We start from the raw sequence: 115,343 nt of genomic DNA, 5'->3' as shown, positions 1-115,343 counted from the left end.
CACTTGAAAAAAAGCACAATGTTCAATATTCATTTTTGTTCATGAAACCAAGTGGAGAGCAATTAAGTACGATAGCAAACTTTATAGAGGCCGGTAAAATTAAGCCCGTAATAGATAGAGTTTTTCTTTTTGAAGATGCTCAAAAAGCGATGGAATATGCGGAAACAGGTAGGGCAAAAGGGAAAATAATCGTTAAAATTAAATAGGTAGTTTTAAAACTAACCGATACAAGTTTAAGAGCAAACATATCTGAGAGGTGATTTCCAATGTCTAGAAAGAAAATAAGAGAATTAGGCTTAAATGTCGGACAACTACCAACTGGTGCGAACAATTGCATAACTGATGTAAAAGGAGTCCGTGTCGGTCATGTCACTCTTCATTATCCACTTACTGAAGATAAAAACGAATGGGCTTGTACAGGTGTAACAGCCATTCTCCCACATGGAGGGAATATCTTTCGAGAGAAGGTAGTTGCAACAAGTTATGTCTTTAATGGCTTTGGAAAAACGACAGGGCTCGTTCAAGTGAACGAATTAGGACAATTGGAGTCACCAATCATGTTGACGAATACTTTTGGAGTACCAGCTGTAACACAAGGTACGCTAGAGTACTTGCTAGAACAAAGTCCTGAAATAGGCGAAACAACTGGTACCGTAAATATCGTCGTAGGAGAATGTAATGATAGTTATTTAAATTCGATTCGCTTGATGCCGGTCAAGCCTGAGCATGCGAAAGAGGCAATTCAGAAAGCTTCAACTGAGAAAGCTGAGGAAGGGGCAGTAGGTGCAGGTACTGGAATGGTTTGTTTCGGTTATAAAGGTGGAATTGGTTGTTCTTCAAGAATCGTACAAATTGATGGAGCGGAGGAAAGCTACACAGTTGGTTGTCTAGTATTAAGTAATTTTGGTAAAACAGAGGAATTGGAAACTTATAATCGTTTTATTCAAACGAAAACGGCGGAACCCGAAATTACGGATTCGCAAACAGATGGTTCCATCATAATCGTTCTCGCTACGGATGCTCCACTCAATGAACGGCAGCTACAAAGAATGGCCAAAAGATGTGGGATTGGTTTAGGGAGAACGGGTAGTCACATGAGTCACGGCAGTGGAGATATTGTCATTGCTTTTTCAACAGCCCAGACGATTCTACATTTCTCAGAAGATCACAAGGAGTCATTCATTCAGTTAAGAGAAGACAACCCTGTCATGAATTTTCTTTTTACTGCTGCAGCTGAGGCAACGGAAGAGGCAATCCTAAACTCTTTAAGTTGTGCAAATACTACAACCGGGAGAAAAGGGAGAGTAGTGAAAGAACTACCTTATCAACAATTGAAATCATGGAACTAGTGTACTGCCTGAAAAGAACCAAATTAATACAAAATTAATGTATAGCCCTTATACAATCGGAAGCCCAATTCACACATATACGGTAGGCTGGATATATTTTGGATAACTCTTTCACCCATAACATTTCAATTCTTTTGAAGGGCTCCTCATTGAGGTGCCTTTATTTGTTTTCTTATGTAATGTTAAACAAGTAGAAAACAACTATTGTGTAAATAGTTAGTATAATTCATACGTTATTTGGGAACTAATTGAGATACTATGAAATCCTTGTAGAGGGTGTATTTGCTTGAAAAAAGAAAACAAAAATCTATTTACCTCTGGATTGATTCTTGGATTAGGTTTACTCGGAGCGATCGATGGGATCTTATTTCATCAGTTATTGCAATGGCACCATATGATTCTCAGCCCTAATATAAAACTAGAGATTTTTACCGATGGGTTATTTACGAGTTTATTTTCTGCGCTACTAATTTGGGGCGGAGTGAAGATCTTTCAGGATTCTAGGCACAATAAGTTAGGAAGTAGTTGGAAGATTTTTTTAGGAGGTATATTTGTAGGTGGTGGAACGTTCAATTTAGTAGAAGGAATTATTAACCATCACATATTACAAGTGCATCGTGTAAAACCCTTAGCAGAAAACCCCTTAGTATATGACTTAGCATTTTTAGTAATTGGTTTCTTTCTATTTATTATCGGTATTCTGATCAAACGACTTGAAACGAATGCGTAGGGGGGACTAATAAATGGAAAAGCTCAGAAGTTTTTTGATTTTTTTCTTCCCATTTTTACTCTTCTTTTTTTATTTTACATATCAAAGTGGAGAACAACACTTTTCTGCCAATTCATCACATACTGATCATGGCTTTGTAGAAATACCTGAAGGATATGATGTTCCTTCCGTAAAAATATTTGTTACTCAAGATCAATCTGATACTTGGCTATTAGAAGTTCAAACAGAGAGATTTAAATTTAACCCTAAAATGGTAGGGGCTAATCTTCCAAGTTATAATGAAGGACATGCTCATTTATATATAAATGGTGAGAAAGTTAATCGAATATATGGAAGATATTATAATTTAGGAACTCTGAAGCTAGGAAAAAACGAAATTAAAGTGACATTAAATTCAAATAATCATGGAATCTTAACTCATAACGGAAAATTGATTGAAAATAGTACGGTTGTAGATGTTTCTTATTAAAAAGGCGAAACGTAAAAATAAGTGCCTGAACTGAATATTTCACCCTAACACAAAACGCATGGATATGATTGATCCATGCGTTTTAGTGTAGAAAAATTAGTTTCGAATCAAGTAATCAAATGCACCCAATGCTGCAGTTGCACCTGAACCCATCGAAATAATGATTTGTTTATAAGCACTATCCGTACAGTCACCCGCTGCAAAGACACCAGGGATGCTAGTAGAGCCGTGTTTATCAACAATGATTTCACCCATACGAGTCTTTTCGATTGTATCGCCTAACCAGTCCGTGTTTGGCACAAGACCGATTTGAACGAACACACCTTCAAGCTCCACATGATGAACTTCACCAGTTGCACGATCCTGATAAGAAATACCATTAACTTTATCAGTTCCCGTGATCTCAGTTGTCGCCGCGTTCATGATCACGGTTACGTTTGGAAGACTGAATAGACGCTCTTGTAAAACAGAGTCTGCCTTTAACTCAGGAGCAAATTCGATTACTGTGACATGTTTCACAATCCCAGCCAAATCGATAGCTGCTTCAATTCCAGAGTTTCCGCCACCGATAACAGCAACGCGTTTGCCTTCGAATAGAGGACCATCACAATGAGGGCAGTAAGCTACACCTTTGTTCTTGAACTCAGCTTCACCAGGAACGCCAACATTACGCCAGCGAGCACCAGTAGAAAGGATAACCGTTTTACTCTTAAGAACAGCACCATTTTCAAGCTCAACCTCAACAAGATCTTTCTTCTCTAGGCTCTTCGCACGTTGTAGATTCATGACATCAATATCATACTCTTTCACATGCTCTTCAAGACTAGCAGCAAGCTTAGGACCTTCAGTGTGTTTTACACTGATGAAGTTCTCGATGCCAAGTGTATCCATGATTTGACCGCCAAAACGTTCAGCGACAATCCCAGTACGGATACCTTTACGAGCTGCATAAACAGCCGCACTAGCACCAGCAGGACCTCCACCAATTACAAGCACATCAAATGGATCCTTTTCAGCAAACTCAGAAGCATCCGGACCTGTACCTAGTTTTGCTAAGATCTCTTCAAGAGACATACGACCGCTACCGAAAGATTCTCCGTTTAGGAAAACAGTTGGTACAGCCATGATTTCTTTGCTATCGACTTCTTCTTTAAAAGCAGCCCCATCAATCATCGTATGGCGGATGTTCGGGTTTAAAACGCTCATCACGTTAAGCGCCTGAACAACATCCGGACAGTTATGACAGCTCAAGCTAATATAAGATTCGAAGTGATAGTCACCTTTAACCTTTTTCACTTGATCAATCACTTTTTGATCCACTTTAGGTGTACGACCACTTACTTGAAGAAGGGCAAGCACAAGGGAAGTGAATTCGTGACCAAGAGGAACACCAGCAAAAACAACGCCAGTATCTTCACCGATACGGTTCACACTAAAGCTAGGTGTTCTTTCTAAAGTTGTCTTCTCTACTTTAATGTGAGAAGACATCGTTGCTAATTCATCTACTAATTCAAGCATTTCACGAGAGACTTGATCTTCTCCTGCGCTCACCTTAAGTAAGATGTCACCCTCCATCATCTGAAGATATTGGGCTAACTGTGCTTTAATATCTGCATCTAATAACATCGAACCTACTCCTTAAATCTTTCCTACAAGATCAAGGCTTGGCTTAAGAGTTGCAGCACCTTCTTGCCATTTAGCAGGGCAAACTTCACCTGGATTGTTACGAACATATTGTGCAGCTTTGATTTTGTTTACTAATGTGCTAGCGTCACGGCCAATTCCATCAGCATTGATTTCCATTGCTTGAACGATACCGTCTGGATCGATGATGAAAGTACCGCGTTGTGCAAGACCTTCTTCTTCATCAAGAACGTCGAATCCACGAGTGATCTTTTGAGAAGGGTCACCAATCATTATGTATTCAATTTTACCGATTGCATCTGAATGATCATGCCAAGCTTTGTGAGTAAAATGAGTATCTGTAGAAACAGAATATACTTCTACTCCAAGATCCTTTAGTGTTGCATATTGGTTTTGTAAATCTTCAAGCTCAGTAGGGCATACGAAAGTGAAGTCTGCTGGATAGAAGCAAACAACGCTCCATTTTCCTTTGAAATTTTCATCCGAAACAGTGATGAATTCACCATTTTGGTAAGCATTTGCTGTGAATGATACTACTTCTTTTCCGATTAATGACATTTTTAAGTTCCTCCTAGATAGTTTTTATATCATTATCGACAGAAATTTTGATAACCAATCATTCATGTTTTATTATGATTAGCTGGTTATAATAATTCTAATCGAATAGACATTATCACGTGAATAATATTCCTTTGTCAAGAGCCTTCCTTGCGTTAATTGAATGGGCTTTTAAGTTGAAGTCATAAGTGGCAAGGATTCTTATCATATAAGGCAATTTAAAGACTTTTTTCGGAAGAAATAAGACATCGCTTTCATTATTATTGTAAAAAATCATTTAGTTCATTCTCATTGATAAACAAATCCCTTTTAACGAGATAGAAAGTAATTGAACTATTATAATAGTAAATAAATATTTTAATCTAGAAAAAATTCTGATAAACTATAGAAGATAGTAATAGACACAGACCAGATGTACAGCTAGTTTTCGGACTAGCTTGTAACGGCGCATAAAGGGGAGCGCTTACATCGATCTGCTAATTCTAGATGTATAGGGATGGTAGAAATGATCAACGGAGAAACGAAGACAGACGTTATCTTAATTGGTGCCGGAATCATGAGTGCAACATTGGGAACGATGCTCAAAGAACTAGCACCGAACTTGAACATTACTGTATTTGAGAAACTCGCAAGTCCAGGAGAAGAAAGCTCCAACGAATGGAACAATGCAGGGACTGGTCATGCCGCACTTTGTGAACTAAATTACACAGTCGAAAAACCAGATGGCACCATTGATATTTCAAAAGCAATCAATATCAATGAACAATTCCAGGAATCGATGCAATTCTGGTCTTATCTTGTGAAAAGTAAGCTAATACATAATCCAGAAGACTTTATCCGACAATTGCCTCATATGAGCTTTGTCCAAGGGGAAGATAATGTCACTTTTTTAAAAAATCGCTTTAAAGCACTGTCAAACAATCCACTTTTCGAAGGCATGGAATTTTCCGACGATCCGGACAAGCTGTTAGAATGGATTCCACTCATCATGCACGATCGTGAATCTGGCGAGCCAATTGCCGCAACGAAAATCGATTCTGGAACCGACGTGAACTTTGGCGCTTTAACACGTATGCTATTTGACTACTTAGAAAGTCAAAATGTAGAACTTAACTATCACTATTGTGTGAAGAATATTAGCCGCACTGCCGAAGGTTTGTGGGAGTTGAAGGTGAAGAACGAAGAAACGGGCATAAGCGAGCGCCATACAGCCAAGTTTGTCTTCATCGGCGGAGGCGGAGGAAGCCTTCATTTACTCCAAAAAACTGGGATACCAGAAGGGGAGCATATTGGTGGCTTTCCTGTAAGTGGACTATTTATGGTATGTAACAATCCAGACGTCGTCGCCCAGCATCACGCAAAAGTGTACGGGAAAGCAAAGGTCGGAGCACCGCCAATGTCAGTACCACATTTAGACACTCGTTTTATAAATAATCAAAAATCATTGCTATTCGGTCCATTTGCAGGCTTCACACCGAAGTTCCTAAAAACAGGCTCGAATTTAGACTTGGTTACTTCCGTCAAACCGGATAATCTTTTAACGATGCTTGCAGCAGGCGTAAAAGAGATACCATTGACAAAGTACTTAATACAGCAGGTCCTATTATCCAAGGAACAGCGGATGGAAGAACTTCGCGAGTTTATTCCAAATGCCAAATCTGAGGACTGGGATTTAATCGTAGCTGGCCAACGAGTTCAGGTAATTAAGGATACTCCTGCTGGAAAAGGCACACTCCAATTCGGAACAGAAGTCATTACAGCAGATGACGGTTCAATTGCAGCACTACTTGGTGCATCGCCTGGTGCATCTACGGCCGTTCACGTCATGCTCGAAGTTATTCGCAAATGCTTCCCAGATCAAATGAACAGCTGGCAAGCAAAAATCAAAGAAATGATTCCTTCTTATGGGGAATCATTAATGAAGAACCCTGATCTACTGCGTGAAGTTCACACTTCAACAGCAGCGACACTAGGATTAGGAAACAAAGAAACAATGGATGAACGTGTATTACAGGAAGCATAATCGTCTTTTGGCGGTTGTGCTTTTTTCTATATAGGTTATTTTAATGAAATCTTTGTATGTGGTATTATATAGGAAACTAAAGAGTTCTACTAAAATAAGAACACGAACTGACATGGATTCTTGATTAAAATCCAAATTTTCGGAGGCGATTCTGCATGAACAGATCTCGTCAATTAAAAGGAAAGCATTCAAACAAAATTGGAGAAGCGGTTAATGGTGGTCGTGCTATTGTTCCAACTAAAAACGGAAAAGAAGAATCTGGGGTAGTCGTTTATAAAAGAAAAGCGGATTACAAAGATGACCCTTATAAAAAGAGAGCACGAGCTTAAGGAGAGGATATATTCTTCTCCTTTTTCTATGAAGCTTGATAACTCTTGTACAAAGAAGAATTCTTCACAATTCAATATTAAAACCTATTCTTATACCTCAATATCCATTTTTATGCTATCATCATCTTATGCGAATAAAAACCCGTCATTTCCGACGGTAGAGGTTCTAGCACCCCTCTTTAAAAAAACTAAGAGGAAGCAGTACTTCGATCTTGGGGTACTGCTTTTTCTTTTGGAAAAGGAGATTTTCTTATGTTAAAAGATGAAAAAGCGATTGTCGTATTTAGTGGAGGGCAAGACAGCACAACCTGTCTGTTTTGGGCACTGAAGACGTTTAAAGAAGTAGAGGCTGTGACGTTCAATTACAATCAACGACACAAACTAGAAATTGAATGTGCCAAAGAAATTGCCAACGATTTAAATGTTAGATATCACCTATTAGATATGAATTTATTGAATCAATTAGCTCCAAATGCTTTAACACGTGCCGATATCGAGATCAAAGAAGGGGAAGACGGGGAATTGCCTTCTACGTTTGTCCCAGGGAGAAACCTAATTTTCTTATCCTTTGCAGCTATATTGGCAAGTCAAGTTGGTGCTAAGCACATCATCACAGGCGTATGTGAAACCGATTTTAGTGGATACCCAGACTGTCGTGATGCCTTTGTCAAATCACTAAATGTTTCAATCAATCTATCGATGGATAAAGAGTTTGTGATTCATACACCATTAATGTGGTTGGACAAGGCTGAAACGTGGGGACTTGCCGACGACCTGAATGCATTGGAATATGTGCGAGAAAAAACTCTGACATGCTATAACGGAATTATTGGTGATGGATGTGGAGAGTGCCCTTCTTGTAAACTACGAAAGAATGGCCTAGACAATTATCTCTTAAAGCGAATTTAGAGGCATAAGAGAGGGATATAAGAGTTACTTCGTTATAAACCGTCTAAGATACATCTTAGGCGGTTATTTTTTTGCTTAAGCTTTTCTTAAATCGACAGTCGGCGAATAAAATGATAAGAATAGTATCCCATTTGATCTCAGAGGTGATGGCATGTTTTTCTCTTCGGAAATGCAGAATTTCACAACTTTTTCTTTACCGCATATCGTTACGTTCTTGCTGTTCCTTGTCCTATGTTTCGGATTCATCTTTTTTAGTAACAAACTAAAATCATATCAATCACTCATCAAATGGACATTATTTACTATCTTAATAGTATGTGAGCTCACCTTGCATACATGGTTAATCGTTACGGGGTCATGGGAAATGGATGATTTGCCACTTCACCTCTGTTCTTTCAGTACATATTTAGCACTTTTCCTATTCTTTAAAAAAAATCAAAAGGCATTTAACCTGCTATATTTTATTGGTACGATCCCAGCGATGCTAAGCATGCTTACTCCTGACCTGGAGCAGCAATTTCCTCATTTTCATTTCTTTGAATATTTTCTCCATCACTCGGCTATACCTTTATCAGTGCTGTACTTTATCCTCATCGAAAACTACAGAGTTCCGAAAAGAGCCATAATGACAAGCTTTCTAATTTTGAATATGATCGCCGTCCCGATTTTTATCTTAAATCAACTACTCGACACCAATTTCTTCTACTTAGCAAGACCAACAGAACAGGAAACATTACTATCATTCTTTGGAAGCGGGATTTGGTATTATATCAATCTTGAAATCATTGGCATATTGGTGTTTGTCATCACCTATTGGCCGATGGGAAGGTTAATGAGGAGGGAAGGGAAAAAGGCATGACCTCCAGTGTGGCAATTTTGCGAGCCACGGCATTCCTTGACCAGAAAATTGCATTTAGAAAATTATCGTAAATAAATTGGTAAAAAGAGAGAAATTAAAGAGTATGAAGTCTAAAATTATTGGAGGAATGACCATGGCAACACAAATCAAAACTACTCATACTTTCAATGCACCACGTAAGCTTGTATTTCAAGCACTTACTGAACCAGAGCACCTCAAGAACTGGTGGCTTCCAAAAGGATGGACAATGGAGGTTTCTAGAGGAGATTTCCGTCCGGGCGGTGTTCTTCACTACAGCCAAACCTCTCCTGATGGCGACGTAATGTGGATTAAATTTGTGTACAGTGAAATGAATACACCAGAGAAAATTGTTTACTCCAGTTTTTTTTCTGATGAAGAAGCTAATAGGGTACGTGCACCTTTTGCTCCAAATTGGCCGATGGAAATCCTGAATACCATTACGCTTACTGAAGATGAAGGAAAAACAACTCTAACTATGACTGTCGTTCCCTTTACACCTACAATGGAAGAGATCAAAGCTTTTGATGATTCAAAAGAGTGGGCTGGGCAAGGGTACAGCAACACCTTTGTTCAATTAGGGGAATACCTTTCAAATATGTAAGCCTGTAAAATAACATCATCTCTGGTATTTTTACACTGTTTATTTTCTTACGATAAAGACTTGTTGCTTTTTTTTCAAAAAAATCTATGGCCGAAATTTACTGATGAAGACTCCTCACCTAAAAGATGGGGAGTCTTCATCAGGATAACTATCTCTATCATCTAATCTCACTTACAGACGTACTTCCGTCATTCGGTAGTGATAGCTAAAAAGAACTATTCTCCGCATACATTTCTCTTAGTTTTTTCTTCAATATTTTCCCGACACCGTTTCTCGGAAGCTGTTGAACAAAATATACCTGTTTTGGCGTTTTGTATTTCGCTAGCTTTTGTTGACTAAATAGAATAATCTCTTCACTTGTCACATCAAAACCAGGTTTCGTAACAACATAAGCAACGATTTCCTCACCCATTTTTTCATCTGGAAGTCCGACGACCGCCACTTCAGAGACAGCCTCATGTTTAACGATTACTTCTTCTACATCTCGAGGATAAATATTAAGTCCACCTCGAATCACTAAATCCTTTTTACGATCAACAATGTAGAGGTATCCGTCTTCATCCATTCTAACGAGGTCACCAGTATAAAGCCATCCATCTCGTATCGTATTCCTCGTTTCTTCTACTAACCCATAATAGCCAGGGGTAACATTATCACCTTTTACAAGTAATTCCCCAATTTGTCCAGAGGGAAGATCATTTCCGTGCTCATCTATAATTCTAATTTCCACTCCTGGAATGGGCACGCCTACGGAGCCATGTTTGACAGGCATTCCATCTCGACTCGTAGTCACAATGGTAGTTGCTTCAGATAGACCATATCCTTCGCGAATTTCTGCATTAAATTTTTTCTTGAATGCCTGTATAAGAGCTATCGGGAGGGATGCAGAGCCACTTGCCACTGATTCTAGGCTTGTTAAATCATATGTATCAGCGAGCGGCGAAGCTACCATAGCATGAATCATGGCTGGGACCGCAGCAAATGAAGAGACTTTGTGCTTTTCAATACTTTCAAAAAGCTGTTGCACATCAAATTTTGAGAATATCACAACAGAATTTCCTAATAGAATACTAGAATTCATCACCGTAAACCCAAAAGCATGAGCTAGAGGCAATACGCCTAATGTTGTTCTTCGTGTAGAATTCTCTTTTTCTATTGATAGATTATAGGTTGTTTTCGAATTGCTATAGAGATTCTTGTGGGTAAGCATGACGCCTTTCGGTCTACCCGTTGTACCAGAGGTATAAAGAATCACTGCAACATCGTTTTCGTGTGCATCCTTTAACCACTCCTTTGATTCATCAATAGCGTCAATCGTTTCATGAAGGAGGATCATATCATGCTCTACTAGAAGGGAGGGGTCGTCAATTTGATCTACCACAATAAAAAGTGGTTTATAAGAAAGGCCCTTAATTGCTTCAAGGAATTTTGGGAGTACTTGAGAAGATGTAAAGATTGCCTTAGCTTTTGAATCAGTAAGAATGAAGTGAATTTCACTAGGATGTAAGAGATGTAGAACAGGGATAACAATGCTTCTTGAACGTAAGATGCCTTGATAAGAATAGATAACCTCCGGGCAATTTGGAATGCTGACAACCACTCTTTCTCCATCTGCGATGTCATGTTCTCTTAACATGACTGATACTTTTTTGGCAAACTTTTCTACTTCGAAGTTTGTGTATACCTTATTCTCGTAATATAAGAAGGGATATTCACCATACTCTTCTTTTGAAAAATCGATCAAATGAGTGAGAAGCATAATAATCCTCCTATCTAAAATAAATTACAGTAAAATGTATACGCTTACAAAAATATAGTTCCACATTAATATCTAATAAAAAGATAGCAAATATGTGTTGAATAGTCAAAATATTTATAATATTATTAAAACGAACTAGAAATCAATTTTTCTACTGTGAATTACATAAGCTGGAGTCTACCATTATTAGTCGAGCTGAGAATAGAAGATAAAGGAGGGAGTAATCAAATCTTATACGCATGATTTGGCCTTATTTTATCAAAAACAGTAATAGAAAAAAAGTAAAAGAGGTGGTACAGATGGATCTTGCATTTAATGAAAAACAGGAAGAATATCGGCAACAGGCCAGAGAATGGTTAATCAATAACATTCCAGAAGGATGGGGAACACCAGTGTTTGAATGGCCGGATGATGAAGCTGAACGGGGCAAAATTTTACGAAATTGGGATCGTAAGTTATATGAGGGGGGCTATGCAGGAATATCATGGCCCAAAGAATATGGGGGCCAGGGACTTACGCATGTGGAAGAAATTATTTATGACGAGGAAGCTGGCAAACTAAATGCACCCGGTGGAATTAATGTTATTGGAAAATTACTTTTTGCTCCAACCCTATTATTATTTGGTACAGAGGAACAAAAACAACGATTTCTCCCTCCTCTATTAAAAGGGGATGAGGTTTGGTGTCAAGGATTCTCAGAACCAAATGCTGGATCTGATTTAGCCGCAATTCAAACACGAGCTGAATTAGTTGGAGACAGATGGGTTATCAACGGTCAGAAGGTCTGGACTAGTTTCGCCCACCATGCAGAGTGGTGCTTTATGTTAGCTAGAACGGATCATGACCTTCCAAAACATAAAGGGATCACGCTTTTTCTTGTCCCGATGAATAGCGAAGGCATCACAGTTCGCCCTTTAGTTCAAATAAATGGAAATAGAGATTTTAATGAAGTCTTTTTTGATCATGTATCAATTCCGCAAGAAAATGTGGTCGGTGGTGTGAACAATGGCTGGAATGTAGCCATGGGCACACTCGGTTTTGAGAGAGGAACTTTAGCTCTTGGACGACAGGTTCGCTTTCAAAATGAATTCAATACATTAGTCCAAATCAGCAAATCTTTGAATAAGAATGGTGAAAATATAAGTCAAAATAGCTACTATCGTCAAAAGCTGGCGGAACTATTCGCTGAAATCCGAATCCTCCGTTATCATGGACTGAAAACAATCAGTCAGCTTTTAAACGAAGGGAAATTAGGACCTGAAGCGTCTTTACAAAAATTATTTTGGTCCACGATGCATTTGAACATGGGCAAATTAGGCTTAGAGGTTCTCGGTGAAGAAGGTCCATATATTGGAAAAGAGACGGTAGGACGTGGAGTATTACAGGAAATTGATTTAGGTTCTCGCGGCGAAACGATTTATGCAGGAACTTCACAGATTCAAAAAAATATCATTGCCGAGAGAGTTCTTGGCATGCCAAGGTAGGGGTGAGAGGATGTTTTTTGGACTTAATGATGAAGAGAAGATGCTGAGAAAAAGTGTAAGGGATATGTTTAAGAATAAGAATACAATCGAACATGTGCGGAGCTTTATGGAGGACCAGACCATTTCTCAAGATATGCAGAAGTTATTAAGTGATCAGGGCTTACTAGGGATCATCGATTTAGACGGTAGTGGGGAAGATGGAAAAGGAATTGTGAACGCTATTTTAGTAGCGCAAGAGGCAGGGAGACATCTATTAACCTACCCATTGTTAGAAACGATGGTAGGGGTGTCAGCATTAAAAACGTGCAGCAACCATTCAAGTTTAGTCAATGAAATTGAGAATGGTAAAAAGAGCTTAACGATCGCATGGGTGAATATCGATGCAAAGGCCAGAAAGACGGATCATGGTTATAGTTTGGATGGAACACTGAGGGAAGTACCATTTGCGAAGGATGCAGATGTCATTTTAGCCAATGTTCGAGTACTTGGTAAAGGTCGTACGCCAGATGAAGAAGAAACACTCGTGGTCATCAATCCAAAAAGCACGAACCTTGTCATTCGTGATGCAAACTCTATTGATCTGACCTATCCACTTTATGATATCAGTCTCTTAAATTACCACTTAGATGAAAGCGCTATCGTAAAAGGGGTAGGGATGGGTCGTGGCAAATATCTCATGGATCAAATGAGGAAGCTAGGTGCATTGTTGCTTTCCGCCGAACTGGTTGGTTGTGCAGAGCGAGCACTCTATGACACGGTTGAATATACAAAACAACGGACACAGTTTGGGAAAGTAATTGGCAGTTTCCAAGCAATGAAACATATGGCTGCAGACATGTATTTAAAGGTGGAAAGCGGAAAGGCAGCGGTTGAGTATGCCGCTTGGGCCTTAGATTCTGATAACGAGGAAGCGGATCTTGCCATTTCGATCGCAAAATCCTATACATCAAATGCGGGAATCCAGGTGTGTGGAGATGCCATACAAATGCATGGAGGCATAGGGTTCACATGGGAAAATGATATGCACCTATTTTTTAAGAGAGCTAGAAGAAGTGCAGCAGTCTTAGGAGATAGCTATTTCCATCATGAAAACATTGCGAAAGTGGCCATAGACGAGTTTGAGGACAGACCAGTTGCGAGAAAAAATGCGGTGAAGCTGGTAGAAGTTTAAAAGAGTGAAATGTTGTAGGAACCTGGAGTGTAAATGAGCACCGACACAAATTGATCATGAAAAAATTCCTCTGAACGAATAGAGATAATTAGGTGTGCATAATATGAAAACAACAAAAATTGAAGATATAGAAATCATAGAGTTACCAACGGAATGGCCCATTGGTCCAGTTAATCTTTTTCTAATCAAAGGGGAAAAATTGACTCTTGTTGATGCTGGTAGACGTTTGGAGAGGGCATGGGAACAATTCAATGCTGCATTAAATGAGCGCGGTTACTCGATTATGGATATTGAGCAAGTAGTCTTGACCCATCATCATACTGACCATATTGGGCTAATAAATTGGTTGCTTGAACGTAACCCGATTCCAGTCTATGCTCACCCTAATTGCCGTCCTTATTTAGAACAGGACGAAAAATATTTTAAGTGGGCAAGGACGTTCTTCACGACCTTTTTTCAAGAACAAGGAGTACCTGAGAAATTTATTAAACGGCTTGCTTCTTCAAATGAAGACGACGAGTTAAAAACGAAAGTAGACTTCATAAATATAGAGGAAGGAAGCTTCATTCCAGGCTTATCTGAATGGAGAGTGTTCGAAACAAAAGGACATGCACAAAGTCATATTTCTCTATATCGACCGAGAGACCAAGTGTTCGTAAGCGGTGATCTCCTCATTAAGCATATGCCCTCTGGTATATTTCTTGAGGCACCGATTGCTCCTGAGTCTATTAGGTCTAAGCCATTAATACAATATATAGAGAGTCTAGAAAAGTGTTTAACCTTCCCAGTTTCACTTGCACTATCAGGACATGGGGAAGCAATGGAAGATGTGCAACAGCATATTCATGAGACGCTGAGAAAAATTGATAAGCGGGCACAAAGAGTCAAAAATTTCCTTCGAGACGGGAAGAAAACAAGTTTTCAACTGACACAAGGTCTGTATCCTGACAAATACGAAAATGCATTATGGCTCCTTTTAACGGACACCGTCTCGTTGCTTGATTTGTTAGTTGCTAGGAATGAAATACAGCTAGAAGTGGAAAATGGAGTTGTATATTATTTGTGGGAGTAATCGTTTAAATGATATAGATAAATAAAATGTAATCGCTTTCAAAAATGAGGAGGATGAAAAATGAAAGAAAGAGTGATTTTAACCACAAGTAGCAGGGGTATTAATGAAGATTCATTGCCTTATCGTCTTTACCAAAAAGCTAAAAAGTTTGGAATATGGAATCCGGCCGACATCGATTTTTCACAAGATGCGATCGATTGGCAAAGAATGACGGATGAACAGCGAGAAGGAATTCTACGCCTCATTTCCATGTTCCAGGCTGGAGAAGAAGCAGTAACGCTTGATTTACTCCCTTTAATGATGGCCATTGCAAAAGAGGGGCGATTAGAAGAGGAAATGTTCTTAACAACGTTCTTGTATGAAGAAGCAAAGCATACGGAATTTTTTAGACTTGTGTTAAATACGATCGGTGAAAAAGGAGACTTGTCTCATTTTCATTCCGATACTTACAAAAAGATCTTCTATGAAATTTTACCGACGGCTATGCAGCGAATTGAGACGGATCAGTCGCCTGAAGCAATCGCAGAGGCTTCCACTGTATACAATATGTTTGTCGAAGGGGTTCTAGCAGAGACTGGATACTATTCTTTTTACAATTCTCTTGAAGATATCGGCTATATGCCAGGCCTCCTGAAGGGAATCGGACATTTGAAAAGAGACGAATCTCGACATATTGGTTATGGTACATTCCTATTGCAAAGACTCATTTGTGAACACCCTCATGTATACGATATCATCATGAAAAAATTACAAGAATTGGCACCACTTGCTATTCAATTAAATACAGAGGGCACTGAAGGTGAAGAAATTTCAGCCTTTGGCAAACCTCTCGAAGGACCAGAGTTCTCTATGAAGCAGCTCCAAGTAAGAATCGAAATTCTGACGAGAGCAAAAGGAAGGAGAATCGAAGATATTTATAGGATGTCTGAAACAGAGGCAGGAGTTTTATAAAACGGTCTATTTTTAAAGGGTACTGTCTAAAAACGGTACCCTTTCATCCCCGCACCCATGAGGTGCACATTTTTTATCGCTTTTCTACTATTTTCATAATGAGAAAAAGGTATAAGCAATCTGTTTTGAGATTCAAAGATTTATCCATAAAAGTTCCGCTCTATTTGAAGGGGGAGTCCTTATGCTTGAGTCAAAACAAGAGGATATTCGGATATATGAATCGTATGAAATGGAACAGCCAAAACGGAAAGAATTATGGTCTTATGGACTGGGTAGCTTCGGAATATATGCAGTATCCACATGGATCGGAGCTTTTTTAACCTTCTACTACACGGATGAGGTTGGAATTGCCGCAGCTGCTGTTGGGACGCTAATGCTAGTCGTTCGATTGATCGACGGGATTGCGGATGTTGGAATGGGGTTTATCGTAGATAGAACCAAGTCAACGTACGGGAAAGCACGACCTTGGCTACTTTGGATATCCGTACCATTTGCCGTAACAACCGTATTTCTTTTTTCAGTCCCCGATATAAGCTATTCTGGAAAGCTCGTCTTTGCTTATACAACATACTTCTTATTCAGCATTTTTTTTACGATGATTGCTATCCCCTACAAGACGCTGATGGGTGTCATGACTCAGCACCAGCACAGTCGCTCCATTGCTAATATTTATACAGCGATATTTACGATGATCGGAAATTTAATCGTGATGACATTAACGCAACCATTGGCTTCTTCCATTGGTTGGACGAACCTTTCAATCATTTATGGGGTACTAACCATTATCACCTTATTTGTGACTTTTCGCGTAGTTCAAGAGAGAGTTGGCTTACATGAAGAAATGAACTTTACAGTGCCACTAAAAAAAGGATTGAATGCATTATTTAGAAATAAATATTGGTGGATTATTACAAGCTACAGTATTACTTTCAATGCGACGATAGCCCTGACGCAGGGTGCAGTTTTGTTTTACTCCCAGTATATATTAGGAAATATCAACTATTATCCATTAGTTGGGCTGGCGATATCAGCCCCTATGCTAGTTGGACTGTTTTTTGTGGGACCATTCGTCAAACGCTTTGGAAAAAGGAACGTGACGATGGCGGGATGTCTCTTATTTATGCTTGGAGGTTTTATCCGTATGATTGACCCCACTAATTTGACAACATTTTTGTTAGGCTCTGCTATTGGAGGGCTTGGAGCCATGCCAGGTCTAGCCCTTACAGTGGCAATGGTAAATGATACAGTCGAATTTGGAGAATGGCAGTTCAAGCTACGAACAGAAGGTCTTATTAATAGTGCTGCTAGTTTGGGGATTAAGGTCGGTTCAGGACTCGGGATTGCGTTAATCGGTTGGTTATTAGCCTTTGGTGGTTACATCGGAGGAGTGGCCGAACAAACATCGCTTGCTAAACAAATGATCATCGTATTAAACATTTATATTCCAATAGCCCTTGTGATCATTCAACTGATTCTCCTATACTTCTTTAAAATTGATCGTCTATACCCTATGATTCTGGCAGATCTTCAGAAAAGAAAATCTTCAAAATAGGAATTAGATACTCTGAAGAAGAGGGGGGAACGTTATGAATAACAAGGCGAAAGTGGTCATTATTGGAACTGGTTTCGGAGGAATTGCTGCAGCAGTCAAGCTGAAACAAGAAGGGATCAATGACATCATCATACTGGAGCGAAGCAATGATGTTGGAGGTGTCTGGAGAGACAATCATTATCCTGGATGTGCCTGTGATGTCCAATCGCACCTCTTTTCCTTCTCTTTTTTTCCGAATCCTAATTGGAGTCGGTCATTTTCAGGGCAAGCTGAAATCCATCAATACCTAAGAGATTGCGCAAATGCATTCGGGCTATTTGATCATATAAGATTCCACCATGAAGTAAGGAAAATGAATTGGATAGAGTCGGAGGGAGAATGGGAGATTCAAACGAGCAAAGGCGTGTATAGAGCAACTCATGTGGTAGGTGCATTCGGTGTTTTAAGTGATCCATTGATTCCTCGCATCAAAGGGATCGAGAATTTTAAAGGAGAAACCTTTCACTCCGCCACCTGGCCAAAGAATTACTCCCCTAAAGGAAAACGGATTGCGGTTGTTGGAACAGGTGCATCGGCTATTCAATTCATTCCTGAAATTCAGCCAGAGGTAGCTTCCTTACATGTTTTTCAACGGACAGCTCCTTGGGTACTTCCAAGATTGGATGAGCCAATTAGTCTGAACACTCGAAAATGGTATCAACGTTTTCCACTTCTTCAAAAAGGAAAACGATTAAAGATATATTTACAGCGTGAACTTCTCGTACAAGGGTTTCGAAACCCAGAGAAAATGAAGAACGTTCAAGAAACTTCTTTAAAACACTTACACCATGCTATTGAGGATCCAATTCTACGTGAAAAACTAACGCCTAATTACACGATTGGTTGTAAAAGAATTCTCCTTTCCAATACGTACTATCCAGCCCTTGCAAAGGAAAACGTCGAAGTAAATACAACAGGAATAGCAGAGGTCACAGAGGACTCTGTCATCGACAATGAGGGTAAAAAGATAGAGGTTGATACGATTATCTTCGGCACTGGGTTTCAAGTAAAGGACCTGCCTTTGGCTCACCATATATACGGGAGAGAAGGACATTCCCTTGCCCAAGAGTGGAATGGAAGTCCAAAGGCATATATGGGAACAATGGTTGCGGGCTTTCCAAATCTATTTTTGCTTCAAGGTCCAAATACTGGACTAGGTCATTCCTCGGTCATTTTTATGATCGAAGCTCAAGTAAAACAAATGATGAAAACGCTAAAACATATGAGGAAAAACAAGCTTGAAATTATTGAACCAACTCAGAAAGCGCAGGAACAATTCGTGGAACTGGTTGAAAAATATATGCGTGGCAGCGTTTGGACTGCTGGGGGCTGTAAAAGCTGGTACTTAGATAAGGCTGGTCGTAACAGCACTCTCTGGCCCGGCTATACATTCACTTACCGAAGGCTGGCTTCCAAGTTCATTCCAGGCGACTTTGATGGACGTCGAGTTATTGCAACAGTAAGAGAAAAGGATATGACCTATAGAAAAATAAAATAAAACCGCCTATGATCCTATTAGAGATTCAAATGGTCAGTTCGCTAAGCAAAGAGATTTTGTTGCGTGCGAACTCTTGAATTTTTCCATATTTACAAAATATATAAATAGTGTCATAATTAGATTAATTATAAGGAGGGAAGTAAGTGTATGATGCCATCTAATTGCTAATTATTAATTTGTTTCAAAATTAATAAAGATTTTTAATGTGTATGTTTGCAAATTCACCTAATAAATGAGGTTTATTTGTTATGCCGTTAGGAATCAGGCAATTTAGAAGGATACTTACTTTTCTATACGGGAATACAATAAGAACATCGGATTGTTCTTAGAATTGGTAACCATAGTGTTTTTATGTTTATTGGGTACCACCAGACCGTAAGAAGTGATATCTTCTTACGGTCTTTTTTCGTAGGTAGATGAAGACTGACTTAAATTTATATATTACTTGCACATTGTAATCGTCTCAAAAAGTAGAGGACTTCTTTGCCTGTCCATTAATGGCGTAACGACATAATGGATGAAAGAAGGAAGAGATATGTTAGAGCTTAAAGTAAACGGTATTAAAAAATATATGGAAGCAACACTTGTAGTGGAAAATATTACATTTGAGGCCTATAACGGAGATAAGGTTGGGATTGTTGGGGTAAATGGAAGCGGCAAAAGTACAATTCTGAAAATCATCGCAGGCATTGAGCCAATGAACTATTATCCAGGTTACCCTCAAACGTCAAGTAAGGGGTATGATGAAGGGTTGTTTCACACCATACCCCGTGATGCGACCACTGCCTATCTGGAGCAAATGCCAAAGTATCCAGAAGAACTAAAAGTGCTAGATATTCTTAATCTCGCATTTGAAGAAGTAGATACGCTTGAAATACAGATGCGTGAACTTGAGTCACAGATGAAACTATTAGAAGGAAACGCTCTTGATAAGATACTCCATAAATATAGTGAACTGGTGCAATTATTTGAGGTAAAAGGCGGCTATGACCGTGCGGAAAAATTAAGCAAGGTTTGTACAGGATTAAAGATGGACGATGACTTTTTACAAAGAGATTTCGACACCCTCAGTGGTGGAGAAAAAACGACTGTCATTCTTGGAAAGCTATTAATCCATAGTCCAGACATCTTACTCCTCGATGAGCCGACGAACCATTTGGATATGGAATCGATTGAATGGCTCGAAAGTTATTTGAAAAGTTATAAGGGGATTGTCTTAATCGTATCTCATGACCGTTATTTTCTCGACCATGTAGCGACAAAAATCGTTGAGATTGAAGATAAAGAGTCTATTTCGTATAAAGGCAATTATTCTTCATTTGTAGAGCAAAAAGAAGAGAATATACGGATCCAATTTGAGCAATTTCGAGAACAGCAGAAAAAAATAAACGCAATGGAGAAAACGATAAAAGATTTACGAGATTGGGCAATGAGGGCAGACAATAATAAATTCTTTAGAAGATCTGCAAGTATGCAGAAACGATTAGAGAAAATGGAACGGATCGATAAACCGAATTCCGAAAGAAAAAATATGAAATTAAACTTTACTGATTCTGACCGCTCCGGAAAAGAAGTAATCAAGGCATCAGGACTCTCAAAAAGGTATCAAGATAAATGTATTTTTCATAACGCTGAAATCATGATTCATTATGGGGAAAGAGTCGGACTTATCGGTCCAAACGGGAGTGGGAAGACGACTTTCCTAAGGATGCTGTTAGGGGAAGAACAAGCAGATTCAGGAAAAATTGAATTAGGCGCGAGTGTGAAGGTCGCATATTTGCCTCAAAAAATTGCATTCTCTAATGAAGAGCTCATGTTAATTGAAGTGTTTCGAGAAGATATCTCGATACTTGAGGGGAAAGCACGAGAGTATCTAGCAAAGTTTATGTTCTTTGGATCTAGTGTGTTTAAAAAAGTGAAGTATTTGTCAGGTGGAGAGCGAATTCGACTTAAGCTAGCGATTCTCCTGTATCAAGAGATCAACCTATTAATTCTAGATGAGCCAACCAATCATCTTGATATTGATTCGATTGAGACACTGGAGGAAGCACTACAAGACTTTAAAGGAACGATTTTCTTTATCTCTCATGATCGCTATTTCATTAATAAAATGAGTGATCGGGTGATAGCCATTGAAGGTCATCGTCTAAAAAGTTATCCTGGAAATTTCGATGATTATAAAAATGAAAAAGAAAAGTTAGATGTACCACTAAAGAAAGTTGCCATACCTGCTTCTAGCAAACCTAAGTCTACAAAAGAGAAGAAAGTAAATGAAGAAAGATTACTAGCCAAAATTGATAGCCTTGAAAAGGAATTAAAACAAATAGAGGCAGCGATGACAGTAGAACAGGTGGATTACAAGGAGCTTACAGACTTGTATAACAAAAAGGACGAACTCAATAAAGAGCTAGAAATAGCTACAGATTTGTGGTTGAGTTCGATGTAAGTTGTGAAATTTCCTGACCTGTATTTAATGAGGAAGGGGGTTCGACTGTATCGCTCAGGTTCACTGTTAGTAATTCTGACCTGCTATTGCATACAGATGTTCATTCATAGGATATTATTTCAGCCGTCTATTTCCAGTATGATTTTTAGTTTTTACGATTAAAAGTGGCCTGAACCCTAGTACTGTAACATATTACAGTGTTGAGGCTCAGGCCTATTACCTTAATCACATTTCTAAATCTGTGAATGCGTAAGGCAGCAATTCTCTTAAAGTCAGTTCTTTGATTTCTTTCTTCCTATTCGTTAAATAGACGGGCATTTCAGGGGAACAAAATTCTGCTAATACTTGTCTACAAATGCTACAAGGGGGAAGAAAATCTTCCGTATCGCCAGCTACAGCAATCGCCTCGAAATCACCTTTTTTATAACCCTGTGCTATTGCTGTAAAAATAGCTGTTCTTTCGGCACAATTTGTTGCTCCAAATGAAACATTTTCTACGTTCACACCATTAATGACAGTGCCATCTTTCAGTAAAAGTGTAGCTCCAACCGGAAATTTCGAATAAGGGATATAAGCATTTTTCATGATGAATCGTGCGCTTTCAACCAATTGCTCTTTATTCATATGTATCTTCTCCTTTACTATGAGAATATAATACCCAATACCAATTTATAGATATCGGGAGTGGTGGATAAATTAGATGTTCCTCAGTACTTGTCAAAACTTAAATTCTGCGTGATGTATAAAAATACTATCAAGGAAACCCTGTACTCTCCAAATTAATATTTACTTACTTTTTATGCTCTTGATAATATACTTCAAGTAGTTTTTCTACAGGAATATTATCTATTGTCATTCCTGTTAGGTCACAATTTTGAATTTGTAGGTTTCTTAGATTGCTATTACTAATTTTAGTCCCCTGAAGATCACATCTTTCAAACGAGATTGGTTCTTTCTCATCCCCAAGGTCTGTGTCTATAAAACGAACACCGCCTAAAGTAACCAATCTCATCATGCTATGAGAAAGGTTTAAATCAGCATATAGAGAATGTTTGAAATTTATATTTTGGAACTTTGAGTGACTAACGTTGCAGTTATTGAAATGAGTATCCATTAGGTTGCTATTGCTAAAAGAGCTTCCCGCTAAATTTCCTTGATAGCACTCTGTTTTTTCCATATTGCAACTTTCATATTGAACATTCGAAATATCTTTATTTTCGATTAGGTTCTCTAACGCTATAGAGCTTTCTTTTCTCTTGATATAGCAATATTCGTCCTCTGTTTTAAAAGTAGTTTTATAACCCATTTTTTCGTAAAAATGGTGGTTATTAATTTGTCTACTCGATGTCTCCAGGTCCCAAGTTCTTACGTTCGGAAATTCTTCCTCTATTAATTCTATTGCTCTTGAACCAATTTTTTTCCCTTGATTTTTAGGGGCAATAAAAATACGGTCGATTCTCCCAAAGGACTTACCCGTTATGGTCACTATAATGCCGCCAACAATATCTTTGTTATAGATTATTTTGTAATATGTTAATTCTTCAATCATCTATTTAGTCATTTCAACTGAAGAATAACCAGGAGGTTGGATATTGTAATCTATGACATCTTGATTTATTAGCCATCTCCTTGCTTCTTCATCAAATGTTTCCTTCATTATTTCTGTTAGCTTTTCGGCATCCAAAATGGATGCTTTTTCAATAGTTATCAACATATAGTTCTCCCATTTACATGTTCTTTTGATTATATAATACCATAAAAAGTAAATTAATCATTTTCCTATATTTACGTAAAGCCGTATCAAACCAAACTATTTTCTCGTGTCTGAAGAGCTAACCACCATCCTATTACTAGAAGAAAGGTTCTCTGGAAATTCCATTTCTGTTAAGACAATTGCACGAAAACCAGATTGAACGAGTCAGTCAACTGCTAATGGAATTGTTGATTATGACGAAAAATTAGCGTGTGCTGTGAGGACAGTAGAGAAACAGAAGATGGTGTAATCGAAAAAGGTTTACGGTAAAGGATATTATTAATTCTACAGAGCCAGTATTGATTGTGTCGGAGCAGTTGTAAGTGACGCAATAATAGATTTAAAATAAAAAATAGGCTTAAATCAATTCTTAACGGAAATGATTTAAGTCTATTTATATAGGAAAACCTTGAGATTATCTTGGCTGTCAAGGGTGGCAAGCAAAACATTTTTTAATTCTGTTTGATATAAGTTTTCTAACTTAGAAATAACCCATTCTTCGTTCTTTTTAGTATGTATCAACTCTACCGTATTCAATTTTCCTTCTTTGATTATGGTCTTCGGAAAATCAAATGGCTTTGTACCTGTCTGCATCGTTGAAGGAGTTAAAGGCTCGTATTTTGGATCTAAAAAGATTGAAAACTTCCCGTGTGCCTCCCAAATGGCTAAGGCTACTTTCTTCACATCAACAATCTTTTCTTCTCGTAATTCTTCTAATAATAAATCTAGCGTTATCCTTGCCCTTTTTAACCCCTTATAGATGATTTCTCCATCCTTGACAATGGTAATTGGTTCAGGGGTCATTATTTTTCTACCCCATGGCCATTTGAGAATGATATAAATACTCAAAATGTACAAGACCACTAATACGACGGTGGTGATGATAGAGCCTTTTAAACCAAGATGTTCGTCTGATAGTGGATGAGCAATAATATTACCAATGACCAGTGCCATAGCAAAATCAAGCGGTCTAAGCTGTGAGATAGCACGCTGGCCAAGAACTCTAGTGACAATTAATAAAAAGAAATAAGCAACAACAGCCCGCAAAGCCCATTCCATAGCTGTAAGCGAGTCTTGGCTTTGGAAAAATTCCATAAGTGTAACACCCCCCTCTACAATTGCTATTTCATAGTCTAACACGGATGCAATTTTATTAAACCAGAATATGTGATATCAACTTTCAAGTAATAACAATATAAAATCGCATCGTTTTCCAAAGTCGGAAACATTTTAATCAGGCTAAGTGCCGAGTAACCGAAGATTAACACAATATACTCCTCGCATAAGCTATTTAATTATCTTAAGATGATAATCACTTTTAAATGGAAGAATTTTCTTTAACTTAAATTAAGGTTTTTCTGGCTGCTAAAATTAGCTCCTCCTTAGAAAAATGGATAATAATAACATGCTGATAGAGAAATATAACGGATCCATGGAAAAATAAAAGAATCATGGTGCGAAAGATATATGACTTGGTATTTTGAGCCCGTACATTCTAAAAACATGAGAAGCTGGATTCGGATAAACAATCCATTCAAATTAATTAAATAGGGGGATAAAAGTAATATTTGCACTGGGACGGTTCTTCTGTTTCTTTCGTTTAACAAAATGACTGAAGCATAAGTTCCGTCCTTTCTTTTGTCCAATTTTTTATACTGCCTGTCCTTTTTGCTCACAAATCCATATATAAAGGGTGAGCACGATTTGAACATATCAAGGAGGAGTTAGTAAATGAGCAAGCTAGTTGTTGAGGATCATCCGATATTGTTATCACCTAAATTAGCAGAAATGGTGGGGTTAAATGAGGCCATTTTTATCCAACAGCTTCACTATTGGCAGACAACCAGCAAGCATGTCCATGATGGACATAAGTGGGTGTATAACAGTTATGAAAGCTGGCAGGAACAGTTTCCATTTTGGTCACACACAACCATTCGACGAATTGTGGCGAGGCTAGAAAAAGCAGAATTAATCATAACGGGGAATTACAATATTTATAAGAATGACAAAACTAAATGGTACAGGCTCAATTATGATTTAATCGAGCGCCGTTGTGCGGAGTATCCAGATCGTCAGAATAGAGAAAAAAAGATTCGTCTACCTGAACTGTCCAAGAGAACGGAGGAACCTGAAACATTACCTGAACGATCCATTCCAGCTGAACAACCTGAAGTTTTATCAGAAGTGCCAGACCAATCAGAGCATCAACAGGAGCCAAATTGCTCAACTTCACTGTCCAGTTTGAACCAAGCATTACCAGAGACTACTTCAGAGATTACCACAGAGAAGAAAAGCGAAGAAGAAGATATTGGCGCATGCGCTCAGGAAAATCCTTTCACTTTCTTCGAAAAAAATGGTTTCGGGACAATAGGTGGATACATTAGTGATCGAATTTCTGCTTGGTGTCAGGATCTTTCCGATGAGCTGGTATTAGAAGCAATGAAGCAGGCAGTGGAATATGGGGGAAAGAACTGGAAATATGTAGAGGCGATCCTTCGTTATTGGGCCGATCGTGGCTATCAAACTGTCAAGGACGTACATGCAGGACAGCTTGCCTTTAAGGAACGTTTGTCGAAGAACTTGTATCGTGGACCTGCACCTGCGCCAATGGGAAGAGATATACCTAGAAATTCTGACTACGATATCGATGCTGGAGAGAGTGACGAATGATTATTGAAAAAGTGTTCCTTGGCTGCTTGATGAAGGAGAATTACCTCATCAAAGATACCACTATTCGTCCTAATCATCTCCAAGAGATTCGTCATCAAGAATTGATGAAGAGAATGCTAGAGTTTGAGCAATCAGGAAAGAATACCGATCTACTCACACTCACAACGATCCCCAATTTAGAATCGTACGGCGGAATCACCTATTTGGCAGATCTTGAGTCACATTGTGAACTAGACAAGTTTGAGGAAGTAGAGCGCCTTATCTTAGAGCTATGGAGAGAACGAGAAAAGCGAAGTATTCTGACCTTAGGGGCGATGAACGATTGGGAAATTGGAGATGTAATCCATCGATTAGAGAAAATCAGTGAATTAAAAGTAGATGACTACCATTCGATCACAGAATGCTTAGCAGAGATCTATAACACTCCATGGGAAGAAGAGAAACAGACATTGAGTGCTACGTCAGGTATTAAAGATCTTGATAAATTCACTGGTGGCTGGCAAGACGGAGAGGTTGCTATCCTTGCTGCTAGACCATCAATGGGGAAAACGGATGTGATGCTTCACTTTGCTAAGGAAGCAGGCTGGTGTGGATATTTGCCAATTATTTTCTCACTGGAAATGCCTCAGAAATTATTGACGTCAAGACTTGTTGCCTCCACTGGAAATTTTAATCGAATGAAACTACGAAACTCTGTGAAATTGCTAAAAGAGAATCAAAAGGAAAAATGGCCCGGTGTTATACACGAAGTCAATGAAACGAATATTCAAATCTTTGATGGTTCGGGTCAGACCATTCCTGAAATGCGAGCTAAAATAAGAAAGCTCGTTCATCAGTTCCCAAACAAAAAACCTATTATCTTCATCGATTACTTAACCTTAATTCAAGCCAATGAAGTTTACGGTGGAAATACCCATTATCAGGTTTCGGAGATTTCGAGAAATTTGAAAAGGATCGCAAAAGAATTTGATTGTCCGATGATTTGCTTGGCACAGCTGAACCGAAGTGTCGAATCAAGAGCCATTAAAAGACCACAGATGTCCGATATACGTGAATCTGGCAGTATCGAACAGGATGCTGATTTGATCCTTTTTCTCTTTCGTGAAAAATATTATGACAGAGCACTTAAAGATGATTCTCTTGAAATTATCGTCGCTAAGAACCGAAATGGCCCGACAGGTACCGTCAAGGTTAAATACAATGAATATACAGGAAGAATAGAGGAGGGTAAGCATGAAGGTTAGAACGCTTTATCTTGATTCGATACACTATGAAGAACCTATGCTAGCCTACTATATTCTACATCTACTCGAAAATAAGAGAATCACTTTAGACGACGATATCTCCAAACTAGACTGGGAGAAATCAAATCACGAACAATTGGCTGCGATGATCAAAGAGAATAAATTAGGATTCCACCCAATCAAAATATTTTCACTGAAAATGGACCAAAACAATTTTGTCTTTATTTTTGCTGCAAGTCCAGAGGAAGCAACCCAGTTTTATATACAGACCTTCCGTAAACTACCTCTGAACTGTGTCCAACAATTGCTAGAATACGAACTGGTGAGGGGAAACGAAACCCTCACTTTTCGGGATATGAAAAAGGAGTATGTGAAGTTTCCTGCCGTGGCGGGGTGTTATGTGAGGGAGTATTAAAAGTCTAATTGCGACGAAATTTTTCATTTGAGACATAAAAAATGCTGTGTCTTTTCGTTTCACACATTTTGGTTTCTGAGTGAACTTAATAGGTGGATTTTGTACCAAAAGAGTTAGTAGTTGTTAGAGTAACTTCTACGAGGACATTCTAGGACGCGGAAGATTAATAGTTCATAGACGATCTTGCTAGCCGATCACTGTTTTCAAACTCCTAAGTATCGAAAAACTTTGGACTAAACAGTGGAGAATGTTTAAGTGGAACCCTTAACAAATGATAGAGTTATGGATTTTGATGAAAAATTCAAACTCCATCAAGAAACAATTGATGATTCGTTCTGATTATTGAAGATTTGATTGAATTTGCACCAAATGGGGAGAATCCAACCTATGTTATTTTGAACTATAAGTATTGTTCATAACTGTTGGGGAGTATGAAATTTTCTTCTAGTTTGGTATTTTTTTGACAATATAGCAGTATATTCTCACTATTTCGGAATATGGTATTTTTTTCTTGTGGACTAGTTTAGATGGGATGTGGAGTAAAGATGGGGACAGTATTGAAGGTTATGATTCACAAATTGTTAGATGAAAATAATATCTCAATGAGAGAATTAGGTAGGCGAACGGATATTCGAACTGCTACACTTCATGAATTGGCAAATCATAAGAGACAAAATATTCACTTTGAGCATCTAAATAGAATTGCAGATGCTCTAGGTATAACGGATGTACGAAAAATCATCACTTTCGACGAAATTGCTACTCACTCACTTAAACAAACTGGCATGAAAATTGAAATTCCAGTTACCTGCACACATGAATGTAAACGTTTTCTAATACATTCACCAATACATTTACATAATGATTTGATGAAAACTGTAAGGTGAAATATTTTTATTGTTTCTATTGTTACAAGGAAAGTGCAGACATTTGACTAATAAAGGGGAAGATGAATTTGTTTATTCAAGGGCATTATATTATCACTTATTCATTAATGTATATGATCAGCCGTTATGACCGCTATGGAAATCCTTTCACACAAATTGTTGAGACTGGCAGAACTATCTTTATAAACAAATCTCCCATAGAAGTGCTAGCGTACAGCTTGAGGTGTATAGGTTGTACCTTAGATGGTGCAATTGAGTCATCCAAATGGATGCTCAAGATGGAGAAAATGGTTCCGATCGTAGCCAATCCTTTTCAAGAAGTCGTTCTGTTTCCAACAAGATCCCTCACACACGAAGACAGCATCTGGTTCAACCCTTACCATATAAGAAGAACTTCCAACATCAAAGGAAAAACTCTCATCATATTAAGCAATCTCTCTTCTTTATACATTCCAACTAGAATATCATCGTTTAATACTAAAATTCAATCGGTTGAGCAACTAAAGAAAATGACTACTGAAGTTGCGAATGGGACTTTCACGATGGTGCTTGAGTCTGAGAAACGAAAAGAAGTGAAAAAGACGAATACTAAGCAGAAAGATTGAATTAATGATTTTTTTAGTTAGACCCCTGACCACCGGTATCTTTAGGTGAAAACTAGTAAATTTAAGAAACGATAGAACACTCGCAAATATTGATATATCAATGTTTGTGAGTGTTTTTTGTTTTGTGAAAAAAAGGCTGAAAAAGGTAAGTTTTTAAATCATTTTACACATTTTTTACACAAGGAAATAATAGGTTTATAAGGGTTCACTCAGACTTAAGAGAAAACCGATTTTACTGTTTCTTATCTAATAATAACTGATAAGCAATTGAGGTAGATTTTGTAGTAATGTAGGATTTTATTTCAATTCGATTTAACATTCATTTTTCATTTAACCGACAGTCTCGAAAAACATTTAAACACCCGTGTTTTTTGATTTCTTCATAAAAAGACAAAAAGATTTGAAAAAATTGGTATATTTTTGATTTGCTTGCACATAATAAGTGTGTAAGGTTGGTACAAAAGTTTAAAAACATTCCGGCCGAAAACTCAATGTTCTAATTTGTTAAAGGCCGAAGGAAGAAACAATATGTTGTGAGAGAGGAACAAGGTTGAAGGTCTTCGTAACAGAAGCAAACGTTCTTTGAAAATAAAATGAGGAAAGCTTGAATAATTTTTTTTCGCAACTCGTGGGCCAGCGAAAAAAGGATAGAGTCAATTCTCGGCCCAACAACAAACAAAGGAGGGTGTTAAATGTCAAAGATACAACCCATCGAAGTCGATGAAGAACTTGAAAGTTTATTGTCAGTCAAATTGAACAAAGGAAAAAGGTGGCATCGAAAAGAAGAAGCGTTAGAATTTATTCGGAGGTTAATTGAAGCTCATTGTTTTATGGAAGGTATCACAAGAGATGAGCTATTAAAAACCACCCCTTATATTGAAGAGAAACTATTGCAAAACGTATTGGAGTCGCAATATATCACAACACACGAAGGAAAATGTTTATCCAGTTTGGATGCGAAAACACTCAAAGAATGCAAAGCGAAAATCGCAGAAATGAAGAAAATGCCGATTTGGACGCACTGGGATGCTTATAAAAAACATTTGTCCATTAACAAAAAGTTTCCACAACAAGTCATTGATAATGTAGACAAAGATACGGACACTATTTTGGCTCATTTGCCAGTTCCAAAGGAAGTAAAGGAGTTTTTCAAAATTGGAATTTGTATGGGTTCAGTACAATCGGGGAAAACCATGAATTTTGCGGGTCTTACAAACAAACTCATTGATATCGGTTATGACATTACGATTATTTTATCTGGCATGCCTGCTAGTCTCTTTAATCAAACACAGAAACGAATTGAATATGATGTCATTGGATTAGACACCCTTACAAGAAAAAAAGTAGGAATTGGCTTATTTCTTCCAAGTATCAGTGATGTAGAAATTTATACGAAACAAGACACAGAAAAAGAAAGCGGGGATTTTAATCTTGCTCATATGAGACATCTTCCCGTGTATCATGGAAAGAAACAAATAGTTATTGTCACAAAGAAAAATCCGCATATGCTTAACGCCATTCGTACTTGGTTAAGTGAACTACCTCTTATGAATGAAGAAACTGGAAAACTTGAACGATTGTCCTTAGCGTTAATCGATGACGAGTGTGACAATGCAAGTTTGAATATTGAAAAAGACGCATCTAAACGAAGTTCCATTAACGAAAAAATCACAGATATTTTGAATTTGTTCCACAAAAGAGTCTTTATTGGTTACAGTGCATCACCTTTTGCCAATATCTATTTAGATCCTAAAGATAAGAATAGTTTGTTCCCAAACGACTTTATGTATTTATTAAAAACACCAAATAACTATTTAGGTGCAGTGGAACTTTTTGGAGTGACTTTGAAAAATAAACGAATTCCTGGATTGCCACTTGTTCGAGAAACAGATGCTCTTGATTCTACGCATTTTAATGATGGCGAAACAGTTCATGATTGGGATTATGAACACAACGGTGTGAACCCTTCTCTAGTAGTTGCAATTAACTCATTCATTTTATCAGGGGCTATTCGCATCCTACGAGGACAGGGAAATGAACATCATTCTATGATGGTTCACAACTCAGTGAGTGTAAAATCTCATGAAATTCTAACAAAAGCCATTCAAAATTATATTGATGATGTCAAAAACATGTTAAAAGGGAAATCAACAAAGCGGTTCTGGAACAGTATGTTAGAACTATGGCAAAAGGACTTTGTTGCCACTTCTCAAGAAATGGAGAAAATCGACTCAAAACACTTTGGTGAAACGATTAAATACAACAATCATTTCACATTCAAAGACATTCAAAAAGCGGTTATTCAGTTTTTAAGTGAACTGGAAGATGTTCGCGAAATCAACGGGAAAAGTGAAGATAAATTGGATTTCCACAAAACAAATAAAAAACTGAAGGTTATTTGCGTAGGTGGGACCATCCTCAGTCGTGGGTATACGATTGAAGGGCTTGTTTGTAGTTATTATATGCGTAATTCCATTTATTACGATACAGTACTACAAGCCATGCGTTTTGCAGGGTACAAAGGAAACTACCGTGACCAAGTACGAGTGTTTACCTCAAAAGTCATTAAACAAATTTTTGAAGAAACCACGAAAGCTGTTTATATGTTATCTCATCAACTAGACAGTATGGCTGACGAAGAAAAAACGCCTGAAGATTTTGGGTTATTCATTGAAACAAAACGGAAAAGTGTTACGAAACCGAGTGCAAAAATTCGTCCGCAAAATTCCCATAAGATTGACCCGAATTTCTCTGGAATTTCAAAGGACGTTGCAGCCTTTGTGGTAGATGATGAGATTATTAAACGTAATCAACAAATCACCAGTAACTTTATTGATACGCTAGGCGAACCAACAAAGAACACAAAGCACGAAATTACGTGGCATGCGGTTGATACACGTAAAATCATTGATTTTATTTGCCAGTTTCATTACAGCCGATTTGGTCGTTTTCGCTCTCCGCTTTTATTGAAACGATATCTAGAAGAAGTTATGAAGCATTACGACTCCACAAAAACGTTTGACGTTGTAATTCCCGTCTTGAGTCGTAGTGGGAAAGACAGTGTGTTATTAGGTTCTTCAAAATTCAAAATGAAATCTGCTAAACGCCAAGGGGAACTTATTACCAAAGAAGAAGCTGGAGATGCTATGCACATTGTCCTTTCAGGAGGTCGTGCTTTAACAAGTCGTCACTTGGTCTTTGGTTTAACGAAAGAAGAAGAGAGTGAGTTGTTTCGTAAGTACCCTTTGGAAAAAGGGTTTGTTCACACAGAACACCAAATTCGTGAGTTCCGAAAAGACCGTGGACAACTCGTGTTATATGCATTTTGCAAAGATTTCATCAACAAAAAAAGCCTTTATTCAGCAGGAGCGGAAATTAGTCATTCACCTATTGGTTTTCACTTTAACTTGCCGTATTGCGAAGAGTTTGAAGATAGAGAACAAATCACAAACGATATTTATTATTGGAATGAAATTTTAGGAGGTAATGTGAAATGAAAAAACTCTACAAAGACATGATGGACGTAGAAGCAACTCTTCCTGAAACTGAAACCGTAATCGCACGAAAAATCAAATCAAAACACAATAATTTCTATTTGTATTTAAATCGTATCACTCAAGAACTTCATTTTGGTATCGAGTTAGAAGGCAAACGCCCTTCTAGCTCGAAATTACCAAATTCAAAAGGATTTCAAACAAAATGGTCGACATTGCCGTTCGCAAGTGGTTCAAAACCCGCCTTGATTTTATCTTGTGTGGGTGTTCAAAATATTGATTTCTTTCTACGTGTAACCGAGGACTTGAAAAATTGTCTTCAACACATTAAGGATGAAGAACGAATGGTAAACAACGCGATTAGCCGCATTATCATGTGGCAAGATTTCTTCAAAAAACACAGAGAAAGTCAATTCGCACCAGAAAAACAAAAAGGACTATATGGGGAACTGCGAACTATTGAATTAGTAAGTAATGACGTATCATTAGAAGAAGTCATTAAAGGATGGATGGGACCACGCAAAACGTCACAAGATTTTCATCTCGATTTGTGTCATATGGAAACAAAAGTAACTAGCAGCAAAGACCCTGCCACTATTCGTATTCATGGTTTTGAGCAATTAACACCACCTGTTGGTAAAGAACTTTATCTTCACACATTAAGCGTAATAACTTCTGAAACTAGTGGTGAAACAGTAATGGATATCGAAGGTCGTATTTCGGCAAAATTGCTAATTTCACCTGAAGTGTTAGAACAGTTCCATTCAAAACTTCTTTCCTATGGGTATCCAGTAGGTGGTTTCAATAATCCTATGCATTTTGAAATCGAAGAAGAAAAATTCTATCAAGTTCAAGAAGGTTTTCCACGAATCGAAAGGCGGCCAGGCATCTATAATATCGAATATGATATTCTTTTAGCAGATATTGAACCGTTCAAAATTGATTATTCAACAGTTCGCAAAACATTAGGAGTACTCCACAAAGTCATATAAACACTTCCTTAGGAAGTGTTTTTTTGTTGTGCGCTCAACATGGGTGCAGTCTATAGGGTGAAAGTCCCGAACTGTGAAGGCAGAAGAAACAGTTGCTTAACACAATGGTGTTTGCGATGACGCAAAAATCTGAAGGAAGTGAGCGACAAACCTCCGTTCTAAGGAACACGAACTTTATATAAGGCTAGGTCACATTGGATAAGTTTGCAACACAAAACAAAGTCCTTTCTGCCGAAGGTGATACAGAGTAAATGAAGCAGATAGATGGAGGGAAATATTGTACTCTTAACTGGGGAGATCTGATTGAAATGCTAATTACACTTGGTAACTTATCTAGAGATAGATATCTGAACAATCAGAAGTCAGCAGATGTCATAGTACCTTACTAACTCGGGATGATAGTAAGAGATGACAGAACAATTAGGAATAACTAGAACTATGCGTAAAATATCTTACGTTGAGGCAGACATTCTGAAAAGACATACTTGAAGGAGGAAATGGTGAATACATGGGGGACTTCAAGAGTGCGAAATAAGAATAACACAAATAGATTTCTACGTTCACGTGGAAAAGAAATATCAAATGTTAATGAATGCGACATTATAACTGAAAAACTTAATAGAAGCACTAAAACTTGTGGAAGGAAACAAAGGTAGTCATGGCATACACTGCACTTTAATGTTCTTCATTAATGATATTTCTGCTCCCTTTGAAAGGAAAAGAAGATGATGATAGGGAATAGATATATTAGAAGGTAATAGTGAGGGAGGGATATGGAAGTGAATTTGGGGCTTTTTAAGAATGAATTATTCCATTTGAGAGAGAACCTATAAAAGATTATATTCATTGATGGAATGGGATACTTAACAAAGGCCAAGTAACTAATATCAATGGTCCGGGTTCGTTTAACTGAACTAGTATTAGATTCTCTTAAGAATAACAAAAACAAATAATTTTAGCTTTATTGCATTTAAGAATAGAAATATATGAACAATTCTTTAATCTACAAGGTCAGCAGAGAAAACAATATTCCGCATACCGAAGTTGAGGACTGAGATGTTTGATGGGATTATTATACTGGATCTTTAGAGTATATAACTATTGTTTCTGATGGTAATTTTGTTGTATATTAAATTTCACATCGAAAGTTAAACACAAATTAATGTTATAATATAATATTACTATAACAAAGGGTGAAAACATTGGTAAATGGTTGGGGGGGAACTCGGGATGGTTCCGGAAGAAAGATTTTACCTGAGAGGAAAAAGAGAAAAGGTTATACTTTTCAATTAACAGAGGATGAAGCAAAATTCATTGAGTGTTTTGAAGGAAGAAATAGAAGCGATTCTTTACGAACTCTGATAAAAAAGTATCAAATCTTGAAAAAACAAATTGATTTTTCAAATGATGAATGATATTATTTTTAAAGATAAATAAGATTTTAGGAGAAATGAATTTGAAGTATTCAGTAGGAAGTTTATTTGCTGGAGTTGGTGGTATTGACTTAGGTTTCCAAAATAGCATTTTTGAAGGAGATAGTTATAATCTAGTATGGGCTAACGAGATTGATGAGTACGCTGTTGAAACTTATAGATACAATTTCCCACATCAAGTATTCCATGGAGATATCGAAAAAATAGTAAGACCAGCAAGAGCGGAAAACGAAGAAGAACGAAAACAATATCTACAAATGCAAGAAGAAATGCTTCATCAAAAAATCGATATCTTAGTAGGAGGATTCCCTTGCCAAGTCTTTTCAATCGCTGGTTATAGGAGAGGTTTTGATGATGAACGAGGAAATTTGTTTTGGAGTATCGTTGAACTCATAAAATTATTGGATGAAAGACATGGAAAACCATCTGTACTTCTCCTTGAGAATGTAAAAAACCTTAAATCACACGATAAGGGGAGAACATATAGAGTCATAAAGGATCAGTTAGAGTTATTGGGATACACAGTAAAAGAAAAGGTTATCAACACAAAAGATATAACCCGATTACCGCAAAATAGAGAGAGGATTTTTATCGTTGCCTTTTTAAATCCGAATGTAGCAAACTGTTTCAAATTTTTTGATGAAATTGAAAGATATAAAGTAATTAAAAATGAAGAACAACGACGTGAAAATATTAGAAGAGTACTTGATCTCCATCTTTCAAAAATGGATAGCGAAAAATATTATTACACTAGAGAGAAATATCCATTATATTTCTTAAATGAAGAAGAATTCTTGAAATTAGATGAAAATATGAGAAAAGATCAAAGGGTTAATATAGATGAACAAATTGATGAAGAGTATCAATTTTACCAAGTAAGAAGAGGAATGTATGTAAGGAAAAATAAAACTGGAGTTTGTCCAACTCTTACCGCTAATATGGGCACAGGAGGACACAATGTTCCTTTAATTAAAGTTGCTGATGGTGTTCGAAAATTAACACCTGCAGAAACATTTAAAATCCAAGGTTTCCCTATTGGCTTTGGATATCGATTACCTACGCAATATAAGGGAAGAGAATTTTCCGACGGTAGATTATATAAGCAGGCTGGGAATGCAGTTTCTGTTGATGTTGCAGCAATACTAGCTAAAGAAATTCTAAAAGCTCTCCATACTTCTGTAAAAGCTGAAGTTAAAGAAAAAGTCGTTATTCATTCATAGACGATGGTCAATTTGCAAATTTATTTCCTTATATAATAATTGAACAAAATAACAAAACGTGAATTCAGAAGGCCAACCAAACGTTGGTCTTTTTATATTTTTTGTTACTTAAGAGTCTGCTCTTTTTTGTGATATAATTCAGAAAATTATGCATTAACGCACTTCCAATTAACACTATACACTTAGTGATTATATTTTTCTAAACAATACTGTTTTTTTGTAGTTGAAGAAACAAAAGTTGAAGGATAGTTCGGATGGTAATCTTACAAACCGAACGCCTACAAGAAGCCAATTATGGAGTGAAAAATATATACGTAAAGTATAAATTGGAAAAGAATTTACGAATGTTCGTCTATTGATTATACTTTAGAGTATATAGATTACCAGTATTTCTTGGAACTGGTATTAGATTATGATGTAATATAAATAGATTTTAAAATGGAAAGTATATCAATAAATTCCAATATAAGTTATTGAGAGGATGGAAAAAGGTGATTTATTAAAGCATTCCTCATTATAATATATTTGAGGAATTTAAAACAAATTTGCTAAGAGTAGTTTGATTAATCAATAGCATCTACGCCAAATCCCAATTCAGGAAATTGGTGTCATAAAACAACATTTACAAGCTGTTTATGGAATCGAAGTTTTCCTAAAATCATTGATTCCATATAATTAATAGAAAGTGGGTGAAACGGTGATAACCGAAATAGTACAACCTGTAGTATCAAATTTTATAAAATCATTGCGGGATATTGGTTACACATTTGAAGTAGCAGTTGCGGATGTACTTGATAATAGCATTACCGCAAAGGCAAATAAAATACAAATTTCTTGTTTTCCAGACCCAAAAACAGTTTTTACACTTTTAGATGATGGGGTCGGAATGTCTAACGAGGAACTAATTGATGCTATGCGCTTATCTGCAAATGATCCAGACTCGCCAAGAGAAGATTATGATTTAGGAAAGTTTGGGTTAGGGCTAAAAACAGCGTCTTTTTCACAGTGTAAAGACTTAACGGTAATTTCAAAGAAAGACTGCAATATTTCCATTAAGCAATGGGATTTAAACTATATATCAATGAAGAATGAGTGGTTATTAATAACACCTGAAATTGAGAATTATAAATCATTTCCCTTATTTGAAGAATTCATGAATCAAGAGAGTGGTACTTTAGTTATATGGCGAGAGATTGATACTTTTACAGAATTAGATATACCTCACAAATTGGATGTTTTACGAGACCATTTATCATTGGTTTTTCATTGCTTTTTAGAAGGGATTGTTCCTGGTAAAAAGGCATTGAAAATTTCTGTTAATGGTCAAACATTAGAACCTTTTAATCCTTTTAATCCAAAGCATATTGCTACTCAACAATTGGTGCCTGAAAAAATTAGATACAATAATTCAGAGATATCGGTACAACCTTACATATTACCTCATCATTCAAAACTTTCCAATGAGGAATTTGACAAGTATGCTACAAAAGATGGTTACACAAAATCACAGGGATTTTATTTGTACCGTGCTCATCGTCTTCTAATTTACGGTACTTGGTGGGGTATGCACAGGACGAACGATGCACATAAGCTTGTTCGGATTAAGATAGATATTCCCAATAATCAAGATCATGATTGGGGCATCGATATCAAAAAATCATCAGCAAATCCTGTAAGTGAAATTAAGAAAGATTTAAAACGGATTATTCAGCAAGTAACAGTTAAAGGTTCAAGACCATATACAGGCCGAGGTAAAAAAATTGAAGACAAAGCCACCACCCGATTTTGGGAGCTGGCTGCTGATAATAAAGAAATTCACTTCGCCATTAATCGTGGACACCCGATTATAAAGACTTTTAAGGACACTCTTAGTGAAGAACAGCAACATTTATTAAAAGTTATTTTAATGGGATTGGAGAGTTATCTGCCACTTGATGCAATTGTTGCTCAGTTGAATGCTAATCCATTAAAAGTTAATCAGGAAACATTGATTGATGAAAATGAGATTAAGATGTTAGTTGAAAATTGGCGTTCAAAAGGTATTAGCGAGGAGTTCATTAAGGAATTATTGAAGACAGAGGTATATAAAAACAAAGAAGGGTACTTTGAAAATGCACACTAATACTGAGATTAATCATCATATCATGTATAAACATGCAAAAGAGAAGATTTCTGGAACACTTCAGGAATTTAGCAGTTTACAGGAAGATACAATACAAACAATTATGGAAGAATGGAAAATCTTAATAAAAGAAACAAAACCACAGTACTTAAAGACCATATTAGGGATAGCTGATGTGAATAATATACGCTCATTATCAGAAGAAGAATGGAATTATCTAAAAATTGAAATGGAACAATCTTTTCAAGTCAAGATTAGAACCGGGGTTCTTGTAACAGGAGAGGAACAGAAAAATAGAGACACTACTTGGTGGACAGGGAAAAAAAAGTTGCAATCTGAAAATTATTATCTAACAAATTATTTGTCATTCATGAAACGGGAATTACCACAAAAAGTACTCGAAACCATTAATGATGATACAGATATTATTATGAACAACTTAGCAGATCCTGAAATAGAATCCTTTTCAAGATATGGCATGGTTGTTGGCCATGTACAATCAGGTAAGACTTCAAACTACGCATCCTTAATTTGTAAGGCGGCCGATGCCGGTTACCGGTTTATAGTTGTTATTGCCGGAGGACAAAACAACTTACGTGACCAAACGCAAGCAAGATTAGATGAGGTGTTTGTGGGAGTAAATTACAGTGGAGTCGGGCATTTACCTGGATTTAAAAGAGAAAAAATGCCTGTAAGTTTAACCAATGCTAAAAATGATTTCAAAATTGAAACTGCAAGGGCTCAAGGAACAACTAACTTTGATAATATGAACCAACCAATTTTAGTCGTAATAAAAAAACATACGAAGACTTTAGATCATCTTTTAAAATGGTTGGATATCCACTATAAGGATCAAGTAGATAAAGCAATGTTAGTGATAGATGATGAATCTGACTATGCATCGATAAATACTAAGAAAGAAGAAGATCCTACTGTTATTAATGAGAAAATACGACTATTATTACAAAAGTTCAAAAAGAGTGCTTATGTTGCATATACAGCTACACCATATGCCAACATTTTTATAGATCATAACGCAAAAAATGAAGATGCAGGAAGAGATTTGTTCCCAAGTGATTTTATTTATGCTTTAGAAGCACCCTCGAACTACTTCGGTGCAGAAAAGATTTTTAATAAAGATAATGAGAAGTATGTAGTTGATATTCCGGATGATGAAGTTGTTTATGAGTTGGATGATGAAATTATTTATCCTCCAAATAATACCCCTTTTGTAATAAAACACAAAAAGGATTATGATAGTGAATTAAAAAAGCTACCAGAAAGTTTAAAAGATGCAGTTCGTTTATTTGTTATCAATATAGCAATTCGTAGTTTACGGAATCAAAAAAAGCATAATAGTATGTTAATCCATATTTCAAGATTCACTGGTGTGCATATCAAGGTAAAAGAACTAGTAGCTAGTTACTTTAAAGATCTTAAAGAAGAAATTAAAGCATATGGAAATACCGCATATCCGTACAAGTTTACACATTTGAAGGCAATGAGTGATACATTTTCTACGAGATTGAAAGATATTGAATTCGATTTTGATACAATATTAAAAGAAATATGTTTATTAATAGATAGTGTTCAAATTGTAGATGTACATCAAAAAGCTAAAATTCCTTTGGCTTATCGAAAAGATATCCAATCGAATGTTATTGTAATTGGTGGTTTAAGTTTATCCCGCGGGTTTACACTCGAGGGATTAAGTGTTAGCTATTTCTTAAGAACTACTATCTACTATGATACATTAATGCAAATGGGTAGATGGTTTGGTTATCGAATTGGCTATGAAGATATTTGCAGGGTATACTTAACCGATGATATGAATAAAAAATTCGGTTTTATAATCGATGCAACTAATGAATTGATCCGCCGTCTTAATGATATGCAGGATGAAAATTTAACACCGGAGCAATTTGGATTGGCTGTACAATTACATCCTGATAGTCTTCTTCAGGTTACTGCACGCAATAAGTCAAAATACACAGAAGACATGTATTTAGAAATGAACCTTGACGGACAAATTAAAGAAACTAGATGGTTAAGCAATCTTAATGAAGATCTTGATGCCAATGAAAAACTATTAAAAGAAACAATCCGAGATCTACAAAACGGAAGCTTTGAGCATGAAGAAACGGAAAGCCATGTTTGGAAAGATATTAATAAAAAAATTATACAAAAATTCGTAGGAAAATACCGTTTATATAATAATGACCCACTGGGACTTAAATCCAGAATGCCAATTGAGTTTATCAAAGACTATATTGATAGAGTTAATATAGATTGGGATGTAGTTTTATACAACGGAAAAAGCGAAACTATATTTCATGCTGATTCGATACAAATACAACGTCAATTCCGAACAGTAAAAGAAAAGCATGGTTATTATGAAGTAGCCAATAGACAGCTTTCTCGTGCAAACCCGGAAAGAATCATCATGCCAGCTGCATTCAAAAAAATAAAGTCACATGAAATGCGAGAAAAATTATTAAAACCTGTACTATTTATACATGCCTTAGAACTCGAAGATACAGATGCTAATAGAATAAACGCTGTAGGGTTTAGTATCAGCTTCCCAATTTCAAAAGATCCATTTGTCAATAATGTAAAAGTCCGAATAAATAGTGTATATAAAAAGCAACTAGAAGAAGCATATAAAGATGAAGTTGGTGAAGAAAATGTCTACGAGGATGAATAATCCCTGGTTACAATTAGAGCAGCTCAGCAGAATTAGAGTCAAAGAATCTATTAAATATGATGCTTTTTGGATTGTGGATTCTTATAATCGATATGGATTAATGATCAAGTGCGATGAAGATTTCGATCACACAATCCGCGAGATCAAGCTGAATGGGATTCAGATTCAGCTTGATCAATCTTCGAGTCCAAATAAACTTATTTTACTACTAAAAGAGACGAAAGATTGGGAAATTTTCTTAATCCTTTGCCACGATTTACTAAATGTTATGAAGCATCATGATGAAAATATTATTATTAGTGTAATGAAACGTTTAGAACGTTGGCAGAAACTACTTAGGAAATCGGCATTTAAAATTATGTCAAAAGAAGAGCAAATGGGTTTATTTGGCGAATTAAAAATATTACTCGACTATATCATTCCTACATATGGAACTAGTACAGCGATAAATGCTTGGGTCGGCGCACTTGGTGATAAACAGGATTTCCTTTTGGAAAATCTAGCAATTGAAGTAAAGTCCTTTAGAATGACTTCTGGAAATCGTGTTTGGATTTCTTCAAAAGAACAATTGAATTCAGAAAAAAATCCACTTTATCTGTTTGCTTGTGCTTTAATCGAAACGGACAAAGGTCAAAACATCACAGACTTGGTTAAATCAATTATAGCTAAAATAGAAAATGAAATAGTGTTAAGTGAATTTATTGAGAAGATTGAGGAATATGGTTATTATCCAGAGATACCAAAAGAAAATCTTTCAAAGTTTATTCTGGAGAAAATTACGAGTTTTCAAGTTAAAGAGGAATTTCCTAAAATAGCTTTAGAACATATTTCACCTTTGATACCAAACATAAAATACAACATTGATTTATCAGGATGTTCAGAGTTCAAGGTGAATATTAACTCAATTTTGTTATAAAGGAGGATGAAAGTTATCATAACTGTTGAAGAGTTCCATCAAGACTTCTTACAATCTATCCTTTCTGATTCCGAAAGTCGCGGGTTAATGAAAGCCCAGTCATTTTTTGAATTAGTATGCGAGGATCTTATGCAAGTAGGGGACTTGACTAATAATTACGAAATGGCCGAATTTATTAAAACTGCCTGTGAAGTTTATGGATATGATTATGATGAAGATAGAAAAATTTTTACACTGATCAATTTTCAATTTTTTCAGGATGATACAATTCAAACTTTAACAAAACAACAACTTACGACTAAGTTTAACAGATTAAAAAAATTTGCTTCATTAAGTATGGATGCTTTATATCAGGATCTAGAAGAAACATCTGATGCCTATTCACTGGCCTTTAATTTATATCGAAATGCAAATAATAATCTAATAGATAAATACCGTTTGATTATCTTAACTGACGGTAAGTTAACTAGTACCATTTCACGTATACCAAATGAAACGATCGAAGGAATCCCATGCGAACACCAAATTATAGATATTAATTATTTGTACAGTATTTTCATGTCTGAAAACGGCTCAGGTTCATATGAGATTGACCTAAATATTCCATATTTGAAGGTACATACACAATCAGATGAATACCAATCTTATTTGGGTATTATGGATGGTGAACAATTATTTAAAATATACGATGAATATGGCCAAAAATTACTGGAAGAGAATGTTCGAACTTTTCTACAATTTAGGGGTGGAGTAAACAAAGGTATAAGAAATACTATACAATTTAAACCGGATATGTTTTTTGCTTATAATAACGGAATTACGGCAACGGCAACAAATGTTGAAACTAAAGATGGAAAAATCACCAAAATAACAGATTTTCAAATAGTAAATGGCGGACAAACTACTTCTGCGATTTATGCAGCTAAAAAGAATTCGAGACTTGATATTTCAAAGATTTCTGTACAAATGAAATTATCGGTCGTTAATAATATTGAGAATAAAGGTGATTTTGTATCAAATGTATCTCAGTATGCGAACACTCAAAATAAAGTAAATAAGTCTGATTTCTTCTCGAATAGTCCATTCCATAAAGAAATGAAGGAATATTCGAATCGGATCTGGGTATCTACACGAGGAGGTTCTCAGAAACGTACACATTGGTTCTATGAAAGAGTCCGGGGAGAATATTTAAATGAACAGGCCTATTTAACAGCTTCTAAAAAAAGACAATTTCAAATAGAAAATCCAAAAGACCAGCTGATTGATAAGACGTTCTTGGCCAAGAGCGAAAATTCGTGGGAACGAAAACCACACATCGTCTCTAAAGGTGCACAGTATAGTTTCGAGGAATTTGCAAACTCGGTAACAGACAAATTAGAACGAAACCATTTGGCGATCACAGAAAGATATTTTAGAGATGCTATTTCACGGGTAATTCTTTTCAGAACAACTGAAAAAATAGTGTCGAAAGCCCCATGGTATGAAAATGCTTTTAGAGCACAAACAGTTACGTATTCTATAGCATTGCTATCATATGCCATTTATAAAAAGAAAGTATTTTTGGATTTTGAAAAAATATGGGAAAAACAAGACTTACCAATTAAATTGAGTGAGTTAATGAAAGTCATCACTAGGAAAGTCTACGATAGAATCACTACTCCTCCAGCAGGTTCAGCAAATATTGCGCAATGGTGTAAGAAGGAGTCTTGTTGGAATGACGTTCGTGGTATAGAGTTCGATTTATCACCAATTAAGGAAATGGTAATTACTACTGAGGAAGCAAAATATGAACAAAAGTCTGGAAAAAAAGAAAAAGAATTAGATAATGGAATTGAAATACAGACTTTTGTCATTAAGACTAATTTTGAACACTGGGCACATTTACAAGGTTATTATTTGAATAACAATAGTTCTTTATCCATTACGCAAAGAGACATCTTAAGAAAGTATGCAGAAGGGAGAATTCCCTTTCCATCAGAGAAACAATCAAAAGTTTTATATACTTTATATCAAAAAGCGGTTAAAGAGGGATGGCAAATATTAGATAGTTAAAAATTCAATATGGATAAATTAGCTGAAACGCTTGATGATTAAAAGGAATTATTCAAAGAAAATTTTTTTGTCATTAATTAAAACATAGATATCAAAAAGATCAGCAAGAATTCTTTACTTGTAATGTTTTACACAAATCGGTGAAACTCTTATTACTAAATAATATTAATATTCTTATTAGTATTACTTTTATATTTTATTATAAGAGTGAACAAGAGTGAGAAATTATTCTAAGAGTACGATCTTATAAACATTTGCTTCCGAATTAGTAATTGGAGTTTGGAAACTAAAGCTTTTAAAATTGGATTTCAAGGGATCTTCAGATTAAATAGGAAGGGATAATATTATGGCTCTAATTAACACTAATAAGTTTGACAAAACACAAAAGGAAAGAAATTCAGTCCATAAAATAGTAGCTTCTACTTATACAAGTTTTACGGATATAACAGGGAATAGATATTTTCAAATTGATACCTACGGTTCGGAAGATAGAAAATTCCAGGGTAAAATTAGCCAGTCTTTACAAATGGACAAAGAAACAGCAGAAAAACTTATTGAAGTTTTAAAACGTGAATTTCAAATTTAGTGTAAATAGTTATTTACAAATGAATATATTTACGCCATACATAAGAAAATACGAAATAATGACAAACGTATTCTCTATAGAATTATTTCCATTTTCTTATACAATTTAAGTTTTAATAACTTACATAATTACGATGTATCACTATAAAAAAGTGAACTAATACTGACCCTAAGCCTATTCCAAAAAATAGGCTCTTTCTTTTTAAACAGAATGAAACCTTACTCTCTATAGTTGAATAGCCTAGTGCAGAGGGATATTTAAATTCAAAGTGGTTCTACTTTTTTTAATAAGACCAAATGAAAGGAGGCTCCACTATGCAAATGTTCTACACCGTCCGCGCTGGGGATACGCTTTTTCAAATTGCCCAGCGATGGGGGATTCCGTTGGACTCTTTGGTTACGGCGAATAATATTGTGAATCCGAATGCCATTTTTGTTGGGCAACAACTGTCGCTCCCACCTGGGGTGGATCGTTATCGTGTTCAAGCAGGAGATACTCTTTGGAGAATTGCTCAGTTTTATGGAGTTCCGATATCCGAAATTGCCACTTCTAATCAAATTCAACCTCCTTACACCATTTTTCCAGACCAATTATTAACCATTCCACGCGGCGTTCCGTATTATTTTGTTCAGCCAGGCGATACTTTGTTTCAAATAGCTCGACGTTATAATGTCATCACTGGTGGAAATGTGAATTATCAATTGATTATGCAAGCGAACAATTTAACATCCACGACAATTATTCCTGGTCAGCGATTGGTGATCCCATATGCGCCACCTGGGGAAGATGGGTTGCTTGCCTATATTTCAAATCGTTCCGGTTCCTATGATTTATGGCTCTATAACCCGAGCAATGACACGAATCGACAAGTCACATTCGGGCTAGGCGAATCGTATTCAGTTCCATATTGGTCGCCTGACAGCAACAGAATTGCTTTTATCGGGAAAAATGGGATCCTATATGTAGTCAATATGACAAATAACACCTTTGTAGCCATCGACCAATATTCGGAACCTGAAGGACAACATCTCAACTGGGCTCCGGATAACCGACGACTTGTCTATTCAAACAGAAATGAAATTGTCATTTATGATGTTGTCAACCATCAAGTACAGAGAATCAATCACCCAAATGCAAGAGATGTTCAATGGCTTCCAAGCGGACAGGAGTTACTATTTACAGCCCCAGATGCTACTGGAACCAGTCAAATCTACAGAATTCGAACAGATGGAACCGGTCTCCAACAAGTCACCCAAAATACAGAAGGTGCAATGAACTTTGTAAGACTCTCGCCAGATGGTCGATATGTTCTCTACGCTGGTCCAGGTGCTAGTATTTCGATTATCTATGCAGTTGAGCTAGCAACAGGTAGGGTGTTCCAAGTACCTGGAGGCCCATTATCGAAGAATTACAATCCAACCTGGTCGCCAAATTCAACTTCGATTGCATATAGTGCAACTTCCAATGCCGAACAGGGGTATTTTTCACAGATTCGAACAAGTGGGAGACAAGGAGAGAATGACCGTACATGGGCAATTTCGGATTGCTTCGTAACCCCTGTTACTTGGTCTCCTGATAGTAGGAGAATTGCCTATTTATCTGACTGTAATGAAGAAGGTGGGGCAAATGAAATTTGGATGCTTAACCTAGATCATCCAGTCCCCATCCAACTTGTGACTGATGGAAATATTACAGCATTAGTTTGGTCACATACAACGTTACCTACGGAGACTACTACTTATACTAGTACGAGATATCAAGTCCAATTGCAATATCCTGCCCATTGGCAAAAGGCAACTGACGGAAGAGAGCGATATGAAGGAGCAGATGGATTCTTTCAAGTTGGAGCAATAGCTTATGATGGTCCACTAGGGGATGTTTGTCAAAGTGATGCTTATCATCAACTTCGACCATATGGCAGCAATCCGCAAATCGTTTCCTCGCAAATTCAGGGCCAACCAGCTTGTATGATACTTCCATCAGCTGACCAACCGCCGCAAATGCAAAATCAAGCTGCCGTGATCGTCCAATACCCAACTCCAGTTGTCATCAACAACAACACCTACAGATTTTTTATTCTATGGGCGGATGTGGGGCATATCAATCAGATTACTGCGACGCTTAGGTTTCTATAAAAAAGGATGGGGTACCCGAAAGCTTTGGGTATCCTCCTATTTAAGATGACTATTTTTACATAGATGTATAATTCTGAAAACTTATTGTGTACAATAGTATTAGAACTATATTTGGTCAGGAGGGCTCAATAGGATGACTGGAACCATTGCTGTTATCATGGTATTCTCAATCCCAATTATCGCGATTGTAACGAACCATTTTCAAGGTCAAACAAAACTAAAGCACAAGATGATTAAAGATCAGATTGAATTAGAAAAGCTTAAGCATGAGAACTTCTTAATCGAAACACAGAAAATGAGGAACGAACTGGAGCAAATGGTGTTGGATGATAAGAAGGATATAAAGAAACTACTCTAATTCATGAATTCTAAACGTTTTATCATTCATCATTTTGGAGACAAGCTGTTCACAAAAGAAAATTCGGCAAAGATGGCAAAATAAGTGTATAATGAATTTATAAGAACCCATTTAGCTTGTAGGCACTTTGATGGATCAACAGCGCTACAGGCTATTTTATTTTCTTCAAGAATGAAATGATTCTAGGCTCTGAAGATAGACATGTTTCCTAACGAGGCATTTAGGGGATACTAAGTATTACCAACCAAAAAATACATATCCAAAAAGGAGTACTATCATGCTGAAGAAGGAAATTGTCATTGAAATTGATGCTATTAAGTCAGGGAAGGCAAATATCATTTCTTTTTACCGAAAAAATAAGTTGATTGACCGGGCACCACTTCGTCTTAAGGATAAGTCAGAGGCTTATAACTATCATTATCGTCATCACTTTGATGGAGATGACCTGCAAAAAATTAATTCGAAGCAATCATCCATTGTGCCATATGCTGGACAAGGGGCAATCAATGAATGGACCAGCGAAACCAAAAGTTCATTGAAGAAATTAATTATCGACGGAAAATTCAACCGTATTTTTACGAAGGGGAACACCAAATACAATATTAAATTGGTGTGGGTTCCGGCAGAGTAAGAAAGGTAAAGATGATAATATGTACACCTCCTTCACTTCGGGAGGTGTTTTTTGATGGGGTGAAAATAATCCTATCGCTATCCGACTTGCCTCCCATATGCAACTCCACAAATTCACATAAAACGCTAAAATATACCTATAATATTTTCAAAGATTCATTTATAATAAATGAGTCTTATTATTTATACATATTTTACTATCATAGGGTATATCAGGAGATGGGCAAATGAAAAGAAAATCAAAAATTCAAGTAAAACGCATTAAAGACTTTGGGATTTTTAGAAAGTTGATCATTATCTTATTTATTTCCACATTGGCACTTGGTATGGTTGGGTACAGTGGAATTGCGGCTATCAATAAGCTTTCTAGCGGTCAAGAAGAAATCTATGAAGAGCAATTAATACCGAATCAGCTGTTCTCATCATTGAAGAGTAATGGGATCGTGCTAGGTTCTATTATTTTAGAAATAGTGGTTGCTCCCGATATGGAAACAAAACAAGAAGAAATCGATGAAATGCAATCCGTTTTTAAAGAAAATAAAGATTTAACACAACAAATTGAAAAGCTTCATTTACAAGCCAATATAGAAGAAAAATATGATTTGATGATCAAATCAATGGATGAACTTGAGGCTATTAGTTCAGAATTAACCGATCTCGCTATGGCAAACAAGGATGAAGAAGTTCAATCGATTTTTGATGATAAAGTCGAGCCAATGAGAGATGAATTTAATCAATACTTAGAAGAGATTGAAGAGTTAAATGCGGAGAATGCAGAAGCAATCTATGAATCTGGCAAAAAGGATGCAAATCAAACAACTACATATTTGATTATCGTAATTTCCGTCTCGATTATTTTATCCATTACGGTCGGTTACTGGATTTCAAGACTGATTGTCAATCCGATTAAACAGCTGCAAACTGTCATGGCACAAGCGGAACAGGGTGATTTTACAGCTGAAGGCAAGTATCAGGCGAAAGATGAAATAGGTCAATTGACCTCTTCATTCAATAATATGATTACTGCTGTTCGAGCAATCATCATGACCGTACGAGAAACTTCGCATCAATTAGCGACATCTTCGGAACAATTAGGTGCTAGCTCTGAAGAAAGCGCAAAAGCAAGTGAACATATCTCGCAAACAATCCAGCAACTTTCTGAAGGTGCGAATCATCAGGTGGAAAGTTTAAATGCGAGCTCAGAAGTCATCGAAGCAATAGCCGATTCAACAATAAGTATTTCTAGTAATACAGAAAAAGTATTATCAAATGCAGAAAAGACAGCACAGCTGTCGATCCAAGGAAACCAGTCCGTTGAAAAAGTTAGTGGTAAAATGGAATCCATCAATCAATCGGTTACTTCTCTAGCGGAAGCTTTTAATGGATTAAAAGTTCGTTTATACGAAATTGTTAATATTACAGGAGTCATCACTGGGATTGCCGAACAAACGAATTTATTAGCGCTAAATGCAGCAATCGAGGCCGCACGCGCAGGTGAGCATGGAAAAGGATTTGCCGTGGTTGCGGATGAGGTTAGAAAATTAGCCGAGCAATCTGCACAATCTGCGACACAGATTTCTCAACTTATTAATATCATTCAAGCGGATACAGAACGAACAATGGAAAATGTGACAACTGCTACATCAGAAGTTCAAGAGGGCTTAGGTGTTGTAAAAGAAGCTGGTACAATTTTTAGCAACATCGAGGGCTCAATTGAAAATGTGGTTACACAAATTGATGAAGTCGTCGATTTAGTTAAGCAATTATCGACTGGTATGAAAGAGGTTGAGCATTCCATTCGTGGGGTGAAAGAGATCGCCGTAGGCACTGCAGATGGTTCACAGACGGTGACATCAGCTACTGAAGAGCAGCTTGCGTCCATGGAAGAAATCACAGCATCTGCACAAATGTTAGCCGATAACGCAGAAATGTTACAAACGATTATTAATCAGTTTAAAATCTAATGAAGAATGGCCCGACTCTGGTGGTATGACACTAGGAGAGCGGGCCATTTTTTTGAAGCTTTTCACACACATAATTGACTAATAGCTGTTATTGAAAATCATTGAATTTCTTCGTCAAGTACTACTTTTTCATAGCCTTATCGACTTTTTGCTTGACCGATTCTTGATAGAGATCAGCGTAAGTTTTTGAATCTGCAATCAACTCATCACAGAAAGCAGCAACATCTGTTCCTGTGACTTGAAGGACGCCTTTTCCTGCAGCTACGCCTTCTTCAAAGAAGTTGAGAATTTCCGAGAGCAGTCCGTTCCCTTCGTTTAACTCAACAGGACCGACTTTGAAGAGATATTTTTGAATCTCTTTATAGACAATTTGGTAATCCTTCGGAAGTGCTTTAACACGTGCAACATGGGCTTTCCATTCCTTTTTGCCTTCCATGATCTTTTTGAAACTCATTTCAATCCTCCTAACTTTCTTGCTACGTTTTTGTTAAGTTGGTCACGCCATTTATCTCAAAAGACTTTGCACCTTCGTCACCAACAAGTGCTGCACAGAAGCCTGGGATGTCATCTCCTAGTACATCTTCAATGCTCTGACCGTCTGCAGATGTAATTTCAAGCAATTCAAGAGCGCTGTCAAGAATCGGCATCAAATTACGACCTTTTACATCCTTCTTCTTAGTTGTATGTGATGAGAGTAATCTGTGTTACAGAATAGTATGATAAAATTTTTGAATCACTCTATTGTGATTCAGCTAATTTGTGTAACCGATATTCTGTATTACTTATTACCTCTACAAAATATCACATCGTTTTCTCATTGTCAATAAACAAACCAAAAATTTCCGTAATTAGGGTCGTTTAAGGCATTATTGCAGGATTTCGTCGCTCCAAACCATATAATCTTGCCGATTATAAAGTTCTTATCCATCACAGACTAAATAGGGGATACTACGCGTAGGTTGTCGCTGTGTTCTATTCTCTTTGTAAAATACGAACAAATGTTTTATAATGTATTTAAACGATAACAATGGAGGGAACTTATGTATACATCGATTGCAGATTTTTTGAAGGAATGGAACCGCGAAGCTATGTTAACGGAAAAAGTATTTGAAGGATTAACTGATGCGTCTTTAAAGCAAGAGGTCTATCCCGAAGGGCGGACGTTAGGGAGAATTGCTTGGCATATTACAACGAGCATTCCTGAGTATCTAGCGGAGTTTGGCCTGAAGCTTGACCTTGTTGAGAATGGGGAACAGGTTCCTGTGACGGCAAAAGAGATTACTAATACCTTGAAAGAGGTATGCGAAAAGGCAGCTCTAGCAATTGAACAACAATGGACGGACCAATCTCTAAAAGTTGTGCAAAATGCTTTTGGTCGACAAGAAACGAATGCATCCATTATTATGGGGCTCATTAAGCATATTGTTCATCATCGCGGGCAAATGACCGTTCTTATTCGTCAAGCTGGTATCAAACCTTTTGGAGTTTATGGCCCGCCAAAAGAAGATTGGGTTCACCTTGGAGTTGAGAACCCACCGCTATAATGACTAAAAATTGAGGAAAGGGACCGAATTATACTTATTCTCCTTCCAGGAAAGTCATGAAAAAATGGAACGAATGACATAGCAAACAAAAAAGGACCCGAGGTCCTTTTTTGTTATTTTTCATCTGGTTTTTTATCCAAAATGCTACGTAATTCTTTAATATCCTCATCAGATAGCGTTTCTTCCTGGATAAATTGCACGAGCATCGATTTCAAAGCTCCACCATATATCCGTTTCACAAAGGATTCAGTTTCAGCACGTTGACACTCATCCTGAGAGTAAAGGGGATAAAACGTGTACACTTTCTGATCCTTATTGACTCCAACCACATTTTTATAAACAAGTCGATCCAAAAGAGTGCGAATTGTTTTTGGTTTCCAATCGGTACTCTCCTGCAAGGATGCAATCACTTCATTCGCTGTTAGGGGAGAGTGATTCCATAGGATATTCATGACTTCCCATTCTGATTCTGAAATACTTGGGATATTGATCACCATTTATTCGCCTCCTTTATATATCTCTTTATCTTTTAAGATCGATAAGGTAATTTCTGCAGCTTTACTTCCAGCAGCATCATTCTCATTATGAATATTGGTCGCAAAAAAATACGTGTTGTCCTTTGTCTCTACATACCCGATAAACCAACCATTGATATTCTTTCCGTTGACGTTTCCTGTGCCTGTTTTTCCTGAAAGGACGGCTCCATTTCTTTCTTCCAATTGAAGTGCTTCTTTTACCGTTTTGATATTTTCTTCCTTGAATCCGAATTGATTTCGGTAAAAACTACGCAACACTTCCACTTGTTCTACCGGCGATATTTTCAATGAAGATTCAAGCCAGAATGAATCAGGACCACCAGAAACGTCGACATTTCCATAGTTGATCTGATTTAAGTTCGCTTCAATCGTATTGAGTCCCGTTTTTCGATCCAATGCCTGAAAATACCAATTTACTGAGTTCTTTAAAGCCGATCCTAAATCATGATCTGTATTCCAAGATTCATAGGGATTTAGTGTTCCATCCCAAGAAAGAGTAGAAGAGTCTTTTGTAATCACATTCGATTCCAGAGCAAATAATCCACTGTATATTTTGTAAGTCGAATCTGGCGACACTCTCAATATACTTTTTTCTCGATTATGGATAAGGTAGTGGTCATTCTTTTCATCATACAAGACAAAGCTTCCTTCAAAACCATCAAAGTATTTTTCTAAATCCGCATACTCTGTTTCCTTGCTCGTAAAATCATAATATTGATTCTCTGCTGCAAAAGCTGAAACAAATGGCAATTGGAGGGACACAAATAATCCAACCAACGCAAAGATAAGAACGCTTCGCCATTTTAATTCCTTCGTTTCTGGAGCAAAATCGGCTATTCGTTCAATCCGTTTCTTGATTTGTTCCTTTGAACCGTTCAATTGGGTAGCTAACGAGAAAGTTCGTTTACGTATTGAGCGATCAATAAAATTGATGATCGTATTGCCATATTCGGAATAGGAGTCTGTATCCAATGATTTCAACACGGCTGTGTCACAAGCGATTTCCCTGTCTAAACGCATTTCTCTAAAGGCAACCCAGATAAGAGGGTTGAACCAATAAATGATTTGGTAGATAACCATTACATAATTGATCAAAATATCTCTGCTCTTGTAATGATTAAGCTCATGCAAAAATATATACTCCATTTCCTTCATGGTTAACCATTGCTCACATCGTGTCGGCAAGACAATGTAAGTCTGCCAAAGTCCAAATGTCATGGGAGACGAAACAAGGGGAGATGTCGTTACCTTGATCTGTTTTGAAATTCCTAGTCGTCTTTGACATTCCTTAAATAGGAGCAGATATTTTTCATCTTTTAAATCGATAGAACTTCTTCTGATTTTACGAATGGACAACCATGCATGAATCGTCATCAAGGAAGCAATAAGCATTCCTCCAATCCAAATGGCCACAAGTACTTGACTAATAAATGAAAGATCCGTTCGATGAACCGATACAGAGAAGTCTTGTACCCAATTGTAGCTATTTGTCATTTGATTTCCACTTTGTGTGAAAGAGGAACCTGACGAGCTACCTTGAGAATGATCCCAAAACAGTTGATCAAATTTAAAAATATGTGTTGGAAAAAAAGGAAGAGATAGGGCGATAAGCAAGAAATACCATATATTATAGTGCCATTTAGCTGCTAGATGTTTCTGAAACAGTTTTTTCATAAACAAAATAACCATCACAGATAGTGATGACACGATCACACCAATGATTAAATGATTTACGAGCATACGTTCAATCAACCTCTCTTTCCTCTATGTATCTTCTTGAATGTAAGAGAATTCTAGCATTCTCATACGAATTTCACAATCGATCTGAACAAATCAAAAAAAATTGACATAACTGGATTACGCATGTAGTATTGTACTACAAACGTAGTCAGACTACAAATGTAATCTTATTAAGAAATGAGGAAAGGCGATGTTCCTTAAACAAAAGACGGAGAACGATGACTCTGAATTGAATCGTGATAAAAAACTTCTAGCTAGAAGAATGAATCTTATTTTTTTCATCGTATTTGTTCTTTTCGTTACTTTGATTGTGCGCTTGGGATTCGTGCAGATAGTCAATGGGGAAGCATATCGAAATGAAGCTGAAAGAGAAGAAACAACCATTATCAATAATCCAGTCCCTCGCGGCAAAATTTATGATCGCAATCACCATCTAATCGTATATAACATTCCTGAAAAAGCGATCACTTTTACACCACCAAAGCATCCAAAACCAATCGAATTATTCGATTTGGCCAAGAAGCTTGCACAAATGATTACAATGACAGAAAAAGATATAAAAAAGGTGACTGCACGTGATTTGAAAGACATCTGGCTCTTACAACATCAAAACGGAGAAAACCTTGTCACAGAACAAGAAAAGAAGAAGCTGGATGAGAAAGAATTATACCAAATGAAATTGGAGCGTATTACCGAGAAAAACTTAGAAGAGCTCGATCGAAATGTAGCAGCCATTTTTCGCAAATTATCAGTGGCAGTAGCTTTAACTCCTACTATTATTAAAAACGAAAATGTAACGGATGAAGAGTTTGCGAGGGTTAGTGAGAACTTGGCGAACTTACCAGGTGTCGATGTTACCACTGATTGGAAACGGGGTAGTAATTACGGGGATACTTTTTGGAATATGATTGGGGATGTTACAACAACGGATGAAGGTCTCCCTGCAGAAATGGCACAGTATTACCAGGCAAGAGGGAATAACTTAAATGATCGCGTTGGAAAAAGCTATATCGAAAAGCAATACGATGATCTTTTACGAGGTCATAAAAGCCAAATAAGAATCGCAACCAATCAAAATGGGAATGTCGTAGAAAGAGAGGTTATATCGAAAGGAGAACCTGGGAAAGATCTTGTTCTTACAATCGATATGGAACTTCAAGGTGAAGTCGAAAAAATTATGGAAGAAGAGCTCTTGACTGCGATTCGAAAGCCACATACGGAAACACTCGACACAGCCTTCGTAGTAGCAATGGAGCCAAAAACAGGGAATATCCTTGCCATGTCTGGAAAGGTATATGACAGAAAAACAAAGGATTTCTATGATTATACACCCGGAACCTTCACATACGCATTTGAACAAGGCTCTGTTGTAAAGGGCGCGACTTTGTTAACTGGCTATCAAACAGGAGTAAGAACAATAGGGGAAACGGAAATGGATGAAGTCCTACATATTAAAGGTTCAGGAACCTTTTCTTCATCCCATGTAATGAATCGAATTAATGATCTAACAGCTATAGAAGGTTCCTCAAACGTATACATGTGGTTAACAGCGATTGAGATTATGAATGGCAAATATGTACGAAATGGTCCTTTAAAATATGATCCTGAAAAAATTGAGACCATCCGTTATTACTTCAATCAATTTGGCTTAGGGGTACCTACTGGAATTGGATTTGAAAATGAGGCGATTGGAGTGAAGGGAACGAATCCAAGTACTTATTTTCAGATTGCGATCGGACAGCTAGATACATATACTCCTATGCAAATCGCTCAATATATGTCGACCATTGCCAATGATGGGTACAGGATGAAGCCACAGCTTGTACAAGAAGTAAGGGAACCTAATCCAAATGGCGATACATTAGGCAATGTTGTGGAACGTGTCGACCCTGTTGTGTTGAATCGCGTAGATATGAAGGAGTCATATATCGAGCGAGTTCAACAAGGTTTTTGGCAAGTCACACATGGTTCTCAAGGAACCGCAAGACGGTTATTTAGCAATGAACCGTATAATGCCGCTGGAAAAACTGGGACTGCTGAGTCTTTCAAAAATGGGATCAAAACTTGGAATCAATCCTTTGCAGGCTATGCACCTTTTGATGACCCACAAATTGCCCTTGCGGTAATTGTTCCCCATGCCTATATCGATGGTTACGCTGCACCGCATAGTACAGCCCAAATGATTAGTCAAAGAATCTTTAGAACCTTTTTTAATAAGTAGATTACTAGTGTGGGAGTTGAATAGGATGAAACGCTTTTCGCTATATCTAATCATTGCTTTACTGATTGTTCTTGCTGGTTGTTCGAAAAAATTAACCCCTGAAGAGTCCTTCAATGCCTATCTTGAAAACTGGCAGAAAATGAACTTTGAAGAAATGTATCAAGCCCTCTCTCAAGAAGCAAAAGGGGAGATTTCAAAGGAAGATTTTGTTGCACGATATGAAAAGATCTATCAAGGAATCGATGCCGATAATGTAAGAGTTAACGGCCTTTTTAAGAAAACAGAGAAAAAGCCAAAAGTAGATACGCTCTCATTTCCATATTCGGTCCAAATGGATACGAGTGCGGGACCGATTGAGTTCACTCATATTGCTACCCTTGTAAAAGAGGAAAGTGAAACGAACCAAGAATGGTTTGTGAAATGGGAGCCTTCTCTTATTTTTCCACAATTAGAGGAAGGGGATACTGTTGGTGTACAGACGCTTAAGGCATCGAGAGGAGAAATACGTGATCGAAACGGGAGTGGTCTTGCTATTAATGCACCAGCTAATGTGGTTGGGGTGGTTCCTGGTAAATTAGAGGAACAATCCATTGGGAAATTAGCTATCCTTTTGAAAATGAAGGAAGAGGAAATCAACAATAAGCTTAATGCCACCTGGGTTAAACCAGAATTATTTGTACCACTTGCAACCTTGCCCTATGGGGATACTGATATACAGCCTTATTTAGAAATTCCAGGGGTGATGATCCAGGAAGAAACGGTTCGGACTTATCCTTTCGGGGCTTCGGCTGCCCATTTAATTGGATATGTTCGAGAAGTGACGGCAGAACAATTAGAGGAATTAAAAGGGAAGGGCTATTCTTCAGGAGATGTGGTAGGAAATTCAGGTTTGGAGAGTATTTACGAAGAAGATTTGCGAGGTCAAGATGGAGTCCATATTTTTATCAAAAAGGAAGATGGTAGTTTAAAAGAAACACTCGCAAAGAGAGATGTTGTGCAAGGGAAGAATGTTGAACTTACCATCGATGCCAATCTACAGAATGACATATTTCAACAACTAGATGGTGATGCGGGCACATCAGTGGCACTTGATCCAACGTCTGGTGCACTACTAGCTTTAGTTAGTACTCCATCATTTGATCCAAATGCTTTTGTAAGAGGATTATCAGACGAACAGTGGGAGGAGTGGAATTCCGATCCGAAAAAACCATTCTTCAATCGTTTCGTTAATCGAAATGCCCCTGGTTCTGTGTTCAAGACGATCACTGCAGCGATTGGATTGAAGACCGGCGTCACAGTCCCAAATGAAGTAAAAGAAATCCATGGACTACGTTGGTCGAAGGATGAATCTTGGGGAGGATATTATGTGACACGAGTAAAAGACAAAGCATCTGTAAACCTACGAAATGCCTTTGTTTATTCTGATAATATCTATTTTGCTCAGGAAGCGGTTGAAATGGGAGTAGATAAATTTGTGAAAGAGGCAAGTGAATTTGGTTTCGATGACGAATTAAATCTGCCATTCCCAGTTAAACCTTCTCAGCTCGCCAACGACGGAATTAAAACAGAAGTTCAATTAGCAGACTCAGCCTACGGCCAAGGAGAAGTATTGATGAGTCCAATTCATTTGGCAACCATTTATTCCGCGGTCTTAAATGAAGGCGACATGCTTTACCCGTATTTGCTAAAAGACGAGGAGCCAAAGGTTTGGAAGGAAGGGTTATTAGACCATGAAATCGTCAATTTGCTTAAGGAAAATCTCCGTCAGGTTGTCGAAGATCCAGGTGGTTCTGGGCACGGAACCATGATTTCTGGTAAAACGATGGCTGGCAAATCCGGAACGGCAGAGATTAAAGCAAGTAAAGAGGATCAAAACGGGACGGAAAATGGTTGGTTTGTTGGGTTTGATTTGGAACAACCGAATCTCTTAGTTGCCATGATGGTGGAAGACGTCAAAGACAGAGGTGGAAGTAGCTATGTCGTTAAGAAAGTGAGAAATATTTTCCAACTAATAGAATAATACGACGAAGCCTTCTCCAAAACGATGTCTGGAGAAGGCTCTTTATCTTACTCTACTACTTTTAATGTAAGCTTCATAGCTTCATGATCTTCTGTAGCCCCACAAACAGTTGAACAAATTAATTCATATTCACCAGCTGTATCTGCAGTAAATTCAGAAGGGCTATCTGCTTTTAGGTCAATGCCTAAATCCTCATTACTAATCGTATGCAAGCCTTCTTCGTTCACTAAATTGATTTTTACGTTCGTGCCTTTCTTAACCGTTAACTCTTTATCTGAAGTAAATTCCCAGTTTGTTGCAGTAATGGTGAATTCCTCAGCACCTGATGTAGATGTAGATTCACTTGCAGCTGGTTCTGAAGTCTTTGTCTCTTTTTCTTCGCCTCCGCAAGCTGCCAACCCTAGTGTTAAGGAACCTGCAAGTAAAAGAACTCCTAGTTTTTTCATAGTAATTAACTCCTTTATATTGGATTCGTACTAAACGAATGTGATTTGTTTAGCCACCTTTATTGTAAGGAAACGATTTTCCAAGGAGTGTGATCTAGATCAAGAGAATGGAAAGTTTATGAAAAAAGTTTTCGTAGGTTAGACCATCTCAACCTCTAACCACTTACGAACACTATTAATAAACCAGATTTTGGTACTATTTCTTAAATCCTCGAGTGTTAGAACTTTTTCTTGTATTTCTCCCTCTGTGAGGAGCCATTGACGATAGGTTCCTCCTAGAAGTCCACTACTGATAGGAGGAGTGTATAATTTACCATCAAGCTCTAAGACTACGTTTCCATTTGTAAACTCCGTTAACTCACTATCTGCATTCCAAAGCAGTACATCAAACACATCAGGGAATTTTTTTTGAAAATGCGCGTAGACCTCTCGATGGGTCGTTTTGTGATATAAAAATCGATTTGTCTTATCGATTGGTTGATCTGCCAATACCACTTTTCGAGTGACTCCTGAATTTGCGATTGGGTGAGCCTCAATTACGATTTTTTCTCCCAATAGCACTCGAACTCTGAACTTCCCATGAGGATGATTTTCAGCAACGGATGACAACTTTTCTGTCAGTTCTTCGACAGATAAAGGAAAATTAAAATACTTGGCCGAATTTTGCAGTCGAGTGAGATGTTCTTTGAGTAAAAAATACTTCCCATCTTCCAAGAGCAAAGTCTCTAATAATTCGAACGCAGGACTCTCCATTTTTAGTAAGCTTGCTTTGGCAAGAATCTCTTCATATTCACCTGCAGTCGTTGAATCCCATGTAATGCCACCGCCAACACCATACGTAGCAGCGCCCGATTTTTGATCAATAACAACCGTGCGAATCGGCACATTAAAGATCGCTTCCTGCTCCGGGGTTATATAGCCAATCGCCCCACAATATACATCACGAGGCTCAGACTCTAAATCAGCAATAATCTCCATCGTGCTGATTTTTGGCGCACCTGTTATCGACCCACACGGAAACAAAGCACGAAAAACATCAACGACTTTTTTGGTTGGCGCAATTTTTGCCGTAATCGTCGATGTCATCTGATGGACAGTAGGGTACTGCTCAATATTGAACAGCTCCGGAACTTGAACAGTACCTGGTACCGCAATCATCCCTAAGTCATTTCGAAGTAGGTCAACAATCATCACATTCTCTGCTCGGTTTTTCTCTGAATGATAGAGCCAACGAGCGTTTTCTTGATCCTCTGAAAAAGAATTTCCTCGCTTAATCGTTCCTTTCATAGGGCGAGTAGTTAGTTGATCATCCTTTAGGTGGAAAAATAGTTCGGGTGACGCAGATAGAATACTATGTTCACCAGTATTGAGATACGCACAATACTTGGACGATTGGGCCTTTTTAAGATTACTGTAGAAGGCAAGGTCATCCCCTTGGAACTCGGAGTGCAGACGAATCGTATAGTTTGTTTGATAGGTGTCCCCATTTTCAATTGCGTTTTTAATAGACTGGATAGAAGCCTCATATTCATCCATTGATATCGAAGGAGTCCAATCGCTAAGTGAATAGGAACCTTTGCTATTCACTGACTGCTGCTGTGGATCAGAAAATACACCAAACCAAAGAAGAGGTAGCTGTGATTTCGCGTTGACCTTATAGGCTGAATCAAAGGCAGGAGCACTTTCATAGGAAAGATAACCAGCTACATAATAGCCATTTTCAATTGCCACCTGAATCTGTTCGAAGCAAGGCAATACTTCTTCAATTGTATGAGCAACAATAATTTTTCGTGGTTCTGTAAAAGTAAGTGGTTTATTAGCAAAATCAAATGCTAAAAGTGGCTGATTTGTTTTCATGAACGTTATCCTTTTTGAAAAAATTTTGGACCATTCTTAAGCCATAATCCGTCAAGATAGCCTCCGGATGGAATTGGACACCTTCAACTTGGAATTTATTATGACGAATCCCCATAATTTCGCCATCGTTACTTTGTGCAGTAATCTCAAGACAAAAAGGGAGACTACTTTTATCAACTACTAACGAATGGTAGCGTGTCACCTGTAATGGACTTGGAATGTTTGCGAAAACTCCGTTTTGATCATGCTCTATATTAGAGACCTTCCCATGCATAGGTTGCATCGCTTTTTTAACAATTCCACCAAATGCCTCGGCAATGATTTGATGGCCTAAGCAAACACCCAAAATGGGTGTTTCTTGATGGAATCTCTTTACGACATCTAAGCAAATACCCGCTGTCCTCGGATTTCCAGGACCAGGGGAGAGGAGAATGGCATCAGGCTGCAAACGTTCAATATCTTCTACTGTTACTTGGTCATTGCGAACGATGGCAATCTCTTCGCCAATTTGTTGGATGTATTGAACTAAATTGTATGTAAAAGAATCATAATTATCGATTACGAGTATCACTGGTTGTCTCCGTTTCATCCGTATTTTCTCTCATTATAGTTGAAGGAGAGTTTGCTTGGGAAGGAAGATTTTTCAGTAGAAATGAAACTAGCACGGTGCAATTGAGGGATCTAGAAGGTAACTAGGCTATTGTCATAAGTAAATGCCAAAAGATTTATCCTTCACGATGAAACGTCGAAATTTGGTTATAAAAGAAATTTGCTTAAATCAATTAATTTACTTAAATTAATACTATCGGACAACTTTGCATACGCTGAGGATAAACGCTTCTACATCGGTGCATTACTCTACTTTATCGATTATATGCTAAAATTGCCTAAAGATTTGACTAGGAAGATAAGAGAAGAAATTATTTTGAATAAGGAGGCCAAGACCATGAAGTATTTAGACAAAAATACTCCACTATATTCTTGGGATGAATTGGAGGAAATCAGGAAAGAAGAAATAAAAAGGGAAAAAGCAATTGAAATGGCTGTTGAGATGTTAAAAGTAGGTTTATCTCTCGATTTAATTTTAAAAATCACCAAACTGAGACAGGATGAAATTGAAAATCTAAGAAAAAATCTTTAGTAATTGCTAATAATAAGGACGGTTATCTACTCCTTTTTATAAAGCTACAAAAGAAGCAAAACACCGTCCCATTTTTCTAGTTAATTTGTACAACTTTGTTCTTTAGTCTAGCTACAAGTGGTACTACAACAATACCAGCAAGAACAACCTGCATGATGTTTCCTGGGATTGAACCTAACGGAAGTACCCAGTTGCCGTAAAGAATGACTTCTGTAAAATAGTAACCTACAATTTTAATCACTACCGCAGCAATAATTGCTAGGCTATAAACCAATACTTTTTTCCCTGGAACTTTTTCAGCGATCAGACCCGCAACATACCCCATTGCCCCTACGATTACAAACGTAAATGGTGCCCATAGTGTCCAGCCTGAAATCAAATCGAATAGAGCCATTCCGAAAGCCCCTGCAATCATACCCGTTCTTTTACCAAACATAAAGGCTGCCAAAAAGAGTGGTAAGTTTCCTAGATGTACTAGACCACCGTTCCCCATCAACGGAAGGCGGATGTTGATAAACATTGTTGCGACAAAAGTTAATGCAATGAAAAGAGCTGTAATGACCAACTCTTTAGTCTTTGATGAATTCATTTATTTACCTCTTTCTATTTTTAGATAATATTTTACTATGAAAAAGCGGATGAATAAATACTTAATAGCATAATAATGTTAGAAATTATCATTTCCCGAGATAAATGACTATATCGACCCTTTCTTGCAGACATATCTTGATAAAAAAGATGAATGCAAGGAGGTGAGGGTATGCCAAGGTTTTGTTTGTTTCCAGGATATAACTGGTGTGGTCCAGGCTGTAGTGGCCCTGGTGCTCCCATTAATGCGGTAGACGCTGCTTGTCAAAGACATGATTTGTGTTATCTTTACACTCGCGATCGTTGTATGTGTGACAATGAATTTATGTACCGACTTGAGCAATTACAAAATCCTTACACTCCAGAGGGTCGTCATGCGAGAGTGATGCTAAGTCATATGAGAATTCTTAGAGGATTTAACTGTCTTTTCAGAAGATGAATTGAACACATTTTTCAGGAGAAAATATCTGCAAAATACATGCAGAGGCAGTGATTCTTCTTGAAAAAAATTGTACTTCTTATTTTCTTCCTTCTTTCACCAAATATCGTGCATGCAAATTTTGAACCATTAACTTTTGAAGACGTGAATACGATTGAAGTCCAACGTTCATTCGGTGGAAAAAGAGCCTTTAGCAGGTATGATGGATATGAAGAAGTTGTCATTGAGAAGGTTTTAAAACGGATAAATAGCGCCGAAAAGCACCCTGATACAAATACTTTTACAGAACAAAAACCTCTAGCTACACTTGAAATTAATTTGACTACAGGTACCGTTGCTAGATTGGATCCGGCATACAATTGCTATTCTGATAACGGAAAACAGGTTTGCACAATGACTGATGGGGAAGTTCTCTATACTGTAAATAACACCAAAACAAGATTAAAATCAGTAGACTTGTTTGATTGGCTGTTGGTAGGGTGGAAATACGAAAGCAAGGGTGCACCAGAGGACGAATTATTAGAAGAAACGTTATATTACAGATATTTCAACTATCTTGATGAAAAATATAGCGACTATATTATGTGCCCGAAAATCGATAAAATCGTTAGAATCGGGGGAAGTGCATCCAGACATATTGTGCATGCGAGTGCACTCAATTATTCTGGACATCATGATGGTTCTTACTATAGACTTCGATTTTCATTGACAGATACTCCAGAGAATGTGGTTCATATAAATGATATTTCCCTCGACAAAAATATTTCTGAACAAGAAAGCAGAAAACAATGTCGACGAGAAGATCGATTAGATTTTTTCTTGACCAATCAATTTCCATAATTTAGAATAGCAATAATATTTCAAACGCAAAGACGAAGAAGAGTAGGCATTTGGAACGCTTAAGAGAGCTGATGGGTGGTGCGAATCAGCGCGGGATAAATGGTGAATGGGCTTCTGAGCGACTACGCTGAACCTTGTAGTAGGCATAGCGGATTGTCTTACCGTTAAAAAAGACTATGTATCGAAACGTTATATCGTTTCTGTACAGAAAGTGCGTTTACGTATGTGAACGAATGAAGGTGGCACCACGGGTTACTCGTCCTTATTTTTTTGGATGAGTAGCCCTTTTTTTATTTTTCGGAGGTGGAAAAAGTGAAAACTATTTTAACTGGAATCAAACCAACAGGAGAAATTCATTTAGGAAATTATATTGGCGCAATTAAGCCTGCTTTGGAACTTGCCAAAATTGACGATTACTCGCCTGTGTATTTTGTTGCGGATTATCATGGACTCACCAAGATGACTGACGCTGAGGAGTTTAGACATTTATCATACGGTGTTGCCGCAACATGGTTAGCCCTCGGACTTGATCCGAATAAGGTAATCTTTTACCGACAATCCGATATCCCAGAAATTTTCGAATTAAATTGGATCTTGAGCTGTTTGTCTTCAAAAGGGTTAATGAATCGTGCTCATGCTTATAAAGCAATTGTGGATGAAAATCGTTCAGTAGGAAGAGAGAGCGATTATGGTGTGAATATGGGCTTATTCAACTACCCAATCCTCATGGCTGCGGATATCTTGATGTTTAAAACAGATGTTGTGCCTGTCGGGAAAGACCAAATTCAGCATATCGAAATTGCTCGTGATCTTGCGGAATCCTTTAATCATCTATATGGAAAGACCTTTGTTTTACCAGAATACAATATCCAAGAAGAGACAGCTGTTTTACCAGGATTAGATGGACGTAAAATGAGCAAAAGCTACGGCAACACAATTCCACTGTTTGAAGAGCCGGCTAAATTACAGAAGCTCATTAACAAAATCAAAACCGATTCCTTGCCACCGGAAAGCCCAAAGGATACGGAGAACTCTATTTTATTTATGCTGTATAAGGAATTCGCAACGGATGCTGAAATCGAAGAAATGAAAGAACGCTATGCAAAGGGAATTGGCTGGGGAGAAGTGAAGCAAGAATTGTTTCAGGTGATTAATCGGTTCATTGAAAGGCCTCGCGAAAAATACAAGGAACTTATGGCTTCACCTGCAACAATCGACAGAATTTTGAAAGAGGGAGCAGAAAAAGCAAGAGCGATTAGCACACCTTTTCTACAAGAAATTAAAGACAAAGTAGGATTTTAATGGAAAGAGGAGAATATATAAAGGATAGGAGGAGCATTATGATCGAATTTAGAGAGATAGATAGAGATAATTTTTTTGATGTGATTGAGTTGCGTGTGTCTGAAGAACAAAAGTCATTTGTCGCACCGAATGTGTTTTCACTCGCACAAGCAAAGGTATTTCCAGAATGCATTTGTCTAGCAATCTATCACGAGGACATTTTAGTTGGATTTACGATGTACTGCATGGATTTCGAAGATAAGGAGTACTGGGTTTATCGATTAATGATCGATGCTAAGTATCAAGGGAAAGGCTATGGCAGGGCTGCAATGGAGAAGCTCATTCACCATATCAAACAAGACAAGGAGCATCAGGTGATCTATATAAGCTTTGAACCAGAGAACAGCGGGGCAAGGCATCTGTATGAAAAACTAGGTTTTGAACCAGATGGCCGCGTTATAGATGGAGAAATTGTATATAAATTAGTGTATTAAGTAATGAGTAATAGTAACCACTATTCACTCATTACTTTTATATAAATAATCATGAAGGGAGAAGATCACATGATTCAAAGATTTAAAGAAAATGAAGTAGACTATGAAAACTGGTTATCGGAACATCCAACTGGTTTCGTGTTTAATCATTTCGGAGGGTCTTTGGTGCAGTACAATTACAACGTCATTCATCTCGCAGATTGCCACATGCTTCGTCGGCCTACAGATGAAGGGAGGAGAACAATTATCGAAAAAATCTGTTCCACTGACTTAAATGTCTTACAACAAGAAGTGAAAAAATTTCGAGAAGACTCCTATGTTTTTTGTAAAATTTGTACAAAGTAAGCTTTTCTCACATACAATCGATATCCCCACAGTAGATCTTAGCCTCAGTTGTATGTACAACTTTTTCAGTCAATGCTATAATCAAAACAGTTTTCGCATTTATACTAGAAAAATTACATAAAAAAGGAAAAGGAGGTTTTTACCATGATGAAATATTTACAAAATCTTGGTAAGTCCTTGATGCTACCAGTTGCTGTCTTACCAGCAGCTGCCATCCTTATGGGGATTGGTTATGCAATCGACCATGAAGGTTGGGGTTCTGGAAACCCATTTGCTGCATTTTTCATCGGTGCAGGTGGATCGATTTTAGATTTTATTCCAATTCTCTTTGCAGTTGGGGTAGGTATTGGAATGACCAAGGAGAAGGATGGTCCCGCTGCATTAAGTGCATTAGTGGCTTATCTCGTTATCACAAAATTGCTTTCACCTGGGTCAGTTGCGAATCTACAACAAATTCCACTTGAAGAAGTGAATATGGCATTTGATAAAATTCAAAACGTATTCATCGGTATTCTATCAGGTGGTATTTCTGCGGCCTTATACAATCGATATAGTCAAGTGAAGCTACCAGATGCATTAGCATTTTTTAGTGGAAAACGTTTAGTACCGATTTTAACAGCAGGTGTTATGTTAATCGTCTCTCTAATATTGCTATTTGTTTGGCCATACATTTACACAGCACTTGTTTCATTTGGGGAAGCCCTCAGTGGTTTAGGAGCTATCGGTGCCGGAATCTATGGATTCTTTAACAGACTCTTAATTCCAACTGGATTACACCATGCGTTAAACAACGTATTCTGGTTTGATGTTGCTGGTATCAATGATATCAAAAACTTCTGGTCTGGAGAGGGAGAACTAGGTATTACAGGAAGATATCAGGCTGGATTCTTCCCAGTTATGATGTTTGGTTTACCTGCTGCAGCTCTTGCGATGTATCACACTGCGAAAACAAAACGTAAAAAACAAGCAGCATCCTTACTTTTAGCAGGAGGTCTTGCTGCATTCTTAACAGGGGTAACAGAACCAATTGAATTCTCATTCATGTTCTTAGCGCCAGTTTTATACTTAGTTCATGCTGTCTTAACAGGCCTTTCATTAGCGATTGCAGCGATGTTCCAATGGACAGCTGGTTTTAGTTTTAGCGGCGGCTTAATTGACTTTGTCTTAAGTTCACAGCTTCCATTAGCAAATAAACCATACATGCTGATCGTTCAAGGTTTAGTCTTCGCAGTCATCTATTATTTCGTATTCCGCTTCTTGATTGTGAAGTTGAACTTAAAAACACCAGGACGTGAAGATGATGACGTCGCAGTTGATGAGCAAATCGTACAAAGCGGTTCGAAGGATCGTTTTGGTGTGATGGCAGAAACTATTTATTCAGCACTTGGCGGAGATGACAATGTCGTTTCAGTTGACCACTGTGCGACACGTCTACGTGTTGAAGTAAAAGATATGAATGTTGTCGATCAGAATAAGATTAAGACAACAGGGGTTCCTGGCATTAACGTGGTAGGAGCACATAATATCCAAGTTATTGTTGGACCTCAGGTTCAAGCAGTAGCAGATGAAGTGAAAAAGATTCGTAAAAACTAACAATAGAATGGCTAGTATTCAATTGTGAATGCTAGCCATTTTTCTTGAAACTTTTGTTTGAAAATTCCGTATTAAAAGAGAAAGGAGGGGACAATGGTTGATAAAAAATAAGCTCGCACTGATTATTTCTGCCATTATTTTAATTATATGTATGATTCTATATTTCCCCTATCCAAATAATCATGACATAAATGCGAGTATGACTTTCATGTCTTTTCCATTACGAAATCACGATGGTTGGGTTCCGATGGGGATATTTTATTCTGTATTGTTTTTAATCGCTTTGGTCTTGATTGTGAATGGTCTGAAAAAGTACCGTATTCGAACACTCTTTGCTGTGACGATTATCTATGGGCTTCTACCATTGTCACTAATTACGTTTTATCAAGAAACTTTTGCGAACGGTATTATGGCGATTTCATACGACGGGTCAGGAAACTGTACTTTTGAAAGTGTAGATGAAAACGTAATAAACGGGGAATGTAACATCACTTTACTTAACCATAGCAATGAACCAGTGTCCTTTGAATTACAATTGGTGGATTCCGTCTATTTTGAAGACGCTGTAAAAATGGAGTCAATGATGAATACAGCCGGTCCTTTTCAAATCACGCTCCCACCAAATCAGGAAGAAATCATCAAATTAAAAGAATTACTTGATTTAAAAGATGATCCCAGCCACATAACCAACGGGTCAGTCTCGATGATACATATTCAAATAAGTGATGGAAAGCGTACTCGCGTTTTATAGGAGGACATGATGATAGCAAATATAAAAGACATATTAAAACAAAAGACAGAAAATCCACTCATTGTGATGATGTGTGGTGTCGCAGGTTCTGGAAAAACTACATTCGCACAACAGTTAGAAAAGATTGGCTTTGTACGACTTTCGATTGATGAAGAGATTTGGAAGGTAAATGGCCGTTATGGCATCGACTTCCCTGTTGAAAACTATGAAAATTATAAAGTTGAAGCTGAAAATAGGCTTCGTAATGAATTGATTCGTCTACTAGAGGATAAACAAAACGTTGTTATTGATTTTAGCTTTTGGCAAAGAGCCAAACGAAATGATTATAAGAAACTAATCGAAAATGCTGGTGGGGAATGGAGACTGATCTATTTGAAAGTGAGTCCTGAAGTTCTTCGTGAACGATTGAAAGTACGGAGTAAAAGATTTGATGCAAATGCCGCATTTCCGATTACCGATGAAATTTTAGAAAGATACCTAAACGGATTTGAGGTACCTTTTCAAGAAGGGGAAATCGTTTTAGAGTATCAAGTTTGATTTTGGATGAATAAAGAGTGAAACTGAAGGGGTTGATACTATAATGCTAGAGGCTTTAGGTAACATTATTGGAGCTATCGCAACCGCTCTGTTAGGCAAAAAGAATAAGTAAGGTTTCCATAAGGACTTCCATTGAAATTCTTATTTTATGTTTTCTTTAGAGTAAAAAGGAGCTCGGAAAATCCCAAACTCCTTTTGTATTACAATATTTCTGTTCTTAAAGCTTCTGCCGCTTCACATGGATTCTTGGCTCTCATAATCTCAGAAACAACCGCCACACCAGCAATTCCAGTATCTCGTATCTCCGCAATATTCTCTAGTTTGATTCCACCGATTGCCACAATTGGAATAGATACTGCATCTACAATTCTTTCAAGCTCTCCATCTGGTAAAAGCTTTGCATTATCCTTAGACTTGGTAGGGAAGACAGCCCCCACACCTATATAGTCCGCCCCATCTTTTTGTGCAGCTATGGCTTCTTCAACTGTACCTGCCGACACTCCCACTAACATAGTATGAGGGACGATTCTCTTAATTTCAGCTAATGGTAGATCCTCTTGCCCTACATGAATCCCATCCGCATTCACTGCTAAGGCGATATCAACCCGGTCATTGATATAAAGAGGGATATCATATCGAGAAGTTAATTCCTTCAACTTCATAGCTTTTTCAAAAAATAGTCTCCCAGAATTCGTTTTTTCGCGAAGCTGAACACAAGTTACGCCACCTTTTATGGCTTCTTCTACAATGGTTAAAAGTTGTTCAAGTGGGACTGATTCTTCTGTCACTAAATAGAGTTTCAAACTTTCTTTCATATGAGTCGTACACCTTCTTCCCAAATGTCCCCGTTCATAAGCGATATTTCATCCATCAGCTTCAGTCGGTACGTACCGATTCCATCGTTCTCCGACAATCGCTTTTTCGCACGTTCGCCTGCAAGACTCATTGTCGACATTCCGGCAACACTAGCCGCGAACCAATCATCAGTCGAACCAGCAAAAGCAGCAATTAAAGAAGCTGTCGTACATCCGGTTCCAGTAATACGAGTTAACCAAATATCACCGTTTTCAATGCCAACAACTTCCGTTCCGTTAGAAACATAATCAACTTCACCACTAATGACCGTGATCGTATTTAACTGCTGAGCCGCCTTCACTGCAAGTTCTTTTTTTGAAATGGCCACATCCCCAGCATCAACTCCACGGGTTTGCACTTCGCCACCAATCAAAGCGAATACTTCTGATGCATTCCCCCTAACAACGGAAATCTTCACTTTTCCCAAGTAATCCTTCGCCCGATTCGTCCGGAAAGGGGTAGCACCAACACCAACTGGATCAAACACAACCGGAATTCCTTTTTGATTCGCAGCCTGACCAGCCACAATCATCGCTTCATACATCGCATCATCAATCGTCCCGAAATTAATGACAAGCGCTTGTGCGAGCTGAGCCATATCGGCAACTTCTTCGATACTTGTCGCCATGACAGGGGAGCCTCCTATCGCAAGCGTCACATTGGCACAATCATTGATGGTTACATTATTAGTTAAATGGTGAACAAGAGGCTGCATTTCCTTTACGCGCGCAAATAAATCCTTACAGTTCATTTTTCACACCAGCCTTTCTATATAACTCGTAAAAATGATTCGTTGGACCATGCCCATGCCCCAATGAAAGACTATGTTCGATTGCAATCGTAATATAATGCTTTGCTAGTTTGACAGAATCATATAAAGTGTGACCCTTCGCAAGATTTGCTGCAATCGCAGACGAAAGGGTACATCCAGTACCATGGGTGTTTTTTGTTTGAATGCGTTCACCAGAGAACCAATGGTATGATTCACCGTCATACAACAAATCATTCGGAGCGCCCGCGAGATGGCCTCCTTTTAATAAAACGGCCTTAGCCCCGAGCTCACGCAATTGTTTACACGCCGACATCATATCGTCAGTTGTGAAAATTTCACTCCCAATTAATACTTCGGCCTCTGGAATATTGGGCGTCATAATCGTTGCAAGTGGAATCATTTTTTCCTTCAACGACTGAATAGCTTCTTGTCGTAATAGATGATGGCCTCCTTTTGAAACCATTACTGGATCAAGGACAATATGCTTAGGCAAGTACTTCTTTAAAGCATCTGCCACCGTTTCAACCGTAGCTGGGGAAGAGAGCATCCCAATTTTCACCGCATCAACCGGAATATCGTCAAAGACTGCCTCAATTTGATCGCGGATGATTTCGTTATCAATGTCTTGCACAGAACGAACTTCCTGTGTATTTTGTGCGGTAACGGCTGTTATGACCGACATCCCGTACACACCATTTGCTGCAAACGATTTTAAGTCAGCTTGAATCCCAGCGCCGCCACCAGAATCAGAGCCCGCGATTGTGAGTGCTGTTTTCATGAAGCATTCCTCCAAGTGCGTTATTTCGTGCTAGAATTTTTAATAGACCATAACCCATGATAGCTCCCGTAACAGAACTGATAGCAAAAGCAGGGACAAGTCCAAACAGACTTGCTTCCTGACCAAGCAACAGCACACCGATTGGGTAAGTGGCCATCGCTCCAAGGATACCTGTTCCAACTACTTCACCAAGTGCAGCGAACACGAGCTTCTTTGACTTTTGGTATAAAAGGGCTGCTAATAATGCCCCAATCATGCTTCCAGGAAAGGCAAATAGGCTACCAGTTCCAAGAATGTTTCGCAGTAACGATGAAAGAAAGGCTTGAACCACCGCATACCAAGGTCCGAGTAACACTGCCGATAGAACATTTGCAAAATGCTGTACTGGAAAAATTTTCGCAAAGCCAACAGGGATGTATATCAAACTGCTTGATAATGTCGTAATTGCCGCAATGAGGGCAGTAAGCGTCATTTTATTGAGTTTCTTCACCAAGAATCATCCTCTCTATTTTGTGACGATATTTTTATACGCTTCCTTAACTTCTACTTTTTCTTTTAACACCTTATTGTCATAGAGCCAATCAGCTACATCCTGCCACGCTTTTTCCTCTTGGTAACCGAATGGAACTGACTCATCCTCCATTAAAGGAAGCAATGTATTTAAGCTTTCTGTTTCCACATCTCGATCAAGTGGGAAGCTTTCGTTTTCATTTGAAAATAAAACATCTAAGGCAGCATCTGGATCTGCTTTTACATCAGCCTGTGCCTTAGAAAGAGCATTCCAGAATTTCTTAATCGATTCTTCTTTTTTATCTAATGTCTTTTCTCCAGTTACTACAACTAGCTCATAGTTATCAGGAACACCGTATTCAGAAAGAGGGAACATCCCGACGTCATAGCCTTCCTTTTTCAATAAAACTAATTCATGATTCACATAAGCACCAACAAGAGCATCGACTTTATCTGTTGCAAGGGAAGGCATTAAATCCCAACCAACATCCGTTAATTTCACTTGTTCTGGGTCGCCACCATCCTGCTTCACCATTGTGTTTAAAATTGCTTCACTTACGGATGAAGAAGGGTAGCCAACATTTTTTCCAACTAGGTCCTTGGGAGATTCAATACCATTGCCCTTTTTATACATGATGCCATCTAAAGAATGACGCACGTACGCACCGATAGAAACGACAGGAATATCTTCACCTCTTGATAATAAAAGCTGTGTTTGATAGCTAATGGCCAAATCCACTTTTCCAGTAGCCGCAAGTTTTAACGGGTCATTTGTGTCAGCTGGCATTTCGATTTTGACATCCAAGCCTTCTTCATCGAAATAACCTTTTTCCTGAGCTGTATAAAGGGCTGAGTGTACTGCATTCGGATACCAATCAAGCATAATCGTAAGCTCTTCTTTTTCATTTTTAGCTTGGTTGTTCGAACAACCTGCCACTACTAAAATCAACATGCATAACCATAATAATTTCTTCATCAATCATTGCACTCCTTATTCTGTCTCTTTCCAACGTAATGTTCTTTTTTCAACCATCGCCACGAGGGCAAAAAGGATAATGCCCACGATTGTTAAAATGACGATGGCAGCAAATACTCCATCCGCATTTAAATCACCGGACATCCGCCGGCTATAATAACCTAATCCTTCACTAGCACCCAACCATTCACCAATCGTCGCACCAACTAAAGAATAGACGATGGCAATTTTCAGCCCTGAGAAAAAGGAGGCAAGGGCCATTTGAATATTTAGCTTCGTAAAAATTTGACGCTTACTCGCACCCATTGAGCGCAGTAGTTCGATGTAGTCTTTATCCGTCGATTTGAATCCGTCGTATGCTCCGACAACAATCGGGAAGAACGACATCAGTATCGTGACGGCAACCTTGCTCCAAATCGTGTACCCAAACCACAGTACGAAAATGGGTGAGAGGGCAATGATCGGAATCATTTGCGAAATCAATACAGCAGGGTAGAGCATTTTTTCAATTGTTTTCGAAAAAAACATGCACACTGCTAGACAAACACCACCGACAACTGCCAGGATAAATCCAATCGCAAACTCAAGCATCGTCGCTCCTAAGTGTTCAAAGATGAGTGGCCGCCAATTGTCGATTATATGGATAACAACATCTGTTGGAGCAGGAACAATAAAGGCAGGAATAATATCGCTCTGTACCAAGTACTCCATGGCGATGAGTACTACCACCATAAAGACAATAAATAGACTGTATGTTTTAAAAAAGTTTTTCATTAGATCCTTTTCTCCAATTCTCTTCTTAACCCGACTAACTCGCTAGAATGCAACATATCTGCATGGCGTGGGCGGGGAAGAGGTACTTCGATTTCTTCTACTGAATTCTGTTTAAGCAAGACGATTCGATCGGACAAGTAGCTAGCTTCCTCTAAATCATGGGTGATGAAGACGATCGTTTTATCTAATTCCTGCCAAATCGACAATAACCACGCTTGCATTTCCTTTTTTGTGATCGAATCAAGCGCGCCAAACGGTTCATCTAAAAGTAGGACTTCTTTTCCCGTTAACATCGCTCGTAGGAATGCAACTCTTTGTCTCATTCCACCAGATAGTTGATTCGGGAGGGCATGCTCATAATCAATGAGACCAATACGCTTCAACCAATTTCTAGCATCCTCTTTTGTCAGTTGTAAGTCTTTCTGAATTTCTGCGCCAATCATGATGTTATCCATGACCGTCCGCCATGGAAGTAGCAAATCCTTTTGCGGCATATAACCAACATCGCCAAGGGAAATTGGCTGCCCGTTAATCGTAATTTCACCGTGTGCCTGTTTGAGTAGCCCGGTGATAAGCTTTAGAATCGTACTTTTTCCCGTACCACTTTTCCCGATGAGAGAGACAAACTCGCCTTTTTCAACCTTGAGATTGAGGTCTGAAATAATCGGCTTCGATTCTTTCGGGAAGGTATAGGTAACATTTTTTAGTAAAAGTGTCATGTGTTCACCTGCTTAAATTGGCCAATCCTGTTCGAGGTAGTTCATCTCCCAGAATAGGTATTCATATTTTGACGTGATTTGAAAATGTTCTTCGAGAGTGGCAAGTTCACGTTCAGGTAATCCTTCAGCTAGTTTATCCATTAAATCAATCAACCATTTTGCACCCTCACCAAAGGTTTCAGAATCATATGTTTCAATCCACTTTTTATAAGGATTGTCTTCGATTTTGTCCCCGTATTGTTTTCTGAGGAGTTTGCCAATTTCCCAATAATCCCAAGCACAAGGAAGGAGGCAGGACACGATTTCAACCAAATTACCATTTTGCGCGACATTTAACATGTAACGGGTGTAAGCAAGATTGACTGGAGTTGGCTTTGTTGCTTCCAATTCTTCACGTGTAATCCCAAACTCTGCTGCATATTGTCGATGCAGCTCCATCTCAAAATGAAGCGTTTCATGTAGAATCTGTGCAAATTTTTCCATCGTTTCTAAGTCACGCGTTTTTGTAACAGCCGCAGCAAATAACTTCGCGTAATCAATCAAGTACACATAATCCTGCTTCATATAGTGAATAAATTTTTCCCGTGTGAGGCTGCCGTTGCCGAGCTCTTGAACAAAAGGGTGGTTATGATTCTTTTCCCAAATCGGCTGTACATTTTCCAATAGTCGTTCTGTGAATTTCCCCATATGTATTCCTCCTTTTTTTGCAAGGCTCTTTTCTCAAACTTGTTGCTTTTTGAGCAAAAAATTAATGAATTTAACTTTGTTTTCAGTGATAGCTGGTGATAAATAAATGAGAAAAGAGCTTCAAACTAGTTTCGATGCACCAAATGGCTATTTCTACGTTAAAATCGGCAGTAGGATTTTAACAACAATCTTTAAAAAACAGCCTTTGGTAAAAATAAAACCGCTTCCCTGTAACGGAAAGCGGTAAGCACATGAGTGGACCATGCATCATTACCTACTTCCCTACGCTAGTACGAACTAGATCAGGTTCAAAGGGTACGTCTCAGCCAAATAGGCGCCCCTAGTAGATTCATATATGAAATGGGTAAGTGCTTAGCATTGCTAAACACAAAAAGCCTCCACAAAAGTGGAGGCTGATATGAACAATCATATACTACCATGCCACTTCCCTACGCCAGTACTAACTGGATCAGGTCTTGAGGGTCTAGAACTCTCGTTCAATCTCAGTCTTCTAACAAGACTCCCCTAGTGCGTGCTTCAATTATTTTTAACACCCCCATAGTATCATGGATTAAAATTCCAATCAAGGGGGAATCTTGGTTTGTTCTAGAAATGGGTAACTGAAAACTCTTGTTTCCCATTTGAAAGGTGAAACTAGTAATCTAATAGAATTTGAATGACAAAATCAACCAGAAAAGAGAGAAGAGTGTCAACCAAATTCCTTTTCATTGACAGAATCGTAGGGAAAGGGAACAAATTAGTCAAACAAATGGTCTTTCATTGACACAATCACAAGCAAATGGACCAGATTTGTCAATCAAATGATCTTTCATTGACACAATCACTAGGAAAAGGGTTATATTTGTCAATCAATTGATCTTTCACTGACACAATCACAAGGAAATGGACCAGATTTGTCAATCAAATGAGTTTTCCCTGACACAATCACAAGGATAAGCCCCTGATCTGTCAATCAAATGATTTTTCACTGACAGAATCGCATGGAAAAGAGCTATAGTTGTCAATCGACCATGTTTTCATTAACAGAATCATAGTGAAATTGCCCATTTTTCAAAAATATCTCCATGCAAATACAACGCTTTCGTGAAAACGCTATATTTTTATTCCGATTTCATTGTATGATAGATTTAGAATATTTCGATAGGGTGGAATAGATTGAAGACAAAATACGAAATCATTTCTACAGAGATGAGAAAAAGAATTAGAGAAAAGGTTTACCCCATTGAGCATCCCATTCCTGATGAGATTTCTTTGGCAAAGGAATTCAATTGTAGCCGCATGACGATGAAGAAAGCGCTTGATATTTTAGTGTTAGAAGGCTTGCTTTATCGCAAACGAGGTCATGGTACCTTCATTGTTCAATCAGCGTTCAACGATGGAATAGTCAATGTGGAAAGTAACGAAATGCTTGGATTTTCTAAGCTTCTAGAGAATAAGAATGTAAAAAGTAAAGTCATTTCGTTTCAAGTACAATTTCCAACTGAAGAGGTTGCCATCCATTTAGCAATAGATAAGAATACACCAGTCTATGCTATTGTTCGAGTCCGACTCGTAGATAATGAGCCTTATGTTTTAGAAAGAACATACATGCCTACAACGATTATTCCAGGAATTAATGATGAAGTACTTAATGGTTCTATTTATTCATATATTAATGACCACCTAGGATTAACCATTGCAGGTTCACATCGGAAAATTAGAGCATGTAAATCCAATGAATTCGATCGGGAGCATTTGATCTGCGAATCAGATGACCCAATTCTAGAAGTCGAGCATGTAGGGTTCCTCAACAATGGATTACCCTTTGAATATTCTTTTTCGCGTCACCGCTATGATAAGTTCGAAATCACCACAATTAATATGAGACGTTGAGTTTGGAGGAATGATAATGTTAGGGGCAATTGAAGCCGGAGGTACGAAATTTGTCTGTGCGGTTGGAGACGATGAAGGGAATATTGTCGAGCGTATTCAAATACCGACAACCGTACCTGAAGAAACGATGGAGGAAGTTATCGCTTTTTTTCAAAAATATCCAGTTGAGTCCATTGGAATTGGTTCCTTTGGACCGATTGACGTAAACAAAGAAAGTCCAACCTACGGCTATATTACATCCACACCGAAAACTGCCTGGAAAAACTATCCGTTTGTTCGAGCAATCAAAGACGCGTTTGATATACCAGTTGGTTTTAATACAGATGTAAACGCTGCCGCATTAGGGGAAGCGAAACTAGGGGCTGCAAAAGGTCTAGATAGCTGTCTTTATATAACCGTTGGCACAGGAATTGGTGCTGGTGCAGTCGTACAAGGCAAGCTTCTACAAGGGTTAACTCATCCAGAAATGGGGCATATTTTAGTCCGCCGTCATTCAGAGGACCAATATGCAGGAAAATGTCCGTATCACAAGGATTGCTTAGAAGGACTTGCTGCTGGACCAGCTATTGAGGAACGATGGGGCGAAAAAGGGATTCAGCTTTCCAATCGTGAGGACGTTTGGAATCTAGAAGCCTATTATATTGCTCAAGCGTTGATGCAATATATCTTAATACTGTCACCGAAAAAAATCATTCTCGGCGGTGGAGTAATGAAACAAAAACAAGTATTTACATATATTCATAACCATTTACTACAACTCGTAAATGGTTACGTAGAACTTCCTGAGCTTTCCGATTATATCGTGAGCCCAGGGCTTGGAGATAACGCCGGGATTACTGGTTCCCTATTACTTGCACAAGAAGCACTACTTTCTAAGCAAACGCTACAAAACTCATAATTGGAGGTCGTCATCTTGGAACCTTTATTTTTACAACCAGTGTTTAAAGAAAGAATATGGGGTGGCACCACGTTAAGAGATGGTTTTGGCTATGAAATACCAAACGACAAAACCGGCGAATGCTGGGCAATTTCTGCTCACCCAAATGGTCCTTCTGTAATTGAGAATGGTCCGTACGCAGGCATGTCACTGGACAAACTTTGGAAGGAACAGCCACAATTATTCGGAAATCCGAAGGAAGAAGGGTTTCCACTTTTAACAAAAATCTTGGATGCTAATATGGACCTTTCCGTTCAAGTTCATCCTGATGATTCTTTCGCAAAAGTAAATGAAAACGGCGAACGCGGAAAAACCGAATGCTGGTACATCATCGACTGTAAAGAAGGGGCAGAAATGATCCTCGGACACACGGCCCAAACAAAAGAAGAATTTGTTAAGATGATTAATGAAAGAAAATGGATCGACCTTCTTCAACGTGTCAAAATCAAGCCAGGGGACTTTTTCTACGTTCCAAGTGGGACAATTCACGCGCTATGCGAAGGTACGCTTGTACTAGAAACACAACAAAACTCGGATACGACTTATCGTGTTTATGATTACGATCGCTGTGATGACAAAGGGAAATTACGCGATCTTCATTTAGATAAAGCGATTGAGGTTACAACGATTCCTCATCAGGCAGCTTCTATCAAAACGACTATCGAAACAAAAGAGGATGCAACGATTACAACCTATGTTCAATCAGAGTACTTTTCAGTATGTAAATGGGATGTAAATGGGACAACTTCATTCAATTATAACGATCACTATTTGCTTCTTAGCGTTGTAAATGGAAACGGGTCTCTTAAGCATGGCGTTAACAGCTATTCCTTAAAGAAGGGAGCTCATCTGATTGTTCCTATTGGTATGGGTGAATTTGAATTAGAAGGTGATTGCCAGGTCATCGTTTCACACTCTTAATCTACGAAATTGGGCTTAGACAGAGGAAACTCATATATAGAAAATTTGGATGAGGCCCACTCATCTATTTTTTTGCACTAAAAACGGCATAGCCTATCGATTAAATTGGCATCATAGATTCATCCATCAAAATCGTTTAAGATAGAACCCCCTTATCCTAGGTTTCAAATTTATCATCGATGTATCGATACTTTGATGAATTATCACCAAACATCTTTCTAAGAAGATCATAATATAAAATTAGATTAATCTAATTATGTCTATACGCATAAATGCAAAAGTATAGACATATAGAATAAGGGGTTTATAATAAGCATGTAAGCGTATAAATTTTTAACAAAATCAAGTTAAAAAGAGGTGGCCAACATGATACATAAAAATTTAAATCCGTTTCCAAACCATTTCCTTTGGGGTGCTGCATCTGCTGCTTATCAAGTAGAAGGAGCATGGGATGTAGATGGAAAAGGCGTTTCAAACTGGGATCGATTTGTACGAATTCCAGGAAAAACATTTAAAGGTACGACAGGTGATGTCGCAGTTGATCACTATCATCGTTATAAGGAAGATGTTCAATTAATGGCCGAGATGGGCATGAAGGCTTATCGTTTTTCTGTTGCATGGACGCGTATTTTCCCGAACGGAAAAGGAGAAGTCAATGAAAAGGGTGTTGAATTTTATAACAACCTTATTAATGAATTAATCGCGAATAAGATCAAACCCGTTTTAACTTTATATCATTGGGATTTACCACAAGCCCTTCAGGATGAGTACGGCGGTTGGGAGTCTCGCCAAATTGTAGAAGATTTCACAAACTATAGTGTGGAATTATTTAAACGGTTTGGTGACCGCGTCAAATATTGGGTCAGCTTAAACGAGCAAAATATTTTTACGATGTTTGGCTACAGAATGGCAGCGCATCCACCCGGTGTGAAAGATGATAAGCTTTTTTATCAAGTGAATCACCATGCTAATCTTGCAAATGCAAGCGCAATCAAAGCATTCCGAAAGTATGTACCCGATGGAAAAATTGGTCCGAGTTTCGCGTACTCACCAGCCTATGCGTTAACCTCAAAACCAGAGGATATTCTAGCTGCTGAAAACGCAGAGGAAATCAACAACCACTGGTGGATGGACATTTATGCTTGGGGAAAATATCCGCAGGCGGCATGGCGTTTTTTAGAGAAAAATGGTTTAGCACCGTCAATTGAAGATGGTGACTTCGAATTATTACAGGCTGGAACACCTGATTTCATGGGCTTGAACTATTACCAAACCACCACATATGAGATGAACCCATTAGAGGGTGGCGTAGGTGCTGGGGAAATGAATACGACGGGTAAAAAAGGAACGTCCAAGGACACAGGTATTCCTGGTGTATTTAAAACCGCGCCAAATCCGAATCTGCAAAGAACGGACTGGGATTGGAATATTGATCCACAAGGGTTAAGAATTGCTCTACGAAGAATTACCGATCGTTACAGCTTACCGATATTAATCAGTGAAAATGGTCTAGGTGCATTCGATAAACTCGAAGATTGCGACGTGGTAAATGATGATTACCGCATCGATTTCATCCGTCACCACATCAAGGCCATGCAGGAAGCGATTTCAGACGGAGTCGATCTTCTTGGTTACTGCGTTTGGTCCTTCACAGACCTATTAAGCTGGTTAAATGGATTCCAAAAACGTTATGGTTTCGTTTATGTGAATCAGCATGAAGAAGGTGAACATGACCTTCGCCGTGTGAAAAAGAAGAGCTTCTACTGGTATAAGGAAGTCATTGAATCCAACGGAGAAAAACTTTAAACATATTGAACCCTCTCATCATGTGAGGGGGTTTTAGTCTGTTAACAGAAAGGACAGGTAAATGGATAAAAAATTAATATTCTTTGATATTGATGGAACACTTTTAGACCATGACAAGCAATTGCCTAAGTCTACTAAACTAGCAATTGAAAAGCTACAAGAATTAGGACATGAACTTGCCATTGCGACAGGAAGAGCACCGTTTATGTTTGAAGAAATCCGCGAAGAACTAGGGATTCATACATACGTTGGACTTAACGGACAATATGTCGTTCACAACAATCAGGTTGTTTATGACCATCCTCTAGATATCGAGGAACTTCATCGCTATTCAGCATTTGCTGATGAGTTAGATCATCCGCTCATATTTGAAAATCATGAACAAATGTACAGTACGAAAGAAGCGAATCTTTATGTAGACGAAGGAATCGGTTCCTTTAAATTAAAGGTCGAACCTATCTATGAACCAAATTCATTTCGAGAACGAAAAAATCTACCAATCTTTGCTTTTCTGTACAGAGGAACAAGAGTTGCTGTACCATTCTAAGTTTCAAAAATTGAAGTTTGTCAGATTTCATGAGTATGCGGTCGATGTCCTTCCAGCAGACGGGTCTAAAGCAAAAGGGATCGAAGCATTGATCAATCATTTACAAATTCCCATGAAAAATGTTTATGCTTTTGGCGATGCATTGAATGATCTTGAAATGATGACATTCGTCGAAAATAGTGTCGCGATGGGGAATGCCATCGATGAAGTGAAACAGGTTGCAAAATATGTAACGACCCCTGTTGACGAGGATGGGATTTTAAAAGGATTAGAGTTAGTCGGGATCTTATAATCGAGAGGAGCAAGAGGTAGATGAATAAGAAAATCATTCCTGAAGGATTTTTATGGGGAGGAGCGGTTACATCTTTTCAGACGGAAGGCGCATGGGATGAAGACGGCAAAGGGCCATCCATTGTCGATGCCCGTCCGATAAAAGAAGGGCAGTCTGATTGGAAAACCGCAGTAGATTTTTATCACCGTTACAAGGAAGATATCGCTTTGTTCAAGGAAATGGGATTTAATGCTTACCGTACTAGTATTTCTTGGTCTCGCATTTTTCCGGATGGTGAGGGCGAAGTAAATGAGCAAGGCTTACAATTTTACGATGATCTCTTTGATGAAATGTTAGCAAACGGCATTCAGCCAGTCATTACTTTGTACCATTTTGATCTGCCTCTTGCTTTAGCGGAAAAATACAACGGCTTTGCTTCTAGAAAAGTTGTCGATTTATTCGAACGCTATGCTCGAACCGTTTTCGAGAGATTCGGAGAAAAGGTAAAATATTGGCTCACATTTAATGAACAGAATCTTGTTTTAATGCATCCAGAATTATGGGGCGTGTCGCTAGAAGGAGCAGAAAACGAAGAGGCTATGAAATATCAAGTTACTCATAACGCCTTTATTGCACATGCGAAAGCGGTTAAAGCCCTACATGAGCTTGTGCCTGGTGGACAAATGGCAGGAATGGTTACGTACACCACGACTTATCCGCATACACCACAGCCTAAGGATGCAATTGCCAATTTGAAAGCAAAGGAATTGCTTGCTGATTTCTATTTTGATGTGTTCGCCAATGGGGAATATCCAACTTATATTACAAAAGACCTTGAGCGTAAAGGGATCATGCCTACTTTTGAAGAAGGTGATGCAGAGCTACTAAAACAACATACAGTTGATTATCTAAGCATCAGCTATTATCAAAGCCAAACGGTAAGTGCAGAAAAAGTGGTGGGAGATAATCCACTTACAGGCTTGACACCAAATCCGAACTTGAAAACCAATGAATGGGGCTGGGCCATTGATCCGATTGGATTACGAGTTTGTTTGAAGGATATGTATGCTCGCTATCGCTTGCCGATTTTTATTACGGAAAATGGCATCGGGGTTCGGGAAGAGTTAAATGAAAACAATTCGGTGGAAGATGATTATCGAATTGATTATTTACGTGAACATATCAAGCAAATGAAGCTTGCAATGGAAGAAGGAGTAGATGTCTTCGGCTATCTCACTTGGGGTTCAACTGATCTTATCAGTTCAGGAGGGCAATTCGAAAAGCGTTACGGCTTCATCTATGTAAACCGTGGTGAAACAGATTTACGTGATTTAAAGCGCTATAAGAAGAAAAGCTTCGACTGGTATAAAAATGTAATTGCATCGAATGGGGAAGTGCTATAATTTCTTCCCAGAGGAGTTCTTTATGAAAGAGAAAATACTATATATCTGGAAGATTCCTTCTTTTCCAGTATTATTCTTAATTAATACGATTTTTGGTTTATCAATGTCCTTTTTTGCTCCGTTTTCGTCATTGTTTGGAATTGATGAAGTCGGGATGAGCAATGCCAGTTTCGGGATCTTTATGACGGTTATGGCTATAGGCGGTGTGACCATCAGTAGCTATATTGCAAAACGGTCTGATACGAAAACAAGTCGGAGAAAACTATTGATGATTACCTCCATCACAGGGGTACTCGGCTATACTAGTTTTGCTTTTATCCGCGATTATTTCACCCTCATGGTGGTTGCTTTCATTCTACTTGGAACAACAGCTGCTGCTGTTCCACAGTTGTGGGCTTATGCACGGGATGCCTTAAAAGCAGCGGAAGTTCCAGGTAAAGATACACCTTTTATCATGAACGTCCTGCGTATGTTCTTTGCTTTAGCATGGACGGTTGGACCAGCATTAGGTGCATGGTTGCTTGTCGCTGTTGACTTCAAAGGATTATTTCTATTTGCTGCAGCTGGTTACTTTCTAGCCTTTTTGACCATCGTTTTTTCGTTAAAAGAGTTGGAGCAACAACCAAGTGTAGCGAAAGCATCCTTAGCGGTTAAAAATCATATAACCAAACCACATATATTTGCCTATCTCGCAGCAGCTTTGCTACTTTCTGCTGCCACTTCGATTCATATGCTTAACGTGCCACAATTGGTAACGAAAGTATTGGGTGGAACAGAAATGGATGTAGGGGTTATATTTAGCGTACCACCGATTTTCGAAGTGCCATTTATGATTATCCTTGGAATCATTGCGATAAAAATGGATAATGGCTTACTTGTTAAAATCGGCTTCGGGATTGCGTTTATTTATTTTCTTCTATTTAGTTTTGTCTCAGAAACATGGCAAATCTATCCGCTTCAAATCTTAAGCGCAGCACAGGTGTCGATTACTTCTGGGATTGCCGTCTCATATTTTCAGGATTTTATCCCGGAAGCCCAAGGAACAGCAACCACATTGTATATGAATGCGACGCAAATTGGTCAAACAGTCGGATATTTACTTTTTGGTTTCCTTTCAGAGTTCATTCATTATGATAGTATCGTTCTAATTTACGCTTTACTTGTTGGTATTGGCTTACTGTTCCTTGTTCTTTTAGGAAAGCAAAAGGTCTCAATACCTCCAAAAATAAATGAAATGGGGATGAAATGATGGTTTATCAAGCTGATGAAAATCGTTATAAGACAATGAAGTACAATCGAACAGGTCGCTCTGGTCTGTTACTTCCAGCCATTTCTCTAGGACTTTGGCATAATTTCGGCGGAGTCGACACATATGAAAATGGTCGTGCGATGTTAAGAAGAGCATTCGACCTAGGAATTACGCATTTTGATTTAGCAAACAATTATGGCCCGCCTGCAGGCTCAGCAGAAGAAATGTTTGGTCAGATGTTAAAAACGGACTTTGCACCATATCGTGATGAAATGATTATTTCTTCAAAAGCTGGTTATTACATGTGGCCAGGACCCTATGGAGAATGGGGTTCTAGAAAATACTTGATTGCTAGTCTTGATCAAAGTCTTAAGCGTATGGGACTAGATTATGTCGATATTTTCTATTCACATCGTCCTGATCCGAATACACCATTAGAGGAAACGATGGGCGCATTGGATACAATTGTCCGTCAAGGCAAAGCCTTGTATGTGGGAATTTCAAGTTATTCAGCTGATCAAACAGCAGAGGCGATTGAAATCATGAATCGATTAGGCACACCACTTGTTATTCATCAACCAAACTATTCCATGTTTAATCGTTGGATTGAAGACGGTTTACAGGATGTGTTAGAGGATCACGGAGTAGGATCGATTGCTTTCTGTCCGTTAGCACAAGGGTTATTAACGAACAAATATTTAAATGGGGTCCCTGATGAATCTCGCGCAGCCAAATCAACAGGTGCATTACAAGAAGAGCAGGTCACTGCAGATGTTGTTGCTCGTGTTCAAAAGCTAAATGCTTTAGCGGCAGAACGTGGTCAAAGTCTTGCGCAAATGGCTCTAGCATGGGTATTACGTGGAGAGAAAGTAACTTCTGCGTTGATTGGAGCAAGTAAGGTAAGTCAAATCGAAGAAAACGTGAAAGCTCTTGATAATCTGCATTTTACGGATGAGGAGCTTACGTTAATCGAACACATTTTGAATAACTAACTTAATGAAACAATGTAGATCAAAGGAATCCGAATGATGGATTCCTTTTTTTTTACAAAATATTTTACATATACCTTGTTATACAAGGTGCATTGTTATACAATCTATATAGAAAAATATGGAGGTAATCGGATGGACAGAGAGTTGATGAAGGGAAGTATTGACATATTATTGCTTTCCTTATTAGTAGAAAAAGACTGCTATGGGTATGAGATGGCAAAGAAATTAAGAAATTTAAGTAATGAAACTTACAATATGAACGAAGGGACACTTTATCCTGCATTACAGCGTTTAGAAAAAAAGAATTATGTCGTTCATTATTGGAGCGAAGAGTTAGATGGAAAACGAAGAAAGTATTACGCGATAACGGAAGAAGGCCAAAGTATCCTGAATGAAAAGTTAAATAGTTGGAAGCAAATTAATCAATTAATCAAAAAGACGTTGGGGGAATTGTCGTGAAAAAGATCGACAACTATGTCAAAAAAATTGTTGCTGGATTACCAATGGAGGAAGGTGACAAAGAGGATCTGAGGGAAGAACTCACTTCACATCTTTCTGAGCATGTGAATGAACTAATGATTAAGGGATATTCAGAGGATGAGTCTATCGACTATGCAATAAAAAGTTTTGGTGACCATCATGAATTAAATCATGAAATGAAAAAAGCCATTTTTCCATTTTATAAAATCGTTCGATATGTATGGTGTACTTTTTTGGTTACAGCCTTTATTTGGACACTCGCATATTACTGGAATGAATTTTTTCATCGACAAATGGGTAATTTTTTTCAAGAAGGTGGCATGCTTGTCTTTCTGATCATTGCAGTAATCTTAGGTATTTGCGAAGTTGCCTTTGAAGCTGCTAGTAAAGAGTATAAAACGAAATGGATTACAAACCCATGGTTTTTCTTTATGATCCCATCCGTTTTTATCACGGGACTCTTATCGATTTCCCTTTTTCAACAACCTGAAAATTATGTAGACGGATTATGGTTGGATTTTTTTGTCCTACCAATTGGTGCAATAGCACATCTATTCGCAAGAGGGATTTTTACATTGATGTTTGTTAAAAGAAGAAACATCAATGTAAAAATAAACTAGTATTGGTCAGGAGTTGATGTAGTGAAATTTACCTGGACCGTTACAGTTCTATTAATATTGAATTTCACTTTCATGTTACCCCTATTCGAAGAATTAAATGATGCTTCTGATCCCAATCCAGGCTATCTTACTATCATTTTCACACCAATCATATCAATTGTTTCTTGCATTTTGATATTAGGGCGATTACGAAAAGGGGTAGAGAGAAAAGGGTTCTTATTATTGATATTTACATTGAATGTAGTAATCCTTCTTTTTTTAGTCACCTTATTCATTTATGGATTATTTATCATGATTTAGTGGGCATTTCTTTTCATAAGGAATGCTTTTTATTTTTCCTAAACCATGAAATATAGTTTATTTTATAATAAAAATTTATTGTAAAACGATAAATTATGTGATAAATTCAAGTTGACGAAAATAAGCATTCCGCATTTTGCGGTAGGACCGATTCAGAAGCTTGAAATTAAAAGGAAGGGGAGTTACTTGTGGATGTAGAATATTCAACAATGGAATCAAAAGTCATCAGGCCACTAAAACAACTCGTATGTTTTGGTTGGGAGCAGGCTCTATCATGTTTGTTTCCCGTCGTTATTTTTGCCTCCTTGGCTTTGACCAAAATAATACCACTTCCAATTTTACCTAGATATGACTGGTTGCTCATCATTTGTATTCTGATGCAGTGGTGGATGGTGCGTTCTGGCCTTGAAACACGTGATGAACTAAAGGTTATTACTTTATTCCACCTAATTGGACTTGCACTTGAACTTTTCAAGACACATATGGGCTCTTGGTCTTATCCAGAGGAAGGATATTTCAAAATTCTTGGAGTACCTTTGTATAGTGGCTTCATGTATGCAAGTGTTGCAAGTTTTCTGTGCCAGGCATGGCGGCGGTTGAAGGTTGAACTGATTAAGTGGCCATCATTTTGGGTAGTTGTCCCACTTGCGGCTGCAATATATTTGAACTTTTTTACCCATCACTATTGGATTGATATTCGATGGTGGTTGTCTGGCCTTGTTATCATTGTTTTTTGGCAATCCTGGGTCACATATGAGGTGAATGGAACTCGCTATCGTATGCCAATTTCCCTATCGTTCGTGCTCATTGGATTTTTTATCTGGATAGCTGAAAATATCGCCACATTCTTTGGAGCCTGGGAATATCCAAACCAAGCTGAAGCATGGAGTCTCGTTCATCTAGGAAAGGTAAGTTCGTGGTTGTTATTAGTGATAGTTAGCTTTCTAATCGTAGCGACTTTAAAGCTAGTAAAAGATAGAAGAGATTGATAAATACAAAAAAACAAAGCTGTTGCAAATGGATGTTATCTTAACCATTCGCAACAGCTTTGTTAATGTAGTTCTTTTAGCACACTTTCTACATCGTAATAACCACTCTTATCCTTAGAGTCCGGTTCATCTGTCTCCAACGTCCATTCATTTTTTACAGGTGTGAATTCATTCTGTTCATTTTTTTGAAAAGGGGTATGAATATGATACGTTTTCCCGTCTTTATTCACGGTGTAACCCATATAATAGAGGGCATCTTGCCCCTGTTCCTCAAAAATCCCAATATCATCAATTCCAAACTGGTCTATGTATGACTGCAATGGTTCCTGCAAATCATGAATAATTTGTTCTCGTGTTAAGTATTCCATTTACATATCTCCTTCATTAAAATCCTACATTTAATATGTCTCAAATTTAGTGAATTAAACATTGGATTTATCAACACTAGCGAGAAGACTCCTTCCTCAACGACGTAGGGAGGAGATGAATCGCTTTTTTTTGTGTCTATTTTCGAAACGAAAAGAAAACGAAAAGACAAAGTTATGAGTATTTGGTAAAATTGAATTGAGAACAAACGTTCCTTTTGGAGGTGGTTGAGAAATGAGGAAAACCTATTTTTCTAACCGTATATACAAAAATACACTGCCTGAAAAATATAACGACTCTATTTCTCATACCCTTCTTTTGTTTAGTCGTTCAAAACATTTCGTATTTCAAACACAAGTATTAGAAAAACGTTCGAATGAATCACGGAGAAAAAAATCTCTTCACCTTACCGTAAAGGAACGTTTTCAATTGAATGATCATTATGCAGGTAGTACTATTCAAGAAGCAAACACCTTGATCAAATCTCAGAATGAACTTCAAAAAATGTATATTAAAAACAAAGAAATTCAAATTACATCTGTTAAGAAAAAGATCAAATCGACCAAACGCAGTTTAACAACTCTCTTGAAAATCAAACAATCTTTTGTAAACGGAAATCCAAAATTCAATCAAACTTCCAGAGAACAACAATTTGGCCATTTTTTTGTGGTGAAATTCTATGAGAAAACAGACATTTACTATCACGCATATCAATTTGAACATGACTATTTAGATGTTCAAATTGCGTATTTCAAAAATAGATTAGGTCGATTAAAATTCAGATTAGATAGGTTGCAAAAGGAGCTAGAAAGCTTAAAACATAACACTAAAAGTGTAGTCTTTGGCACGAAAAAATTATTCAAGGCTCAACACACAAAGGAAAACTATCAAAACGACCATGAACAATGGCGAAAAGATTGGGAACAATCTCGTTACAATCAAATGACCATTAGTGGCCGAAAAGATGCCAAAGTCGGCAATTTCGTGTTTAGTTATATTCCAGAGACGAGAGAACTTCATTTCACAACCCCGGATGGTACCAAGATAGAGATTGACAATCTTGTGTTTCCATATGGTCAAGAACAGGTTAACCACGCAATTGAAACACAGATGAACTGCAAAAACAAAAAGAAATACGGCAAACCCATTGCATGGTCTGTGGAAGACCATGGGGACTATTATATTTTCAAATGCATAGTCGATGTGCCAGAGAATCCTCATAAAAATCATAGTCGGGCAGACGGCTTATTAGGTCTTGATTTAAATGTAGACCATATCGCCTGGTCCAATATTAATGCAAAAGGTCAACTGATAAAATCAGGTGTGTTTTCTTTCGATTTAGATGGAAAAACATCTGAACAAATCACAAAAATCATTGAAAACAAAGCAGTCGTTATTGTTGATTTAGCGATGAAATTAAATAAGCCTATTGCGTTGGAAAAATTAAATACCACCCAATCCAAAGTTTCTCATCCATACGGCAATAGAAAAGCCAATAAAGCGATGAGTCAATTTGCGTACAATAAAATGATTTCTGCCATTAAAAACCGGGCAGAGAAAATGGGGGTAGCCGTGTTTGATGTGAACCCAGCCTACACCTCCCAAATTGGCAAAATCAAATACATGAAGCGATTGGGAATTTCGATTCATCAAGCTGCTTCTTATGTGATAGCACGACGTGCAATGGGTTTCAAAGAAACGCTTCCACCAGTGTTGCATTCCCTGTTACCGGAGAAGATAGCAGGTCTACATCACTGGGCGCAGTGGAAGTGGATTTCGTCATGCCTGTCTGATGTTCGTAAACACACGTTCTATCGGATAGAACTTTTTGCCTGCGACAAGATTGACTCGCTGAATCAACTCTTTCCTCAAGGGGCTCTTACAGACTTGGAGGAAAAAGGTTTGTCAAAGGTGAAAAGTAGAAAATCCATGGCCTAGTTGAACGGGCAATGGTCTACTAATTTCTTTAGTAGTCTTTTTAGGAATCCCCTTCCTCAAAAATCCATTTGGATTTTAGGTGGGGGTAGTTCAATTATCGTGCAAACAAACTCCTAATCCCTACACCTACCATCAGTGTGTAACTTTGGCACCATATCGCTAAATTATTCATAAAACGATTTACTTCGTTGCATTAATTCAGTAAAATAATCAAATAACAAAAGGTTCAAAATTTTTCTGCATATAATTCCAACTTATTTGATAGGAAAAGTGAAGATATTATGGTATAAACATAATATAAAGTTTTCGAGAATTTATTGTGAGGTGGATTGTTTTGCAATTCCAGGTAGGTAACAGCCCGTTTAATCAGAATCAGGTAGAGCTACTCAACCAACTTTTAACCACATTAACCGATTCCCAGAAAATTTGGTTGAGCGGGTATTTTGCAGCATCAATTACAAGTAACACAACCAATGCTCCACAGTCGACTGAAACGACATCGAAACCAAAAAAGGAGATTACGATTCTTTACGGCTCCCAAACAGGCAATGCCCAAGCACTTTCGAAAAAGGCAGGAGCTGCATTTAAGGCAAGCGGCTTTGATGTGACTGTTTCTGCGATGAATGATTTCAAACCGAATCAATTAAAAAAGATTAGCAATCTACTAATCATTGTGAGCACACACGGAGAAGGAGATCCACCTGATAACGCGATTATATTCCACGAGTTTCTTCATGGTAAAAGAGCACCAAAGCTTGACCATGTGAATTTCTCCGTCCTATCACTGGGAGATAGCTCCTATGAATTTTTCTGCGAGACCGGAAAACAGTTTGACAAACGATTAGAAGAACTTGGCGCATCAAGAGTGTACCCTCGTTTTGATTGCGATCTTGATTTTGAAGAACCAGCAGAAGAATGGCTTGACGGGGTTCTACGTAGCCTAAATGAACAAGAGGGAGGCGTCCATCAGGAAGTCGCAGCGACGACAGTAACTCCTGCACCCTCTACTTATACAAGAAGTAATCCGTTTAAGGCGGAGATCATTGAAAATATTAATTTGAATGGCCGTGGCTCAAATAAAGAAACACGCCATCTTGAAATTTCTTTAGAGGGTTCTAACCTTACTTACAAACCTGGCGACAGCCTAGGGGTTTATCCTGAAAACGACCCTGAGCTTGTTGAATTACTCCTTCAGGAATTACCGTGGAATCCGAATGATTCAGTCACAATTAATAAACAAGGGGATATTTTATCGATTAAAGAGGCCCTTACGACTTATTATGAAATCACGGTTTTATCAAAACCTCTTTTACAAAAAATTGCTGACCTATCAACCAACAATCTTTTACAGGAACTTTTAGCTGCTGGAAATGAAGAAAAGCTGAAAGCCTACATCGATCGACGAGACCTCGTCGATTTCGTGCGTGATTACGGAACATGGGGAAGCTCAGCGCAAGAATTCGTTTCGATTTTACGGAAGATTCCAGCTCGACTGTACTCGATTTCAAGTAGTTGCCAAGCGAATCCTGAAGAGGTTCACTTGACCATTGGCGCTGTCCGCTATACAGCTCATGATCGAAAAAGAAATGGAGTATGCTCTATTTTTACAGCAGAACGCTTAAATATTGGCGACAAACTTCCTGTCTTCGTTCAGGAAAATGACAACTTTAAATTACCGGAAAATCCTGATACACCTATCATTATGATCGGGCCCGGAACAGGAGTTGCCCCATTCCGTGCTTTTATCCAAGAAAGAGAAGAAATCGGAGCAGAAGGGAAATCCTGGTTATTTTTTGGGGATCAACATTTCATGACAGATTTCCTTTACCAAACGGAATGGAAGCAATGGTTACAAAACGGTACACTTACCAAATTAGACGTTGCTTTTTCGAGAGATAGCGAAGAAAAAGTATATGTACAGCACCGCATGCTTGAGCAAAGCAAGGAATTGTTCTCATGGTTAGAGGAAGGGGCAGTAGTGTACATTTGTGGTGATGAGAAAAACATGGCGAAAGACGTACACAACACGCTTATACAAATCATCGAAACAGAAGGTGGCTTAAGCCGCGAACAAGCAGAAGAGTACCTAACCAACTTACAACAACAGAGACGTTATCAAAGAGACGTATATTAATAGAACCTTCACGGAAGGAGTTGTTTCATAAATGGGAACGGATATATTAAAGGCACCAGAGGGAACGCCTAGCAGGAACGAACATTTAAAGAAAGAAAGTGATTTTTTACGCGGGACCTTAAAGGAAGAATTTGAGGACCGCTTAAATGGTGGGGTATCAGAGGATGCTAACCAATTAATCAAGTTTCACGGCAGCTACCAACAGGATGACCGTGATCTTCGAACTGAGCGCCAAAGGCAAAAACTCGAGCCTGCCTACCAATTCATGATTCGTGTGCGCTTGCCAGGGGGAGTTTCAACACCTGAACAATGGCTTGTCATGGATGATTTATCTGAGAAATACGGAAACGGTACATTAAAAATCACGACTCGTCAAACGTTTCAGATGCACGGTATTCTGAAATGGAATATGAAGAAAACGATGCAAGGCATAAACCAGGCTTTGATGGATACGATTGCTGCATGTGGTGACGTTAACCGCAATGTCATGAGTAATTCCAATCCATTCCAATCTGAGTTACATGCTGAAGTGTATGAATGGGCGAAAAAGTTAAGTGATGACCTACTGCCACGTACAAGAGCTTACCATGAGATTTGGCTAGATGAGGAGAAGATTTTCAGCACACCGGAAGTGGAAGAAGTAGAGCCAATGTACGGCCCAGTGTACTTACCCCGTAAATTTAAAATCGGGGTTGCCATTCCACCATCAAATGACGTCGACGTGTTTTCACAGGATATTGGCTTTATTGCGATTGTTGAAGAAGGACTTCTTCAAGGTTTCAACGTTGCAATTGGCGGCGGCATGGGGATGACACACGGTGATAAAGAGACTTACCCTCAGCTTGCGAAAGTGATCGGTTTCTGCAAGCCAGAGCAAATTTATCAAGTAGCAGAAAAGACCATTACGATTCAACGTGACTACGGAAATCGTTCTAGTCGTAAAAATGCACGTTTCAAATACACGGTGGACCGACTTGGCTTGGAAACTGTCATTGAAGAACTACACAATCGTCTTGGATGGCGCTTAGAAGAAGCAAGGCCTTATCATTTTGACCATAACGGTGATCGTTACGGTTGGGTGGAAGGTACAAAAGGGAAATGGCACTACACTCTTTTTATCGAGGGTGGTAGAGTAAAAGACTTCGAGAATCTGAAGATTAAAACAGGATTGCGCGAAATCGCTAAAGTACATAAAGGTGATTTCCGCCTAACAGCCAATCAAAACTTGATCATCGCCAATGTTTCAACACGCAGTAAGAAAAAAATTAACGACTTGCTTGAGGAGTATGGGTTAACAGACGGTAGTCATTTCTCAGCTCTTCGCCGTAATTCCATGGCTTGTGTATCACTGCCGACTTGTGGTTTAGCGATGGCTGAGGCAGAACGCTATTTGCCAACACTCATCGATAAAATTGAAACGATCGTCGATGAAAATGGTTTAAGAGATGAAGAAATCACCATTCGTATGACTGGCTGTCCAAACGGCTGTGCACGTCATGCTCTTGGTGAGATCGGTTTTATCGGAAAGTCGGTAGGTAAATACAATATGTATCTAGGTGCAGCCTTTGACGGAAGTCGTTTAAGCAAATTGTACAGAGAAAACATTGGGGAAGAAGAGATTCTCAATGAGCTTCGAGTTCTATTGCCACGTTATGCCAAAGAGCGAGAGCTTGGCGAGCATTTTGGTGATTTCGTTATTCGCGCAGGAATTGTAAAAGCAACAACAGACGGCACCAATTTCCATGAATAAGAAAGATTAATATCGTGCATCGTTCAACACTACACCAGTGCTGGACGATGTATTAGAATTTTTAGAATATAAAAGTTGACAAATCACATTGAAATGGTAGGATTAATTTAACTACTTTCAATTAATGTCCTAATACACCAAAAATGGATTTTTAAATATCATGAAAGGAGGGCGAATCGACCTGAAACCAGCAGATTGGCAGAATACGTTCAAACACTTGGAAGACATGCTGGCGACGATGAAATTCGGTTCGATCACCTTAATCGTTCAGGATGGGAAAATCGTACAAATCGAAAAAAACGAAAAGATTCGTCTCCAATAACAGCACGAACACATACGGATAAGATTAAACAACTATTTATTAATATATTATTGCTGACTAGACAACTAGAGGCAGTCCTTCACGAATTTATTGGTGGAGACTGTCTTTTTTTATTAAGGCTTTTTTCCAAAACTTAGTTATTTATGGATCAGTAATGATTTCAACCCTATCTAGCTCTAAAGCAAAGATTAAAAAGCTAGACAACTAAGTTAAGAAGCACAATATGGCTTTTTCTACGTTAAAATCGGTACTAAGATTTTAACATCAATATTTATGAAACAGCCTTTAATAAAAGGAGGTTTTAACCAATGAAAGGGATTGTAACCTACGAAAATTGGCAATCTATTTCCGACTCATTCGCGATCGAGGATGAAACAAAGGGTGCACGCTCTGTTTTAGAATGGGCCTATAACGTTTATAACGACGAGAAAATTGTCTATGCATCAAGCTTTGGGGCCGAGGCTATTGTGTTAATTGATATCATTGCACAAGTGAAACCTGATGCTAAAATCGTATTTTTAGATACAGATTTACATTTCCCTGAAACCTATGACGTGATTAAAAAGATCGAAGAACGCTTTCCATCACTGCAAATTGAGAAGAAGAAACCAGCACTGACATTAGATGAACAAGCGGCTGAATATGGCACGGCGCTATGGAAAAGAGACCCGAACAAATGCTGTCATATTCGCAAAGTCGTACCATTACGCGAAACTTTAAGTACGAAAGAAGCATGGATCTCAGGCCTCAGAAGAGAGCAATCACCAACAAGAGCGAACACTGAATTCATCAATAAAGATGATAAGTTCAAAAACATCAAAATTTGTCCCCTAATTCATTGGACTTGGGATGAGGTATGGGCGTATATCCGCGAACACGACCTACCATACAATGAATTACACGATCACAATTACCCGAGCATCGGCTGCTTCCCTTGTACACAAGCGGTCTTAGCTGATGGAGATTCAAGAGCAGGTCGTTGGACTGGAAATAGTAAAACGGAGTGCGGTTTGCACACTAGCTAGAGGAGGTTGTCCAATTGATTGTTATCGCCATTCTCATTGGACTATTTTTTGCAATCAATATAGGTGCAAGCGGCGCTGCAGCCTCAATGGGTATTTCTTATGGTTCCGGAGTTGTCAAAAAGAGAATGGCACTGATTCTTTGTGCGATTGCCGTATTTCTTGGAGCCTACTTCGGTGGTGGTGAAGTCGTCAAAACATTAGGAAACGACATTGTGCCAAGTAATACATTCACAGTCTCAATAACGATCATTGTGTTGTTATCAGCTTCACTATCGTTATTCTTAGCCAATGTTTTAGGAATTCCACTATCTACAAGCGAAGTAGTCGTAGGTTCCATTGTTGGGGTAGGAATTGTCTATCAAACTCTATTTCTACAAAATCTATTATGGATTATGTTGTATTGGCTCCTGACTCCATTCATTGCCTTTTTATTAGCTCTTGCAGCTTCATTTTTATTAAAAATACCTGTAATGAAAAAAGTTCTGAAAACATCAGTAGCACTCAAGGTTTTACCATTATTAGTGGTTTTTATGGGGATGTTTGAGGCATTTTCAGCCGGGATGAATAACGTAGCTAATGCGGTTGGGCCACTCGTTGCAGCTGGCATCATGTCAACCCATTCAGGCATTTTTTTGGGTGGAATATTCGTTGCCCTAGGTGCCCTTATTTTAGGAAAAAAAGTATTAGAAACGAATGGGAAGAAAATTACCACCATACGACTGGAAGACGGCTGTATCATTTCTGGCACTGGAGCAACCATTGTAACAATCGCATCGATTTTTGGAATTCCAGTCCCATTAACCCAAATTACGACAAGCTCAATTATAGGCATCGGATTTGCAAAAGACGGAATAGCAGTTTTAAAAAAGAAAATTGTCGTCCAATTACTTACCGTGTGGATCGTATCACCCGTGATTTCAATGGTACTTTCTTATTCGCTCATCCAAATCATTATTGAGAAGAATTTCTACCCAGTTATCGTCGTGGTCGGCGTACTGATTGCTGCTCTCGGAATTGTATCTTTAATGAAAAGAAGAGACCATGAAATTATTCTAACTACTAAAGCAAGAGAGGATTCATAAACTCTCACTATATAATTAGCTGAAAGGATTGATTGTGTTGTCATTTTTACCGAAACCTCATGGAGGAACTCTTGTTCAATTATTTCACCCAGAATATGATCTAACTACCGTAAAAAATACAATCACTATTGATACAATTGCCTTAAGTGATTTAGAATTAATTGGAATCGGGCTCTTTAGTCCATTAACAGGCTTTTTAGGGCAAAAAGATTATGAAGCAGTTGTAGAAAATATGCGTCTTGCAGATGGGACCGTCTGGTCGATTCCAGTCACACTTCCAGTAAGCCACGAGGTCGCCAATACCTTAGTTGCCGGTGAATCCTATAAGCTCGAATACAAAGGAGAAGTATATGGGGTCATTACCGTGTCTGAATGGTATGAACCCAATTTACAAAAAGAAGCCCTTAATGTTTACAAAACAGAAGAAATAGCTCATCCAGGCGTGAAACGTCTTTTCGAACGAGGAGATTTGTATGTGGCGGGTGACATCGTCTTAGTTAAGAAATCTGAAAAAGGCTTATTTTCTGATGTATGGTATGAGCCGAAAGATACGCGGGCATTATTCGAGGAAAAAGGTTGGAAAACCATTGTTGGCTTCCAAACGAGAAATCCCATTCACCGTGCCCATGAATATATTCAAAAGGCTGCATTAGAAACCGTCGATGGTCTGTTTGTCAATCCACTCGTTGGTGAAACGAAATCGGATGATATCCCAGCTGATGTTCGTCTAAAAAGCTATCGTGTTTTACTAGAAAACTATTATCCAGCGGAAAGAGTTCATCTTGGGGTCTACCCAGCAGCAATGCGCTATGCTGGTCCAAGAGAAGCGATCTTTCATGCGATTGCTCGTAAAAATTTCGGTTGCACACATTTCATTGTCGGAAGAGACCATGCAGGTGTTGGAAATTACTACGGAACATATGATGCCCAACGTATTTTTAGCGAATTTACCGAAGAAGAGCTTGGAATTAAGCCACTCTTTTTTGAACATAGCTTTTACTGCACAAAGTGTGAGGGAATGGCTTCAGATAAGACCTGCCCACATAGCAAGGAAGATCGTGTGATTTTATCTGGTACAAAGGTTCGTGAAATGCTACGCGATGGCGTCTTGCCTCCATCCACCTTTAGCCGCAAAGAAGTAGTGGAAGTGTTAATCGAAGGCATGAAGGAAACAACTGTTGTAACAGGAGGACGATGAGCGGTGAAATCTACGAATCTTACATGGCATGAAGCAACAGTAGCAAAACAAGATCGTCGCAATCAGAATGGACATGGAAGCTGCGTCCTCTGGTTCACAGGACTATCTGGCTCCGGAAAATCCACGATTGCCAATGCAGTTTCGAATGAGCTTTTTCGTCAAGGCATTGATGAGTATGTCCTCGATGGAGATAATATCCGTCATGGCCTAAATCGTGACCTAGGTTTCTCTGATGCCGATCGCACGGAAAATATTAGACGAATTGGAGAAGTTGCCAAACTTTTCGTTGATAGTGGTAAAATTGTGACAACAGCATTTATTTCTCCATTTCGCTCTGACAGAGATCAGGTGAGAGCTCTTTTTGAAGAAGGAGAATTTATTGAAATTTATATTGATTGTCCAATAGAGGAATGTGAACGTAGAGACCCGAAAAAACTCTATCAGAAAGCCCGTAAAGGGGAAATCAAGGACTTCACTGGCATTCATTCTCCTTATGAAGCTCCTGAGAAACCAGAATTAACAATAGCTTCACACGAATTAACTGTGTCAGAAGCAGTGGAAAAGATACTTACTTTTTTAGAAGAAAAACATATTATTTAGCTATTGAAGGGAAGAACGTTCTATGGTTGGCAAAGTCTATTTAGTTGGTGCAGGACCAGGCGATCCAGAATTAATCACAGTAAAAGGTTTACGATACCTCCAGCAAGCAGACATCATTTTATATGATCGATTAGTCAATCCGGAACTACTTACTTACGCAAAGGAAGGGGCTCAAGCGATTTTTTGCGGAAAAGATCCAAAAGCCCATGTTATACAACAAGAAGCGATCAATCAAAATTTAGTGAAATACGCGACAGAAGGACACCAGGTCGTCCGCTTAAAAGGCGGCGATCCTTTTGTTTTTGGTCGTGGTGGAGAAGAAGCAGAGGTTTGTGTGAAAAATCAAATTCCATTTGAGGTCGTTCCAGGCATTACTGCTGGAATTGGAGCTGCAGCGTACGCAGGCATCCCCGTCACCCATCGCCATATTAGCAAAAGCTTCGCCTTCATTACCGGACATCAAGCTGGCGATGAAGAGGCTGAACAGCAGTGGTCTCATTTAGCCAAAGGCGTAGATACGATCTGTATTTATATGGGCGTCACTCATCTTGCCTCGATTGTGAGTAATCTTATCAAACATGGAAAATCACCGGACACACCGATTGCACTCATCCATTGGGGCACGTTACCTACACAACAAACCGTTGTTGGTACACTTAAAACCATTGTCGATGATGTAAAAACAGCGGGGATTACTAATCCAAGTATGACGGTGATCGGTGAGGTAGTCCGTTTAAACGAAGAATTGAGTTGGTTTAATCAAATCATCCCAGCAACGCAAGATTAGTAGGAAGGGAGAATCGTAGATGAAAGCGATCCTATATGTCGGTCATGGTACACGTTCAAAAAAAGGCGAAAACGAAGCGAAAGCATTTTTACAAAAAGTCATGGCAAAAGTTGATACTCCGATCCAAGAGATTAGCTTTCTCGAACTCTCTAGCCCTTCCATTGATGAAGGGTTTCAGCGTTGCGTAGAGAGAGGGGCAACAGAAGTGTCAGTTGTTCCAATCCTTCTTCTTACCGCTGGTCATATGAAGCATGACATCCCAGCCGAGCTTGCTGCTATTCAAACACGTCATCCTCAGATTCCCATTACATTACAACAGGCATTCGGCGTTCAGGAAAATATTCTTGACGCGATCGCTGAGCTTGTTCGTGAGAATGTTCTGGACTTGACCAGTGAGGATTCGATTTTAATCGTCGGAAGGGGCAGTAGTGATCCAGAGATTCACACGGCATTTTCTGAAATTGAAAAAGGCATTCAGGAACGTCTTTGTGTTGCAAGGATTTCCAGTTGTTATTTAGCTGCAGCCGAACCAAAATTCCATGATGGCTTAGAAGTAATGCTTGAAGAAGCTACACAACGCGTCATAGTGATTCCTTATTTGCTATTTTCTGGATTGCTTCTATCAGAAGTGATCCTATGGTGCAAAAAACGAGGACCAAAAGTGATTCAAATTGATCCTTTAAGCCGACACAAGGTGATGGAAGACGTCGTTGTCCAAATCGCGACTGAAGGGACGAAGCATGATGCAATCCTTAATGGTTAATCTGACAGGTAAAAGAGTGCTCATCGTCGGCGGGGGTACAATTGCTGCACGTAAAGGAAAGACGTTAGCAAATGAAAAAGCAATCATTACGTTTATTGCTCCCCAATTTAATGAAGAGGTGTTCGATTTATCGGAACAATATGGGTTTGAGCTGATAACCAGGGCAGCTACGCCAAGAGACTTTGTGGATGCTTTTCTCGTTATTCTTGCCACAAATAGTCGTGAAGTAAATCAAGCTTTAGCCGAAACCTTATCCCCGAACCAACTCGTATGTGTTGTCGACAAGGGCGAAGAGGGGAATGTACAATTTCCTGCGACTGTACGTCGCGGTCATCTCCAATTAGCGATTTCTACTGGTGGAGCAAGTCCGAAGCTTACGCGAAAATTAAAGAAGGAGTTAGAAGCTCAATTTGATGATAGCTGGACAAGCTATCTGGAGTTTTTAGCGAAGTCGCGCGAGATTATTAAGAATCTACCACTCTCTAAGCAAGAAAAAAATGATAGACTTAGTTCACTTTTAGACGAAATATATCGAATTGATGAAGAGGCTCAAAAAAAGGCATTAAACTTGCTCGAGTCTCAAACATTTAACTAGCGGCAAACCTAAGTCCTGTAATATAATTATATTGTTAAAACAAGCTGGCAATGTGCCAAGGAATAGTTCAAATCGTCATTATAAGTAAAGTTAATCTCACTCGATTAGCTTTTTTTCATGAAAAAGGGGACATGTATGGCACAGCAAGTAGAGAATTTAGAAGAACTAAAGAGAAAACTGTATTTATTTGCAGTACCATTTCTCATCTTCGCGCTCATCATGAATAATTTGTTTGATGCCTCCGTTGGAGTTGGCTTCTATGTGGATTTCCTATTAATCCTCTATTTTTCAATCGGATGGATATTGATTTATAAGAGAATTTTATTCCGTTTTGTAGAATTATCTAATTTAGTTTTTGTGAGTATTCATCAGATTACTCAATTTCACCAAGGTGTTCATGAAAATTTAATTGCAAAAAATGAGTCAATTGGTGATTTCTCAATGTTTATGCCATTAATTGTTGTTTTTATGTACTTAAGCTTAGGTAGAAAAAAGGGCTTACTCCTCTCATTGATACTCTTTTTCATAACACTATGTTTAGGCATCCCTTATATTACAGAGATACAGACATATGCGATGGATTCCTTGGTCAAATACTATTTAGCGAATATAATCTATATTTTAGCATTCTATTATTTACAATTTGCACTGGGTACTTTTACAGAATTAAAATCAATTAAATCCAATGCTTATGTAGATCCTCTAACAGAAATTGCGAATCGTCGAAAGATGTATTTATATTTAGATAACCATTTAAAAACGAATGATGATCTATCGGTTATTCTGCTGGATATTGATAATTTCAAGTCGATCAATGATCACTATGGCCATGATGTTGGAGATGAAGTGCTACAAGAGTTTACAAAACTGATTAGTCAACATCTTTCAGAGAAAGATATGTTTGGAAGATGGGGTGGAGAAGAATTCATGGTCTTTTCACATACTTCTGGCTCAGATGCAATGAAGTTGGCAGAAGATCTCAGAAGAACTGTCGATTATTATAGTTTCACGAAAGTTGGCCATGTCACTGCCAGCTTCGGAGTCACTAGCTATAGAGCAGGAGACACGAAGGAAAGCTTGTTTAAACGAGCAGACGTCGCGTTATATCAATCTAAAACAAATGGAAAAAATCAAGTGAATCGAATAGATGCTAAAGAACTAGGGAGAGCCTAGTTCTTTTTTTTACGATTATCATTCAAACATTTATTTGAATATACTGTGTCTGATAGTTTATAATACAATCAAATCTTCATTTGAATGATGAAAGGAAGATCACAATGCGTTCAAAAGATACTTGTGATATCTATTGTTATGACGAACCTAAAGTCAAACGAATTCAGGGTGAAATGCAAAAAGAAAAATTATCAGAAGTGGCTCTGTTATTTAAAGCACTAGCAGATGAAAATCGGGCAAAAGTCACTTTTGCCTTGTGTCAGGATGACGAGCTTTGTGTCTGTGATGTTGCGAATATTATTGGTTCTAGTGTTGCAACCGCGTCACACCATCTTAGAACTCTTCATAAGCAAGGGATTGTAAAATATCGAAAAGAAGGCAAATTAGCCTTTTATTCCCTTGATGATGAGCATATTAAGCAAATCATGACAATCGCATTAGCTCACAAGAGAGAGGTGACTGGCAATGACTGAAGAAAAAGCTCTTGAAAATTCTACAACCTATCGCGTACAAGGACTTTCTTGAGCGAGCTGTGCTAAGACGTTCGAAGAGAATGTCAAACACCTGGATGGTGTTGTAGATGCGCAAGTTAATTTTGGAGCATCGAAAATTACAGTTTACGGAAGTACATCTATAGATGCACTCGAAAAAGCTGGAGCTTTCGAAAACTTAAAGCTTCGACATGAGAAAGAACAAAGAATAGAAGCTGAACCTTTTTGGAAACAAAAAGAGAACTACAAGGTCTATATATCCTTCTTTTTACTTGTCCTCAGTTGGATGATAGGGGAGGAACAAATTTTATCAACAATAGGGTATGCAGCCTCGATTATTATTGGTGGTTATACCTTATTTATGAAGGGCTTCAAAAACCTGAGCCGATTTAAGTTTGATATGAGCACCCTTATGACCATCGCGATTATTGGTGCTGCGATGATTGGAGAATGGGGGGAAGGAGCAACTGTTGTTATTCTTTTTGCGATTAGTGAAGCGCTAGAGCGTTTTTCTATGGACAAAGCGCGACAGTCGATTGAATCGTTGATGGACATAGCACCGAAAGAAGCTCTCATTCGTCGTAAAGGGCAAGAATTCATGATTAGTGTCGAGGATATTCAGATTGGTGATATCATGATTGTAAAGCCTGGACAAAAATTAGCGATGGACGGAATTGTCGTAAAAGGAACATCAACCATTAATCAAGCTGCCATAACAGGTGAGTCAGTACCAGTAACGAAATCAAAGAACGATGAAGTATTTGCCGGTACTTTAAATGAAGAAGGTTTGCTTGAGGTAAAAGTGAGTAAATTAGTCGAAGATACGACTCTATCGAAAATCATTCATTTAGTAGAAGAAGCGCAAGCTGAACGTGCACCTTCTCAGGCATTTGTAGATAAATTCGCAAAATACTATACACCCGTGATTGTCGCACTAGCTTTTCTAATTGCCGTGATTCCACCATTATTTGGTGGTGACTGGAGCGAATGGATTTATCAAGGCTTATCTGTTTTAGTCGTAGGTTGCCCTTGTGCGTTGGTCGTTTCAACACCTGTCTCTGTGGTTACAGCAATCGGAAACGCAGCGAAAAATGGAGTCCTTATTAAAGGCGGTATTCACTTAGAAGAAGCTGGCTCCATAAAAGCCATTGCTTTTGATAAAACTGGAACTCTAACGAAGGGTGTACCTGAGGTAACTAATATCATTACTTTTGATAAAACCGAAGATGAACTTTTAACAATTGCTGCAGCAATGGAAAAGGGGTCACAGCATCCATTAGCTACGGCCATCACGAAAATGGCAGATAGCAAGGGATTAGACTTCCATAAGGTAGCTGTTGAAGAATTTAAGTCAATCACTGGTAAAGGCATCAAAGGAAAAATTGCAAACGAAATGTATTACATGGGGAGTCCAAATCTATTTGAAGAGATATTCCAACATCGTATGCAGCACTCTATTTTAGAACAAATTAAACACCTACAGAGCGAAGGAAAAACAGTCATGATAATCGGGACTATGGATGTCATCCTAGGGTTAATTGCAGTGGCAGACCAAGTGCGAGCAGCATCGAGTGCAGTTATTCGGAAACTACATCAACTTGGAATTGAAACGATTATGTTGACTGGTGATAACAAAAGGACAGCAGAAACTATTGGGAAAGAAATCGGAGTCTCAGAGATTAAAGCTGACTTACTTCCAGAAGATAAATTACATTTCATTAAAGCACTTCGCGAAGAGTATAAGAGTGTAGCCATGGTCGGAGATGGCGTGAATGACGCTCCTGCATTAGCGGCCTCAACCGTTGGAGTGGCAATGGGTGGCGCTGGTACAGATACGGCTCTTGAAACAGCAGATATTGCTTTGATGTCAGATGACTTAAGAAAATTACCTTTTACGATTAAACTAAGTCGAAAAGCACTTTGGACAATCAAGCAAAATATCACCTTTTCATTAGCTGTAAAAGCACTAGCCTTACTCTTAGTGGTACCAGGATGGTTAACTCTCTGGATCGCTATCTTTGCTGATATGGGGGCAACGTTGATCGTGACTTTGAACAGTTTACGATTATTGAGAGTGAAAGAATAAGTTCAGATATAATATTCAAACGAGAACGCGAATCGTATATAATACGACTTGCGTTTTTTTATATTGACTTGAATACTAAGTCGAAAATTGAAGAAAAGATATTAGGCAAGTAGATTTACTTTAATCAGAATTTTCACTAAACTAAGATTATCCACCAAGGTGAAGGAGGTATTAATTTAAATACACAAATGAAAGCGGATACAAAAAATAAGGAGGATGGCAAATGAAAAACAGAATCGATCCTGAATTAAGAGAAACACTCGAATTATTTCCACCACTCGCTCTTGACGCTAATAACATGAGGACCATACGTAAAATGATGGAAGAATCTAATAGTTTGGTAGAAGTTCCTGTAGATGAAGCCGTAACAATTTCAAACCAAATCATTCCTGGTCCAGATGACAATCCATCGCTTCGTGTACGAATCTATCAACCAAAAGATAAAACAGGGACCCTCCCAGGTTTATTGTGGATTCATGGCGGAGGCTATGTACTAGGGACTGCTGATGATAACGATGTCTTATGTCAACGTTTTGTAACAGATGCCAATTGTGTCGTCGTTTCTGTTGATTATCGTTTAGCACCAGAACATCCTTACCCAGCACCCCTTGAAGACTGTTACACTGCACTTGCATGGTTCTCTAATACTGCTGAAGAATTAGGTGTTGATGCTACACGAATTGGGATCGCAGGGGCAAGTGCTGGAGGTGGTCTAACAGCAGCATTATCCTTGCTAGCAAGAGATCGAAAAGGACCTGAAATTTGTTTTCAAATGCCTTTATATCCAATGATTGATGACCGAAATAATACACACTCTAGTCTTGAAATTACAGGGAACTTGATCTGGAATCATGACTTAAATGAAAAAGGCTGGAGCATGTATTTGGATGGACAGAACGGAACAGATAATGTCTCTCCATATGCTGCACCTGCCCGTGCTACTGATTTGTCTGGATTACCTTTCACCTATACTTGTGTAGGACAACTTGACCCATTCCGCGATGAGACTATCGATTACGTCACTCGACTTGCACAATCGGGGGTTGATGTTGAATTCCATCTGTATCCAGGGGCACATCACGGTTTTGAACTTATTACAACAAATGCCTCTATCAGTCAACGTGCATTAGCGGAGTATGTAGGTGCGGTTAAACGTGGTCTAAATCAAGCTGTGTATGTACAAAAAGGATAATTAGATTAGTCTTTCGAGCTCAAACGATTGAGCTCTTTTTTATGCACAATTATTCTTTACATTTTGTTAATATCCACATTACAATCGACCTTTATAATTAACATCAAGTAAGGGATAAAGGAGAGGGACAATGCTAGTTAAATGGGTTGAGAGCCTTTATAAGTTTGAATGTCATTTATTTCGCACGTTAAATCGTCAATTTGAGCGAAAGTGCTTGAATGCGTTTTTTCGTCAAATCACACATTTAGGCGGAGCCTGGTTCACAATTGCTGTGACCCTGTTCATTATTGTCTTTGCCGAAATTCCTGTGAAAATGTGGGGAATTGAAAGTGCCGCAGCTCTCACATCGAGTCACATCTTAGTCTCTATTATTAAAAAACTTTATCCAAGAAACAGGCCATACCTTGCTTTACAGGATGCAAGAGTACCGGCCAATCCACTTTCGGATCATTCGTTCCCATCGGGGCATACGACAGCCATCTTCTCGATTATTACACCGTTTAGCATCCATATGCCGATTTTGGCTATCATTCTTTATCCAGTTGCCATCAGTGTAGGCATGTCTCGCGTATTCTTAGGTCTCCATTATCCATCCGATGTGCTAGCTGGTTCGATTGTTGGTACGATATTCGGGATGTTAATGGTTTCACTCATTTAAGAGGAGGGAGAAGCATGAAGATTGCCATCTTTACGGATACCTTCACTCCGCAAGTGAATGGAGTGGCTCGTACGTTTCAAAGATTTGTAGAATACTTGGATCAAAACGAAGTTCAATATCGACTATTTGTACCTGATACAAAAGATGAAGATCCTTTTTCTAAACAAATCTTTAGCTTTGCGAGCTTACCATTTTTCCTCTATCCAGAATGTCGTCTAGCCCTTCCTAATGTCTTTCATATCAAAAAAGAATTAGAGCAATTTCAACCAGATATTATCCATATTGCAACCCCATTTAATATGGGCTTAACCGGTCTTTACTATGGTAAAAAACTAAATATACCAATCGTCGGTTCTTATCATACACATTTTGACCAATATCTCCAATACTACGACCTACAATTTCTTTCAAAATGGCTATGGAAATACATGAATTGGTTTCATAGCTCCTTTCAAAAAACATTCGTCCCTTCCTATGAAACAAAAGTAGAACTCATTCGCCATGGATTTTCCAATCTTGAAATTTGGAGCAGAGGAGTCAATTGCCAAGTCTTTCATCCTAACTTTACATCTAGTCGTCTTCGAGAAAAATATCATATTACTGCACCTTATATATTGTCATTCGTTGGTCGTCTTGCACCGGAAAAAGATATAGATGTGTTGATGAAGATTTCGCAACAACTACCAGAAGAGATGAAAGACCAGGTTCATTGGATCATTGCTGGGGATGGACCACTTTATAATGAACTGCAAGAACATAGCAACAAAAATATGACTTTTACCGGCTATATCAAGGGTCAACAATTAGCAGAACTATATGCATCTAGTGATCTTTTTATTTTTCCATCGAGAACCGAAACCTTTGGGAATGTTGTGTTAGAAGCACTCGCTTGCGGAACACCAGCAATCGGAGCAAGAGCAGGTGGTGTTCAGGAAATTATTCGTAACGAACATACAGGTCTCTTATGTGAACCTGGAAATGTGGAAAAATTTATTTCTAGTATTGTTCAACTCTTAAAAAATCCTACGAAACGAAAACAAATGGGCTACGAAGGACGAAAATACGCCTTAAGCCGATCTTGGAATGCCATTTTTAATGATTTGTTAGCCCATTACGAAGAAGTCATTGAGGTAGATAAGGCGCAGGATATTGTTGCGAATATGTAGGAGGGGATGGCATGAGGAAAATTTCTCTAATCGGAACTGGATATGTTGGCCTCGTAACAGGTGCATGCTTAGCAGAAATCGGCCATCAAGTCCGATGTTTAGATATTGATGAACAAAAAATTTACAATTTAAGCAAAGGAACCATCCCCTTTTATGAGCCAGGGCTTGAGGATTTAGTAAAAGAGAATTTGGAAAATGAGCGTCTATTATTCACGACGAACCCATCTTTTGCATTCCATGAAGCTGATGTGATTTATATTGCTGTGGGCACACCTGCGAACGAAGATGGCTCATCAAATCTGGAATATATTTTTCAAGCCGCTAATAATATAGCTACATATGCAACTGGCAATGTAATTGTAGTTACAAAAAGCACCGTACCTGTAGGAACAAATGAAAGGATTAGAGAGATTATCACGATGAGTGGATTGAAGGCTGAAGTCGTATCAAACCCAGAGTTTCTAAGAGAAGGGCAAGCGATTAATGATACTTTTCGGGGTGACCGAATCGTCATCGGCTCAGATAACCAAAGGGCTGCAGCCATTGTGGAAGAAATCAATAAACCCTTTCATGTGAAAGTCATTCATACGGATCTAAGAAGTGCAGAAATGATTAAATATGCTTCCAACGCTTTTTTAGCGACAAAAATTAGCTTCATTAATGAAATTTCAACCATCTGTGAAAAATTGGGTGCCAATATAGAGGATGTAGCCTACGGAATGGGGCTGGACTCACGGATTGGCACTCAATTTCTAAAAGCAGGAATTGGTTATGGAGGCTCCTGCTTTCCAAAGGATACGAAATCATTAGTTCAGATCGCAGGGAATGTAAAACATAAATTCGATCTATTAGAAGCCGTAATTAACGTGAATAACAAGCAACAAGTAAAACTAGTCGAACAAGCTTTGGGACGCTTCGAAAATTTACAAGGTTTGAATGTCGCCTTACTCGGCCTTTCATTTAAACCAAACACGGATGATGTAAGGGAATCTGCATCCATTGTGCTGGCCAACAGGTTAATTGGAGAAGGAGCGAATGTAGCAGCGTATGACCCAGTAGCAATTGAAAAAGCAAAATCTGTTTTGCCAAGAGAAGTTCATTTTACTAAAGAGATCGCGGAAGTCCTGCACTTAGCTGATATGGCAATTATCGTCACCGACTGGGATGAGATTAAGAGACTTCCACTTTCGATCTATGAAAATATGATGAGGACTCCAGTCATTTATGATGGACGTAACTGCTATTCAATAGAAGCTGTGAAGCAGCATAGGATTGAGTATCATTCGATTGGACGTAGAACGGTGATGAATTTGCCAAAAAAAGCGATGGTACATTAAAAATAGAATCTTGAGAAATAGCAGACCAAATCGGTTTGCTATTTTTTATTTGGTTAATAATTGTAATTTTCTGTTAAAATATTCATTGAGGGAGGGGAAACGAATGGCAGAGATTCAGATGCTAGAGTTAAATTCAACAACAATTGAAGGTACGGGCAGTTTTTGTCTCAGAAGTAAGAAAAAATCGGATGGTTACATAAACAAAAACAAATGGCTTAATAACCGTTTTGAAGAAGGTTTGAAATATATTCAACTGTTCGAAGGCGAAAAACAACTAGGCTTTATTGAATACACGGACTCAGAGTTTTCTTCTCGAGTCGTTTATGCTGAGAATTATTTGGTCATTCATTGTCTGTGGGTGAGTGAAACCGGCAGGGGACACGGAACGAAACTGATTAACAAGTGCCTAGAGGATGCAAAAAATCAGGGTAAAGATGGCGTAGCAGTCGTAACGAATTCAGAAACGTCATGGACTCCTAGTAAAGATATCTTCTTAAAAAATCAGTTTGAGTTAGTTGATATAGGACCATATGATTTTGAATTACTTGCCTATCCATTGATGAAAAATAATCTACCAACTTTTCCTCGTAATTGGGAGGAAAGAATTGCTAGATTTCAGGATCTAACCATTCTACGTTCTTTTCAATGCCCCTATGTAGATATTGCAACAGAAAACGTTTTATCTGCAGCTAATACCTTAGGGCTTGATGTAAATATCATTGATTTTACAAATCGAGCAGAATTAATGGAATTATCACCAACTCCTTATGGAATATTTTCAGTTGTTTATAAGGGACAACTACTAACATTTCATCGATTAACGACACACTCAGTATTAAAAAGATTAAAAGAGATTATAGAATAAAACTAAATGGGGGAAATCAAAATGAAGATGCCAACACATATTGTGGCCGTTGGAGGAATTGTGGAAGATCATCAAGGGAATGTTCTTCTAGTTAAAACGAAAGATGGTGGATGGGTATTTCCTGGTGGACAAGTAGAAGTTGGAGAGAGTTTGACAGATGCTCTGATTAGAGAAATAAAAGAGGAGAGCGGGATTGATGTCAAGGTTGGACATTTAATTGGAATATATTCAAATACGGGTATCCATAAGTGGTATGACGGTGTAACCGATGTCCCAACGAAGGTAATGCTAGATTTTGTTTGTGAACCAATGGGTGGGGAGTTGGCAGTCTCTGATGAAACGACAGATAGTAGATGGATCCCAAAAGACGAAGTTTTGGAGTTCATTACAGCAGACGCTATCCAAACACGTTACAAAGCTTATTTAGAACATACTGGGGATATAAAGTATATGGATTATATAACCCATCCTACCTTTCAAATTAAACAGAATAGATCCATCTAAAAAAGCTTGGGATTCCCAAGCTTTTTCCGAGCGTTCTTCAATTATTCTCCGCCAATCTCCCCAACGGACCATTTTCATCAATAATGTCTTGCAAATCGTAAACCGAAATCGGAAACATCGGAAACCCGAATACATAAGGTGTGAGGTCATAGAGCTGAAAATAGATGACAAGAGATTTATCCGCAATATAAAAATCCTGGTCCGGTTTTATCGTCGAGAAAGGTTCTAACAAGGAAATTTGTCTTTGCTCGATTTGCTTCTGTATTAATACTGAAATCCTCGAAACATAATCACTTCCAGGTTTAAATAAATCCTTCAACTGAACAATCGTTCCTTTTTGCAGATCATATGTTAATGATTTAATGTACGTCATCCCGTGCGCAGCCATGTTGTGATAGGCGTAATTTGAAAAGGACAGGCTCAGTACATCACGCTGATTATTCTTAATCTCAAAAGTACCGAGCATTTCCACAATCGGAGTGGTTGGAGGTGTTCCAACCTGTAAATCAATAAGTTTCTGAGTTTGAGCCACAATTTGCTGATTCATAAATCTTTCTAACCTCGGATTTTTCAAAGATTGCACTTGTGGATAATAAACCTGAATATCCGGACCGTTCGCGATATGAAGGGTTCGAATATCGACAGGAGGCGAGAAGGGCATTTGTCTTCATCCTTTGTTTTTTGATTATTGTATTCGGAACTAATCAGATGGTTGAGAAATATCACAAATAATAAAATTCCCTTTACGAACATAAGAAATTTTTATTAAAGAATATAAATATTAAGTAATATACTTATCATGCTTTTAGATATATGATCGTAGAGGATTATAGGTGAATGTAGCAATGTCTAAAAAGGAAAAGGGAGAGATCTTATGATTCTCGGTTTGCATCACGCACAGATTACTATTCCAAAAGGTTCTGAAAATGAAGGAAGAAAATTTTACTGTGACATTCTTGGATTAGCAGAAAAGGAAAAACCTGAATCGTTAAAGGGACGCGGTGGATTTTGGTTGCAAGTAGGGGATAGAGAGGTTCATGTCGGTACAGAAGACGGTTTCGACCGTTTAGCGACTAAAGCTCATTTAGCTTATCAGGTAGAGGATATCACTTACTGGAGAAAAGTATTAGAACAAAATAGCATACAGATCATTGAGGCTGTTCCTATCCCCGGATTTGACCGTTTTGAGTTCAGGGATCCATTTGGTAACAGAGTAGAAATGATTCAATTTATAAAAACAGCGTAAAGAAAGAGCTAAGGAAATCCTTAGCTCTACTATTATGAAGCTTGCTGTCCGTCTACAACAGCCGCAACTGTTTTGCGTGAAGGAACAATATGAAAAATAATATTCAACACAATCGCTGTGACACTTCCAATAACAATTCCATTGCTTGTTAAAATGTGAATGCTTTCTGGCAAGTTCGCAAAAATAGAAGGTACTGTTGTGACACCAAGCCCCATTCCAACGGAACAAGCCATAATAAGTAAGTTTTCTTGGGAGCTGAAATCAATCTTGCTCAACATTTTAATCCCTGAAGCTATTACCATCCCGAACATCGCAATCATTGCACCACCAAGGACAGCAGTTGGAATCACCGTCGTAAAAGCACCGATTTTTGGAACTAAACCGATGAAAACAAGCATCCCACCAGCCGTATAAATCACACTGTTTTTCTTCACACCAGACATTTGAATCAGACCAACGTTTTGTGAAAAAGTCGTATATGGAAATGAATTAAATAAACCACCTAAAATAATTGCAAGACCTTCCGCACGATAGCCCCGAGCTAAATCATTTTCAGAGATTTCCCGTTTAGTAATATCCGAAAGAGCAAAGTAAACTCCCGAAGATTCGACTAAACTGATGATAGCCACAAGTGTCATCGTAATAATAGCTGTAATTTCAAAGGTTGGTGGTCCAAAATAGAATGGCTTCGGCATATGGAACCAAGATGCTTCTGTTACAGCCGTGAAATCAACCATGCCCATAAAAGCAGCCACAGCTGTACCTACTAATAAACCAATTAAAATAGCAATCGAACGAAGAAATCCTCTCGCAAAACGATATAAAACTAAAATAAAGAGCAACGTACCAAAAGCAAGAGCAATATTTGTTGGAGAAGCAAAGTCAGCGCTACCTTCACCACCAGCAGCATTATTCATTGCCACTGGAATCAGGGTAATCCCGATGATTGTTACCACAGAACCGGTCACAACAGGAGGGAAGTATTTAACAAGCTTCGCAAAGAACGAAGAGATTAATACAACAATGAGACCAGAGATTAAAATCGAACCATAAATTCCAGAAATACCATGTTCACCACCGATGGCAATCATCGGAGCAACAGCGGTAAATGTACAGCCAAGTACTACGGGTAAACCAATTCCAAAAAAGCGATTTTTCCAAACCTGTAGCAATGTCGCAATCCCGCACATTAAAATATCAATCGAAACGAGGTAGGTTAACTGTTCACCTGTTAATCCTAGTGCTCCGCCAACAATAATCGGAACGATGACAGCTCCCGCATACATTGCAAGCACATGCTGAATACCTAGAGAAGCAGTTTTAAAGAAATTCTTTTCCATTATCGTACAACCTCCATTTCTTCTACGAACGATACGCCACCAGCAAGAGAAGCGATTCTTGCAAGGGATTCGATCTTAAATCCTTTTTCTCGAAGCAAATCTCCACCTGGTTGGAATGATTTTTCAATTACGATTCCCATTCCAGAAACCTTTGCACCAGCTTCATTGACAATTTCCGCTAACGCAAGAGCAGCCTGACCATTTGCAAGAAAATCATCAATGATTAAGACATGATCGTTTTTCCCAATATATTTACGAGATACAGAGATTTGATTCGTTTCATTTTTCGTAAAAGAATGGACCTCAGCTGTTAATAAATCGTCAATGAGGGTAAGGGACTTTCTTTTTCGAGCGAACACAACTGGAACCTTCAATTCAAGAGCAGCCATAAGTCCTGGGGCAATCCCTGATGATTCAATCGTTAAAACCTTCGTAATTTGTTCAGCTTCAAATCGTTTCGCAAATTCTTTTCCGATTTCGACCATTAACACCGGGTCAATTTGATGGTTAAGAAATGAATCGACCTTCAGCACTTGGTCCGAAAGAACTTTCCCTTCTGATTGAATCTTTTCTTTTAATAGTTTCATATTTTTCCTCCTAGATGTAGTTGCGTACAAACAATAAAAAAACCTGAAAATCATTGCACTCCCCAATAAATGAGTGAGTCAATGACCTTCAGGTTATGCTAGAAGGAAATGGAATAAACACCCTTGGACGAAATCAATCTGATTCCGAAAAGGCGTATTCCCATTGCTCACTCATAGTCAGTGTATTTACGGTACACCGGTAGAAACTTGCGGGCCATATTCCCGCGATTATATGAGTGAATGCGATTATTCATATATACGAAAGTATTATAGGCGGTAAAAATGATTTTGTAAATGGGTTAAATGGAAGAACTAAAACTTGTGATGGTTTTAATATAGTGCTTATAATGAGGACTTGGAGGTGTCTTCCCTTGGAATTACGTCAATTAAAATATTTTCTTACAATAGCAAAATTAAAGAGCATAACGAAGGCAGCAGAAGCGCTACATATTTCTCAACCAGCCTTAAGCAAGATGATGAAAGGGCTAGAAGAGGAGCTCGGAATGACCTTGCTGATTCGTTCTAATAAAACAAATGAACTTACTGATGCTGGGAACATTGTCTCTGAATACGCCCAGAAAATTTTTTCAGAGCTTGAGAATATGACAACCACTCTCGATGATCTCACAAACTTAAAGAGGGGAGAGGTTCATATCGGATTGCCGCCGATTATCGGAAGTTTATTTTTCCCTAATATAATGGCAGATTTTCATAAATTGTATCCGAACATCAAAATCAATGTGACTGAATACGGTGCAGCGAAGGTTGTCAGGTCCGTAGAGGATGGAGAGCTTGATTTAGGCGTAGCCGTACTTCCGATTGATGGCACGATGTTTCATATTTACCCGATCGTCGAAGAGAAGATGAAACTATTGGTTCACCATGAACACCGACTAGCAAACGCGACAAAGGTGCATTTAAAAGAACTTAAGGACGAAGAACTGATCTTTTACCATGAAAGCTTTGCTTTACACGATATTATGTGGAAAAATTTCATCAAACTTGGTTTTGAACCGAAGATCCTCTTTAAGAGCTCCCAATGGGATTTAATGTCTGAGATGGTCGCTGCGAATCTTGGAATCACGATTCTTCCTGAATCCATCTGCAATCGAGTGACAAACGAACGGATTCGAATTATCGATTTAGTTCCTGTGACACCGTGGAATCTTGCCGTTATTACGAAAAAGGATAAATACTTGTCATACGCAGGAAGAACCTTTGTTGAATTTATCTCTGAACATTCTTTGTCTAAATTTCAATATAACCTAAAGTTATGAAAGCTATAATAAATATGTATTTTACGCATGCTCCTTCCCGATGTAAGATGTTCATATTGATTCAAAAAGGGAGGGAGCATGTTCATGAAGATTCTAATGATTGCCTTACAAATCCTATTCATCCATGTATTTTTATATTTAGGCGCTGGTGTCAAAGCATTGCTCGGGGTACCAATACCTGCTTCCATGATTGGACTGTTCCTTCTTTTTATCGCTCTCTGTTTAAAAATTGTCAAACTCGAATGGGTCGAAAAGGGGGCAGGCTGGTTAATCGCTGAGCTTCTTTTATTTTTCGTTCCATCAGCAGTCGGAATTATTAATTATGATGATATTTTTAGCTTACAAGGACTTGAAACGATTCTTCTAATCGGCGTAAGTACATTTATTGTAATGGGGACAACAGCCTTTGTTGCCGATAAAATTTTCAAAAGGAAAGATCGTGAGACAGCATGATATATGCAGCTATGATATTGATGACTTGTATACTTTACTTCGTAGCGAAAAAGTTATATAAAAAATACCCAATTTTCATTTTACATCCACTTTTACTATGTCCTATTTTAATCATTGCCGTGATTCTACCTTTTCATGTATCAGCCAATCAATATATGAGTGGGGTAGCGTTTCTAACGCATTTATTAGGACCAGCAACAGTAGCCTTTGCGATTCCTATCTACAAGCATTTGCCTGTCATTAAGAAAAACATGTCGATTATTTTGATTAGTGTTACGACTGGAACATTGGTTGCGATTATGAGTTCGTTCGCATTGTCGATGGCCTTTCAATTAAATTCGAATTTCTTAATCAGTGTATTGCCAAGGTCGATCACGACGCCAATTGCAATCGAGGTATCTAAAGACATCGGTGGTCTACCAACGTTAACAACTATTTTTGTGATCTTTACAGGAATTATCGGCGGAATCATCGGACCTCATGTAATTAAATTCTTGTCCATTAAATCGCCATTAGCGAAAGGACTTGCTTTAGGAATGAGTGCTCACGGTGTTGGAACGAACAAAGCAAGAGAGTATGGGGAGCAAGAAGCAACATTCTCGACTCTAGCAATGATTTTCGCAGCCTTTATCACAATGATATGGGCAAAGTCACTTATCCCAGCTCTTATTCATCTAACATCCATTTAAAAAGGAGTATTTGATCCACAGATCAAATACTCCTTTTACTTAATAGTCAGTAACGATAATATCCCGGTCTAAAAATTTCTCAATAACCTCACTAATTTGATAGGATATTTGTGGTGAATCATAATTCTCAAAAACAAATTCGCATTCATTTTTATAGTTCATAATTTCATCATAATGAGCCAAATGTCGTTGGATGACTTCTTCGCTATCCCCACGCTCGTTTTGTCGGCTAATCACTGTATCACGACTTGCATAGAGGAAGAAGCGCATGACTTTTTCACCGTACATATTCTTGAGCTTCTCCGTTCCTTGTGGGTTCAAAGTTAAATACACAAGATTGTGGGACGCAAAGGCATTTACGATATCTTCTTCGCGAATCCCGTAATGATTCCCATCGATTTCGATAGATTCTAGAAATTCCTGATTTTCTTCCATCTTTTTAAACGTCATGAGGTCGACAAAATGATAGTCTTCTCCATCTTTTTCATAATGGCGGGGGGCACGAGTGGTGTAAGAAATGACTGGTTCCATATCAAAAGCTGTGGCTACCATTTTGGCAACGGTTTTCCTACCAGAACCATCCGGTCCGGTATAAATAAATAGCTTTTCTTTTTCCTTGATCTGATACATGGATGTACCTCCTTCTTTGTAAAATAGGTTTACGAAAATAGGGAAAGGGAATAGGGAAGGGACGATTATACTTATTATATCAGAATTTTTGTAAAATTATAACATTTTGTTTATAAAAGTCGAAATCCCCAACGAACCTAAGTGAAAAACCATCAAAAAAAACATCCTATAAGAGGATGTCAGCTACAAGCTACCACAGCAATTCATATAATTGACTATTAACTAAATTCGTATCGATCGGGCAGACGGTTGAATCTCTTCCATATTGCCAACCCCAGACATTTCCTTTACAACGAGGCTTTGTTGGTCGAAAATTTGGTGCATTACGCGCTTTTGAGACACCAGGCTCAGGTTCAGCACTCCAAAGGATGACTTGATTAGCAACTTCCGAATTATTCGATACAGCTGCGCAGTAGGCATTACTAAAATCACCTACTACAGGGTCATGGTAAATGCCCGGCTTAAAACCGCTCGGAAATATCCCATCAACGAAGCCACGTATCCAGGCTTCATCTATGTCAAAATATTTTTCTATATTTGCAAACACAACCTTTCCACTTGGCACCCCAAGTCTTCTTGCTTGAAAAATCGTA

The 115,343-nt window shown here is 38.2% G+C and carries 106 protein-coding genes, 3 pseudogenes, 3 riboswitches and 1 other annotated feature (2 of these 113 cut by a window edge); of the genes and pseudogenes, 81 read left to right on the top strand and 28 right to left on the bottom strand.

Going from position 1 to position 115,343, the window contains the following annotated elements; translation table 11 throughout:
• The 4 genes from FAR12_RS07035 to FAR12_RS07020 form a co-directional block, all read left to right on the top strand.
• Window positions 1-206: the 3' portion of an NADP-dependent oxidoreductase gene (locus FAR12_RS07035; protein WP_126407739.1), read on the top strand. The gene continues 793 nt to the left of window position 1, outside the view; 206 of the gene's 999 nt are visible here — the last part of the coding sequence; its start codon lies beyond the left edge, outside the window; the stop codon is at window positions 204-206.
• Between the two features lie 60 nt (window positions 207-266).
• The gene (locus tag FAR12_RS07030; RefSeq protein ID WP_126407737.1) at window positions 267-1,349 is read left to right on the top strand and encodes a P1 family peptidase; all 1,083 of its coding nucleotides are present in this window, start codon (window positions 267-269) and stop codon (window positions 1,347-1,349) included.
• A gap of 286 nt (window positions 1,350-1,635) precedes the next feature.
• Entirely contained in the window at window positions 1,636-2,079 is a 444-nt protein-coding gene (locus FAR12_RS07025; RefSeq protein WP_170972127.1) for a DUF2243 domain-containing protein, read from the top strand.
• Between the two features lie 13 nt (window positions 2,080-2,092).
• Window positions 2,093-2,548, top strand: coding sequence for a hypothetical protein (locus FAR12_RS07020; RefSeq protein WP_126407733.1), 456 nt, complete (start codon window positions 2,093-2,095; stop codon window positions 2,546-2,548).
• A 96-nt stretch (window positions 2,549-2,644) separates the two neighbouring features.
• Here the strand turns inward: FAR12_RS07020 and ahpF are convergent, their stop codons facing one another.
• Together ahpF and ahpC are read right to left on the bottom strand one after the other, a co-directional pair.
• A complete protein-coding gene (ahpF, locus tag FAR12_RS07015) occupies window positions 2,645-4,174 on the bottom strand; it encodes an alkyl hydroperoxide reductase subunit F (protein ID WP_126407731.1) in 1,530 nt (509 codons plus the stop codon).
• 12 nt (window positions 4,175-4,186) lie between these two features.
• Window positions 4,187-4,750: an alkyl hydroperoxide reductase subunit C gene (ahpC, locus tag FAR12_RS07010; RefSeq protein WP_126407729.1), complete on the bottom strand. Its 564-nt coding sequence runs from the start codon at window positions 4,748-4,750 to the stop codon at window positions 4,187-4,189.
• A 505-nt stretch (window positions 4,751-5,255) separates the two neighbouring features.
• Here ahpC and mqo point away from each other — a divergent pair.
• The 5 genes from mqo (at window position 5,256) to FAR12_RS06990 (ending at window position 9,492) form a co-directional block, all read left to right on the top strand.
• On the top strand, window positions 5,256-6,773 hold the full coding sequence (gene mqo / locus FAR12_RS07005) for a malate dehydrogenase (quinone) (protein ID WP_126407727.1): 1,518 nt from the start codon (window positions 5,256-5,258) through the stop codon (window positions 6,771-6,773).
• Between the two features lie 155 nt (window positions 6,774-6,928).
• A complete protein-coding gene (locus FAR12_RS23355) occupies window positions 6,929-7,102 on the top strand; it encodes a hypothetical protein (protein ID WP_170972126.1) in 174 nt (57 codons plus the stop codon).
• A 252-nt stretch (window positions 7,103-7,354) separates the two neighbouring features.
• Window positions 7,355-8,011 (top strand): 7-cyano-7-deazaguanine synthase QueC, encoded by a 657-nt coding sequence (gene queC, locus FAR12_RS07000; RefSeq protein WP_126407725.1) that lies wholly within the window; start codon window positions 7,355-7,357, stop codon window positions 8,009-8,011.
• Window positions 8,012-8,180: 169 nt separating this feature from the next.
• Window positions 8,181-8,870 carry a YwaF family protein gene (locus FAR12_RS06995; RefSeq protein WP_246010320.1) on the top strand — a complete coding sequence of 230 codons (690 nt, stop codon included), beginning with the start codon at window positions 8,181-8,183 and terminating at the stop codon, window positions 8,868-8,870.
• A gap of 133 nt (window positions 8,871-9,003) precedes the next feature.
• The gene (locus FAR12_RS06990) at window positions 9,004-9,492 is read left to right on the top strand and encodes an SRPBCC domain-containing protein (RefSeq protein WP_246010319.1); all 489 of its coding nucleotides are present in this window, start codon (window positions 9,004-9,006) and stop codon (window positions 9,490-9,492) included.
• A 205-nt stretch (window positions 9,493-9,697) separates the two neighbouring features.
• On the opposite strand, the gene FAR12_RS06985 is transcribed toward FAR12_RS06990, so the two are convergent.
• A complete protein-coding gene (locus FAR12_RS06985; RefSeq protein WP_126407719.1) occupies window positions 9,698-11,251 on the bottom strand; it encodes a class I adenylate-forming enzyme family protein in 1,554 nt (517 codons plus the stop codon).
• Window positions 11,252-11,550: 299 nt separating this feature from the next.
• Here FAR12_RS06985 and FAR12_RS06980 point away from each other — a divergent pair, with 299 nt between their 5' ends.
• From FAR12_RS06980 to abc-f, 7 genes are all read left to right on the top strand, one after another.
• Window positions 11,551-12,735 carry an acyl-CoA dehydrogenase family protein gene (locus FAR12_RS06980; RefSeq protein WP_126407717.1) on the top strand — a complete coding sequence of 395 codons (1,185 nt, stop codon included), beginning with the start codon at window positions 11,551-11,553 and terminating at the stop codon, window positions 12,733-12,735.
• Between the two features lie 10 nt (window positions 12,736-12,745).
• On the top strand, window positions 12,746-13,906 hold the full coding sequence (locus tag FAR12_RS06975; RefSeq protein ID WP_170972125.1) for an acyl-CoA dehydrogenase family protein: 1,161 nt from the start codon (window positions 12,746-12,748) through the stop codon (window positions 13,904-13,906).
• Between the two features lie 103 nt (window positions 13,907-14,009).
• Window positions 14,010-14,978 carry an MBL fold metallo-hydrolase gene (locus FAR12_RS06970; RefSeq protein ID WP_126407714.1) on the top strand — a complete coding sequence of 323 codons (969 nt, stop codon included), beginning with the start codon at window positions 14,010-14,012 and terminating at the stop codon, window positions 14,976-14,978.
• 60 nt (window positions 14,979-15,038) lie between these two features.
• Window positions 15,039-15,929: a R2-like ligand-binding oxidase gene (locus FAR12_RS06965; RefSeq protein WP_126407712.1), complete on the top strand. Its 891-nt coding sequence runs from the start codon at window positions 15,039-15,041 to the stop codon at window positions 15,927-15,929.
• 181 nt (window positions 15,930-16,110) lie between these two features.
• Window positions 16,111-17,481: an MFS transporter gene (locus FAR12_RS06960; protein WP_126407710.1), complete on the top strand. Its 1,371-nt coding sequence runs from the start codon at window positions 16,111-16,113 to the stop codon at window positions 17,479-17,481.
• A gap of 34 nt (window positions 17,482-17,515) precedes the next feature.
• On the top strand, window positions 17,516-19,018 hold the full coding sequence (locus FAR12_RS06955; RefSeq protein ID WP_126407708.1) for a flavin-containing monooxygenase: 1,503 nt from the start codon (window positions 17,516-17,518) through the stop codon (window positions 19,016-19,018).
• Between the two features lie 535 nt (window positions 19,019-19,553).
• A complete protein-coding gene (abc-f, locus tag FAR12_RS06950) occupies window positions 19,554-21,464 on the top strand; it encodes a ribosomal protection-like ABC-F family protein (RefSeq protein WP_126407706.1) in 1,911 nt (636 codons plus the stop codon).
• A gap of 225 nt (window positions 21,465-21,689) precedes the next feature.
• On the opposite strand, the gene FAR12_RS06945 is transcribed toward abc-f, so the two are convergent.
• The 3 genes and pseudogenes from FAR12_RS06945 to FAR12_RS06935 form a co-directional block, all read right to left on the bottom strand.
• Entirely contained in the window at window positions 21,690-22,088 is a 399-nt protein-coding gene (locus FAR12_RS06945) for a cytidine deaminase (protein ID WP_126407704.1), read from the bottom strand.
• A gap of 166 nt (window positions 22,089-22,254) precedes the next feature.
• Window positions 22,255-23,178, bottom strand: a pseudogene (locus tag FAR12_RS06940) (GNAT family N-acetyltransferase).
• A 429-nt stretch (window positions 23,179-23,607) separates the two neighbouring features.
• Window positions 23,608-24,312: a DUF421 domain-containing protein gene (locus tag FAR12_RS06935; RefSeq protein ID WP_126407702.1), complete on the bottom strand. Its 705-nt coding sequence runs from the start codon at window positions 24,310-24,312 to the stop codon at window positions 23,608-23,610.
• 636 nt (window positions 24,313-24,948) lie between these two features.
• Here FAR12_RS06935 and FAR12_RS06930 point away from each other — a divergent pair.
• The 17 genes from FAR12_RS06930 to FAR12_RS06850 all read left to right on the top strand — a co-directional run bounded on the left by FAR12_RS06930 (window position 24,949) and on the right by FAR12_RS06850 (window position 49,644).
• Complete coding sequence (locus FAR12_RS06930) at window positions 24,949-25,887, top strand: DnaD domain-containing protein (RefSeq protein WP_126407700.1); 939 nt, start codon at window positions 24,949-24,951, stop codon at window positions 25,885-25,887.
• Window positions 25,884-27,131 (top strand): replicative DNA helicase, encoded by a 1,248-nt coding sequence (locus FAR12_RS06925; protein ID WP_126407698.1) that lies wholly within the window; start codon window positions 25,884-25,886, stop codon window positions 27,129-27,131. The genes FAR12_RS06930 and FAR12_RS06925 overlap by 4 nt, the downstream gene beginning before the upstream one ends.
• Window positions 27,121-27,546, top strand: coding sequence for a hypothetical protein (locus FAR12_RS06920; protein WP_126407696.1), 426 nt, complete (start codon window positions 27,121-27,123; stop codon window positions 27,544-27,546). Before FAR12_RS06925 ends, FAR12_RS06920 begins: the two co-directional genes overlap by 11 nt.
• 545 nt (window positions 27,547-28,091) lie before the next feature.
• Window positions 28,092-28,433 (top strand): helix-turn-helix domain-containing protein, encoded by a 342-nt coding sequence (locus tag FAR12_RS24075; RefSeq protein WP_126407693.1) that lies wholly within the window; start codon window positions 28,092-28,094, stop codon window positions 28,431-28,433.
• 62 nt (window positions 28,434-28,495) lie between these two features.
• Entirely contained in the window at window positions 28,496-29,038 is a 543-nt protein-coding gene (locus FAR12_RS06910; RefSeq protein ID WP_126407691.1) for a competence protein ComK, read from the top strand.
• 692 nt (window positions 29,039-29,730) lie between these two features.
• Complete coding sequence (locus FAR12_RS06905) at window positions 29,731-32,535, top strand: Z1 domain-containing protein (protein ID WP_126407689.1); 2,805 nt, start codon at window positions 29,731-29,733, stop codon at window positions 32,533-32,535.
• Window positions 32,532-33,524 carry a PD-(D/E)XK motif protein gene (locus FAR12_RS06900; RefSeq protein WP_126407687.1) on the top strand — a complete coding sequence of 331 codons (993 nt, stop codon included), beginning with the start codon at window positions 32,532-32,534 and terminating at the stop codon, window positions 33,522-33,524. The genes FAR12_RS06905 and FAR12_RS06900 overlap by 4 nt, the downstream gene beginning before the upstream one ends.
• Window positions 33,525-34,980: 1,456 nt before the next feature.
• Window positions 34,981-36,177, top strand: coding sequence for a DNA (cytosine-5-)-methyltransferase (dcm, locus tag FAR12_RS06895; RefSeq protein ID WP_425456144.1), 1,197 nt, complete (start codon window positions 34,981-34,983; stop codon window positions 36,175-36,177).
• 685 nt (window positions 36,178-36,862) lie between these two features.
• Window positions 36,863-38,299 carry an ATP-binding protein gene (locus tag FAR12_RS06890; protein WP_246010318.1) on the top strand — a complete coding sequence of 479 codons (1,437 nt, stop codon included), beginning with the start codon at window positions 36,863-36,865 and terminating at the stop codon, window positions 38,297-38,299.
• 22 nt (window positions 38,300-38,321) lie between these two features.
• A complete protein-coding gene (locus FAR12_RS06885) occupies window positions 38,322-41,003 on the top strand; it encodes a Z1 domain-containing protein (RefSeq protein ID WP_246010317.1) in 2,682 nt (893 codons plus the stop codon).
• A complete protein-coding gene (locus FAR12_RS06880) occupies window positions 40,996-41,919 on the top strand; it encodes a PD-(D/E)XK motif protein (RefSeq protein WP_246010316.1) in 924 nt (307 codons plus the stop codon). The genes FAR12_RS06885 and FAR12_RS06880 overlap by 8 nt, the downstream gene beginning before the upstream one ends.
• Before the next feature lie 6 nt (window positions 41,920-41,925).
• Window positions 41,926-43,971, top strand: coding sequence for an AIPR family protein (locus tag FAR12_RS06875; RefSeq protein WP_246010315.1), 2,046 nt, complete (start codon window positions 41,926-41,928; stop codon window positions 43,969-43,971).
• A 346-nt stretch (window positions 43,972-44,317) separates the two neighbouring features.
• Window positions 44,318-44,557, top strand: a complete 240-nt coding sequence (locus FAR12_RS06870; protein WP_126407676.1) for a methionyl-tRNA formyltransferase — start codon at window positions 44,318-44,320, stop codon at window positions 44,555-44,557.
• 314 nt (window positions 44,558-44,871) lie between these two features.
• Window positions 44,872-46,692 carry a LysM peptidoglycan-binding domain-containing protein gene (locus FAR12_RS06865; protein ID WP_126407674.1) on the top strand — a complete coding sequence of 607 codons (1,821 nt, stop codon included), beginning with the start codon at window positions 44,872-44,874 and terminating at the stop codon, window positions 46,690-46,692.
• A 133-nt stretch (window positions 46,693-46,825) separates the two neighbouring features.
• Complete coding sequence (locus FAR12_RS06860; protein WP_126407672.1) at window positions 46,826-47,050, top strand: hypothetical protein; 225 nt, start codon at window positions 46,826-46,828, stop codon at window positions 47,048-47,050.
• A 277-nt stretch (window positions 47,051-47,327) separates the two neighbouring features.
• Window positions 47,328-47,681 carry a hypothetical protein gene (locus FAR12_RS06855; RefSeq protein ID WP_126407670.1) on the top strand — a complete coding sequence of 118 codons (354 nt, stop codon included), beginning with the start codon at window positions 47,328-47,330 and terminating at the stop codon, window positions 47,679-47,681.
• Window positions 47,682-47,907: 226 nt separating this feature from the next.
• Window positions 47,908-49,644 (top strand): methyl-accepting chemotaxis protein, encoded by a 1,737-nt coding sequence (locus FAR12_RS06850; RefSeq protein WP_126407668.1) that lies wholly within the window; start codon window positions 47,908-47,910, stop codon window positions 49,642-49,644.
• Window positions 49,645-49,765: 121 nt separating this feature from the next.
• Here FAR12_RS06850 and FAR12_RS06845 read toward each other — a convergent pair whose 3' ends face one another.
• On the bottom strand, window positions 49,766-50,098 hold the full coding sequence (locus FAR12_RS06845) for a DUF1048 domain-containing protein (RefSeq protein ID WP_126407666.1): 333 nt from the start codon (window positions 50,096-50,098) through the stop codon (window positions 49,766-49,768).
• Window positions 50,095-50,312, bottom strand: a pseudogene (locus tag FAR12_RS06840) (DUF1048 domain-containing protein); the annotation flags it as partial. The gene FAR12_RS06845 and the pseudogene FAR12_RS06840, both read right to left, overlap by 4 nt.
• 372 nt (window positions 50,313-50,684) lie before the next feature.
• Here FAR12_RS06840 and FAR12_RS06835 point away from each other — a divergent pair.
• Window positions 50,685-51,188 (top strand): DinB family protein, encoded by a 504-nt coding sequence (locus FAR12_RS06835; RefSeq protein WP_126407664.1) that lies wholly within the window; start codon window positions 50,685-50,687, stop codon window positions 51,186-51,188.
• Window positions 51,189-51,301: 113 nt separating this feature from the next.
• Here the strand turns inward: FAR12_RS06835 and blaI are convergent, their stop codons facing one another.
• Window positions 51,302-51,685 (bottom strand): penicillinase repressor BlaI, encoded by a 384-nt coding sequence (gene blaI, locus FAR12_RS06830; RefSeq protein ID WP_126407662.1) that lies wholly within the window; start codon window positions 51,683-51,685, stop codon window positions 51,302-51,304.
• Complete coding sequence (locus FAR12_RS06825) at window positions 51,686-53,476, bottom strand: BlaR1 family beta-lactam sensor/signal transducer (RefSeq protein ID WP_342772291.1); 1,791 nt, start codon at window positions 53,474-53,476, stop codon at window positions 51,686-51,688.
• A 178-nt stretch (window positions 53,477-53,654) separates the two neighbouring features.
• Between FAR12_RS06825 and FAR12_RS06820 the strand changes: the two genes are divergently transcribed.
• Both FAR12_RS06820 and FAR12_RS06815 read left to right on the top strand, forming a co-directional pair.
• Entirely contained in the window at window positions 53,655-55,685 is a 2,031-nt protein-coding gene (locus tag FAR12_RS06820) for a peptidoglycan D,D-transpeptidase FtsI family protein (protein WP_126407660.1), read from the top strand.
• 25 nt (window positions 55,686-55,710) lie between these two features.
• Window positions 55,711-57,705, top strand: coding sequence for a penicillin-binding transpeptidase domain-containing protein (locus FAR12_RS06815; RefSeq protein WP_126407658.1), 1,995 nt, complete (start codon window positions 55,711-55,713; stop codon window positions 57,703-57,705).
• A 47-nt stretch (window positions 57,706-57,752) separates the two neighbouring features.
• Here the strand turns inward: FAR12_RS06815 and FAR12_RS06810 are convergent, their stop codons facing one another.
• From FAR12_RS06810 to FAR12_RS06800, 3 genes are all read right to left on the bottom strand, one after another.
• Complete coding sequence (locus FAR12_RS06810) at window positions 57,753-58,151, bottom strand: cupredoxin domain-containing protein (protein ID WP_126407656.1); 399 nt, start codon at window positions 58,149-58,151, stop codon at window positions 57,753-57,755.
• A 138-nt stretch (window positions 58,152-58,289) separates the two neighbouring features.
• Window positions 58,290-60,008 carry an aminodeoxychorismate synthase component I gene (pabB, locus tag FAR12_RS06805; RefSeq protein ID WP_126407655.1) on the bottom strand — a complete coding sequence of 573 codons (1,719 nt, stop codon included), beginning with the start codon at window positions 60,006-60,008 and terminating at the stop codon, window positions 58,290-58,292.
• Complete coding sequence (locus tag FAR12_RS06800) at window positions 59,977-60,579, bottom strand: anthranilate synthase component II (protein ID WP_126408021.1); 603 nt, start codon at window positions 60,577-60,579, stop codon at window positions 59,977-59,979. The genes pabB and FAR12_RS06800 overlap by 32 nt, the downstream gene beginning before the upstream one ends.
• Before the next feature lie 198 nt (window positions 60,580-60,777).
• On the opposite strand from FAR12_RS06800, the gene FAR12_RS23350 reads away from it, so the two are divergent.
• On the top strand, window positions 60,778-61,149 hold the full coding sequence (locus FAR12_RS23350) for a hypothetical protein (protein WP_170972124.1): 372 nt from the start codon (window positions 60,778-60,780) through the stop codon (window positions 61,147-61,149).
• A 76-nt stretch (window positions 61,150-61,225) separates the two neighbouring features.
• On the opposite strand, the gene FAR12_RS06790 is transcribed toward FAR12_RS23350, so the two are convergent.
• Window positions 61,226-61,738: an ECF transporter S component gene (locus FAR12_RS06790; protein WP_126407651.1), complete on the bottom strand. Its 513-nt coding sequence runs from the start codon at window positions 61,736-61,738 to the stop codon at window positions 61,226-61,228.
• A gap of 171 nt (window positions 61,739-61,909) precedes the next feature.
• Between FAR12_RS06790 and FAR12_RS06785 the strand changes: the two genes are divergently transcribed.
• The 8 genes from FAR12_RS06785 to FAR12_RS06750 all read left to right on the top strand — a co-directional run bounded on the left by FAR12_RS06785 (window position 61,910) and on the right by FAR12_RS06750 (window position 68,017).
• On the top strand, window positions 61,910-62,176 hold the full coding sequence (locus FAR12_RS06785; RefSeq protein ID WP_246010314.1) for a phospholipase: 267 nt from the start codon (window positions 61,910-61,912) through the stop codon (window positions 62,174-62,176).
• A gap of 60 nt (window positions 62,177-62,236) precedes the next feature.
• Window positions 62,237-63,016, top strand: coding sequence for a hypothetical protein (locus tag FAR12_RS06780; RefSeq protein WP_126407647.1), 780 nt, complete (start codon window positions 62,237-62,239; stop codon window positions 63,014-63,016).
• Between the two features lie 20 nt (window positions 63,017-63,036).
• Window positions 63,037-63,283 (top strand) — a binding site (T-box leader).
• A 45-nt stretch (window positions 63,284-63,328) separates the two neighbouring features.
• On the top strand, window positions 63,329-64,318 hold the full coding sequence (locus FAR12_RS06775; protein WP_126407645.1) for a tryptophan--tRNA ligase: 990 nt from the start codon (window positions 63,329-63,331) through the stop codon (window positions 64,316-64,318).
• 38 nt (window positions 64,319-64,356) lie between these two features.
• Window positions 64,357-64,791: a GNAT family N-acetyltransferase gene (locus tag FAR12_RS06770; RefSeq protein ID WP_126407643.1), complete on the top strand. Its 435-nt coding sequence runs from the start codon at window positions 64,357-64,359 to the stop codon at window positions 64,789-64,791.
• A gap of 69 nt (window positions 64,792-64,860) precedes the next feature.
• On the top strand, window positions 64,861-65,136 hold the full coding sequence (locus FAR12_RS06765; RefSeq protein WP_126407641.1) for a hypothetical protein: 276 nt from the start codon (window positions 64,861-64,863) through the stop codon (window positions 65,134-65,136).
• Between the two features lie 144 nt (window positions 65,137-65,280).
• Window positions 65,281-66,729 carry an N-acetylglucosamine-specific PTS transporter subunit IIBC gene (nagE, locus tag FAR12_RS06760; protein WP_126407639.1) on the top strand — a complete coding sequence of 483 codons (1,449 nt, stop codon included), beginning with the start codon at window positions 65,281-65,283 and terminating at the stop codon, window positions 66,727-66,729.
• Between the two features lie 97 nt (window positions 66,730-66,826).
• Window positions 66,827-67,480, top strand: a complete 654-nt coding sequence (locus FAR12_RS06755) for a hypothetical protein (protein WP_246010313.1) — start codon at window positions 66,827-66,829, stop codon at window positions 67,478-67,480.
• 9 nt (window positions 67,481-67,489) lie between these two features.
• Window positions 67,490-68,017 carry a P-loop nucleotide/nucleoside kinase family protein gene (locus FAR12_RS06750; protein ID WP_126407637.1) on the top strand — a complete coding sequence of 176 codons (528 nt, stop codon included), beginning with the start codon at window positions 67,490-67,492 and terminating at the stop codon, window positions 68,015-68,017.
• A gap of 200 nt (window positions 68,018-68,217) precedes the next feature.
• Here FAR12_RS06750 and thiE read toward each other — a convergent pair whose 3' ends face one another.
• From thiE to tenA, 8 genes are read right to left on the bottom strand one after another with little or no spacing between them, the layout of a single operon-like run.
• Window positions 68,218-68,832, bottom strand: coding sequence for a thiamine phosphate synthase (thiE, locus tag FAR12_RS06745; RefSeq protein WP_126407635.1), 615 nt, complete (start codon window positions 68,830-68,832; stop codon window positions 68,218-68,220).
• Complete coding sequence (gene thiM / locus FAR12_RS06740; RefSeq protein ID WP_126407633.1) at window positions 68,829-69,623, bottom strand: hydroxyethylthiazole kinase; 795 nt, start codon at window positions 69,621-69,623, stop codon at window positions 68,829-68,831. The genes thiE and thiM overlap by 4 nt, the downstream gene beginning before the upstream one ends.
• The gene (gene thiD, locus FAR12_RS06735; RefSeq protein WP_126407631.1) at window positions 69,613-70,422 is read right to left on the bottom strand and encodes a bifunctional hydroxymethylpyrimidine kinase/phosphomethylpyrimidine kinase; all 810 of its coding nucleotides are present in this window, start codon (window positions 70,420-70,422) and stop codon (window positions 69,613-69,615) included. The genes thiM and thiD overlap by 11 nt, the downstream gene beginning before the upstream one ends.
• The gene (thiW, locus tag FAR12_RS06730) at window positions 70,391-70,894 is read right to left on the bottom strand and encodes an energy coupling factor transporter S component ThiW (RefSeq protein WP_425456148.1); all 504 of its coding nucleotides are present in this window, start codon (window positions 70,892-70,894) and stop codon (window positions 70,391-70,393) included. Before thiW ends, thiD begins: the two co-directional genes overlap by 32 nt.
• 33 nt (window positions 70,895-70,927) lie before the next feature.
• Entirely contained in the window at window positions 70,928-71,908 is a 981-nt protein-coding gene (locus FAR12_RS06725) for an ABC transporter substrate-binding protein (protein WP_126407627.1), read from the bottom strand.
• Between the two features lie 15 nt (window positions 71,909-71,923).
• The gene (locus tag FAR12_RS06720) at window positions 71,924-72,682 is read right to left on the bottom strand and encodes an ABC transporter permease (RefSeq protein ID WP_126407625.1); all 759 of its coding nucleotides are present in this window, start codon (window positions 72,680-72,682) and stop codon (window positions 71,924-71,926) included.
• A complete protein-coding gene (locus tag FAR12_RS06715) occupies window positions 72,682-73,401 on the bottom strand; it encodes an ABC transporter ATP-binding protein (protein ID WP_126407623.1) in 720 nt (239 codons plus the stop codon). Before FAR12_RS06715 ends, FAR12_RS06720 begins: the two co-directional genes overlap by 1 nt.
• Window positions 73,402-73,413: 12 nt before the next feature.
• Window positions 73,414-74,088, bottom strand: coding sequence for a thiaminase II (gene tenA, locus FAR12_RS06710; RefSeq protein WP_126407621.1), 675 nt, complete (start codon window positions 74,086-74,088; stop codon window positions 73,414-73,416).
• 262 nt (window positions 74,089-74,350) lie between these two features.
• A riboswitch (TPP riboswitch) is annotated at window positions 74,351-74,440 on the bottom strand.
• A 77-nt stretch (window positions 74,441-74,517) separates the two neighbouring features.
• A riboswitch (TPP riboswitch) is annotated at window positions 74,518-74,625 on the bottom strand.
• Window positions 74,626-75,264: 639 nt separating this feature from the next.
• Between tenA and FAR12_RS06705 the strand changes: the two genes are divergently transcribed.
• The 12 genes and pseudogenes from FAR12_RS06705 to FAR12_RS06650 all read left to right on the top strand — a co-directional run bounded on the left by FAR12_RS06705 (window position 75,265) and on the right by FAR12_RS06650 (window position 86,496).
• Entirely contained in the window at window positions 75,265-75,981 is a 717-nt protein-coding gene (locus FAR12_RS06705; RefSeq protein WP_126407619.1) for a GntR family transcriptional regulator, read from the top strand.
• Window positions 75,982-75,997: 16 nt separating this feature from the next.
• Entirely contained in the window at window positions 75,998-76,879 is an 882-nt protein-coding gene (locus FAR12_RS06700) for an ROK family protein (RefSeq protein WP_126407617.1), read from the top strand.
• Between the two features lie 12 nt (window positions 76,880-76,891).
• Window positions 76,892-77,839 carry a mannose-6-phosphate isomerase, class I gene (gene manA / locus FAR12_RS06695; RefSeq protein WP_126408016.1) on the top strand — a complete coding sequence of 316 codons (948 nt, stop codon included), beginning with the start codon at window positions 76,892-76,894 and terminating at the stop codon, window positions 77,837-77,839.
• A 366-nt stretch (window positions 77,840-78,205) separates the two neighbouring features.
• A complete protein-coding gene (locus FAR12_RS06690) occupies window positions 78,206-79,645 on the top strand; it encodes a glycoside hydrolase family 1 protein (protein ID WP_126407615.1) in 1,440 nt (479 codons plus the stop codon).
• A gap of 61 nt (window positions 79,646-79,706) precedes the next feature.
• A pseudogene (locus tag FAR12_RS24145) lies at window positions 79,707-80,484 on the top strand (Cof-type HAD-IIB family hydrolase).
• Window positions 80,485-80,504: 20 nt separating this feature from the next.
• On the top strand, window positions 80,505-81,866 hold the full coding sequence (locus tag FAR12_RS06680) for a glycoside hydrolase family 1 protein (protein WP_126407613.1): 1,362 nt from the start codon (window positions 80,505-80,507) through the stop codon (window positions 81,864-81,866).
• 22 nt (window positions 81,867-81,888) lie between these two features.
• The gene (locus FAR12_RS06675; protein ID WP_170972123.1) at window positions 81,889-83,115 is read left to right on the top strand and encodes a sugar efflux transporter; all 1,227 of its coding nucleotides are present in this window, start codon (window positions 81,889-81,891) and stop codon (window positions 83,113-83,115) included.
• Window positions 83,115-84,107, top strand: a complete 993-nt coding sequence (gene mgrA, locus FAR12_RS06670; RefSeq protein ID WP_126408014.1) for an L-glyceraldehyde 3-phosphate reductase — start codon at window positions 83,115-83,117, stop codon at window positions 84,105-84,107. The genes FAR12_RS06675 and mgrA overlap by 1 nt, the downstream gene beginning before the upstream one ends.
• A 132-nt stretch (window positions 84,108-84,239) precedes the next feature.
• A complete protein-coding gene (locus tag FAR12_RS06665) occupies window positions 84,240-84,566 on the top strand; it encodes a PadR family transcriptional regulator (RefSeq protein ID WP_126407609.1) in 327 nt (108 codons plus the stop codon).
• Window positions 84,563-85,207, top strand: coding sequence for a permease prefix domain 1-containing protein (locus tag FAR12_RS06660; RefSeq protein WP_126407607.1), 645 nt, complete (start codon window positions 84,563-84,565; stop codon window positions 85,205-85,207). The genes FAR12_RS06665 and FAR12_RS06660 overlap by 4 nt, the downstream gene beginning before the upstream one ends.
• A 21-nt stretch (window positions 85,208-85,228) precedes the next feature.
• Window positions 85,229-85,507: a hypothetical protein gene (locus tag FAR12_RS06655; protein ID WP_126407606.1), complete on the top strand. Its 279-nt coding sequence runs from the start codon at window positions 85,229-85,231 to the stop codon at window positions 85,505-85,507.
• Between the two features lie 224 nt (window positions 85,508-85,731).
• A complete protein-coding gene (locus FAR12_RS06650) occupies window positions 85,732-86,496 on the top strand; it encodes a DUF817 domain-containing protein (protein ID WP_126408012.1) in 765 nt (254 codons plus the stop codon).
• A gap of 62 nt (window positions 86,497-86,558) precedes the next feature.
• Here the strand turns inward: FAR12_RS06650 and FAR12_RS06645 are convergent, their stop codons facing one another.
• On the bottom strand, window positions 86,559-86,864 hold the full coding sequence (locus FAR12_RS06645) for a DUF5634 family protein (RefSeq protein ID WP_126407604.1): 306 nt from the start codon (window positions 86,862-86,864) through the stop codon (window positions 86,559-86,561).
• A 232-nt stretch (window positions 86,865-87,096) separates the two neighbouring features.
• Here FAR12_RS06645 and FAR12_RS06640 point away from each other — a divergent pair, with 232 nt between their 5' ends.
• The 20 genes from FAR12_RS06640 (at window position 87,097) to FAR12_RS06545 (ending at window position 108,528) form a co-directional block, all read left to right on the top strand.
• On the top strand, window positions 87,097-88,800 hold the full coding sequence (locus FAR12_RS06640; RefSeq protein ID WP_246010312.1) for an IS200/IS605 family accessory protein TnpB-related protein: 1,704 nt from the start codon (window positions 87,097-87,099) through the stop codon (window positions 88,798-88,800).
• 334 nt (window positions 88,801-89,134) lie between these two features.
• Entirely contained in the window at window positions 89,135-90,934 is a 1,800-nt protein-coding gene (locus FAR12_RS06635; RefSeq protein WP_126407602.1) for an assimilatory sulfite reductase (NADPH) flavoprotein subunit, read from the top strand.
• Between the two features lie 31 nt (window positions 90,935-90,965).
• Window positions 90,966-92,684: an assimilatory sulfite reductase (NADPH) hemoprotein subunit gene (gene cysI, locus FAR12_RS06630; RefSeq protein WP_126407600.1), complete on the top strand. Its 1,719-nt coding sequence runs from the start codon at window positions 90,966-90,968 to the stop codon at window positions 92,682-92,684.
• A gap of 181 nt (window positions 92,685-92,865) precedes the next feature.
• Complete coding sequence (locus FAR12_RS06625; RefSeq protein ID WP_425456147.1) at window positions 92,866-93,006, top strand: YezD family protein; 141 nt, start codon at window positions 92,866-92,868, stop codon at window positions 93,004-93,006.
• A 308-nt stretch (window positions 93,007-93,314) separates the two neighbouring features.
• Window positions 93,315-94,031 (top strand): phosphoadenylyl-sulfate reductase, encoded by a 717-nt coding sequence (locus tag FAR12_RS06620; protein ID WP_126407596.1) that lies wholly within the window; start codon window positions 93,315-93,317, stop codon window positions 94,029-94,031.
• 14 nt (window positions 94,032-94,045) lie between these two features.
• Window positions 94,046-95,113, top strand: a complete 1,068-nt coding sequence (gene cysP / locus FAR12_RS06615; RefSeq protein WP_126407594.1) for a sulfate permease — start codon at window positions 94,046-94,048, stop codon at window positions 95,111-95,113.
• Between the two features lie 37 nt (window positions 95,114-95,150).
• On the top strand, window positions 95,151-96,311 hold the full coding sequence (gene sat, locus FAR12_RS06610) for a sulfate adenylyltransferase (RefSeq protein ID WP_126407592.1): 1,161 nt from the start codon (window positions 95,151-95,153) through the stop codon (window positions 96,309-96,311).
• 3 nt (window positions 96,312-96,314) lie between these two features.
• Window positions 96,315-96,911 carry an adenylyl-sulfate kinase gene (gene cysC, locus FAR12_RS06605; protein WP_126407590.1) on the top strand — a complete coding sequence of 199 codons (597 nt, stop codon included), beginning with the start codon at window positions 96,315-96,317 and terminating at the stop codon, window positions 96,909-96,911.
• A gap of 22 nt (window positions 96,912-96,933) precedes the next feature.
• Complete coding sequence (gene cobA / locus FAR12_RS06600; RefSeq protein ID WP_126407588.1) at window positions 96,934-97,698, top strand: uroporphyrinogen-III C-methyltransferase; 765 nt, start codon at window positions 96,934-96,936, stop codon at window positions 97,696-97,698.
• Between the two features lie 19 nt (window positions 97,699-97,717).
• The gene (locus FAR12_RS06595) at window positions 97,718-98,461 is read left to right on the top strand and encodes a sirohydrochlorin chelatase (protein ID WP_126407586.1); all 744 of its coding nucleotides are present in this window, start codon (window positions 97,718-97,720) and stop codon (window positions 98,459-98,461) included.
• Window positions 98,439-99,056 (top strand): NAD(P)-dependent oxidoreductase, encoded by a 618-nt coding sequence (locus tag FAR12_RS06590; RefSeq protein ID WP_246010311.1) that lies wholly within the window; start codon window positions 98,439-98,441, stop codon window positions 99,054-99,056. The genes FAR12_RS06595 and FAR12_RS06590 overlap by 23 nt, the downstream gene beginning before the upstream one ends.
• A gap of 135 nt (window positions 99,057-99,191) precedes the next feature.
• Window positions 99,192-100,229, top strand: a complete 1,038-nt coding sequence (locus FAR12_RS06585; protein ID WP_170972122.1) for a GGDEF domain-containing protein — start codon at window positions 99,192-99,194, stop codon at window positions 100,227-100,229.
• 104 nt (window positions 100,230-100,333) lie between these two features.
• On the top strand, window positions 100,334-100,702 hold the full coding sequence (locus FAR12_RS06580) for an ArsR/SmtB family transcription factor (RefSeq protein WP_126407582.1): 369 nt from the start codon (window positions 100,334-100,336) through the stop codon (window positions 100,700-100,702).
• Window positions 100,695-102,806, top strand: a complete 2,112-nt coding sequence (locus FAR12_RS06575; RefSeq protein WP_126407580.1) for a heavy metal translocating P-type ATPase — start codon at window positions 100,695-100,697, stop codon at window positions 102,804-102,806. Before FAR12_RS06580 ends, FAR12_RS06575 begins: the two co-directional genes overlap by 8 nt.
• A 223-nt stretch (window positions 102,807-103,029) precedes the next feature.
• A complete protein-coding gene (locus tag FAR12_RS06570; protein WP_126407578.1) occupies window positions 103,030-103,998 on the top strand; it encodes an alpha/beta hydrolase in 969 nt (322 codons plus the stop codon).
• A gap of 130 nt (window positions 103,999-104,128) precedes the next feature.
• The gene (locus FAR12_RS06565; protein WP_126407576.1) at window positions 104,129-104,656 is read left to right on the top strand and encodes a phosphatase PAP2 family protein; all 528 of its coding nucleotides are present in this window, start codon (window positions 104,129-104,131) and stop codon (window positions 104,654-104,656) included.
• A gap of 14 nt (window positions 104,657-104,670) precedes the next feature.
• Entirely contained in the window at window positions 104,671-105,822 is a 1,152-nt protein-coding gene (locus tag FAR12_RS06560) for a glycosyltransferase family 4 protein (RefSeq protein ID WP_126407574.1), read from the top strand.
• A gap of 11 nt (window positions 105,823-105,833) precedes the next feature.
• On the top strand, window positions 105,834-107,159 hold the full coding sequence (locus FAR12_RS06555) for a UDP-glucose dehydrogenase family protein (protein WP_126407572.1): 1,326 nt from the start codon (window positions 105,834-105,836) through the stop codon (window positions 107,157-107,159).
• A gap of 103 nt (window positions 107,160-107,262) precedes the next feature.
• Window positions 107,263-108,024, top strand: coding sequence for a GNAT family N-acetyltransferase (locus tag FAR12_RS06550; RefSeq protein ID WP_126407570.1), 762 nt, complete (start codon window positions 107,263-107,265; stop codon window positions 108,022-108,024).
• Between the two features lie 21 nt (window positions 108,025-108,045).
• Complete coding sequence (locus tag FAR12_RS06545; protein WP_126407568.1) at window positions 108,046-108,528, top strand: NUDIX hydrolase; 483 nt, start codon at window positions 108,046-108,048, stop codon at window positions 108,526-108,528.
• A 37-nt stretch (window positions 108,529-108,565) separates the two neighbouring features.
• On the opposite strand, the gene FAR12_RS06540 is transcribed toward FAR12_RS06545, so the two are convergent.
• Window positions 108,566-109,189, bottom strand: coding sequence for a DUF3298 and DUF4163 domain-containing protein (locus FAR12_RS06540; RefSeq protein WP_126407566.1), 624 nt, complete (start codon window positions 109,187-109,189; stop codon window positions 108,566-108,568).
• A gap of 213 nt (window positions 109,190-109,402) precedes the next feature.
• Between FAR12_RS06540 and FAR12_RS06535 the strand changes: the two genes are divergently transcribed.
• Window positions 109,403-109,774: a VOC family protein gene (locus tag FAR12_RS06535; RefSeq protein ID WP_126407564.1), complete on the top strand. Its 372-nt coding sequence runs from the start codon at window positions 109,403-109,405 to the stop codon at window positions 109,772-109,774.
• A gap of 32 nt (window positions 109,775-109,806) precedes the next feature.
• Here the strand turns inward: FAR12_RS06535 and FAR12_RS06530 are convergent, their stop codons facing one another.
• Window positions 109,807-111,114 (bottom strand): nucleobase:cation symporter-2 family protein, encoded by a 1,308-nt coding sequence (locus FAR12_RS06530; RefSeq protein ID WP_126407563.1) that lies wholly within the window; start codon window positions 111,112-111,114, stop codon window positions 109,807-109,809.
• Window positions 111,114-111,701 carry a xanthine phosphoribosyltransferase gene (locus tag FAR12_RS06525; protein ID WP_126407560.1) on the bottom strand — a complete coding sequence of 196 codons (588 nt, stop codon included), beginning with the start codon at window positions 111,699-111,701 and terminating at the stop codon, window positions 111,114-111,116. The genes FAR12_RS06530 and FAR12_RS06525 overlap by 1 nt, the downstream gene beginning before the upstream one ends.
• Before the next feature lie 154 nt (window positions 111,702-111,855).
• Window positions 111,856-111,957: riboswitch (purine riboswitch) on the bottom strand.
• 115 nt (window positions 111,958-112,072) lie between these two features.
• On the opposite strand from FAR12_RS06525, the gene FAR12_RS06520 reads away from it, so the two are divergent.
• From FAR12_RS06520 to FAR12_RS06510, 3 genes are all read left to right on the top strand, one after another.
• A complete protein-coding gene (locus FAR12_RS06520; RefSeq protein ID WP_126407559.1) occupies window positions 112,073-112,978 on the top strand; it encodes a LysR family transcriptional regulator in 906 nt (301 codons plus the stop codon).
• 84 nt (window positions 112,979-113,062) lie between these two features.
• Window positions 113,063-113,431, top strand: a complete 369-nt coding sequence (locus FAR12_RS06515; protein WP_126407557.1) for a CidA/LrgA family protein — start codon at window positions 113,063-113,065, stop codon at window positions 113,429-113,431.
• Window positions 113,432-113,442: 11 nt separating this feature from the next.
• A complete protein-coding gene (locus FAR12_RS06510; RefSeq protein ID WP_246010310.1) occupies window positions 113,443-114,120 on the top strand; it encodes an LrgB family protein in 678 nt (225 codons plus the stop codon).
• Window positions 114,121-114,159: 39 nt separating this feature from the next.
• Here the strand turns inward: FAR12_RS06510 and FAR12_RS06505 are convergent, their stop codons facing one another.
• A complete protein-coding gene (locus tag FAR12_RS06505; RefSeq protein WP_126407553.1) occupies window positions 114,160-114,750 on the bottom strand; it encodes a guanylate kinase in 591 nt (196 codons plus the stop codon).
• A gap of 190 nt (window positions 114,751-114,940) precedes the next feature.
• Window positions 114,941-115,343: the 3' portion of a glycoside hydrolase domain-containing protein gene (locus FAR12_RS06500; RefSeq protein ID WP_126407551.1), read on the bottom strand. It continues 245 nt past the right edge of the window; only the last 403 of its 648 coding nucleotides appear in the window; its start codon lies beyond the right edge, outside the window; it ends in the stop codon at window positions 114,941-114,943.

Origin of the sequence: Bacillus yapensis (genome assembly GCF_005280205.1) — a bacterium.
Taxonomy (GTDB): Bacteria; Bacillota; Bacilli; order Bacillales; family Cytobacillaceae; genus Robertmurraya; species Robertmurraya yapensis.
The sequence above is the reverse complement of the archived record's forward strand: the minus strand, read 5'-3'. Positions and strand labels throughout refer to the sequence as shown.

Excerpts from the sequence above, each read along its gene's own strand:
- thiW (WP_425456148.1), bottom strand. The coding sequence starts at position 70,894 with ATGACGCTTACTGCCCTCATTGCGGCAATTACGACATTATCAAGCAGT.
- FAR12_RS06545 (WP_126407568.1), top strand. The coding sequence starts at position 108,046 with ATGAAGATGCCAACACATATTGTGGCCGTTGGAGGAATTGTGGAAGAT.
- FAR12_RS06990 (WP_246010319.1), top strand. The coding sequence starts at position 9,004 with ATGGCAACACAAATCAAAACTACTCATACTTTCAATGCACCACGTAAG.
- FAR12_RS06935 (WP_126407702.1), bottom strand. The coding sequence starts at position 24,312 with ATGGAATTTTTCCAAAGCCAAGACTCGCTTACAGCTATGGAATGGGCT.
- FAR12_RS06505 (WP_126407553.1), bottom strand. The coding sequence starts at position 114,750 with ATGTATCAGATCAAGGAAAAAGAAAAGCTATTTATTTATACCGGACCG.
- FAR12_RS06530 (WP_126407563.1), bottom strand. The coding sequence starts at position 111,114 with ATGGAAAAGAATTTCTTTAAAACTGCTTCTCTAGGTATTCAGCATGTG.
- blaI (WP_126407662.1), bottom strand. The coding sequence starts at position 51,685 with ATGGTGATCAATATCCCAAGTATTTCAGAATCAGAATGGGAAGTCATG.
- FAR12_RS06550 (WP_126407570.1), top strand. The coding sequence starts at position 107,263 with ATGGCAGAGATTCAGATGCTAGAGTTAAATTCAACAACAATTGAAGGT.
- FAR12_RS06875 (WP_246010315.1), top strand. The coding sequence starts at position 41,926 with ATGAAAGTTATCATAACTGTTGAAGAGTTCCATCAAGACTTCTTACAA.
- FAR12_RS06720 (WP_126407625.1), bottom strand. The coding sequence starts at position 72,682 with ATGAAAAACTTTTTTAAAACATACAGTCTATTTATTGTCTTTATGGTG.
- tenA (WP_126407621.1), bottom strand. The coding sequence starts at position 74,088 with ATGGGGAAATTCACAGAACGACTATTGGAAAATGTACAGCCGATTTGG.
- FAR12_RS06970 (WP_126407714.1), top strand. The coding sequence starts at position 14,010 with ATGAAAACAACAAAAATTGAAGATATAGAAATCATAGAGTTACCAACG.
- FAR12_RS06585 (WP_170972122.1), top strand. The coding sequence starts at position 99,192 with ATGGCACAGCAAGTAGAGAATTTAGAAGAACTAAAGAGAAAACTGTAT.
- thiE (WP_126407635.1), bottom strand. The coding sequence starts at position 68,832 with ATGAAAGAAAGTTTGAAACTCTATTTAGTGACAGAAGAATCAGTCCCA.
- FAR12_RS06535 (WP_126407564.1), top strand. The coding sequence starts at position 109,403 with ATGATTCTCGGTTTGCATCACGCACAGATTACTATTCCAAAAGGTTCT.
- FAR12_RS06715 (WP_126407623.1), bottom strand. The coding sequence starts at position 73,401 with ATGACACTTTTACTAAAAAATGTTACCTATACCTTCCCGAAAGAATCG.
- FAR12_RS06860 (WP_126407672.1), top strand. The coding sequence starts at position 46,826 with ATGACTGGAACCATTGCTGTTATCATGGTATTCTCAATCCCAATTATC.
- FAR12_RS06555 (WP_126407572.1), top strand. The coding sequence starts at position 105,834 with ATGAGGAAAATTTCTCTAATCGGAACTGGATATGTTGGCCTCGTAACA.
- FAR12_RS06900 (WP_126407687.1), top strand. The coding sequence starts at position 32,532 with ATGAAAAAACTCTACAAAGACATGATGGACGTAGAAGCAACTCTTCCT.
- FAR12_RS06910 (WP_126407691.1), top strand. The coding sequence starts at position 28,496 with ATGAATTTGTTTATTCAAGGGCATTATATTATCACTTATTCATTAATG.
- FAR12_RS06565 (WP_126407576.1), top strand. The coding sequence starts at position 104,129 with ATGCTAGTTAAATGGGTTGAGAGCCTTTATAAGTTTGAATGTCATTTA.
- FAR12_RS06700 (WP_126407617.1), top strand. The coding sequence starts at position 75,998 with ATGTTAGGGGCAATTGAAGCCGGAGGTACGAAATTTGTCTGTGCGGTT.
- FAR12_RS06965 (WP_126407712.1), top strand. The coding sequence starts at position 15,039 with ATGAAAGAAAGAGTGATTTTAACCACAAGTAGCAGGGGTATTAATGAA.
- FAR12_RS06620 (WP_126407596.1), top strand. The coding sequence starts at position 93,315 with ATGAAAGGGATTGTAACCTACGAAAATTGGCAATCTATTTCCGACTCA.
- FAR12_RS06510 (WP_246010310.1), top strand. The coding sequence starts at position 113,443 with ATGATATTGATGACTTGTATACTTTACTTCGTAGCGAAAAAGTTATAT.
- FAR12_RS06645 (WP_126407604.1), bottom strand. The coding sequence starts at position 86,864 with ATGGAATACTTAACACGAGAACAAATTATTCATGATTTGCAGGAACCA.
- FAR12_RS06515 (WP_126407557.1), top strand. The coding sequence starts at position 113,063 with ATGAAGATTCTAATGATTGCCTTACAAATCCTATTCATCCATGTATTT.
- FAR12_RS06845 (WP_126407666.1), bottom strand. The coding sequence starts at position 50,098 with ATGAGTTTCAAAAAGATCATGGAAGGCAAAAAGGAATGGAAAGCCCAT.
- FAR12_RS06665 (WP_126407609.1), top strand. The coding sequence starts at position 84,240 with ATGGACAGAGAGTTGATGAAGGGAAGTATTGACATATTATTGCTTTCC.
- FAR12_RS06525 (WP_126407560.1), bottom strand. The coding sequence starts at position 111,701 with ATGAAACTATTAAAAGAAAAGATTCAATCAGAAGGGAAAGTTCTTTCG.
- FAR12_RS06960 (WP_126407710.1), top strand. The coding sequence starts at position 16,111 with ATGCTTGAGTCAAAACAAGAGGATATTCGGATATATGAATCGTATGAA.
- FAR12_RS06540 (WP_126407566.1), bottom strand. The coding sequence starts at position 109,189 with ATGCCCTTCTCGCCTCCTGTCGATATTCGAACCCTTCATATCGCGAAC.
- FAR12_RS06920 (WP_126407696.1), top strand. The coding sequence starts at position 27,121 with ATGAAGGTTAGAACGCTTTATCTTGATTCGATACACTATGAAGAACCT.
- FAR12_RS06885 (WP_246010317.1), top strand. The coding sequence starts at position 38,322 with ATGTATAAACATGCAAAAGAGAAGATTTCTGGAACACTTCAGGAATTT.
- FAR12_RS06770 (WP_126407643.1), top strand. The coding sequence starts at position 64,357 with ATGATCGAATTTAGAGAGATAGATAGAGATAATTTTTTTGATGTGATT.
- FAR12_RS06880 (WP_246010316.1), top strand. The coding sequence starts at position 40,996 with ATGAATAATCCCTGGTTACAATTAGAGCAGCTCAGCAGAATTAGAGTC.
- FAR12_RS06680 (WP_126407613.1), top strand. The coding sequence starts at position 80,505 with ATGAATAAGAAAATCATTCCTGAAGGATTTTTATGGGGAGGAGCGGTT.
- FAR12_RS06725 (WP_126407627.1), bottom strand. The coding sequence starts at position 71,908 with ATGAAGAAATTATTATGGTTATGCATGTTGATTTTAGTAGTGGCAGGT.
- mqo (WP_126407727.1), top strand. The coding sequence starts at position 5,256 with ATGATCAACGGAGAAACGAAGACAGACGTTATCTTAATTGGTGCCGGA.
- FAR12_RS06855 (WP_126407670.1), top strand. The coding sequence starts at position 47,328 with ATGCTGAAGAAGGAAATTGTCATTGAAATTGATGCTATTAAGTCAGGG.
- ahpC (WP_126407729.1), bottom strand. The coding sequence starts at position 4,750 with ATGTCATTAATCGGAAAAGAAGTAGTATCATTCACAGCAAATGCTTAC.
- FAR12_RS06580 (WP_126407582.1), top strand. The coding sequence starts at position 100,334 with ATGCGTTCAAAAGATACTTGTGATATCTATTGTTATGACGAACCTAAA.
- mgrA (WP_126408014.1), top strand. The coding sequence starts at position 83,115 with ATGGTTTATCAAGCTGATGAAAATCGTTATAAGACAATGAAGTACAAT.
- FAR12_RS06930 (WP_126407700.1), top strand. The coding sequence starts at position 24,949 with ATGAGCAAGCTAGTTGTTGAGGATCATCCGATATTGTTATCACCTAAA.
- pabB (WP_126407655.1), bottom strand. The coding sequence starts at position 60,008 with ATGAAAACAAATCAGCCACTTTTAGCATTTGATTTTGCTAATAAACCA.
- FAR12_RS06785 (WP_246010314.1), top strand. The coding sequence starts at position 61,910 with ATGCCAAGGTTTTGTTTGTTTCCAGGATATAACTGGTGTGGTCCAGGC.
- FAR12_RS06675 (WP_170972123.1), top strand. The coding sequence starts at position 81,889 with ATGAAAGAGAAAATACTATATATCTGGAAGATTCCTTCTTTTCCAGTA.
- FAR12_RS06815 (WP_126407658.1), top strand. The coding sequence starts at position 55,711 with ATGAAACGCTTTTCGCTATATCTAATCATTGCTTTACTGATTGTTCTT.
- cobA (WP_126407588.1), top strand. The coding sequence starts at position 96,934 with ATGGTTGGCAAAGTCTATTTAGTTGGTGCAGGACCAGGCGATCCAGAA.
- queC (WP_126407725.1), top strand. The coding sequence starts at position 7,355 with ATGTTAAAAGATGAAAAAGCGATTGTCGTATTTAGTGGAGGGCAAGAC.
- FAR12_RS06945 (WP_126407704.1), bottom strand. The coding sequence starts at position 22,088 with ATGAATAAAGAGCAATTGGTTGAAAGCGCACGATTCATCATGAAAAAT.
- FAR12_RS06925 (WP_126407698.1), top strand. The coding sequence starts at position 25,884 with ATGATTATTGAAAAAGTGTTCCTTGGCTGCTTGATGAAGGAGAATTAC.
- FAR12_RS06870 (WP_126407676.1), top strand. The coding sequence starts at position 44,318 with ATGGCTCTAATTAACACTAATAAGTTTGACAAAACACAAAAGGAAAGA.
- FAR12_RS06560 (WP_126407574.1), top strand. The coding sequence starts at position 104,671 with ATGAAGATTGCCATCTTTACGGATACCTTCACTCCGCAAGTGAATGGA.
- FAR12_RS06640 (WP_246010312.1), top strand. The coding sequence starts at position 87,097 with ATGAGGAAAACCTATTTTTCTAACCGTATATACAAAAATACACTGCCT.
- FAR12_RS06750 (WP_126407637.1), top strand. The coding sequence starts at position 67,490 with ATGATAGCAAATATAAAAGACATATTAAAACAAAAGACAGAAAATCCA.
- FAR12_RS06980 (WP_126407717.1), top strand. The coding sequence starts at position 11,551 with ATGGATCTTGCATTTAATGAAAAACAGGAAGAATATCGGCAACAGGCC.
- FAR12_RS06955 (WP_126407708.1), top strand. The coding sequence starts at position 17,516 with ATGAATAACAAGGCGAAAGTGGTCATTATTGGAACTGGTTTCGGAGGA.
- FAR12_RS06975 (WP_170972125.1), top strand. The coding sequence starts at position 12,746 with ATGTTTTTTGGACTTAATGATGAAGAGAAGATGCTGAGAAAAAGTGTA.
- nagE (WP_126407639.1), top strand. The coding sequence starts at position 65,281 with ATGATGAAATATTTACAAAATCTTGGTAAGTCCTTGATGCTACCAGTT.
- FAR12_RS06905 (WP_126407689.1), top strand. The coding sequence starts at position 29,731 with ATGTCAAAGATACAACCCATCGAAGTCGATGAAGAACTTGAAAGTTTA.
- FAR12_RS06590 (WP_246010311.1), top strand. The coding sequence starts at position 98,439 with ATGATGCAATCCTTAATGGTTAATCTGACAGGTAAAAGAGTGCTCATC.
- FAR12_RS06835 (WP_126407664.1), top strand. The coding sequence starts at position 50,685 with ATGTATACATCGATTGCAGATTTTTTGAAGGAATGGAACCGCGAAGCT.
- FAR12_RS06850 (WP_126407668.1), top strand. The coding sequence starts at position 47,908 with ATGAAAAGAAAATCAAAAATTCAAGTAAAACGCATTAAAGACTTTGGG.
- FAR12_RS06985 (WP_126407719.1), bottom strand. The coding sequence starts at position 11,251 with ATGCTTCTCACTCATTTGATCGATTTTTCAAAAGAAGAGTATGGTGAA.
- FAR12_RS06690 (WP_126407615.1), top strand. The coding sequence starts at position 78,206 with ATGATACATAAAAATTTAAATCCGTTTCCAAACCATTTCCTTTGGGGT.
- ahpF (WP_126407731.1), bottom strand. The coding sequence starts at position 4,174 with ATGTTATTAGATGCAGATATTAAAGCACAGTTAGCCCAATATCTTCAG.
- FAR12_RS06595 (WP_126407586.1), top strand. The coding sequence starts at position 97,718 with ATGAAAGCGATCCTATATGTCGGTCATGGTACACGTTCAAAAAAAGGC.
- thiM (WP_126407633.1), bottom strand. The coding sequence starts at position 69,623 with ATGAACTGTAAGGATTTATTTGCGCGCGTAAAGGAAATGCAGCCTCTT.
- FAR12_RS06810 (WP_126407656.1), bottom strand. The coding sequence starts at position 58,151 with ATGAAAAAACTAGGAGTTCTTTTACTTGCAGGTTCCTTAACACTAGGG.
- FAR12_RS06765 (WP_126407641.1), top strand. The coding sequence starts at position 64,861 with ATGATTCAAAGATTTAAAGAAAATGAAGTAGACTATGAAAACTGGTTA.
- FAR12_RS06820 (WP_126407660.1), top strand. The coding sequence starts at position 53,655 with ATGTTCCTTAAACAAAAGACGGAGAACGATGACTCTGAATTGAATCGT.
- abc-f (WP_126407706.1), top strand. The coding sequence starts at position 19,554 with ATGTTAGAGCTTAAAGTAAACGGTATTAAAAAATATATGGAAGCAACA.
- FAR12_RS06865 (WP_126407674.1), top strand. The coding sequence starts at position 44,872 with ATGCAAATGTTCTACACCGTCCGCGCTGGGGATACGCTTTTTCAAATT.
- FAR12_RS23355 (WP_170972126.1), top strand. The coding sequence starts at position 6,929 with ATGAACAGATCTCGTCAATTAAAAGGAAAGCATTCAAACAAAATTGGA.
- FAR12_RS07020 (WP_126407733.1), top strand. The coding sequence starts at position 2,093 with ATGGAAAAGCTCAGAAGTTTTTTGATTTTTTTCTTCCCATTTTTACTC.
- cysI (WP_126407600.1), top strand. The coding sequence starts at position 90,966 with ATGGGAACGGATATATTAAAGGCACCAGAGGGAACGCCTAGCAGGAAC.
- FAR12_RS06995 (WP_246010320.1), top strand. The coding sequence starts at position 8,181 with ATGCAGAATTTCACAACTTTTTCTTTACCGCATATCGTTACGTTCTTG.
- thiD (WP_126407631.1), bottom strand. The coding sequence starts at position 70,422 with ATGAAAACAGCACTCACAATCGCGGGCTCTGATTCTGGTGGCGGCGCT.
- FAR12_RS06570 (WP_126407578.1), top strand. The coding sequence starts at position 103,030 with ATGAAAAACAGAATCGATCCTGAATTAAGAGAAACACTCGAATTATTT.
- FAR12_RS07030 (WP_126407737.1), top strand. The coding sequence starts at position 267 with ATGTCTAGAAAGAAAATAAGAGAATTAGGCTTAAATGTCGGACAACTA.
- FAR12_RS06790 (WP_126407651.1), bottom strand. The coding sequence starts at position 61,738 with ATGAATTCATCAAAGACTAAAGAGTTGGTCATTACAGCTCTTTTCATT.
- FAR12_RS24075 (WP_126407693.1), top strand. The coding sequence starts at position 28,092 with ATGGGGACAGTATTGAAGGTTATGATTCACAAATTGTTAGATGAAAAT.